Origin of the sequence: Nocardioides speluncae, from assembly GCF_003121585.1 — a bacterium.
GTDB classification, from domain to species: Bacteria; Actinomycetota; Actinomycetes; order Propionibacteriales; family Nocardioidaceae; genus Nocardioides; species Nocardioides speluncae.
Window position 1 is genome coordinate 1 of record NZ_QEOO01000025.1, and the last position, 111363, is coordinate 111363.

Below are 111363 nucleotides of genomic sequence, written 5' to 3' on the forward strand. Positions count from 1 at the left end.
CTCCAACGGACTGGGGCCTGCTACCCGGCGCTCCGGTACCTACCGGGACGGGACTCACACCCGCCGGCCTGATCCAGCTTCCAGGACGCAACATGACCTCACACTAGGGCGAGTCAGGCGCGCAACGCCTCTACGGAGAGCCGGGCGGCGTGGCCGATCGCGAAGTCGGCCTCGAGCTGCACCGCCGCCGGGACCGACGAGCGGGTCAGCGCCACCACCGCGATCCGGTCCTCGCCGATCTCCACGACGCCGGCCTCGTGCCGGAGGTCCAGGAAGGTGCCGGTCTTGGAGCGGATCCGGACGCTGTCGCTGGCCAGCTCGACCGCGAGCCGGTGCATGGTCAGCTGGCGGCCGAGCGCGGCGCGCAGCCGGGCGCAGGCGCCCGGGCTGGCGACGCGGTCCGACCAGACGCGGTCCAACAGGTCGAGCAGCGCCCGCGCGGTCCCGGCGTTCGCGCGCTGGGGGTCGAGCTCCTCGAGGAGGTGACCGCCGTCCGCGGTCCGCCCGGTGGCGGCGAGGCCGAGCCCGACTCCGCTGACCGCGTCCGAGGCGCCGTAGATCGCCCGGATCTGGTGCCGGACCACGATCTCGCGGCATCCGAACCCGGCCAGCCGGCGGTTCACCTCGCCGATGCCGATCCGGTCGAGCAGCAGGTCCGTGGCGGCGTTGTCGCTGACGGCCAGGCTCAGCTGGACCAGGTCCTCCGCGGCCACCCGGCACGGGTGCCGGAACTGCGCGATCCCGGTCGGGCCGCTCGTGGCGCTGCCGGGGGTCACCTCGAACGCCTCCGCCGGGTCCAGGTCGCCGCGCTCGAAGGCGTCGTACACGACCAGCGCGATGGGCAGCTTGACCACCGACGCGAGCGGCCAGACCTGGCCGGCGCCGAATCCGAGCTGTACGCCGCTCGTGAGGTTGCGCGCCAGCAGCGACCCGTGGAGGCCGATGGCCGCCCAGTCGCGCTCGATCTCGGCGACCAGGCCGGCGTGCTCGGGCAGCATCACGGGAGATCACCACCGAGGCCGCCCGCGAGCCGTGACAGCAGCGCGGCCCGCTCGTCCGCAGCCAGCTCGCCGTCCCCGTCGAGGCGGTAGCCGCGGCTCAGCGCGAGCCCACCGAGCGCCGCCCAGGCCACTCCCTCCCGCTCGGCCTCGCCGGCCGCGGCGAGCACCGCGTCGCCACGCTCGTGCACCCGGGTCCAGGCCTCGTCCGCCGACGTACCGACGACGACCTGGTCGGCGCGCAGCCCGGCCGCGAAGCAGGCCTCGCGGAGCCGGTCCCGCACCGCGGGTACGTCGTCCTCGGCGAGCACGTGCACCGCCCGCGGCGGCAGATCGCGCTCCCGCATCGACCGCCGCAGCTGCTCGAGGAAGAACCGCGCCGCCGGCCCATGATCGTCGTGCCCGACGCCGAGCGGCACCCGGATCTCGGCCTCGTCGGGTGCCACCGCCCGCAGCCCCAGCTGCGCCGTACCGGCGCTCAGAGCGGCCACCCGCGCCGCCGGCTCGTCCTCGGCGAAGGTCACCGACCGGCCCGGCAGCCCGCGCCGGATCGCCGCCCGCGAGCGCGCCGACAGGCCGACCGGTACGGCGAGCACCAGGCCGGGCTCGGACCGCTCGAAGAGGTGGTCGATCCGGTCCGCGCGGGCCAGCAGCTCCTGCGCCAATGGCAGCAGCCGCTCGCCCTCCGCGCTCAGCTCGACCCGCCGCGAGGTCCGCACCAGCAGCGTCGTACCGAGCCGCTCCTCGAGCGCGGCCACCCGGCGGCTGGCGACCGGCTGCGGCTGGCCACAGCGCTCCGCGCCGCGGGTGAAGCTGCGCTCGACGGCTACGGCGTGGAACAGGCGCAGCGACTCGACCAGGTCCATGCCGGCAACCATACGGATTCCGCATCGATCGGCCGTCGGCGTCTTGGTCTCCGCCCGACCCGTCTGACCACGCTGTCCGGCATGGACTCCCGACTTCCTTCACCTCAGACCTCCCGCCGGACCGTCCTCACCGCCGGTGCCGTGCTAGCCGCCGGCGCCGTCGTCGGACCTGCCGCGGCCCGCACCGCCCCGATCACCACCCCGAGTGCCTCCCCTGGCAACGATGCGATCGCCGAGATCGAGCAGCGCCACGACCGCCGGATCGGCCTGTACGCCGTGAACCTGCGCACCGGCCGCGAGCTCGCTCACCGGCCCGACGAGCGGTTCGCGATGTGCTCGACGTTCAAGACGCTGGCGGTCGCCGCCGTGCTCGCCGGGCGGCTGGTCACCCCGGACCCGCACGTGCTCGGCCGCCGTGCCTACTACCCGCCGTCCATGGTCACCGGCGTGGGCTATGCGGCGCGGATGCAGGTCTGGCAGGAGCAGGGCTACGCCCCGACCGTCGCCGAGGTATGCGAGGCGGCCCAGTCCGACAGCGACAACGCCGCCGCGAACTGGCTGCTCCAGCAGCTCGGCGGCCCCGACGCGATCACCCGCCTCGCCAGGGAGCTGGGCGACTCGGTCACCACGCTGACCCGGTGGGAGCCCGAGCTGAACGCCTGGGAGCCCGGACAGCAGATCGACACCACGACACCGCGGGCCATGGGCGGGAGCTACGTCGAGCTGCTGCTCGGCCGCACCCTCGACGGGCCGGACCGGCGGCGGCTGACCCGCTGGATGCTGGCAAGCCGCACCGGCGGCGCGGCCCTGCGCGCGGGTCTGCCGGCGGGCTGGCGGATCGCGGAGAAGACCGGCTCCGGCGCCTACGGGACTCGGAACGACGTCGGCATCGCGTGGACCGACGGCGACGTACCGATCCTGATCAGCTGCCTGACCCGGTCGACCGAGCCCGGTGCACCGACCGTGGATGCGCCCCTGGCCGACGTCGCCCGGCACTGCGCCGAGGTACTGGCCTAGCCCGACACCTCCACCGGCGCGTGCGCGGCGATCCGCAGGGCGGCGACGAGCTCGGCGTACAGCTCGTCGCTGCCCAGCAGCTCGTCGTGGGTGCCCATCGCCCGGATCCTCCCGGCCTCCAGCACCACGATCCGGTCGGCGTCGAGCACCGTGGACAGCCGGTGGGCGATCGTGACCACCGTGCCGCGCTCGGCCTGGCGGCGGATGCCCTCGGCGACCGCCGCCTCGGTGAGGCCGTCGAGCTGGGCGGTCACCTCGTCGAGCAGCAGGATCTCGGGCGCGGCGACCAGCGCCCGGGCCAGGGCGATCCGCTGCCGCTCGCCGCCGGAGACCGTGGTCGGGGAGAGCTCGCTGTCCAGCCCGTCGGGCAGGGACCGCACCCGCTCGGTCATCCGGACCACGTCCAGCGCCGCCCATAGCTCGGCGTCGTCGGCCTGGGGAGCGGCGTACGCAAGGTTGTCGCGCAGGCTGCCGGGCACCAGCGGCGTGTCCTGCTCGACGTAGGCGATCCGGCCGCGCAGCTGCGGCAGCGGCCACTCGGCGTACGGCGTCCCGTCCAGCAGCATCACTCCGTCGTCGGGGTCGATGAATCGCAGCAGGAGCGAGAACACCGTTGTCTTGCCGGCACCCGACGGGCCGACGATCGCGAGATGGCCGCGCCGGGGGACGACCAGGCTGACGCCGTCGAGGGCCGGCGGCGCGCCGTCCCGATAGCCGAAGCGGACGTCGACCAGCTCCACCGCCGCCGCTTCGGAGTCGGCCGGCGGCGCGGGCCGATCGTCCTCGACCGGCTCCAGCTCGAGGGAGACGACCTCGTGGATCCGCGCAGCGGCCGCAAGCCCCGACTGCAGCGCGGTGAGGCTCATCGTCAGCATCATGACCGGCCAGGTCAGCCCGAAGAGATAGAGCAGGAACGCCACCAGCCCGCTCACCTCGAGCGCGTCCTGCGAGACCCGGTACGCGCCGTACCCGAGGACGAGCATCACCGCGAGGTTCACGCCGGCACCGGTGATCGTCCATGCCGTCGTCTCGATCCGCACCGCTTTGACCGCCTTGACCGCGGACCGCTGGGCGTAGGCGCCGATCCGCTCGCTCTCCCGCTCCTCGGCGCGGCTCGCCTTCACCGTCCGCAGTGCCCGGAGGATGCCTTCGAGGCGGCCGCCCATGTGGCCGATCTCGGCCTGCGCCTCTTCTTGGGCGCGCGCCAGCGCCGGCATCAGCAGGATTGCGAGTACGGCGACGCCGATGATCACCGCCAGCGTCGTCAGCAGCAGGGGTACGTCGAGCACTGCCATCAGCACCAGGGCGCCGACGATCGAGATCACGCCGTTGCTGCCGTAGACGATCGTGGTCGTGGTCGCCTCTCGGATCAGCAGCGTGTCGGAGGTGACCCGGGCGACCATCTCGCCGCCGGGCCGGTCGTCGAGCTCGGACACCCGCACCCTGAGCAGGTGACGAACCAGGCCGGTGCGGGCGGTCAGGATCACCCGCTCGGCCAGGGTGCCGAGCAGGATCCCTTCGATGAGACCGATAAAGGTGCCGGCCACCAGGAGCAGGGCGAGCACGGTCACCGGGCCTTGCAGCGACGCATCGGTGGCCAGGCCGTCGAGGATCTCCTTGGTCACCATCGGGGTGGCCAGCTCCGCGGCGGTGCCGGCGAGGCCGAGCCCGACTCCGATGGCCAGGACCCGGCGGTGCGGGCGGACGTACTGCCATAGCAGGGCCAGCTTCTCGCCGACGGGCAGCTCGGGGGTCTCGCCCGGGTCCGGGCGGGTGACGGGTACGGCGTACGACACAGCGATGCTCCTCGATCAGTTTGGTGATCAGCGCAACCAGGCTTGAGTCGAGAATAGGACATCAATGTCTCAAAATTCAACAAGAATGTTCTATTACGAACCACGCGGATACGATGCGGCCATGACAGAGACAGGGATCCGCCAGCGCACCCGCAAGGCGATCCTCGACGGCGCGCTCAGCGTCTGGGCGCGCGACTTCACCGCCACGCTGCACGACATCGCGGACGCCGCCGAGGTCAGCCGCAGCACCCTGCACCGCTACTTCCCCGACCGCCAGTCGCTGGTCGACGCGGCCAAGGACGCGGCAATCGCGGCGCTCGAGGAGTCCGGCGTCCGGGCCGTCTCGTCAGGCAGCGACGCCGCGGACCAGCTCGACGCGATGCTGCGCGCGACGGTCGACGTCGGCAACGCCGTGATCTTCCTGTTCTTCGACCCGAACCGCTTCGCCGACATCTGGGAGGGCGACGACGCCGAGGACGCCCATAGCGAGCTGCGTGAGATCGTCACCCGCGCCCAGGCCGACGGAGCGGTGGCCGCCGACGTAGCGCCCGACTGGGTGATCAACATGTTCTACGCCGTGGTCTACACGGCCGCGGAGTCGGTCAACGATGGCGCTCTCCCGCGCCATCGGGCGGGCGAGGTCGCGTCGCGGACCTTCTTCGGCGGGCTCGGCGCGCGCTAGGGGCGGGCGAAGAAGCTCGGCGCGATCCAGTAGTACATCGACACCTCTTCGACGTTCCGACCGGTGCGCGGGGCGTGGATGATCATGCCGTTCCCGGAGTACAGCGCGACGTGGTAGATCGAGTCGGGGTTGCCGTTGTCCGCCCAGAAGACGAGGTCGCCCGGGCGCAGGTTGCGTGACGAGATCGGTGTCGACTGCCGGTACTGCTCGACCGAGTAGTGCGGCAGGTACTTCCCGCCCGCGCGCCACGCACCCATCGTCAGTCCGGAGCAGTCCCAGGAGTTCGGGCCCGCCGCGCCCCACTCGTACGGCTCCCCGATCTGCGCCCGCGCGAACCCGATCGCGCGCTGCGAGCCGGACGCCGGCGGAGGTGGCGTGGGGTCGGGCTGCGGCGGCGGGTCCGGGTCGGGCTCCGGCTCGGGCTCGGGATCCGGCTCGGGGGCCGGCGGGTTGGTGGGCTCCGGGTCCGGCGAGGTCGTTGGAGCGGGCGGATCGCTGGGCTCCGGGTCCCGCGTGGGCTCCTCGTGGCCGGCCTCTTCCTGCGCCGCGGCCGCTGCCTCCTCGGCCGCCTGCTGCTCGAGATCGCGCTGTCGGTCCTCGGCAAGGGCAACCGAGATGTCCTGCAGCCGGGCCAGCTCGGCGATCAGGTCGTCCTTCTCGGTGGCGACGACCGCTGCCTCGGCACTCGCGTCCGCCTCAGCGTCGCGGGCCTCGTCGCGCGCCGCGGCAGCCTCGTCGGCGAGCTCCTTCGCATCGGCCCGGGCGTTCTCCGCCCGGGTCGTGGCGATGGTGGCGAGGGTGGCGGCCGCGCGCACCTCGCCGTACCCGCTCTTCAGGGCACCCTGTGCGGCGTGCAGCGTGTTCGACCGCTCCATGACGCCGTCGACGCCGTCGGCGTCCATCATCGCGGAGAGCGCGGTCAGCTCGGGGGCGAGCGCGTACGACGCGGCGAGGGACCGACCGTAGGCGACCTGGTTCCGCTTCAGGCCGGCCTCGGCGCGGCGCTCACCGGCCTCGGCCACGCGCACCTTCTTGCGCGCCTGCTGCAGCTCCCACCGCGCACCGTTGTAGGCCTCGGCGGCCTTGGCGGCCTCGATCGCGGCGTTCTGGAGCCGCTGGTTGGCGAGCACCAGGTCGGCCCGGACGGCGGCGACATCGCGGGCCTTGACCCGGGCCGCCTTCCGGGCGGCGTCCACGTCCGCCTGGCTGGGGGCGTCGTCGGTCGGGTCGGCGTGGGCGACCGAGCCGGCCAGGCCGAGCGCGGCGACGACGGCGAGTGCCGACGCACCGGCGACCGACGTACGGATCGGTCCGCCGCTCCGCCCGCCCCTCCGCCAGCCCCGCATCGCCCGCTCCTTCGAGTCTGAGGCCTCGGATCCCGCCTCGTTTGCCAGCCTCATCACCCGAGGCACTCTGTGCACGCTAATGCTCTTGAGTCACAAGCGAAACAGTTTTCACAGAAAAGTTCATCTGTCACGGCGTGTCGGCTTGACGAACTACATCGTTGTAATTCGCGAACGTGCGCTGGAGTCAGCGCTTGTCGAGCGAGAGCTCGCTGTCGTCGGGGTCGTCGACGACCTCGGCGGTCACCTCGACGGACACCTTGCGCAGGCGGACCTTGCGCGGCTTGCGCTCGCGCTCCTCATCGTCCACGGGTACGACGGAGGTCGTGGTCGTCGGATGCGAGGCGAGGCCGAAGCGATCGAACTTCTGGCCGCTGGCTATCGCGCCCAGGTAGAAGGCGATCAGCGCGATGACGACGCCGGCGATGTCGTCGGCGACGTAGTGCCAGCCGAAGTAGAGGGTCGCCACGATCGTGATCGCGAAGTTGATCCAGAAGACCCAGTGCAGGACCCGTGAGCGGATCGTGTACTGCACCATCAGCGCCACCAGCAGGGTGATCGCGACGTGCAGGCTGGCGAAGCCGGCGACAGAGTTCACCGCCCCGGCGTACTCATAGAACCGGAAGGTGGTGCGCCCGTTGAACAGCGCCTCCATCAGCTGGGTGGCGCCGGTCTCGTCGAGGTCGCGGTAGAGCCACGGGTACTCGAAGCCGGGGCCGAGCGTCGGCATCATGTAGTACGACGCGGTGCCCAGCGACCAGGCGACGCACTGCGAGGTGGCGAACCAGTATCCGAAGGACAGGTTGCGCGACCACACCAGCCAGGCGGCCAGTGCGAGCGGCACCAGTGGCAGGAACCACAGGTAGATCGTGGACAGGAAGTGCGCCACGATGCCGGAGCCGAACAGGTCGTGCAGGACGATCGCCGGCTCGCTGCCGAAGAAGAGCCAGCGGTCCATCAGGTGCAGAGAGCGGTCGTAGTCGTTGCGAGTCTCGAGGCCGCGGACGAACGGCAGGAACGACTTCAGGTTCCGGTAGCTCACATAGGTGATGTAGAAGCAGACCAGGCCCATCACCACGAGCAGGAGACGGTCGCGGGTCCAGTGGCTGCGCAGCCGCTCCGCCGCGACAGCCTTCATCTTCGCCGGGTTGCCACGCGTCACCCAGAGTGTGCGCGGCAGCAGATCGAGGAGGAGCGCACCGAGGACGATCAGCGGCAGGCGAATCCAGGCCGGGCCGAGGAACCCCTCAGGGTCGATCAGCGGCCGATTGATGCTGATCGAGGTAATCACCGCGAGCGACCCCATGATGGTTGCAACCCCAACGAGGAGTACGTAAGCCCTGCGATGCACCCAGGCAGTCTAGAGAACCGGGCAAGGCATTAGTCCACCGGTATTGCGGCGAGGCGCGTCCGATCGACATTGAGCCGGACCTGTTCGCCCGCTCCGGCGGTGTGGGTGCCGAGCGGAGCGACCGCGTCGAGCACCCCGAGATCGGGTACGTCGACCTCCAGCCGCAGCTGCTCCGGTGTCACCCGCGAAGCCACCACGATGCCGGCCAGCGGACCGTCGTCGGACACGGTCAGTGCGGACCTGCGCAGCGCCACGGCGGCACCGGTCGGCAGGCCTGCCGTGGTGAGCACCCGGTCGGCCGCCGCTCCGTCGAGCACCCGCGCGTAGCCCAGGAACCGCGCCGCGTCCGGGTCGGCCGGCTGCGCCCAGACCTCCTCGATCGGCCCCTCCTGCACGATCCGGCCGGCGCGCATCAGCGCCATCCGGCCCGCGACCGTGAACGCCTCATCATGGTCGTGAGTCACCAGCAGCGCGGTGGTCCCCGCCGTGGCCAGGATGTCGCGCAGCTCGGCCGCCAGCCGCTCGCGCAGCGTCTTGTCGAGCGCCGACAGCGGCTCGTCGAGCAGCAGCAGCCGAGGCGAGACCGCGAGCGCGCGGGCCAGCGCGACCCGCTGCCGCTCGCCGCCGGAGAGCGTGTCCGGCCGCCGGTCGGCGTGGTCCGGCAGGCCCACCAGCTCGAGCAGCTCGGCCACCCTCGCGCGCACCTCGGTTCGCGGCGTACGGCGCAGCCGGAGCGGGTAGCCGACGTTCTCGGCCACGCTCTGGTGACCGAACAGCTGGCCGTCCTGGAACATCAGTGCGAACCCGCGCCGGTGCGTGGGTACGCCGACGAGGTCGGCGCCGTCGAAGAGGATCGACCCGGACTCGGGTTCCTCGAGTCCGGCGATCGCTCGCAGCAGCGTCGACTTCCCGCACCCGGACGGACCGAGTACCGCGAGCACCTCGCCCGCAGGCAGGTCGAGCGAGACGTCGTCGACGGCATCCTGACCGTCGTAGGCCACGGTCAAACCACGTACGCTCAGCGCCGCCGCCTGCTTCAGCTCAGCCATCACACGGCTCCGATCGTCGGCACCCGCAGCCGTTCGACCGCGAGCATCACGATCGCCGTCGTGGCCGCCAGCACCACCGAGGCGGCGAGCGCCATGCCGTAGTTGTCCGCGCCCGGATGTCCGAGCAGCCGGAAGATCACCACCGGCACGGTCGGCTCCTGCTCGCGCACCAGGAACGACGTCGCGCCGAACTCCCCCAGCGACGCCGCGAACGCGAAGCCCGACGCCGCGAGCAGCGGCTTCCACACCGCCGGCACGTCGACAGTGAGTACGGCGCGCAGCGGAGAGGCCCCGAGCGAGGCGGCGGCCTGGCGCTGCCGATCGTCGATCCCGGCGAGGACGGGCACGATCGTGCGCACCACCAGCGGCAGCGCGACCAGTGCCTGGGCGATCGGCACCAGCATCGGCGAGTCGCGCAGCTCCAGCGGCGGACGGTCGAGCGTGATCAGGAACCCGAACCCGAGCGTGACCGCGGAGACGCCGAGCGGCAGCATGAAGAAGCCGTCGAGGAGCCCCCGCACCCGCCGTTCGGCTCGCGATCGTGACCGGCGGGTGACCACGACCGCGACGAGCAGCCCGAGGGTGAGCGAGATCCAGGTGGCGTCGAACGCGGTCCGCAGCGAGGTGCCGAGCGCGTCGGTGACAGGTACGAGTAGTGCGTCGTTGTCCCCCTTCGTCGTGAGCTTGCGGAAGTTGTCGAGGCTCCACGAGCCGTCGACCGTCAGCGACCCCGCGACCAGCGTCCCGATCGGGAGCCCGACGAGCAGCAACGTAAATGACGCCACCGACAGTGCCGGCAGATCGCGCACCCGCACCCGCTGCGCGGGCGCCGTCACCCGCGCCGTACCGCCGGACGGCGTCGCCCGGGTCCGCGCCGCGACCAGCAGCAGACCGACGACCACGACCAGCTGCAGCACGCTCAGTGCAGCCGCGGCCTGCAGGTCGAGGAGCTGGGTGGTGAGCAGGTAGATCTCGGTCTCGACGGTCGCGTAGCGGAGCCCGCCCATGGTCAGCACCACACCGAACGCCGTCGCGCAGAACAGGAAGACCACGCTCGCCGCCGAGACCAGTGCCGGCCGCAGCGCAGGCAGCGTCACCGTCCACCAGACCTGCCACGGTGAGGCACCGAGCGCGGCGGCCGCCTCGCCGGGCCGCCGGTCCAGCGACTCCCAGGCGGCGCCGACCGCGCGGACGACGACGGCCACGTTGAAGAAGACCAGCGCGGCGATGATGCCGAGCGCAGTGCCCTCGAGCCCGAGGAAGGCCAGCGGTCCCGACTCCCCGAACAGCTCGCGGAAGGCGACTCCGACCACGACGGTCGGCAGCACGAACGGCACCAGCAGCGCCGCACGCACCACCGAGCGTCCCGGGATCCGGAGCCGGTGCAGCACGTAGGCGGTGGGCACGCCGAGCAGCACTGCCAGCGCGGTCGCCGAGGCCGACGACCAGACCGTGAACCACAGGACCCGGTGCACCCGCGGCCGGCGTAGCACGTCCAGCACCCCGCCCGGGTCGAACGACCCCTCCGGCCAGAACCCGCGGGCGATCATCCCGCTGACCGGCAGCACGAAGAAGACGCTCAGCACCGCGACCGGCAGCAGCGCCAATGCGGCGAGGGTGAGGTGGCGGCTCAGCGCGTGGTGACGTCGCGCCACTCGGTCAGCCACTGCTCACGGTTCTCGGCGATCTCGGCCGGGTCGACGGTGTGCGGGTCGGTGGGCTGTACGGCGAACTTCGCCCAGGTGGCCGGCAGCTCGACGTTCTCGTCGACCGGGAAGACGTACATGCTGTCCGGCAGCGCCGCCTGCACCTCCGGCGACAGCAGGAAGTCGATCAGCGCCCGCGCGCCCTCGGGGTTGTCGGCGCCCGCCAGCACTCCGGCGTACTCGGTCTGCGGGAAGCAGGTGTGCAGCAGCGCCTTGGTCGTCGACGACGTGCCCGCCTCGTCGACGGTGAACGCCGGTGAGGTGTCGTAGCTGAGCACGATCGGCCGCTTGCCCTTGCCGCCGCCCTGGCTGAACTCGCCCTGGTACGCGCTCTCCCAGCCGTCGACCAGCAGCGTGTCGTTGTCCATCAGCTTGGCCCAGTACGCCGGCCAGTCGTCGCCGTACTCGGCGATCGTGGTCAGCAGGAACGCCATGCCGGGCGAGGACGTCGCGGCGCCGGGAACCACGAACCGGCCGCGGTAGACCGGCTTGGCCAGGTCGTCCAGCGTTTCGGGCTCGGGGAGCTTGAGCTTCTCGAAGTAGCCGGTGTCGATGTTGACGCAGACGTTGGCGTTGTCGATCGGCGTGAGGTGGTCGCCGATGTCCTCGAGGACGTACTGGTCCGCGCCCGCGGGCAGCTTCGCGGCGTACTCCTCGAAGACGCCCTCGTCGACCGGACGGCTCGCGAAGGTGTTGTCGACGCCGAACGCGACGTCGCCGATCGGCGAGTCCTTGGTCAGCACCAGCTTGTTGGTGACCGCGCCGGCGTCGCCGCTCGCCAGGATCTCCAGCTGGAGGCCGCTGTCCTTCTCGAACTTGGCCTGCAGGTCCTCGGGCAGCGCGAACGAGTCGTGGGTGACCAGCTTGACGGTCGTGGAGCCCGAGCCGGACTCGTCGGCGGACTTGTCGTCGTCGCCGCCCATCGTCGAGCAGCCGAGCAGGCTGCCCGTGAGAGCGAGTGATGCCAGCGCCGCGAGCGCGCGCGCAGGGTGGTACATGGTGACTCCCTTCGCCGGTGCTAACCGGATCAGGTTCGGAGGGTCTGCGGCCCCGTGGGTCGAACTCAGCCGCACTCTCAGCACGCCGGGCGTGCTCCCCTGTCTGTCGAACTTGCCTGGACCGCCAACCTACTCCGGAGGCCGCTGGTACACGAAGCCGCCTTGGTCGGGGGTGCGAGTGAGCTCACCGCGCGCGACCAGCAGCTCGAGGTGGGCGCGGGTCTCCAAGGTGGCCAGGGCGGCGTTGAAGAGGTCGAGGTCGCGCATCCGCCGCTCGTGCCGGGTCCACGGCAGCTCCAGCGCGACGTCGTACGCCGTCCCGCCGCCGGCGGGCAGCGCGGCCAGGCAGAGGGCGAGCCGCTCGTCGTGGTGGACGACGAGCTCGTCGACCCGGGCGTGCGAGGACGGTGCGACCGGGCCGTGCGCCGGCAGCAGGGTCAGGTCGGGCAGCGCGCGCACCTTCGCCAGCGAGCCCAGGAAGTCGCCGAGCGGCTGCGCGGCCAGCACCGGCTCGAAGCCGATCGACGGCGTGATCGTCGGCAGCACGTGGTCGCCGGCGAACAGCAGCGACGCGGCCTGGTCGGCGAAGACGAAGTGGCCCTGGGTGTGCCCGGGGGTGTGTACGGCGTCCAGCGCGCGGCCGTCGACGTCGATGGTGTGGTCGCTCTCCAACCAGGTGTCGGGGTACTCCCACAGCGTGAGGTCGGGGGTCATGCCCTCGCTCATCTTGGCCCAGGCGTCGGCCATCTTCACCGCGCCGGCGTCGCGCATCATCTGCAGGTGCGGATCCTCCTCCGGCCGGTTGTCCTCGTCGAGAATGAGGTCGAGGGTCGGCTTGTCGCCCAGCCCGAGGCTGACGTGCGCGCCGATCTCGCGGCGTACCGTCACAGCCTGGGTGTAGTGGTCGCGGTGCACGTGGGTGACCAGGAAGCGGTTGATGTCGGAGACGGCGTACCCGATCTCCTTCAGCGACCGCTCCAGCAGCGTGCGCGCCTCCTCGATCGCCCACCCGGCGTCGATCAGGGTCAGCCCGCGGTCTGTCTCCAGCGCGTAGACATTGACCGCGCGCAGGCCGTCCATCGGCAGCGGCAACGGGATCCGGTGTACGCCGGGGGCGACCGGCCAGGCACCGGGCTCGGTCCAGTGCGGCTCTTCGGCCCTCGACGGGTCGGGCAGGGCGGCGTCGCTCATCCTCGCACTCTACGAGGATGTGGCTAGAACACGTACTAGTTCAGGGTGTGCCGCGCCTCACGTTGCTGGCTGCTGTTGTGTCCCCGCAGGTCGACCGATGTCGCGGCGCCACCAACGGATATCGGAGCAGCCTTGTGAGCGGCGCGCGGCGGCGCGACACTGGTAGGTGGGGTTGGACATGTGGTGGAGGCCGCCATGGACACGCTCGAAACCAGCATTACCGCGACCCACGAAGTGCTCGCCGCGCGGCTCGCGACGGCGGAGGCGCGCATGCCCACGCTGGCGCGCCCGCGCGACCAGTACCCGGCTACCGACACCTTCCTGGCCAGCGTCAGCCGACACAACTCTGCCGCGAACGCGGTGCTGGTTCCGCTCGTCCGCAAGCGCCTACCGAAGGGGCACGCCCGTGCGGCTGAGTTCGTCCATCAGAGCAAGCGGATGGAGCGGGCGCTGTTCCAGGTGAAGGCCAAGCTCTACGGCTCGTCGTACGCCATCCGCATCCCGTGGCCCGAGGTATGGGCCGAGGCGCGCCGCGAGTTCGAGGCGACCTGGGAGCTGGAGCACCGGATCGTCGACGAGCTCGCCCTGCTGCTGCGGGCCCCCGAGCGGCACCGGATCGCCGAGGCGATGTACGTCGCCGAGCTGCGCGCGCCGACCCGGCCGCACCCGTTCGTCCCGCACCAGGGCGTGACCGGCAAGGTCGCCCGGCGAGTGGCCCGTCAGATCGACCGGTTCTGGGACGCGACCGAGGGCCGGATGATCCCCGAGCCGGTGCGCACCCACGACCGCGAGCACCAGGGCCGACTCACCCAGTACCTCCTCGCCGACCCGCACCTCCCGGACGAGCCACCCGACTCCCCGAAGCTCCCGCCGCCGCGTGAGAGCGACTGAGTCGCGCACTTCCCAGGATGGTCCGACCGTCAGTCGGGCGTGACCAGTAGTCTGCTCGACAGCTCATCGTTGGAGGCGACGTCGAAGATGCTGATGTTGGCGTACTCGCCGACGATCCGCCACAGCTGCGGCCACACGCCCGACCGCTGCAGCTCGAACGGCGTCCGGGTCGACCTCGACGCCGAGGCCGGACGGCTGCAACAGCGCGCCGTCGACGTACGACATCGGCGTCCGTAGGATCCCCACGGGGACGGGCTGCACGACCAGCTCCACGCCTGCGGCCACCAGCCGCGGTAGATAGGTCTTGGCGGTGAGCACGTCCCATCGCGCGCTGCCGAGCTGGGGCCAGACGGTTTTGGTGATCCAGGTGGGTCAGTAAACCAGGCGTTAGTGACACACCTGGATCAGCAAGACCGTACCCCCTGCGGTCGAAGCAGCGGCTGCACAGCCGCAGTCCGGCAGTGACGATCCGGCGGCCCATCACGTCATCCTGGGTAAGGCGTCGATGCGGGAAGGCGGCACGGGGTGGCCACTGAGGAGCAGTTCAGCGAGTTTGCCCACTCGGTCGCCCCGATGCTGCATCGGACGGCCTGGCTGCTGACCAGCGACCGGCACGCCGCCGAGGACCTGGTGCAGGACACGCTCGAGCGGATGTACGGCGTGATGCGGCGCCGCCGACGGCTGGACAACCCGGCGGGATACGCCCGCACCGTGCTGGTCCGGCTGCACGTCGACCAACGGCGACGACGGTCGTCCACCGAGGTGGTGATGTCGGAGCTGCCCGAGGCCGGCACCGAGACCGACCGGAGCGGCGTGCTGGCGTTGCAGGCGGCGCTCGACGAGCTCGGCCGGCAGGACCGCGCGGTGGTGATCCTGCGGTACTACTTCGGGCTGTCGGTGGCCGAGACGGCACGCGAGATCGGCATCTCCGACGGCGCCGTGAAGATGCGCGCCACCCGCGCGCTCGGCCGGCTGCGCGAGCGGCTCACCGACGTCGTCGTACCTCACGAACCCGACCCCGCCCACGGGAGGCGACCATGACCGACGAGCTTGCCGACCTCATCCGCGCTCTCGAGGACGACCGGCCGGCCCTCGGCGACGACGTCATCGACGCCGGGATCCGCGCCGGACGTCAGTCCCGGCAGCGTCGTCGACGCCGTACCAGCGTCGTGGCCGCTGCCGTGTCTGCAGCCGCCGCGATCGGCGTTGCCAGCTGGATTGCGCAGCCAAACGCACCGGTTCCGGCCCCAGTGCCGACCCCTGATCCGGCCAGCGAGCTCGGCGACATCGTCGAGATGAGCGACGCCGGCGAGCCGCTGCTCTCGTGCGGGGACAGGAACGGCTGGCCGGCGTCGGTGATGGCCGACGGGCGCCCGGGCCTGCTAACCGACGCAGAGGCGCGGCGTACCTTCCAAGGGATGCTCGACGACCCGCGCATCAGCACGGATGTGCCGTTCCGCGACAGCGGCGACGTCGAGTGGCGAGTGCTGGACGGCGACGCTCACCGCCTCACATTGGGACTCGGCCGGTGGACCGAACGCGGGCCTGAGGGCGACGACGCGAACTATCTCCTCCTCGAGCGCGAGGGCGGCCGGTGGGAGGCCGTCGGCTGGGGCGATTGCCAGCTGGCTCCGGTGACGCGAGATTGGCAGGCGTGGGCACAGATCGAGCGTCGGGACGCCGCGCCCGGGAGTACGTCGGTCACGATGCGCGTCTCCGACTGCTACGGCCGCGACCTCGGCCCGATCCTCCAGGAGCCGGTCGTCGAGGAGCGGCCCGACGCGGTAGTTGTCTACTGGACCGTGAGCGCCGTGGACGGCCCCACCGCCGATGTCGGCTGCACACGCACTCCCAGTGTCGACCGCACGGTGCGGCTCGACGCGCCGCTCGGCGACCGGCCGCTGCTGGACGGATCGAGCTACCCGCCTGCGCCGATCGGCCGGACCGGCGCTACCGACTGAGCGAGGTCAGGACCGCCAGCGCCCGGGACAGATGCGGGGCGTCCTCGGCGGCGCGGGTCGCGGCCGCCAGCTCGACCCGCCCGCCGCCGACCAGCGGACGGTAGGTGGCGCCGGCAACGCCGAGCCGCGACACCGGCTCGGGAACCACAGCGACGCCCAGCCCTGCGGCGACGAAGGTGACCAGGGTCGAGGTCTCGCCCACCTCCTGCCGCACCCGCGGCTCGAACCCGGCCTCGCGGCACAGGGTCGCCACCAGCCCGCTCATCACCGACCGGCCGCGTCCCGGGTGGACGATGAACTCCTCGTCGCGCAGGTCTGCGATCCGGAGCCGCTTGCGCTGGGCCAGCCGGTGGCCGTCGGGCAGCGCGACGATCAGGCGGTCCTCACGCAGGTGGCGCAGCCGCACCCCGGCGTCGGCCACCGGCGGCCGGAGCAGTGCCAGGTCGATCTCGCCGCTCAGCAGCGCATCCACCTGGTCGGGTACCAACATCTCGCCGCGGAAGGAGAAGTCGACCGCCGGCAGGTCCTCCCGGAGCCGGCGGGCCAGGCTGGGCAGCAGGCTGTACGTCGCGGAGCCGACGCAGCCGACCACGAGCCGGCCCACCAGGCCTGCGGCTACCCGCTGCGCCTCGGAGGTCGCCGACTCGACATAGGCGAGCACGGCCCGGGCCCGGTCGAGGTACGCCGCCCCCGCGGCGGTCAGTTCGACCTTGCGGGTGGTGCGGTGCAGCAGTTGGACGCCGAGCTCGGACTCGAGCTGGCGGATCTGCTGGGACAGCGGGGGCTGGGCCATGTGCAGCCGCTCGGCCGCCCGGCCGAAGTGCCGCTCCTCGGCGACGGCGACGAAATAGCGCAGGTGACGAAGCTCCACGGATCCATACTTGCAGGCTCTCAATGCTGAGGAAATGAGTACTTTTCTCTCTCGGCGACTCCGCTTAACGTCATACCCATGGACGACGTCGTGATCTGCCACCCGCTCCGCACCCCAGTGGGCCGCTTCGGCGGGGCCTTCGCGTCGCTCTCCGCCGCCGACCTGGCCTCCGGCCTGCTCGCCGAGCTGGCCCGGCGAGCGGGGCTGCAGGAGGGCGACGTCGACGACGTCGTACTCGGACAGTGCTACCCGAACGGCGAGGCGCCGGCGATCGGCCGGATCGCCGCGCTGGACGCCGGCCTCGACACCGCCGTTCCCGGAGTCCAGGTTGACCGTCGCTGCGGCTCCGGGCTGCAGGCGGTCCTGTACGCCGCAGGCATGGTCGCGACCGGCTCGGCCCGGCTGGTGGTGGCGGGCGGCGCCGAGTCGATGTCGCAGGTCGAGCACTATGCGCTCGGGCTGCGCACCGGCGTCCGCGGTGGCAGCGTCGAGCTGGCCGACCGACTGGTCCGAGCCCGCGAGACCGCGGGCGGCCGGGACCACCCGGTGCCGGGCGGGATGCTGGAGACCGCCGAGAACCTGCGCCGCGAGTACGCCATCGCCCGCGAGGAGCAGGACGAGCTCGCGCTGCGCTCGCAGCAGCGGGCCGTCGCCGCCCACGACGAGGGCCGGTTCGCCGACGAGCTGGTGCCGGTGACCGTCCCAGGCCGCCGGGGCCGGCCGGACGTCGTCGTCGACCGCGACGAGCACCCCCGCGCCGACACCACGCTGGAAGGTCTGGCGGCGCTGCGGCCGGTGCGCGCCTCGCTCGATCCGGAGTCGACGGTCACCGCCGGCAACGCCAGCGGCCAGAACGACGGCGCGGCCATGTGCGTGGTCACCACCCGGTCCGAGGCCGAGCGCCGCGGCCTGCAGCCGCTGCTGGCGCTCCGGTCATGGGCGGTGGCCGGGGTCGGGCCCGAGGTGATGGGCATCGGGCCGGTCGCCGCCACTGCCGCGGCACTGGACCGGGCCGGGATCACGCTCGACGAGATCGACGTACTGGAGCTGAACGAGGCCTTCGCCGCACAGGTGCTGGCCTGCCTGCGCGAGTGGAAGGTCGACGCGACCGACGACCGGCTCAACCCCAACGGCTCCGGCATCTCGCTCGGCCACCCGGTCGGCGCGACCGGGGCCCGGATCCTGGCCACGATGGCCCACGAGCTGCGGCGCCGCGGTGGACGCTACGGGCTGGAGACGATGTGCATCGGCGGCGGCCAGGGGCTCGCCGCGGTCTTCGAGGCCGTCTCATGAGCGCGGTCGCGGTCAGCCACGTCGTCACCGGCCGGCCCGACGGCCCGGTGGTGGTGCTGTCGAACTCGCTCGGCGCGACTTGGGAGATGTGGGACTTCAACCTCGCCGAGCTCGAGAAGCACTTCCGGGTGGTCCGCTACGACACCCGCGGCCACGGCGACTCCCCGGTGCCGGCCGGCCCGTACGACCTCGACGACCTCGCTGACGACGTCGTAATGCTGCTCGACGACCTCAGTGTCGAGCGGGCGCACTTCGTCGGCCTCTCGCTGGGCGGCATGACCGGGATGCGGCTCGCCGCGCGCGAGCCGGACCGCGTCGACAGGCTGGTGCTGCTGTGCACCTCGGCCCTGCTCGAGCCCGCGTCGGCCTGGTACGACCGGGCGGCGCTGGTACGGGCCGAGGGCACCCGCGCGGTCGCCCCGGCGGTGGTCGGCCGGTGGTTCACCGCCGGCTACCGCGAGCGCCATCCGCGCCGGCGGCGATACGCCGAGTCGATGGTCGCCGGGACGCCGCCCGAAGGCTACGCGAGCTGCTGCGAGGCGATCGCGACCATGGACCTCACCACCGACCTGGCATCGATCAAGGCGCCGGCCCTCGTGATCGCCGGGGCCGACGACCCGGCCACCCCGCCGGACCACCTGGCCCGGATTGCCGACGGGATCGCCGACGGCCGGCTGCTCGTCGTACCCGACGCGGCGCACCTCGCCAGCGTCCAGCAGCCGACGGCGGTCACCTCCGCGGTCCTCGAGCACCTGGTGGCGTCGTGAGCCTGGACAAGGTGGTCGGATCGGCGGCCGAGGCGGTCGCCGGCATCCCGTCCGGCGCGAGTCTCGCGGTCGGCGGGTTCGGGCTGGCCGGCATCCCGTGGTTCCTGATCGAGGCGCTGCTGGACCAGGGCGCCACCGAGCTGACCGTGGTCTCCAACAACTGCGGCGTCGACGGCGCGGGCCTCGGGCTGCTGCTCGAACGCGGCCGGATCGCGCGGGTGATCGCGTCGTACGTCGGGGAGAACAAGGAGTTCGCGCGCCAGTACCTCGCCGGCGAGCTGCACGTCGAGCTCACCCCGCAGGGCACCCTCGCCGAGCGGCTGCGAGCCGGCGGTGCGGGGGTGGGCGCGTTCTACACGCCGACCGGTGTCGGCACGCTGGTCGCCGAGGGCGGGCTGCCCTGGCGGTACGCCGCCGACGGCTCGGTCGCGGTCGCCTCGCCGGCCAAGGAGCTGCGCACCTTCCAGGGCCGCGAGATGGTGCTGGAGGAGGGCATCGTGACCGACTACGCGCTGGTCCGGGCCGCGGTCGCCGACCCGGCCGGCAACTGTGTCTTCCACGCGTCGGCCCGGAACTTCAACCCGAACGCCGCGATGGCCGGGCGGGTCACCATCGTCGAGGCGGAGCGGCTGGTCAGTGTCGGCGAGCTCGCGCCGGACGACGTACACCTGCCGGGCGTGTTCGTGCAGCACGTGGTCCCGCTGACGCCCGAGCAGGCAGCCCGCAAGGACATCGAGAAGCGGACCACCCGGCCGCGGGCGGAGGTCTGAGATGGCCTGGACCCGCGACCAGATGGCCGCCCGCGCGGCCGCCGAGCTGCGCGACGGCGAGTACGTCAACCTCGGCATCGGGCTGCCAACGCTGATCCCGGCGCACCTGCCGGCGGGCTCCATGGTGACCCTGCACGCGGAGAACGGGATCCTCGGCGTCGGGCCCTTCCCGTACGACGACGAGGTCGACCCCGACCTGATCAACGCCGGCAAGCAGACGGTGACGGTGGTCCCGGGGGCGTCGTACTTCGACTCCGCGGCCAGCTTCGCGATGATCCGCGGCGGGCACATCGACGTCGCGGTCCTCGGCGGGATGCAGGTCGCGGCCAACGGCGACCTGGCCAACTGGCTGGTCCCGGGCGCGATGGTCAAGGGCATGGGCGGCGCGATGGATCTGGTCAGCGGCGCCCGCCGGGTCGTCGTACTGATGGAGCACCTGACCCGGACCGGCGAGCCGAAGCTGGTCGCGTCGTGCAGCCTGCCGGTCACCGGGCGCGGTGTGGTGGCCCGGGTGATCACCGATCTCTGCGTGGTGGATGTCGGGCCTGGCGCGTTCGAGCTGGTCGAGCTGGCGCCCGGCGTCGAACTGGCCGACGTTCTCGCCGCCACGGCCGCACCTGTGACCGACCGGCGGCCGGCGGTGGCGTGATGGACCTCGAGGCGCGGGTCCGGCGGCTTGAGGACCTGCACGAGATCGGCCAGCTCCGCGCCCGCTACTGCCAGTACCTCGACGACGGCCGCTGGGACGACCTGGTCGAGCTCTTCACGCCCGACGGCACCTTCGCCGGGCTGTCGACGGTGACCGGTCGGGCGGCGCTGCGGGAGTTCTTCGCCGGTCTGCGGGAGGGGTCGCTGCAGGCGTGGTGGCACTTCAGCAGCAACGAGACCATCGATCTCTCCGGCGACGTGGCCACCGGCCAGACCTGGCTGGACCAGCCCTGCGTGGTCGACGGCGTCGCGCACATCGCCGCCGGCCGCTACACCGACCGGATGGTGCGCTGCGACGACGGCCGCTGGCGCTTCGCCGAGCGCCGGGTCACCTTCTTCTTCTGGTCGCCCCTCGCGGACGGGTGGCAGGCCGGCCGCTACGACTACCCGCCCGCCGCCCACGCCGCCGACGCAAACAGATAGTGCTTAGGGGCGCTACGGCCGCTCTTTACGTAGGAGCTCGAGTTCCTCGCTCGTGAGCGGCTCGGCCTGGAGTGCGTAGTCGAAGTTCTCGACCCTAGGCCCGAAGATGGTCAGCTTCTCCTCGGCCTCGGTCTGCTCTTCCTCTTTCGGTTCCGGAGACATCGCGACACTCCTCATATTTGGGATGGATCGCCCATTTTACGTGCGTGGAGCCGTACCTGGGCTTCTCACTTCTGGCCTGCGACGATGAGCGTGGACGAGGACCATGAACCCGACATCAGCCCGTGCCCGCACGGCCTCCGCCACACTCGCCGTACTCACCTTCGCCGCGTGCTCGTCACCGAGCGGCGAGAGCAGCGACGCGCCCGCGGCAACTCCCGGATCCAGTACGCCGACGGCGGCTCCGGCGACCCCTACGCCCGCCCCCACCCCCACCGAGGAGGCGCCGCTCGCGTCAGACGGCAGGCCGATGCGGGCCGACCTCTCCATCCCGAAGATCGGGCTCTTCGACCTCGCGGTGCTGCCCTACCGGGGGTGGACCGACGACGCCCCCGGCACCGAGATCCAGAACACCGGCCGCGCCGCCAGCCCGCACGGCCCGCGCGGCGGCACCGGCCCGGGCGGCGTCGGCAACTACCAGGTCACCGCTCACCGTCTCTCCTCGACGCGTGCCTTCCTCCGGCTGCCCGAGCTCGAGCGGGGTGACCGGGTACGCGTACGCACCAAGAACGCCACCTACGTCTACCGCATCACCGGCACCCGCCGGACGTCGTTCAGGTCGCCGAAGTCGCTGCGGGCCCAGCGTGCCGCCGTACCCGGGAATCCGGGGCAGGAACCCACCCGCGCCATGATCACGCTGTCGACCTGCGCCACCCTGGAAGACCACGCAGCCGGCAACTACTGGTACGACGAGTTCGACAACCCGGAACACCGCATCGACAAGATCGGCGTCCTCCTCGCCATCCGCTGAGGCGGGGCAGATTCGGTCAGCCGGAGCTGCGCGGATGAGCGTCGAGGGCGGGGTCGACGCCGTAGCCCTGATTGTTGAGCAGCCAGGTCGAGTACCGCGGGCTGCGGGCGATCACGTCGAAGTAGGCGAGGCCGGCGAGTTTGATGACCTGGTCGGCGACACCGACCGCCGGTCCTTCCGGGTGCCAGCCGATCAGGTGTCGCCAGCGAAGGGGCACGCCGGCGATCGGCAACGCCACCACGCTGTCCATGTGCCGGAACATGGGCTGACACAAGACCACCGCGTCGCCGGATTCGACCAGGTCCAGACAGCTCGCCATGTCCGTCTCCAACAAGGTTCGCGGTATGAAGCCAGCCTTGGCGCACGCAGAAGTGAAGCAGTCGGCGAAGCAGCCATCGCCTGGTGTCGCGGCCCACTGCTCATCTGCAAGGTCGCCGAGTTCGATCTCTGATCGATCGGCGAGGGGATGGCGTGTCGGTAACAGCACGAATACTGGATCGATGCCGAGTACACGCCAGGTGAGACCCGCCTGCGACGGCGGCGGCGCCTCATCGCAGACTCCGACCAGGGTGTAGTCGACACGGCCGGCCGCCACCAGGCTGGCCAGTTCGTCTGCGGACCAGGAGACGTGGGTCGCGACGTGCAGCGCTGGATAGGCAGCGGTCAGGTGATGCACCAACCGACCCAGAAGATGACCAGTGGCCGATCCGACCGTTAGCTGGGCCGGCAGCTCGCCCGGGCGCCCGTGGTCGCTGAGCCGGGCGGCCTCTTCGCGCAGCCCGGTGACCGCGGGGAGCAGCAGGCGGGCCCTGGCGATCATGAAGTCGCCCAGCGGTGTCGGCCGCGCCCCGGTGCGGTTCCGCTCGAAGACCGGCCCACCGAGCATCCGCTCGATGCGTCCGAGCTGGGCACTGAGAGCGGGCTGCGCGAGTCCGAGATTGGCGGCCGCCTTGGTGACGCTGCCGGCGTCGGCCACCGCACAGATCAGCCTCAGGTGGCGCACCTCCAGCTCCATGCCAAGCAACGTACTTGCCGGGTCGAGGTGCCAGGAAGGGGCGAGCGTGGGCAGGTGTTCACAGTTAGACGACCCTGCAAGGTCCTACTCAGGTGTGTCAGAGGCAGGTTTGGCAATGGCCGCCCGGAGTCCGGTCCCGCTCCGGGCGGCCATGCCGGTCATCGCGCGCTCGGCGTCAGAGCCGGCGCCACAACGCGGGAACGTTGGGCGGCTCCCAGCCAGCCTGGGCCGTATGGCCCTGCCAGCACTCGTACCGCAGACCTGCGTAGGTGACGATCGCGCCTGCTGCGTACGTCGTACCGGCCTGCCAGGTCGTTCCACCGCCCGGCGGCGGGGTCGGCGGAGGTGTCGTCGGCGGGGGCGTCGTACCGGTCACCGTCAGCGACAGGCCGTAGGCGCCGAGGATCTCGTTGAGCGGCTGGAAGTAGATGACACCGCCCGACGTGCAGTTGCCGGAGCCACCGGACGTCACACCTTGAGCCTGGTCACCGGTGATCCAGGAGCCGCCGGAGTCACCTGGTTCGGCGCAGGCGTTGGTGCGGGTCAGTCCGGTGATGGTGCCCTCCGGGTAGGTCACCGACGCGTTCTTCTGCTGGATGGTGCCGCAACGCCATCCCGTCGTGGAGCCGGATCGGCATACCGACGAGCCCACCGGGGCTTCGGACGACCCCGCGACCGGCACCGTTCCCGGGTAGCGGTTGACCAGTGCCCTGGGCGTGTTGCCCGCGGCAACGCGTACCCAGCCGTAGTCGTTGCCCGGGAAGCTCGATCCGGCCACAGTGCCGCTCGGCTGCGAGGTCGGCTGACCGGTCTGGCCGCAGTGGCCGGCGGTGACGAATCCACCGGTGACTGCGAACCCGACCGAGCAACGCATGCCGCTGCCGATGTAGTAGGCGTTGCCGCCGATCACGTCGATCAAGGGCCGTGGAGTCTCCTTGGAGGCAACGAAGTTCACGACCGACAGATCCAGTCCGCTCGCGGTGGCGAACCTCTTCGCCCGCTCGGTGGCGCCGGCACGGGTGAGGATCGTGACGGAGTTGTTGGCGAGGTCGACGTACCACCCGGGCACCCTTCTCGGCGCCCGCTTGCCGTTGCGGTCCAGCTTGGTCTTGAGCGCGTCGAGCTGGATGAGGCTGTGCTCCACGACCTTCGGTGAGGCGCCAGCGGCGCGGACCGCATCGGCCTTGCTCGCGTCCGTGACACCAACGGTCAGGGCCTCGCTGCCGCTGGCGAACCAGGCTCCGGCGAACGTCGTACCGAGACGGGTGCGCAGGGCCGCCTCGATGCGTGAGGCATCCTTCTCCCGGGCTAGCCTCGCCCGCGCCTGGTCGGGTGTGATCTTGAGATCCCGGGCGAGGGCGGCGAGCATGGCGTCCGACGGGTCGTCGGCTGCCTGCGTGATTGTCCGGTCACTCGCGGGCATGATCGTCGAGGCGACCGACGGAACCGACAGGGCGGCGGCCGCCAGTCCGGCCGCCGACAGCACAGCCGCGATGGCTGCTGATCGTCGTGACATTTCGTCCTCCTACATGGGCGGGGGTTGCTGCAGGACGAACGGAACGTAACTGCCAGAAATGGCGCCCGGGCACACCCCATTTGGGTCATACCGCGGCGTGATGCCATCGCGCTGCGTGGGTCGTTCGGCCCATTCCGGCGCCGGGAGAATGCGTCGTTCACCCGATGCTGCCGACGTGTCGGGCGCCTACCGTCGAGGCATGGAAGCGACGCTGCCGGTCCTCGCGGGAATGGTCTCCACGGCCGTGTTCGCCGGCAGCATGCTGCCGATGCTTCGCAAGGCCCTCCGCACGCGCGAACTGTCGTCGTACAGCCTCGGCAACATCGCGCTGGCCAACGTCGGCAACGCGGTCCATTCGATCTACGTCTTCAACCTGCCGCCCGGGCCGATCTGGTTCCTACACGCGTTCTACGTGGTCAGCTCTGCGCTGATGCTCTACTGGTACGTGCGCTACCGCCCCGTCCACCTCGTACGCCCCTGGACTGCGGCACGCGCGGTGCCGACGGCGGCAGCTGCTCGGGGGACGCAACCGTGAGCGTCCGGGAGCGCCTGCAGGCGGCAGCGGACAGCATCCCGCTGCCCGCCGAGACATTGGCTGGCGTCGTGATAGGGGTGCTGGCACAGCGGTTTCGGCCGCTGCCGCTCCCGGCGTGGACCCGTCCGGTCGGCTCGGTGCTCGCCGGTACCGGTCTCGCGGTGGTGGTGGCGGCCTGGCAGGAGCGCGGGCCAGGGTCGCTGGAGGATCCGGAAACGCTGGTCACGACGGGGCTGCACCGGGTTTCCCGCAACCCGATTTACCTCGGCTTCACGGCGGCCCATCTCGGCCTTGCAGGCGCGACCCGCAACGGCTGGATGCTGGCCACCTGCCCAGTGAGCGCTGCCCTAGTGCACCGGTGGGTGCTGCGCGAGGAAGATTGGCTACGCGACAGGTTCGGGAGCGAGTACGACGCCTACCGGGGTCGGGTCCCCCGCTACCTCGCACAACCAACGGGGTGGATCGCGGTCACTCCTGTGGCAGCGAACCGCGGCTACATCACGAAGACCCAGTCTCGTTGAGCGGACGGCAGGACTCGAACCTGCTCCTCCTGGCTGGAAGCCAGGCGCCCGACCAGTCGGACCGCATCCGCGTGGAGCCGCCTGTCGGAATCGAACCGACGACCTAATCATTACGAGTGATTCGCTCTACCGACTGAGCTAAGGCGGCGTGCTGCCCGGCGTACGCGTGGACGGCGGAGCCGGGCAACCCGCAGAAGTATACGGACAGCGCGCCGTGCCGAGAAACCGCCGTCAGTGGTCCCGTCAGCAGTCAAGCGTGCCGGTGGGGACGGTGCCATCGAGGAGGTAGGACTCGATGGCCTCGTCGACGCACTCGTTGCCGGAGTTGTACGCCGTGTGGCCGTCGCCGTCGCGCCGGATCAGCACCGCCGACTCGAGCTTGGAGGCCAGCGCCTCGGCCTCCTTCAAGGTCGTCGCGGGATCGCGCGTGGTGCCGGTGACCAGGATCGGGTCGATGCCGGTCGCATTGATCTGGTGGCGAGCGTGCAGCGAGCGGCCCTGGAAGCCGGAGCAGGTTGCCAAGCCATAGGCGGCCATCTTGCCGAAGATCGGTGACACCTTCTCGAAAGCCGGCACGCGAGCCGGGATCTTGTCGACCGTCAGCGACGATGGATCGTCGGCACAGGTGATCCCGACGAACGACTCCCAGGTGCCGTCGTAGTACCAGCTATCACCGTCTGGCCAGCGGCCTGTGAACGCATCGGCAAACGACAGCAGCGCGGTGCCATCACCGGCGAAGGCGTCCTCGAAGGCAGACGTGAGCGAACTCCAGTACGCACGGCTGTAGAGCTGGGAGACGACGGCGCGGAGCGCGTGGCCCTCGGTCAGGTCGCGATCGGGGTCGTCGGTGTTGAGCGATGCGGCGTCCAGGCCATCGAAGAACTTCGAGATCCGGGCCAGCCCGGCCTCTCGCGATCCGCCGAGCACGCAATCGCCGCCCTCGACGCAGTCAGCGACGTAGGCCTCGAGCGCGGTCTGGAATCCCTTCACCTGTGAAGGCACTGCGGCATCGTCGTTCAGCTCACCCAGACCGCCATCGAGCACCATTCGGCCAACGCGCTCCGGGAACAGGTCGGCGTAGGTGGCGCCGAGCTTGGTGCCGTACGAAGCGCCGAAGTAGTCCAACCGCTCGTGGCGCAGCGCTGCACGAAGGACGTCCATGTCCCGCGCCACCTCGACAGTGGTGACGTGGGCATAGTACGGCGCATCGTCGTCCGCCGAACAGCCCGCTCCGAACGCCTCGGTGGCCTCAGCGAACTCAGCCCGCTCGGCCGCGTCATCGGGCGTCGGATCCAGAGCAAGGTACTCGTCCATGGCGCTGTCGCTCAGACAGTCGAAGAAGCTTGACGAGCCCGTTCCCCTGGGATCGAAGCCAACTATGTCGAACCGTTCGAGGATCGGGTGAGCGAAGACCTCGCCGGCAACGTCCGCAAAGTCCATGCCGCTGTGGCCAGGCCCGCCCGGGTTGACAACCAGCGATCCCATCCGCCGGGCAGGGTCCGCAGGCACCCTCAGCACGCTGATCCGACCGCGATCGCCGCGGGGCTCAGCGTAGTCGAGCGGCACCTTCAACAGGGCACACTCGTGGTCGTCGTCGAACCAGTCGTCGTACCACTCGTCGCAGCTCCGCCAGAAGAGCTTCTGGGAGTAGTACACCTCCAGGCCCTTCGGTGCGCCGGCTAGCGGGTCGGTGAGAACCGGCCGGACGGGCGGCCCAGCGAACTCGTCGACGACGTGGTCGGCGGATGCCATCGCGAAGAGTCCTACAAGCTCGAGCAGGAGGACGGCGAGGTACAGCCGTCTCACGGCGAGCCCATCAGCAGTCCAGGGTGCCGGTGGGGACGGTGCCGTCGAGGAGGTAGGACTCGATGGCCTCGTCGACGCACTCATTGCCGGAGTTGTACGCCGTGTGGCCGTCGCCGTCGCGGCGGATCAGCACCGCCGACTCGAGCTGGGAGGCCAGCGCCTCGGCCCACTTCAGCGGGGTGGCGGGGTCGCGGGTGGTGCCGGTGACCAGGATCGGGTCGGCCCCCGCGGCGCGCACCTGGTGGCGGGCGTCGGGCGAGCGGTGCTCGAAGCCGCCGCAGAAGATCATTCCGTAGGCGAAGATCTCGCCGAAGGTGGGCGCGACCTTCTCGAAGGCCGGCACCTGCGCCGCCACCTTGTCGACCGGCAGCGACCACGGGTCGTCGAGGCAGCTGATCGCGAGGAACGCCTCGGAGCTGTTGTCGGTGTAGCCGCCCGGCCCACGCGAGGCGTAGGCGTCGGCGAAGGAGAGCAGCAGGGTGCCGTCGCCGTCGAACGCCGACGCGAGCGCGGGGGTCAGCAACTCCCAGTAGTCCTGGTTGTAGAGCGTGGCGGCGATGCCGTAGAAGGCGTAGCCGATGGTCAGGTCGCGCTCGTCGGGGTCGTCGGTGTCCACCGGCTCGGCGTCCACGTCGTCGAGGAACTTCGACAGCCGATCGAGTCCCTTCTCCCGCGACGAGCCGAGGAAGCAGTCGCCGCCGTCGACGCAGTGGTCGATGTAGGCGTTCAGCGCGGTCTCGAAGCCCTCGGCCTGCTGCAGCGACGCGTCCCGCGATGACAGCGCGGGGTCGACGGCGCCGTCGAGGACCAGCCGGCCGACCCGGTCGGGGAACAGGTCGGCGTACGTCGCACCCAGCTTGGTGCCGTACGACGCACCGAGGTAGTCGAGCCGCTCCTGGCCGAGCACTGCTCGGAGCACGTCCAGGTCGCGGGCGGCCTCCACCGTGGAGACATGCGCGTCGACGCCGGCGCTCAGCCGGGCGCAGCCGGCGCCGAACGCCGCGGCTTCCTGGGCGAACGCCTTCCGCTCGGCAGCGTCGTCCGGCGACGGGTCGATGGCGAAGTGCTCGTCCAGCGCATTGTGGCCGAGGCAGTCGACGGCCGCCGAGTCACCGGTGCCGCGCGGGTCGAAGCCGACGATGTCGTAGTGCTCGAGCAGCGGGTCGCGGAAGACCTGGCGGGCCTGGGCGGCGTACGTCGTACCCGGAGCGCCCGGTCCACCCGGGTTGACCACGAGCGAGCCGATCCGCCGGTCGTCTGGTGCCGGCACCCGGAGCAGCGCGATCTCGATCTGCTCGCCGCCAGGCTTGGCGTAGTCGAGCGGCACCTTGAGCTTGGCGCACTCGTGCTCGTCGCAGTCCTCCCACTGGAGGTCCTGCGAGTAGTACTCCTCGAGCCCCTTCGGCGCCCCCTCGCCCGAGTCGGCGGTCGGCCGCAGGTCCGGCCGGGGCCGGTCGCTCGACCTCACCCCGTCGTCGGTGCCGTTGTCGCCGTCGTCGATAAGGACGTACGCCGCGGTCGCGAGCGCTGCCAGCACCAGGGCAAGCACCAGCAGTCCGGCCACAATCTTCGTCAAAGCTCAGTTTCCTTCCGGGAGCCGCAAGGCCACCATCATCGACTCCAGCGCCAAGGCCGGCGGCACGTTGAACTCCAGCATCTGCTCCCGCGCGGTGAAGATCGCCTCGATCCGGCGCAGGTGCTCCTCCGGCGTGGAGAGCCGGACGAGGGTGTCCAGGTCGGTGCGCAGCTCCTCATTGACCAGCGCTCCCCGCGCGCCGGTGCCGACCGCGATCGCGTCACGGTAGACCGAGGCGATGTCCATCAGCCCGCGGTCCACGACGTCGAGCTGGCGGCGCTTGGCGCGGGTCTTCTGACCACGCTCCAGAGCCGCGAGGGCAGGAGCGTACTCACGCGGGCGACGGCCGCGCTCGACCACGCCGTACGCCGCGTCCAGGTCGGCCTTCTCCCGCGCGTCCAGCTCGGTGGTGATCGCCTCGGCCTCGTCCTTGGCCACGTCGACCAGGCTGGTGGCGGCGGCCATGCAGGCGCCAAGCGAGCGCAGCCGGGCCGGGATCGCGACCACCTCGCGGCGCCGGTTGCGGGTGGCCTCGTCGCGGGCCAGCGCCTTGGCCCGGCCGATGTGGCCCTGGCTCGCGCGGGCGGCGTACGACGCGACCGCCTCGTGGACCTCCTCGGTGCGGACCAGGAACGCCGCGACGTCGGCCGTCGCCGGAGTGCTCAGCGTGACCAGCCGGCAGCGGGAGCGGATCGTCTGCAGCACGTCCTCGACCGTCGGCGCACACAGCATCCAGACCGTCCGCGGCGTGGGCTCCTCGATCGCCTTCAGCAGCGCGTTGCAGGCCTGGTCGGTGAGCCGGTCGGCGTCCTCGACGATCATGATCTGCCAGCGCTGCCCGGCCGGCGCCAGCGACGAGGAGCGCACCAGCGCCCGCACCTCGTCGACACCGATCGACAGCTTCTCGGTGCGCACGACCGAGACGTCGGCGTGCGAGCCGGCGAGCACCGTCGTACACGAGTGGCACTCGCCGCAGCCGCCGCGCTCACACTGCAGGGCTGCCGCGAAGGCGATCGCCGCGTTGGAGCGGCCCGAGCCGGGCGGGCCGGTGAACAGCCAGGCGTGGGTCATGCCGTGACCGGCCACCGCATTCTTCAGCGTCTCGATCATCGGCCGCTGGCCGACGAGAGAGTCCCAAACCGTCATGCCTTGACCTCCGCCTGCTTGGCCTGGTCGAGCAGCGGCGCCAGCCGGCGGCGTACCTCCTCGGCGATCTCCGCGACCGGTCGCCGGCCGTCGATCACCAGGTAGTGCTCGGGGGCCGACGAGGCCATCCGCAGGAACGCCTCCCGCACCCGGCCGTGGAAGTCCGCGGACTCCTGCTCGATCCGGTCGCGGCCTTCGAAGCGGGACATGCCGTCGGCCGGAGGAAGGTCGAGTACGACGGTCAGGTGCGGCCGCAGGTCGCGGGTCGCCCACCGGGCCATCCGCTCCAGCTCGTTGTCGGGCAGCGCGCGGCCGGCGCCCTGGTAGGCCAGCAGGGAGTCGACGTAGCGGTCGGAGATGACCACCTCACCGCGGTTGAGCGCGGGCGCGACGACGGTGTCGATGTGCTCGGCCTTGTCGGCGGCGTACAGCAGCGCCTCGGTGCGGTCGGACAGGTCGCCGGTCTCCGGGGAGAGCACGATCCGGCGGACTTCCTTGCCGACCTCGGTGTCGCCGGGCTCGAAGGTCAGCAGCACCGAGTAGCCCTCGGCCTCCAGCCACTCGCGCAGCATGCGCGCTTGGGTGGACTTGCCGGCCCCCTCGCCGCCCTCGAAGCACACGAAGACACCGGTGGCGGAGTAGACGCCCCCACCCTTGAACACGTTGCGCAGATCCTGGCTCAGCGGAATCCCCTTCCGGTCGTCCATGTGACGGTACGAGGTGACACCGACAATGGTCATCAGCACCCCCGCCAGCAGGAACGTCGCGGCGGCGCCGCCGTACACAACGGACGTGTCATCGGAGAGCTCGTACTCGTGCCTGCCGATCAAGCCTGCCACCAGCGGCGCCAGCGCCAGCACCGTCGACATCACCAGTCTGCTCATCGAGCCGACGAACGCGAAGGTCCGCGACCGCATGTCCTCCGGAATCTCCAAACCGAGCAGGGTGTTGCCGGTGATCCAGCAGACGCCCGCGCAGAAGCCGAGCAGCATCGCGAACAGGCTCACGAACTCCAGCTTCTGTAGCAGCGCCAGCGGCAGCATGAGTACGCCGTCCGCGACCAGCGCCAGCCCGAACAGCCGCCGCCGGGACAGCCCGCGCAGCAGCCTCGGCCCGCCCCACATGCCGACCCCGAGGCCGAGCGTGACCGCGGTGAACAGCAGGCCGTAGCCGGTATCGCCGCCGCCGATGTCGGAGACGAAGACCCGGGCCAGCCCGATCACCACGCCACCGGCGGCGAACGCGCCGAGGATGCCCATGACCAGGCCGCGGGCGAGCGGGTTGGTGGCGATGTAGGCCCAGCCGCCGACGACCGTGCCCCAGACGCCGGCCCGCTTGGCGTACTCGGACGGCCCGCGCGGGATCGTGGTCAGGGTGCCGAGGAAGGCCCCGGAGACGGCGTACCCGGCGGCGGTGAGGAACAGCGCGAGGTAGAGCGGGTTGAGCGGCTGGCCGTCGAAGACCAAGTTGGTGGCGCTGGCGAGGTAGGTGAGCGCGGTGAAGATCAGCGCGCCGGGCAGGGCGCTGCCGTACGTCGTCGCCAGGTTGACCTGGTTGGCGGCCTGGAGCCGGTGCGGCGGCACCAGCTGCGGGATGGTCGCGTCCTTCGCCGGCCCCCAGATCACGCTCACGCACTCGATGAGCAGGGTCGCCGCGAAGATCCAGTAGAGGTTGTCGACCAGCGGCATGCTCGCGTAGAGCGCGGCGCGGGCGTAGTCGCCGGCCACGAGCACGGCCTTGCGGTCGAAGCGCTCCGCGATCCAGCCGGCTAGCGGTCCGAGGATCAGCGCGGGCACCACGCGTAGGAAGAGCACGCCGGCGATCGCGAAGTTCTGCAGCTTGTAGTCGTCGGTGCCGTGGCCGAGCACCGCGCCGAGGTCCTCGGCGCTCTTGTTGGCCAGCGCGGTGATCGCGAGCAGGCCGACCCACTCGCCGAGACTGGCCAGGCCGAGCCCGATCCACATCGTCCGGTAGTCGCGGATCTTGAGCACCGCAGAGATGGAGTGAGGGGGTGCGTGAGTGAGGTCGGCGTCGGTCGCGGGAGTCCGCTCGGCCGGGATCACGGCCGACACCATAAGGGACGGTGTCGTCAGGCAGGTGAACGCAGAGATTTACTGGTCGTGCAGGTGGTCTCAGCGCTCGGCGTACGACGTCAGCCGGGTGGCCAGCTGGCCGATCACGGAACCCAGGGCCTTCTCGAAGATCCGGCCGGTGCCGGGGACCCGCTCGGTGAACTCGCCGCGCCAGCTGATCTCGGTACGGCCGTCGGCGGTCGGCGCGAACCGGACCTCGGCGTGGTAGCCGGAGATCGGCGCCAGGCCGAGCAGCTTGTAGGCGTGCCGGTAGCCGCCAACTGCGTCCTGCTCGTACGCCGTCGTCTCCTCCTTGACGCCGAGCGGGCCGACGCCGAGCTTGCGGACCGCACCGACGCCGGCGTCCTCGAGTGCGCCGCGGCGCGCCCATGAGGAGGACGGGATCAGCGGTCCCGCCCACTCCGACCATCGGCTGCCGTCGGCGACCAGCCCGAACAGCGTGGACGCGGGGGCGGAGCTGGTGCGGTTCACCTCGAAGGCGAAGGACTTTCCGGCCATGCTTCCTCCTGCTGATCGGGAGCTACCGGTTGCAGACTAGTGCGGTTCGGCGCGGCCGCAGTCGCTAGGGCGGCACCTGGAACAGGGCCATGAACTGCTGCAGCAGCCGCCAGTCGCCGTCGACCTCGAGCCGGCCGGCGCGCTCGGCGGCCCGCAGGGTCTGGAGCCCGAAGGCGACCGACTCGAGGGTGTCCGGGTCGGTGGTGACGGCGACGTCGTGCTGGTCGGCCGCGCCGCGGGCGATCGCGAGCGCGCCGTCCGCGACCTGGACCCGGAAGGTCGCCGTCTCGAAGCGGACCTCGACCGTCACCGCGAGGTCGCCGGCGGTCTCCGGGTCGAAGGCGTTCCTGAGCGCCAGCATCGCGGCGTCACAGCCGAGCGGTACGTCGTGGGCGAAGGCGGGCGAGCCGGCACCCCACCGCTGCAGGCCCAGGAGCACCGGCTCCAGCTCGGCACCCCACTCGGTCAGCTCGTAGACCATCGCCGAGGCCGGGGCCGGCAGCTTGCGGCGACGGACCACGCCGGACTCCTCCAGCTCCCGCAGCCGCTGGCTGAGCACGTTCGGGCTGCCCTGGGGCAGGCCGACACGGAGATCGGTGAAGCGCTTCGGCCCGAACAGCAGGTCACGCACGATCAGCAGCGCCCATCGCTCCCCGACGACGTCGAGGGCGTGGGCCGACGTACAGCCGTCTCCGTAGGTGCGCATCGAGCCTGTCACGGCACCCATCCTAGCGGATTCAGTCCTAAATTTGAAATATTTGATTGACTTTCAGGATGCTCTAGTCCTAATTTAGGAGTATGAAGTTCGACAAGGTGACCACGAGGCTGCTCCCGCTCTTCGCCGCGTTCTTCCTGGGCGGGGTGGCGTTGTGGGTGCCGATCGAGAAGCTGTTCCTGGTCGAGATCGGCTTCACCCCGCAGACCGTGGGCGTGATGGCGGCGGCGTACGCCGCGCTGGTGCCGCTGCTCGAGGTGCCGTCCGGGATCCTGGCCGACCGGTGGAGCCGCCGTGGCGTGCTGATGATCGGCAACCTCGGCGCCTTCGCCAGCGTGCTGCTGGGCGGGCTCAGCACCAACGTCGGGACCTACATCGCCGCGGCGATGCTGCTCGGCGTCTACTTCGCGATGCAGTCCGGCACCTTCGATGCGATCGTCTACGACACCGTGCTCGAGGAGACCGGCAGCAGTGACCGCTTCGAGTCGGTGATCGGCCGGGTTCGGCTGGCCGAGAGCGCGGCCCTGGTGCTCGGCGCCCTCGCCGGCGGTGCGCTGGCCGCGGCGACCGAGCCGCGGGTCACCTACTTCGCGACGCTGCCGTTCCTGGTCGCCTCCACGCTCTGCCTGCTCGCCTTCCGCGAGCCGGTGCTGCACCAGCAGGGCGAGTCCCGGTCGCTGCGGGAGCACGTCTCGGTGACCGCCCGCACCCTGCGCCGCAACCCGCGGCTGCTGCCGGTCGCGGCGCTCCTGATCCTCGCCGGGCTGGTGACGACCACGCTGTTCGAGTTTGGGCCGCTCTGGCTGGTCGACGGCGATGCCGGCGCCGCGGCGTACGGCCCGATGTGGGCGGCATTGATGGCGGCACTCGGACTGGGCGGGATACTGGCCGGCCGGTTCAGGTTCGACACATCCGCGGCGCAGGCCGCGACCGCTGTGGTGCTGCTGGGCGCCGGCGCGGTACTCGTCCTCGTCGAGTCGCTGCTGCTGGTCACGGTCGCGCAGGTGCTGCTGGTGGCGCTCACGGTGACCCTGGCGATCTTCTTCACCAGGCTGCTCCACGACGGCGTCGCCTCCGACGTCCGGTCCGGGGTGGCCTCCGGAGTCGGCGCCGCGACCTGGCTGGTGTTCCTGCCGTTCGCGCTGCTGTTCGGCTGGGTCAGCGAGCGCTGGGGCGTGCACGCGGCGGGCTCGCTGCTGCTGCTGGCCGGCGCCGCCGCCGTACCGCTGCTGCTGGTCGTGACCCGGCGCGGCACACCGACCGCACCGGAGGTCGTCGTGCGTGAGCCGATCGCGGCCTAGGAGCGGCATGGTTGAGTGAGCGGGTGATCGATCTCTACGACGAGCAGCGCCGGCTGCTCGCCTTCGCCCGGGCTGCGGCCGACTCACCGCACGGCTTCGCGTGGCTGGACGACCATGGCCGGCCGGATCGCGACCAGCCGACGTACACCTGGATCACCGCCCGGATGACGCACGTCTTCGCGCTCGCGCACCTGCGCGGCGAGCCCGACTGCCTGCCGCTGGTCGAGCACGGCGTCGCCGCACTCGCGGGCCCGCTCCGCGACCCGGAGTCGGGTGGCTGGCTGGCCGGTGTCGACGGCGCCGGGCGGTCGGTCGACGACCGGCTCGCGGCGTACGACCAGGCCTTCGTGGTGCTCGCGGCCGCCAGCGCGACTGCCGCCCGGGCGACCGGCGCCGAGGGGCTGCTGGCCTCGGCCCTGGACGTGGTGACGACCCGGTTCCTCGATGAGGCCGGCCGGGTGGTCGACGGGTACGACGGCGACTGGTCCGCGCCGGACCGCTACCGCGGCGCGAACTCCAGCATGCACATGGTCGAGGCGTTCCTTGCCGCGGGCGCGGTCAGCGGCGATCCGTCCTGGTACGACCGGGCCCTGACAATCGCGGCGCACCTGATCGACGAGGTCGCGCGGGACTACGGCTGGCGGCTGCCCGAGCACTTCACCGCCGACTGGACCCCCGAGCCGGACTTCAACGCCGAGGAGCCCGACGACCCGTTCCGGCCGTTCGGGTGTACGCCGGGACACTTGATGGAGTGGGCGCGGCTGCTGGTCCACCTCGATGCGGCGCTCTCATCGCCGCCCGAGTGGCTGCTCGCGGACGCACGGGAGCTGTTCGCCGCGGCCGGGCGGATCGGCTGGGAGGTCGACGAGGCGCCGGGGTTCGTCTACACCACCGACTGGGCCGACCAGCCCGTCGTCCGGTCCCGGATGCACTGGGTGCACGCCGAAGCGGTGCTGGCGGCCTGGGCGCTCGGCGTACGGACCGAGGAGCCGGCGTACGACGAGTGGGCGCAGATCTGGTGGGAGTACATCGAGGCCAACCTGCACGACCCCGCCGCCGGCAGCTGGCACCACGAGCTGGATGCGGAGAGCCTGCCCGCGTCGACCACCTGGTCCGGGAAGCCGGACGTCTACCACGCCTACCAGGCCTGCCTGCTGCCTACGCTGCCGCTCGCGCCGTCGGCGGTGGGTGCCGCGCTGCGGCGCTGAGCGTAGATCCAGGCTGGAGGCCGACACGATCGGACGACGCGCCGCCCTCCCCTCGACGGGTCGTCCGATCGCGCGGTCACCGAGGCGTCCCGGACCAGACCGTAGCGACGGCGGGACCGCGATAAACCGCTCGCTGGAAATTCTGGAATCCTCGCCAACGAGGGTGCCTCCGGACCGCTAATCTCATCCCCTCTGATCGCACCGAGTCCGGGAGAGGGAGACCTAGGCCGATGCCTTTCGCCGTACGCCAGATATGGCGCCGTCTCGGCCGCCTGTCGTGGACGACACCGCTGGCCGTCATCGCGTTCGTGTTCGTCTCCAGCTGGATGCTGATGGCGGTCGCGGAGCCGGACGCGCCGCTCACGGAGCCGCGCAACTTCTGGTGGTACTTCCTGGTGACCTCGTCGACCGTCGGGTACGGCGACCTCTTTCCCACGACCACCCCCGGACGCCTGGTCGCGGTCTACATCATCTTCGGTGGGATCACCGCGCTCACCATGATCTTCGCGCGGGTGGCGACCGCGCTCGAGAACGCAAGGAGCCGTCGGATGCAGGGTCAGCTCAGCCACAAGTACCGCGACCACTTCGTGGTCATCGGCTACCAGCCCGGCCGTACCGAGAAGATCATCCACGACCTCGCTCAGGGCTCGGACCAGCCGGTGGTGCTGTGTGCGTGGGACGACCAGGCGACCCAGCACCCGATGCCCGGGTCCGCACAGGTCCACTTCGTGCGCGGCAACCTCACCGACGAGGACGTGCTCGACCGGGCCAACATCGAGGCCGCGCACGCCGTACTCGTAGACGCCCGTGACGACAACGAGGCGGTGGCGGTCACCATCGCGGCCGAGCGGGCGGCGTCCGGCGTGCACACCGTCGTCGCCCTGCGCGACCTGGAGCGGCGGCGTACCGTCCACAAGGTCGACGCCACCGCGCACTGCGTGCAGTGGCACTCGGTGGCGATGATCGTCGAGGAGCTGCACGACCCCGGCATCGGGCTGGTCTACCAGGAGCTCACCAGCGCCGGCGGCGGGACGGCGACGTACTCCTCGCAGCTGCCCACCAACGTGAAGACGCGCACCTACGGCGAGTGGCAGACCGTGCTCGGCAAGGCGCACAGCGCGACCGTGCTGGCGTTCTCTGCCGGCGAGGGCGTGCTGGTCAGCCCGCCCTGGAGTACGCCGGTCCCGCCCGGCGCGACCCTGTTCTACGTGTGCGACCAGCGGCTCACCCAGGAGGCCCTCGGGATGGCGGCCAGCGCGTACGCCTGACCGCCACCCCAAAGCCACCAACAGGGCTAGAGCGTGTTGATCCCCGTGGTCTCGCGGATCCACTGCCGCCAGGCGGGTACGTCGACGTAGATCGCCGGCGCCTTCCCGACGTAGATGACACGTGAGGTCGCACCGGTCAGCTGCCACTCGCCGTCGACCCTGGTGACCGCCGGGCCGCCGGAGTCGCCGAGAGCGGCGCTGCGGCCGGAGTTCCACTCGCCGACGCAGCTCTCCACCGTGAAGTGGATGGCGAGCGGGATGCAGTTGAAGTCGGAGATCGTCGTGGTGTCGAGCTGCTTGAGCTTGACCGGCGCCCCGCAGCCCTCCTCCACGCACTCCATGCCCCAGCCGAGGATCCGGGTCTCGCCGAGCGCGGCGCTGGCGGCGATCTTCACCGGCGCGTTCGGCACCGCCTCCTCCAGCTCGAGCAGGGCGATGTCGGTGCCGGCCGACGGGATTGGGTTCCGCGGCGGCTTGTGGATCTCGGCGATGCCGACGACGGTGCCACCCTGGGTGCGGTCGACGCTGCCGATCCGCAGCTGCATCTGCGCCGGGTCGAGCGGCTCGTCGAGCACGATGTCGGGGGTGTTGGCGCCCTTGATCACACAGTGCCGGGCGGTCACCGCCCACCGCGGAGCGATCAGCGACGCCCCGCAGCCGTGGTAGTAGACGCCGTCCGGCTCATCGATGTCGTACTGCAGCGACGCCATCCAGGACGGGGCCTCGGTGGCGGTCTCACCGCCGACGATCGCCTGTGCGGTCGGGCTCGAGGTCAGGGTGGCCACCGACATCAGCGTCGCGAGGCCGAGCGCTACCGAGAATCTGCGCAGGTTCATGGGTTCCTCTCCAGGTGGGAAAGCACGGAGCCCCGGACGCTAGTGACGCCGCGACCGGAGAAGTGGTCACGCTGGAGATTCTGGAAACTGCGAGTCAGCCGTCGGTGACCGTGATGCAGTCGTAGGCAGGGTGGCTGCGCCTGGTCTGCTCCGAGCAGGTGTCGCGCGGGACACTCAACAGCGCCAGGGTCGCGACAGGCATGGCGAGCACCAGGAGTGCGGATAGCCAGCGCCCCGGATCGTCGAGGCGGCGCCACAGAAGGATCACGAACACGACCGTCAGTACAGCGGACAGCAAGATCAGGTCGATGCCGGGCGAGGCGAACGGCGTGTCCGCATCGGTGGCGCACACCCGTCCCTGCGGCGACGCCTCCGCCGGGAACGTGTCACCGGTCTGGCCGACGGCTCCGCATGTGACCACGAGGAAGAACACGCCTGCCACGTAGTGGGTCGCCGCCGACGCCGCAGCCACCACCAGGACGCCCAACCCGCCGGCCACAACTCTCATCGGACCAGTGTCGGGCAGACGCTCGGCAGGCGCCTTGGTTTCGAGCCCTTCGAGACGGTTGCTAGCGCAACCTCCTCAGGAACCAACGGTCGCAGAGCGACCTCCTCAACCAGCGGCCGATCGCTCTCGGCTACTTCTTCTTGGCGGCGGCCCTCTTTGTCGTCTTCTTGGCGGCCGTCTTCTTGGTCGTCCTCTTGGTCGTCTTCTTCGCCGGGGCCTTCTTGGCGCCGCGCTTGGTGGCCTTCTTGGCAGGGCCCTTGGCGCGGCGTTCGGCGAGCAGCTCGGCGGCGCGCTCGATGGTGATCTCGGCGACCGAGTCGTCCTTGCGGAGGGTGGCGTTGTACTCGCCGTCGGTGACGTACTCGCCGAAGCGGCCGGCCTTCACCACGACCGGCTGACCGCTGACCGGGTCGTTGCCGAGCTCCTTCAGCGGCGCCGCGGCGGCGGCCCGGCCGCGCTGCTTGGGCTGGGAGTAGATCTTCAGCGCCTCTTCGAGGGTGATCGTGAAGAGCTGCTCCTCGGTCTCCAGCGAGCGGGAGTCGGTGCCCTTCTTGAGGTACGGGCCGTAGCGGCCGTTCTGGGCGGTGATCTCGACGTCGTCGTCGCCGACGCCGACCACCCGCGGCAGCGAGAGCAGCTTGAGGGCCTCGTCGAGCGAGACCGTGTCGATCGTCATGCTCTTGAACAGCGAGCCGGTCCGCGGCTTGGCGGACTTGGGCGCGTCGTCGGGGAGCACCTCGGTGACGTACGGCCCGAAGCGGCCGTTGCGGGCCACCAGAACGTTGCCGGACTCAGGGTGCCGGCCGAGCTCGCGCTCCTCGCCGGCCGGGGTCGCGAACAGCTCCTCGGACTTCTCCAGCGTCAGCTCGTCGGGCGGCAGGTCTTCGGGAACGTTGGCGCGCTGCACGCTCGGCGTACCGTCGTCGCCGGCGGGGCCCTGTCGCTCGATGTACGGCCCGTAGCGGCCGACCCGGAGCACGATCCCGGACTCCGCGCCACCCACCGGGAACGTCGCGAGCTCCTTGGCGTCGATCTCGCCGAGCTCGCTGACGGTCTGCTTCAGGCCGTCGAACCGGTCGCTGCCGAAGTAGAACTCGCCGAGCTCGGTGTTGCGGTCCTTGCGGCCGGCGGCGATCTCGTCGAGCACGTCCTCCATGCCGGCGGTGAACTCGTAGGACACCAGCCGCGCGAAGTGGTCCTCCAGCAGCCGGACCACCGAGAACGCCAGCCACGCCGGCACCAGCGCGGTGCCCTTCTTGTAGACGTAGCCGCGGTTGATGATGGTGCCGATGATCGAGGCGTACGTCGACGGCCGGCCGATCTCGCGCTCCTCGAGCTCCTTGATCAGGGTGGCCTCGGTGTAGCGGGCCGGCGGCTTGGTCTCGTGGCCGAGCGCGTTGACGCTCGCCGCCGAGAGGGCGTCGCCCTGCTGCACGTTCGGCAGCCGCGACTCCGCGTCGTCCTTGGTCGCGTCGGCGGCGTCGGTGCCCTCGACGTACGCCTTGAGGAAGCCGTGGAAGGTGATCACCCGGCCGCTCGCCGAGAACACGACGTCCTCGCCGGTCGCGGCCTCGCCGCCGATCCGGATGGTCACGCTCTGGCCGACCGCGTCCTTCATCTGGGAGGCGACGGTGCGCATCCAGATCAGCTCGTAGAGCCGGAACTGGTCGCCGGTCAGCCCGGTCTGCGCCGGGGTCCGGAAGGTCTCACCGGCGGGCCGGATCGCCTCGTGCGCCTCCTGCGCGTTCTTCACCTTGCTGGCGTAGACCCGCGGGCTGTCGGGGAGGTACTCAGCGCCGTACAGCTCGCGGACCTGGTCCCGAGCGGCACCGATCGCGGCGCCGGACAGCGTCGTGGAGTCGGTACGCATGTAGGTGATGTAGCCGTTCTCGTACAGCCGCTGTGCGACCGACATCGTCACCGACGCGCTCATCCCGAGCTTGCGGGACGCCTCCTGCTGGAGGGTGGTGGTGCGGAACGGGGCGTACGGCGAGCGCTTGTAGGGCTTCGACTCCACCGAGCGGACGTCGTACGCCGTGTCCCGAAGTGCCTGCGCCAGCGCCTCGGCCTTCGCCTGGTCGAGGTGGGCGACTCCATCACCGTTGGTCGAGCTTGTCGAGACCTTCAGCAGACCGTCGGGACCGAAGTCGCGGCCGCTCGCCACCCGGGCACCGTCGACGGTGTAGATCCTCGCCCCGAACATCCGCTGGTCGTGGCCGGCGCCGGCGTCGAAGGTCGCCTCGAGGTCCCAGTACGACGCGGCCCGGAACGCCATCCGCTCCCGCTCGCGGTCCACGACCAGACGGGTGGCGACGCTCTGCACGCGGCCGGCCGAGAGCCCCGACATCACCTTGCGCCACAGCACCGGCGAGACCTCGTAGCCGTACAGCCGGTCCAGGATCCGGCGTGCCTCCTGCGCCTCGACCAGGTCCATGTCGATCTCGCGCGGGCTGTCGGCGGCGGCGAGGATGGCCGGCTTGGTGATCTCGTGGAAGACCATCCGCTTGACCGGGACCTTCGGCTTCAGCTCGTCGAGCAGGTGCCAGGCGATGGCCTCGCCCTCGCGGTCCTCATCGGTGGCGAGGAAGAGCTCGTCGGCGTCCTTCAGCAGGCCCTTGAGCTTGGTGATGTGGCTCTTCTTGTCACGGGGTACGACGTAGTAGGGGGTGAACTCGTTGTCGACGTCGACCGCGAGCCGCCCCCACGGCTTGTCCTTGATCTTTGCGGGGGTGTCGGCGGCGCTCTGCGGGAGGTCGCGGATGTGCCCGATCGAGGACTCCACGACGAAGTCCCGGCCGAGGTAGCCCCCGATGGTGCGGGCCTTGGCCGGAGACTCGACGATCACGAGCTTGTGTGCCACGGGCGTGCTTTCTCCTGGTTCCTGCAAGTGTTCTGCGGTGGGTTGCGCCGCTACGGTAGCGCGCACTGCCATGGGGTGAGTGCTGGTCTACCAAGGACGGTCACCGCACGAGCAGATCCCGAGTCTCCTGGTCAGCAGGGTAGAACGCCTCGATCGCCAGCTCGGACAGCGTCACTTCGCGCGGCGTACCGAACACCGTAGTGGTCGACAGGAACGACAGTGTCGCGGCCCCCGCCTGCAGCCGCAGCGGTACGACGAGCTCCGGGCTGGCCTCGCTCGGCTTCGTCTCGTGGCCGAACTCCTCGATCAGCTCCGCGAGCCGCGGGTCCGCGCTGACGTCGTGCTCCTTGCGGAGCCTGTGGATCAGGTGGTTGCGCCACTCGGTGAGGTTGGCGATCCGCGGGGCGAGGCCGTCCTGGTGGAGCGAGAGCCGGATGACGTTGATCGGCGGCTCAACCAGCTCCGGGGCGACGCCGTCGAGCATCGCGTAGACGGCGTCGTTGGCGTCGACCAGGTCCCAGCCCTGGTCGATGACCAGCGCCGGGAACGGCAGGTGCGCGGTCAGGATCGCGGTGATCGCGGCGCTGACCTGGGCCATCGGCGGGTCGGCGAGCCGGTGCTCGGGATGGGCAGGCGCGTAGCCGCCGGCCAGCAGCAGCCGGTTCTGCTCGCGCAGCGGCAGGTCGAGGTTGTCGGCGAGCCGGAGCAGCATGGTGCTGGTCGGCTGGGAGCGCCCGGTCTCGATGAAGCTGACGTGGCGAGCCGAGACGCCGGCGCGGAGGGCGAGGTCCAGCTGGGAGACGTTGCGGCGCTGCCGCCAGTCGCGGAGCAGGGTGCCGGCGGACTCGGTCGCGGTGGCGGTCATGTCTGGCGACACTAGCCGCGGTCGGGTCGTGCCGACGATTACCTCGGAGGTAAGCGCAGCTCAGCGCGACGTCAGGGCGACGCGAACACCGAGCGCGACCAGGACCGTCCCGGTCACGGCCTCGAGCCGGCGTCGTACCGCCGAGCGCCGGAACCAGCCGCCGGCCCGGGCCACGCCCATCGCCAGCGCGAGGTAGAGGCAGATCTCGATCGCGACCTGGAGCAGCGCGAGCGCCGCCGTGGTCGCGAACAGGGGCCGGTCGGACGGCACGAACTGCGGGTAGAACGAGACCATGAACACCGCCGCCTTCGGGTTGGCGAGCTGGACGCCGAGGCCCTCGCCGAACGCCTTCCAGGCGCTGTGGCCCTGGTCCTCCTCGGTGGCGGCGGCCGGCTGGTCGCCGGACCGCCGCATCCGCCAGGAGGCGCGCAGGCACTTGAACCCGAGATAGACGAGTACGACGGCGCCCACGACCCGCAGCACCACGAACGCGACCTCCGACGCCGCCACCAGCGCGGCCACGCCCGCGGCCGCCAGCAGCGCCCAGAGGTAGAGGCCCGCCTCCAGCCCGAGGATCGTCGGCACCGCGCCGCGCCAGCCCCGGATCGCCGAGCGGCGCAGGATCAGCGCCACCGCCGGCCCCGGCGACGCCGAGATCAGCACCACCGCGATCACGAAGGCAGGGAGCGAGGCAACCAGGTCCATGGCGTCGAGTCTGCCTTACCTCCGAGGTAATCGCGCCTGGGTTGTTCGCGGCCCAGAGTTGATCTCACCAAGCCAGAACAAACCAGATCCGAGGAGCCACCATGTCTGTCCCGCACTACGCCATCGCCTACCTCCGCGACGTCCAGGTCGGCGAGGAGATCCTGGAGTACATCCACAAGATCGACGCCACCCTCGCGCCGTACGGCGGCCGCTTCATCGTCCACGGCGGCAAGCTCACGCCGGCCGAGGGCGAGTGGGACGGCGACCTGGTGATCATCGAGTTCCCGTCCTTCGAGGCGGCACAGCAGTGGTACGAGTCCCCCGCTTACCAGGAGATCCTCCCGCTGCGCACCGAGCACTCGAACTCCATGGCCGCCGTCGTTGCCGGCGTACCCGCCAACTACCAGGCCACCGACAAGATCGCCGAGCTGCTCGGCAGCGCCTCCTGACGGGTCAGCCGAGCCAGTCGACGATCGCGGGGACGACCGTCTGCGGGCGACGGGCCCACTTGAAGTGGTCCGTGGGCTCGTCGGGCGTGAGGTGCAGCCGGGTGACCTCGGCGCCGGTGAGCTTGTCGGCCAGCGCGTCGACTGCTCGGCGGGGCGCGAAGGTGTCGCCGGTGAGTGAGATGGCGAGGACGGGTACGTCGACCTTGGCGAGCTCGTCCTCGCGGTCCACCCGCGGCGAGCCGGTGGCGAAGCGGCCGGTCCGCGCGACCCGGGCCCAGTCGGCCATCACGGTGCGCGCCTCGCGGCCAGCGAAGCCGACCCGCTTGCCCGGGAAGTGGCCGACCGCCTTGGCGGTGAACCCGAAGAACTGGCTCAGCGGCAGGAACGGCCAGCCGTAGTGACGCCAGTGCACGGCGGCGGAGGCGATCAGCACCAGGCCGTCGACCTCGCCGGGGTGCTGCGCGGCGTACAGGCTGCAGAGCTGTCCGCCGAGGCTGTGGCCGAGCAGGTGGAGCGCGGCGTCCGGGAACCGGTCGCGGACGGCGGCGACGGCCTGGGCGAGGTCCTCGTTGACCATCTCGTCGTATCCGAAGTCGTAGCCGCGCGACGCGTGGCGGCCACCGGACGCCTCGTGGCCGCGCAGCTCGGAGACGACCGCGGTGAGGCCGGCGAGCTGGAGCGCTGTGGCCAGCCGACCGTAGTAGCCGGCCTTGGTGCCCATCGCGGGCTGCAGCAGGAAGACCGGAGCGGCGGCGTCGGCCGCGGCGTGCACGGTGAGCTGGAAGCTGGTGCCTTCGGCACGGTCGAGTACAACGGAATCGGGCGTCACCACTCCAGAATCCCAGAGCGAACGGCCCGAGGATCTGCCGATTAGTGAGGAGCACATCACGCGCAGCGGGTCGAATACCCACCCAATTAGTAACGAATCGGACCAGATTTCCATACGCAACCCTGCTAATGTCCACGCGCATGGGACGACACGCGAAGGCAAAGAGCCCGTTGTGGGTCCGCAGTCTTCCCGTGATCGGGGTGGCTCTCGCCGTCGCGCTGATCTGCGGGGTGACCGCCAGCTTCGTCCTCCTCGACAAGCCGAACGAGACGGCGACCGGGCTGAACGACGACAGACTGACGTCGTCGAACGGTGGGGAGAACACCACCGGAGTCGAGGAATCGGCCGCCGACACGTCGTCCTCGCCGTCGCGCAAGGCGAAGCCGAAGCGCTCGAAGTCGTCCGACCCGACCTCCTCGTCGCCGACGGCCAGCGAGCCGCCCAGCCAGAACCCACCGAAGCCGTCCTCGCCGAACACCGGCCCCGGATCGCCGAGCACACCGCCGCGGAACTCACCGTCGGCGCCGACCTCGAGCCCGGCGTCTTCGGCGCCCTCGGGCGTGCAGGGTCAGCTGCTGCGGCTGGTGAACCAGGCCCGTAACGACGCCGGCTGCGACCCGGTGACGCTCGACTCCCGGCTGACCCGGGCCGCGCAGCTGCACGCCGAGGACATGGAGCAGAACAACTACTTCTCGCACAGCAGCCAGGACGGCCGGACCTTCGTGGACCGGGCGGAGGACCAGGGGTATCCGTCCCCGTCCGCCGAGAACATCGCCCAGGGCCAGTCCACGGCCAAATCGGTCTTCGACGCGTGGATGAACTCCAGCGGCCACCGCGCCAACATCGAGAGCTGCACAAGCCGCACCATGGGCATCGGCCACACCGACGCCGAGGACTACTGGGTCCAGGACTTCGGCTTCTGACGCTAATGCCGCTTCCGCACCGACTCTGACCTGCGGAAACGCTTCACCTGTGGATAACCACCGCTGACTGTCCGTGCCGTCGGGCACTGTTTCTCGCATGACATGCACCCGGGGGACAGGAGTAGATTCATGATCGTGGCGACGATGAACATCAAGGACCCGGAGGTGCGCCGGCTCGCTGCCGAACTGGCCGCGCGACGGCATACCTCGATGACCGGCGCCGTGCGCCAAGCGTTGGAGGAGACGCTCGAGCGCGATCGGTCCAGCCGGGCCGGCATGGCCGACCGACTGCTGGCTATCGGACGAGAGGCAAGCCGGTTCAAGGATGACTTCCTGACCGACGATGACCTCTACGACGAGCGCGGACTGCCACGATGATCGTTGACTCGTCGGCGCTGGTAGCGATGCTCCGCGATGAGGACGACGCGACGGAGTTCGCTACTGCCATAGAGGCTGCCGAGACTGTCCTGGTTTCAGCGGCGACCGTCGTCGAGACATCGCTCGTCATTGGGCCGCGAGCCCAATCCCGGCTCGACAAGTTGCTGGCCGAGGCCGAGCTGAAGATTGCCCCGTTCGACGCCGAGCAAGCGGCGGCCGCTCGAACGGCCCACCTACGGTATGGCCGTGGCTCGGGCTCGAAGGCACGGCTGAACTTCGGTGACTGCTTCTCCTACGCGCTCGCGAAGGCGACCGGTCTGCCGCTGCTGTTCAAGGGCGACGACTTCACGCACACCGACATCCGGCCGGCCGCTTAGCCCGCCCTACTCGGCACCGAGGAAGCCTTCGGCGACGAGCTCGCGCACGACCGAGGTGTACGCCGTGCGGGTGGCGGCGGGCTCGGCGTCGAGGAGCTGGGCGACTGCGTCCAGGATCTGGCCCACGGTCAGCTCGCCATCGCAGGTGCCGACCAGCGCCGCCTCGATCGTGTCCGCCTTGCGGGCTCGGCGCAGCCCGCGCTGCTGACGCAGCACGACCGCCTCGGGGTCGGCCGCGCCCGGCACACCGACGGTCTCCTGCTGGACGTCGGGGCGCACCACCAGCCGGCTCGCGAGCAGGGCCTCGTTGGTCGGCAGCGCGTCGAGCAGGTCGACGGCATCGCCCCAGGCCGCGATCGTGGGCGCGACCGGATGCTCGACGTCGTACGGCCACTCGTCGAACCGCACCGTCGGCGTACCACCGGACCCGGCCCGCCGGCGCAGGTTGATCCAGCCGAAGCCGACGGCCTCGACGCCCTGTTCGTCCAGCCAGGACAGCCAGGTGTCGTAGCGGCGCGGGTAGTCGTCCGCGCCGTGCCGGCCGGCGTCCTTCAGCCAGAGCTCCACGTACGCCGCCGGGTCCAGCACCTCGCGCTGAACCACGAAAGCGTCGCAGGAGTCGTCGAGCCAGGAGGTCAGCCGTTCGTCCCAGGGCGTACCGCGCGCGATCACCCAGTTGGCCAGGATCTGGCACCAACCACCGGGCGCCAGGTGGGCGGGTGCGGTGCGCACGATGTGCTCGACCACCCGGTCACCGGGCAGACCCGAGTCGCGGTAGACCAGCCGCTCCCCTGTCGCCGGCGAGATCACGAACGGCGGGTTGGTCGCGATCAGGTCGAACGCCTCACCGTGGACCGGATCGAAGAACGACCCCTCGCGCACCTCGATCGCCGGCGCCTCATTGAGCTGCGCGTTCAGCGAGGTGATCCACAGCGCGCGCCGGTTCACGTCAGTGGCGACGACCTGCCGCGCGTGCCCGGCCAGGTGGAGGGCCTGCACGCCGCAGCCGGTGCCGAGGTCGAGCGCGCGGCCGACGGGTCGGCGGATCGTCAGCTGCGCCAGCGAGGTCGAGGCACTGGAGATGCCGAGCACGTGGTCGGTGCCGTCGCGGTTGGGCGCACCGTCCAGGCCGGGCGTCAGATCGCTGACGATCCAGAGCGGCTGGTCGCCGGCGGCGTAAGGACGCAGGTCGAGCCGTGCCGCCACCTCGCCCACAGACTGCACCAGCAGGCCCTCGGCACAGAGCCGCTCGACCAGGCCGGGCAGCGCCGCCTCGGCCGCGGCCTGCGAGACCGGTGCCTGGAGCAGGAAGAGCCGGGTCAGCGTCTCCAGCGGCGAGCCACCCGTCGTACGTCGAAGGCCGGGCGTGGTCTCGTTCCGCGACAACGCAGCGTGTCCCGCCTCGCCGAGCAGCGCGACCACCGCGTCGTACGTGAAGTCGGCAGCGGTCAGCGCCGCGCGCAGGCCTGGCGCGAAGTCGAGGTTGCTCACTCGAGGACCCTACGGCCGCTTGGACCGTCGGCAACACTGACGCCATGCGCCTCGCCACCATGTTCGCCGCCCTCACCCTGACCACCGCCACCCTCGTCACAGCCGGCTCCGCAACAGCCGCGCCGGCACCTGCCGAGAAGCCAGTCATCACAAGTCCCGCCGACGCGGAGTGGTACGCCGAGCCCGGCCTCGCCAGCCAGCGGATCCGCGCCAAGATCGTCTTCAACAAGAACCCGACGAACCAGTTCCAGAGCCGCCTGGTCTGGAAGGTGGAGCGCCGCAACGACGCCGGCAAGTGGCGGGTCATCGAGCGCAAGGTGTGGCGCGCCGGCAGTGGCCTGCCCGACCAGTGGGGCAAGGACGAGTGCGTCCGCAACCACGGCTGGGCGCCCAACGGCACCTACGCGCCGATCCAGTACGACCAGTACGACGGCAGCGTGATCAACGGCCGGGTGTTCTTCCTCGGCGCCAAGCGGTGCACCGACGGCACCATGCGAAGCCAGCTGTTCATCCACTCCGAGGCGAACCCGGACAACACCCAGTGCGCCGACGCGGCCGGTGACCAGTCCTGCCGCTGGGAGCACCCGGCGATCAACGAGTACAAGTCCAACGGCTGCATCAAGATGGCACCCGGTGACATGAAGGCCCTCACCAAGGCCTACCACCGCTACTTCAAGGCCGGCCTGCGCTACCCCACCCGCCAGTTCAAGGTCGACGTCATCGCCTGATCACGGCTTGGGTGCGGTCGTGGCCATCTGCGCGTGGCAACGCCGCCCCGGCGTCCCGTCGCCGATGGAGTAGGCGACCCGCTCGCCGAACAGAGGGATGCAGGAGTCCACGGTCAGCTCGCGGCGGTTGGCCCCGTCATCGAAGCCGTTGTTGACGCACGAGATGTAGTAGACGTACATCTCGTGCACCTCGGCACCACGCGCGAGCCGCAGGACCAGGCCCGAGCCTTCGACGTCGTGCAGGCAGGTCTCCGGGCGATCCGGGCCACCGCCGATCGGTGCGTTCTTGATAGCGGCGAGTACGTCGTCCGCGGCGGCGCCGGTGAGCTTCCGGGACGCCAGCAGCCAGGGCTGGGAAGTACCGACGCCGATGCCGTACTGACACACACCAATCGTGTCGATGTCGTCGATCTCGGCGACATCGAACGGCTCCTTTGGCCCGACCCACCTGTTGGCCTGGATCGGCGAGGTGACCGCGCAACCATTGTGGTCCGCCTCGACCACGCGTGCTGACTCGACGATCTCGCGCGCCTCGTCGAGGTGCTCGCTGTCGGTGAGCACCCGGACCTGCGCCAGGCCGACGGTCCGCGCGATGCGTGTCCAGCCGGCGGCAGTCTCGGTGCCGTCGTCGACCCCGTCGACGCCGGCGTCCGCGAAGCTGACATGGGTCGTCCAGAGCCGTTCGGGTACCTGGCCGCCGAGCAGGTCCGGCGCACCGTCGCCGCAGTGAATCATGCGAACTCCCCCGCGTGGGACGCCGACGTAGGGCTCGGTGGGGAACCGACCCTCACCGCCCGGCACAGCGGCACACCAGTCAGAGCCCGGCGCCGCGTCGTAGTCCCACGCCTCCGGCACCTCGACCTGGACGTCGCGGTAGGACTCGTAGCGCCAGCCGTCGGGGGCCGGCTCGTTGGCGGTCGTGCGGTCAGTCTCACGACCCGGCTCGCTCGCGTCGTCGCGCGACAGGACCACCGCGAGCGCCGTACCGCCCAGGACGGCCAGCACGCTCGCCGCGGCCACGACGCCGGCCCAGCGGCGGACTCGCGGCCGACCGGTGACCGGTCCGAGCGGGGCGGGCTCGAAGCGGTCGGCGTGCTCAGCGAAGGCGGCCCGGAAGGCGTCCTCTGCGCGGTCGTCGAGGAGATCACTCATGGCTGGACTCATGGCTCGGCTCGCTTTCGGAGAGCCGCTCGCGCAGGGTGCGGACGGCGCGGTGGACGTAGGACCGGGCGGTGGCCTCGGGGCAGTCGAGGATCACCGCGATCTGGGGGAACGAGAGATCCTCGTAGAAGCGGAGGACGACCGCCGCGCGCTGCTTGGCGGGCAGCTCGGCGCATAGCCGCCACGCCTCGTCGGCGTCGTCGACCGCGTCCGATGCGGACTGCTGCGGGGCGACGTACTGCTCCGGGTCATCGACGCTGACCAGCCGCCGGTTCTTGCGCCAGCCGGAGATGTTGGCGTTGACGATGCTGCGGCGCACGTACGCTTCGGCAGTGCCACGTCGCGCCAGCTCCGCCCATCGCGGGTAGGCCTTGCTGAGCGCCTCCTGGACCAGGTCCGGCGCGTCGTTCGCGGAACCGGTGACCAGGTACGCGAACCGCTGCAGGCCCGGCCCTCGCGCCGCTAACCACGCCGCGAAGTCCCGCGGGTCCGCGGCATCCTCGTCCGGCATTCGTGCCACCTCCGGTTCGACCGTCATACCAGTTCCTACGCGACGGCGACCGCTTCTGTTGCACTCAGCCCGGATCCAGATCGGCCGCGCGGTCCACATCACGTCCGGCCGCGAGGTCCGAGCAGTCGACCACCCGCAGGTCGGGGTGTCCGGCGAGGAAGGCGCGCGCCCCGCGGTCGGCCTCCGCGGCGGCCACGAACTGCGGCCACCAGTCCCGTCCGCACAGGACAGGATGGCCCGGCCCCGCGCCGTACTCGGCCCGGGCGAGCACCGCGGGACCGGCCAGCGCAACCAGCCGCGCGACGACGCCGGCACCGACGTCAGGTAGGTCGACCAGGTGCACCAGCACCGCATCCGGCGCCGGGTCGAGGGTCGCGATCGCCGCCATGCCGGCCCGCAGCGAGGCGCCCATTCCCGACTCCCAGTCGGGGGCGGTGACTGCGATCCCGGAGTCCGGGAGCAGCCGCCGTACGTCGTCGGCCCTGGCGCCGACCACGACCCGGACCGGCTCGCATCCGCCGGCGGTCAGGGCATTAAGAGCCCGTACGACGAGCGGCGTGCCGTCGAGCTCGGCCAGCGCCTTCGGGCCGCCGAACCGCCGCCCGGCACCGGCGGCGAGCAGCAGGCCGGCCACGCGAGTCACGCTCCGACTCTAGCCCCGTCCGTCTGGACGCTGACCGGGCACAAATGGCGCCGGAAATGCGCCGACCGGGCACAAATGGCGGGGGCTTCCCACCATTTGTGCCCGGTCAGCGTTGCTACCGGACCATTTGCGCCCGGTCGGCGACTAGGCCTTGTCGAGCACGGGCTCGTCCGCCGGGGCGTCGTCGCCGATGGCGATCGGACGACGCTTGGAGATGTAGACCGCGGTCGCGATGATCGCCGCCGCCACCACGGCGATGCTGATCCGCAGCGCGTCGTTCTGGTCGTCGCCGACGCTCATCGAGACGATCGCGCTGGCAACCAGCAGCGAGACCAGGTTCATCACCTTGATCAGCGGGTTGATGGCCGGACCGGCGGTGTCCTTGAACGGGTCACCGACGGTGTCGCCGATGACGGTCGCGGAGTGGGCGTCGGAGCCCTTGCCGCCGTGGTTGCCGTCCTCGACCAGCTTCTTCGCGTTGTCCCACGCACCACCGGCGTTGGCCAGGAAGACCGCCATCAGGGTGCCGGTGCCGATCGCACCGGCCAGGAAGCCGGCCAGCGCCTCGACGCCGAGGCCGAAGCCGACGGCGACCGGAGCGAGTACGGCGAGGATGCCCGGCGTGACCAGCTCGCGCAGCGAGTCCTTGGTGACGATGTCGACGACCTTGCCGTACTCCGGGCGGGTGCTGCCGTCCATGATCCCGGGGATCTCGCGGAACTGGCGGCGTACCTCGAACACCACGGCGCCGGCCGCGCGGCCGACCGCGTTGATGGCCAGACCGGAGAACAGGAACACCACGGCCGCACCGAGCAGCACACCCACGAGCACGCCCGGGTCGAAGACCACGAAGTCGAGTGCGGCCGCTTCGTCGTTGGTCGGCTTGGCGTCGGCCAGCGCCTCGGCCACCGAGGTGGCGTAGGAGCCGAACAGCGCGGTGGCGGCGAGAACCGCGGTCGCGATCGCGATGCCCTTGGTGATCGCCTTGGTGGTGTTGCCGACGGCGTCGAGCTCGGTGAGGATCTGCGCGCCCTCCTCGCTGACGTCGCCCGACATCTCGGCGATGCCCTGGGCGTTGTCGGAGACCGGGCCGAAGGTGTCCATCGCGACGATCACGCCGACGGTGGTGAGCAGACCACAACCGGCCAGCGCGACCGCGAACAGCGAGACGGTCAGCGTCGCGCCGCCCAGCAGGAAGGCACCGAAGACCGCTGCGCCGATGACCAGCGTGGTGTAGACCGCCGACTCGAAGCCGACCGAGAGGCCGGACAGGATCACGGTGGCCGGACCGGTGAGGGCGGTCTTGCCGACGTCCTTGACCGGACGGTGCTCAGTGCCGGTGAAGTAGCCGGTCAGCGCCAGGATCGCCGCGGACATCACGATGCCGATGACCACCGCCAGCGAGGCAATCAGCCGCGGGTCGCCGTCGGCGCCGACCATGTCGACGCCCTGGACGTTCTCGAACTCGGCGAAGCTGCCGGGCAGGTAGAGGTAGGAGAGGATGACGCAGGCAATCGCGGAGACCGCGGCCGAGATGTAGAACGCGCGGTTGATCGTCTTCAGGCCGCCCTCGTTGGCACGCGGCTTGGTGAGGTAGACACCGAGTACGGCGGTCAGCGCGCCGATGGCCGGGATCAGCAGCGGGAAGACAAGGCCCTCGTTGCCGAACGCCTGCGAGCCGAGGATCAGCGCGGCGACCAGGGTCACGGCGTACGACTCGAACAGGTCGGCGGCCATACCGGCGCAGTCGCCCACGTTGTCGCCCACGTTGTCGGCGATGGTGGCGGCGTTGCGCGGGTCGTCCTCGGGGATGTTCTGCTCGACCTTGCCGACCAGGTCGGCGCCGACGTCGGCGGCCTTGGTGAAGATACCGCCGCCGACTCGCATGAACATCGCGAGCAGCGCGGCACCGAAGCCGAAGCCCTCGAGCACGTGCGGGGCCTCGTCCTGGAACAGGAGTACGACGACGCTGGCGCCCAGCAGACCGAGGCCGACGGTCAGCATGCCGACCATGGCACCGGTGCGGAAGCCGACGTTCATCGCCGGGTCGCGGCCGGTCTCGTTGGCAGCCGCGGCCACGCGCAGGTTGGCGCGGACGGCGAGCGACATGCCGAGGTAACCGACGGCACCGGAGAACCCGGCGCCGACCAGGAAGAAGATCGACCGGCCGATCCGGACCCACGCGTCGTCGGCGGGCAGGGCCAGCAGCACGAAGAACGCCACTGCGGCGAAGATCGCCAGCGTCCGGAACTGCCGCGCGAGGTACGCGTTGGCGCCCTCCTGGACAGCGAGTGCGATGTTCTTCATGCGGTCGGTGCCTTCACCGGCGGCCAGTACCTCGGCCCGGAACATCGCGGCCATCCCGAGCGCCGCGAGGGCGATCAGAGCGACGACGATGACCAGCACGAGATTGCCACCGGAGAGTTCCACGACAGCGGGGTGGAGCCCGGCCATCAGTTCCTCCTGGAGTTTGTGATTCTCATAACAAGCCGGGCGCAGTCTGACAAAGGTCGGCTTGGACCACAACTACAGGGTCAGTGTTTGGGCCGACGAGCCCGGCGCCGAGTCGGGCGCCGGTTCGTGGCAGTTCGTGGCGGAACGGAGCGGCTGGGTCAGCCGGCTGCCAGCTGGTCGGCGCTCTCGTGGATGGTGAAGACCTTGGCCAGCCCGGTGATCCGGAAGATCTTGAGGAGCCGCTCCTGGTTGCAGATCAGCTGAAGCGAACCGTCGTGGGCGCGGACCTTCTTCAGGCCGCCGACCAGGACGCCGAGTCCGGTCGAGTCCAGGAACTCCACCCGCTCCATGTCGACCACGATGTCGTAGACGCCACTGGCAACGAGCTCGGTGATCCGGTCGCGGAGCTTGGGCGCGGTGTAGACATCGATCTCGCCCCCGACGGCGACGATGGTCGCACCATCGATCTCGCGGGTAGCAAGGGTCAAGTCCACGATCCACTCCTCAGGGCAGTGTTGCCGGGGGCCAACGATCGGCGCCACCTGCCCCGAACGTAGCCAAGCAGTATCAAACCACGGGTGGCCAAGAGGCGCATCGATAGTTCCCCCAACCCAACCCGTCGGTGCAGTTTGCCAGACTGCGCCCGTGAGTCCAGCCTACGACCCGAACCTGCCACATGTGCGGGCGCTCGTCGAGAGGCTGTCCGCGGTGCCCGGCCGGGAGGACCGGCTCACGCACCTGGAGGTGCTGCCGCCGCGGGCCGCGGCGTACGCCGAGTGGCCCTCGTGGGTGGCGACTGACCTGCGTGCGGCGCTGGTCGCGCGCGGGATCGAGCGGCCGTGGGCGCACCAGGCAGCGGCCGCGGAGGCGGCGTACTCCGGCGGGCATGTGGTGGTCGCCACCGGGACCGCGTCCGGCAAGTCGCTGGCCTACCAGCTGCCGGCGCTGTCGGCGATCCGCTCCTCGCGCGGCGAGCGCGGGCAGCGCGGCGCCACGACGCTCTACATCTCGCCGACCAAGGCGCTGGCGGCCGACCAGCACTCCGGGCTGGCCGCGCTCGGGCTGGACGTCCGCGCGACCACCCACGACGGCGACTCGTCACGCGAGCAGCGGGAGTGGGCGCGCGACCACGGCGAGTACCTGCTGACCAACCCGGACATGCTGCACCGCTCGCTGCTGCCCGGGCACGCGCGCTGGGCGCGCTTCCTGTCGCTGCTGCGCTACGTCGTGGTCGACGAGTGCCACCACTACCGCGGGGTGTTCGGCGCCCACGTCTCGCACGTGCTGCGGAGGCTGCGCCGGGTCTGCGCGATGTACGGCGCCTCCCCGACGTTCGTGCTGGCGTCGGCGACCGTGGCCTCGCCGGCCGAGGCGGCAGGGCGGCTGACCGGGCTTTCCGTGCGGGCATTCACCGAGGACTCCTCACCGCGCGGGCAGGTCGCGCTGGCGCTGTGGGAGCCGCCGTTCACGTCGTACGCCGGGGAGAACGGTGCGCCCGTCCGTCGGGCGGCGTCCTCCGAGACCGCGGACCTGCTCGCCGACCTGGTGGCCGAAGGGGTGCAGACGCTGGCGTTCATCCGCTCCCGGCGGGGTGCGGAGTCGGTGGCGCTGACCGCCGCCGAGCTGCTCGAGGAGGTGGAGCCGGGGCTCGGCGCGCGGGTGGCGGCGTACCGCGGCGGCTACCTGCCCGAGGAGCGCCGTGCGCTGGAGGAATCGCTGCGGAGTGGCGAGCTGACCGGGCTGGCGGCGACCAACGCGCTCGAGCTCGGCATCGACATCAGCGGTCTGGACGCGGTCCTGCTGGCCGGGTTCCCCGGGACCCGCGCCGCGCTGTGGCAGCAGATCGGGCGGGCCGGCCGGGGCGCGCAGGACGCGCTCGGGATCCTGGTCGCCCGCGACGACCCGCTGGACACCTACCTGGTCAACCACCCCGCCGCGCTGCTCGGGCAGCCGGTCGAGGCGACGGTCTTCGACCCGACCAACACCTATGTGCTCGGCCCGCACCTGTGCGCCGCCGCCGACGAGGCGCCGCTGACCGAGGCGGACCTGCCGCTGTTCGGCCCGACCGCGCGGGCCGGCGTCGATGCGCTGACCGCCGCCGGGCTGCTGCGGCGTCGGGCGCGCGGCTGGTACTGGACCGACCGGCGGCGCGCCAGCGACCTGGCCGACATCCGCTCGACCGGCGGTGCGCCGGTGTCGCTGATGGAGGGCTCGACCGGACGGGTGGTCGGGACCGTCGACGCCTCGTCGGCGCACTCCACCGCCCACGCCGGCGCCGTCTACCTGCACATGGGCGAGACCTGGCTGGTGACGTCGCTGGATCTCGAGGACCGGGTGGCGACGATCGAGCGTGCGGAGCCGCCGTACTCCACCTCGGCGCGGGAGATCACCGACATCTCCATCACCTCGGAGCGGTCGGCGGTGTCGTGGGGCGAGTGCCGGCTGGCGTTCGGGGACGTCCAGGTCTCGCACCAGGTGGTGTCGTTCCTGAAGCGCCGGGTGCCGAGTGGCGAGGTGATGAGCGAGGAACTGCTCGACCTGCCGTCACGGGTGTTGTCGACGACCGCGGTCTGGTGGACCGTGCCTGGCGACGTACTCGTGGACGCCGGGCTGGCGGCCGCCGACCTGCCCGGCGCCGCGCACGCCGCCGAGCACTGCTCGATCGGGCTGCTGCCGCTCTTCGCGACCTGCGACCGGTGGGACATCGGCGGCGTCTCGACGGCGCTGCACCCGGACACCGGACGGCTCACCGTCTTCGTGTACGACGGACACCCCGGGGGCGCAGGCTTCGCCGAGCGCGGGTACGCCGCCGCGGCTACCTGGCTGCGGGCGACCCGCGACGCGATCGCGTCGTGCCGGTGTGAGGACGGCTGCCCGTCGTGCGTGCAGTCGCCGAAGTGCGGCAACCAGAACAGCCCTCTCGACAAACGCGCCGCCGTCGCGTTGCTTGATGTCCTGTTGGTCCACTCGCGAGTAGCCTGAGGCTTATGGTCATCCTGGGACTGCTCCTCATCGCGCTCGGGGCTCTTGCGATCGCCGCCGGCATCTTCCTGACCGACGTCGAGGGCGGGCACGTCGAGTTCCTCGGCATCGACATGGGCGCCGAGGCGCTCTTCCTGATCGGGGTCGCCGCAGGCCTCGCCGTGCTGTGGGGATTTGGGATCCTGAAGTTCGGCACGAAGCGCGAGATCAAGCAGCGTCGCGAGCACAAGAAGCTCGGCGAGCTCTCCGAGAAGCTCGACAAGGTCGAAGCGGAGCGCCGCGCCGAGGACACCACCGAAAACTGACGCCTACGCCGCGCCCACGGCGCCGCTGTCGAGCCGGGCCAGCTGCTCCTCGCTGAGGGTCAGGTCGCGAGCGGAGAGGTTCTGCTCCAAGTGGTCCGGGCTGCTGGTTCCCGGGATCGGCACCAGCATCGGCGACCGCTGCAGCAGCCAGGCCAGCGCCACCTGGGTCGCCGTCGCGCCCACCTCATCCGCAACCTCCGCGGCTGCCTGCGCCGTCGGCGAACCGGCGCTGCCGAGGTCCAGCGGCCGCCAGGGCAGGAAGGCGATGCCCTCCCGCTCGCAGAACTCCAGGACGGCCTCGTCTCGCCGGTCGCCGAGTGAGTACTTGTTCTGGACCGAGACCACCTCGACGCCATGCCGGGCGCGCTCGATATGGTCCACGCGCACCTGGGACAGGCCGATGTGGCGGATCTTGCCGTCCTGCTGGAGCTCGGTGAGCGCGCCGATCTGCTCGTCGAACGGGACCTTCGGATCGATCCGGTGCAGCTGGAACAGCTCGATCGCCTCGACCCGGAGCCGCATCAGGCTGAGGTCCACCTGCTGCTTGAGGTACTCCGGCCGGCCGAGCGGCACCCAGCCGCCACCCGGCCGCGACTGACCGGCCTTGGTGGTGACGAGCAGGTCGGCGGCGTACGGGTGGAGTGCCTCGGCCACCAGCTCCTCGTTGCGTCCGTAGGCATAGCTGTCGGCGGTGTCGATCAGCTGGATGCCGGCGTCGACCGCGCGGCGCAGGATCGCGACCGCCTGTTGGTGCGGCGGCCCGACCTCGCCCGGGTCCGGGGACAGGCGCATGGCGCCGAAGCCAAGCTGGTGAACGGCGCGGTCGCCGATCTTGACCGTGGTGGTCATCGTTCCTCCGTGCGTTGATGGGGTGACCGGACGAGCATCGTCGGACCAGCGCCGACCCGCGATGGATTCGCTCTAGAGTGAATCCTTGTGATCACCGTGAGGCTCTCGCCCGCCGATCTCGCGGACGTGCGCTTCGCGATCTCGCCGGTCTGGGAGGCGGTGGCCGGCCTGCGGGCGCTGCGCGATCCGGGGATCCATGCCGTCCACCTCCCGTGGGTACGACAGCACCGCTCAGAGGTACTCGGCTCCGCCGAGTTCCCGCTGCTCAACGATCTCGGCATCCGGCCCGCCCGGCAGCTGCCCGGCTTCCTCGCACCGGCGCCGACCTCGCCGGTCGCCGACCTCGACTCGGAACTGGCCGTCGTGGCGGCATCCCCGGCCGAGGTGGTCCGGGCCGAGATCGCGGCCGTTTTCGGCCCCACCCCCTCACCCCTGACCGCCGAGCTGTACCGGGCGCCTCGGCGCGGACTGCGCCGACTGACCGACGAGCTCCGGGCCTACTGGCAGCTCACGATCGAGCCGCACTGGGACCGGATGCGCGGGCTGCTCGAAGGCGATGTCGCGTTCCGCGCCCGCGACCTCGCCGACCGTGGGCCGCGTGCGATGTTCGGCGGACTGGACCCGGCGATCAGCTGGGCCGACGACCAGCTCCACCTCGACATCCCGCGGATCGAGGACGAGGTCGCGCTCGGCGGCCGTGGGCTGGTCCTGGTGCCGACCCTGTTCGGATGGCCCCGGGTCTTCGTCAAGACCAACGAGCCCTGGGCACCGCTGGTGCGCTACCCCGCCCGCGCCGTCGGCGCGCTCTGGGAGACCGCGCCGCCCGCGTCGGACCTCGCCCCGGCGCTCGGCGCCACCCGGGCCCGACTGCTGACCGAGCTGGGCACTCCGGCCACGACCTCCGACCTGGCCCGGCGTACCGGCCTCGCCCCCGGTGGCGTCTCCGAGCACCTCCGCCGGCTCACCGCGTCCGGCCTCGTCGCCCGGCACCGCACCGGCCGCACCGTCGTCTATGCCCGGACCGCCCGTGGCGAAGCACTGTTCGGGTGACGCCGGCGGTCAGGGTGCCGGACCGGCACGCGCACGGCCGGTGACCTCGGGTGAGTAGCCGGCGTAGGAGCGGGCCGCGACCGTCACCTCGAGGACGACGTCCTCGCCGCTCACCGCGCATGACCGCACCGAGGCACCGTTGGCGCCGGCGATCCGGCCGGCCGCGGCGCAGGGGTCGTGGCCGCGCTGGAGCGCCTGGGCACCGGCCAGCGCTGCCAGATCGGCGGCCGACTGGGCGGCGCGGTGGTCGGCCACCACGCCGGCGACGAAGGACATCGCGGCTCCGAGGAACATCAGCAGGCCGAGCAGCGCGACCACCAGCAACGAGGCCGACCCACGCTCCCCGGGCGGTGGCTGCCGCCGCCTCACGAGGACTCCTCGGCGAGCGCGACCGCCTCGGCATCGACGGTCGCCGACGGGACGAAGTCGAACAGCCCGCCCGGCCCCCGTACCTGGCTGGTCACCCGCACCGTGACCGTCCCGCCGGCCTCGGCGACCTCGATCCGCGCCCCGTCGGGCGCGACCTGCCGTCCGAGACCCACCGCGACCTCTGGTGGCTCGTCACGCGCCAGGGCCCGGGCCGTCTCCCGCGCGGCGTCCACGGTCCGGACCTGAGTGACGCCGAGGGAAAGCAGCCAGACCAACCCGACCGTCATCGCCACCAGCAGCGGCAGCACCATCGCCGTCTCGGCGGTGACCGCGCCGTCGTCTCCGCGCCGGAGTCGTCCGGTGCGGCACCGCCGAGGGCCGGTCATCAGCCGATGCCGAGCAGGCTGAAGACGTGGTCGAACAGGGTCTTCAGCATCTTGTCGCCGAAACCACCGCTGAGCATCTGGAAGAGCAGACCCGCCAGCCCGGCCCCCGCGGCCGTGCCGACGGCGTACTCCGCCGTGGTGATGCCCTGCTCGCCGCGCCGGGCGCGTCGTCGTGTCATGAGTCCTCCTCATCGTCGTCCGCCGGCCTGGGTGGCCGTGCGGTGCCGAGGACGACTCTGCGCCGGATCACCGACGCCCGCTCGAGGGTCAGCCGCTGCTGTGGAGAACTCGGCCATCGTCAATCTGTGGACGATTCGCGGGCCTGCGGGATGGACCTGGCGGCGATGCTGCTGCGCCTACCGAGGAGTGGGCCCTGTGACACGTCGAACCGCCCCGGACCCTCCGTCAACGATGACCTGCACGTTGCCGCCCCTGTGGGTCACCCACGTTCGAACCGCCCAGTTGCCGTAATGGCGGTATGCGCGGACTGGCTCTTGCCAAGGCAGACCTCGCCGGAGTGCGTCCTGTCGCGCCAAGTCAATGGCACGCGTCCTGGTGACTGGCCACGATGACCCGGGCGACAAGAGGCGACAGATTCTCATTGGGCCCACCAGTACACCAGTCCGCCCACGCCAGCGGCAGCGCCTCTAACCCCGAGTGATCTCGGCCTGGATCTCCGCGACGCTGGGTCGGTAGTGGCGGCGCGACTGCATGCGCAGTTCCCTCAGCCTGGGCAGGTCGGCGATGGGCGTTAGATCGCCGTCAACGACCTTGGTCGTGCCGTACATCAGCAAGTCTTCGATGGACGTGAGTCCGCGCAACGGAGCGACCGAAGGAAGGTCGCCGCACTCGCTGAGGTTGAGACGACGCAGTCCGACGCACTGGCTCAGGTCTTCGATGGTGTTCAGCTTCCGACAGGCTTCCAGGTCGAGATCCTCGAGCTGCGCGAGACCTCGCAGTGCAGACACGTCAACGAGGTCCTTCGCCAAGGGCACGGCGAACTCCTGCAACTCCGGAAGCTCGGACAGGCCATCGAGGGATCGCACGCGCGGTCGATCCATGAGCACCAGTCTCCTCAGGTGGACGAGTCGACAGAGCGGTGCCAGATCAACTCCGTCGTACCGGCCGATGTGGAGTCGCTGAAGCCTCGCGGCCGATTCGATGGTCGCGCCCAGCTGCTGCCAGTCGGCCGACAAGTCAGTCAGCTTCGGGAGGCGCGTGAGATCGATGGCGAGCGCCGGATCCGACGTAATGCGCAGCCACTCAAGGGTGTCCCCCAGTTCGCTGATCGGCGTCAGACTCGTGAGCCGCCGATCGACGACGTCCAGTTGCCGAACCGGCAATCCGCGAAGGAAACCCAAGTCGGGCTCGCTGAACCCGTGTGCGTAGTTGAGGACGAGACGATCTGCCTCGCCGGACTCGATCAGCCGCCCCGCGTCGGCGGTCCAGCGCCCGGTCAGTGTCACCTCGACTCGGTCGGGAAAGCGGCCGACCGCGAACTCATGCTCGCCGCTCATCGTAAGCAGGTGGGCCGGACGCCCGCCGGCACGGCCGTACCGCCGTTGCTGACTGCGCTCAGGCGGTCACGATGGCCCTGTGGGATGGCCATTCCATAGCGCCACTCAAGGTCGGAAGTCGCGGCCGGGTCGGCATCCTGCGGATCGTTGAAGGTGATTGGCACGGTCACTTGTCTCCCCTCGAATCACGGCGGCTCTGCCAGGTGTCGAGTCCCGTTGTGTAGATCCTCGGAATGAATATCAGGGTCCGCCGATCTTCTACGCGGTGCCACCGATACCCGCTGAGAGTTTTCGGGTAGATCGGCAGCTCAGGCGCGAAGCGATTCCTCGACCCGGTCCAGCCACTCGTGGACCAGCGCCGCGAACAGCACGTCCTGCTCGATGTGCACGTTGTGGCCGGCTCGGTCCAGGACGGCGTACGTCATCCGTGGATAGGTGTCGACCAGCGCCCACTGGTCGGCGTAGCCGGTGATGTGGTCCTGGCGGCCGGCGATCATCAGCGACGGGCCCTCGAAGCGCGGACGGGGCCGTGCTTCCCAGGACCCGGTGTAGCCGGACTCGATCCGGGCCAGTGCATCGGCATCGGCGAGGGCGGTCCCGGGGTCGATCTCCTCGGTCGTACGGCGCAGCGTCCGGGCATCCGCGGCCACAGCCAGCTGGGCGAAGTTGCTGTCCGGGTCGAGCTCGCCAGATTGGATGGCGGCCGCGATCTCCGGGTCCTGGAAGACGATCTCGCGTGCCGGTAGCACCCGCCGACCGTGCGCGGCGATGACGGCCGGCGCGACCAGGCAGACGCCGGCCACGCCGGTGGCCGGCTGGTCCTCGACGAGACCCTGGGCCAGGTAGCCGCCGTACGACTCGCCGGCCACCAGCAGCGGGCCTTCCGGCACCAGGGCGGCGATCGCGTCGGCCATGACGCCGAAGACAGCATCGGTCGAGTCGATCCCCGCCGAGCCGCTGCGACCGTGACCCGGGAGGTCGAGGTAGATCCGGCTCCAGTCGCGCCGGCTCTCGAAGACCGGCTCGAACGCGGCGGTCATCATCCGGTGGTCGCAGGTGAACCCGTGGAGCAGCAGCACCGTGCCGCTCCCGCGCGAGTCGCCTGGGTACTCGACGTAGTGGAGGTCGACATCGCCAACGGTCAGCAAAGCCATGCGGACAGTGTTGCGAACGACTGGCTGAACGGACGGCGATGCGCTCCGCAGCAACCGGCCACCTCAGGGAGTGTCGGAGGACGGTATGGCGGGAGGACTGTCGCCGGCTTGGGAGGTTCTCCGGAACTCGACCCACCGACGGCTCACGTCACTCCAGATCGCCTGTTGATCAGCAAAGAACCGCTCGAGCTGCTCTCGCGTGACTTGCGCCGGGTCCCCGGTCACCAGCAAGAAGTCGATCTCGTCGCGAAGCCGATTCATGCGGTACAGGGTCTCCTCCATGAGAACCCAACGGGACCGCCAGTTGAAGAACGCGTCCAAGCCTCCCAGCAGCGTCACCGACGCGACCAACGGGAGCGCCCAGGAGGCCCTGTTCGGGATTGCGCTGATGCCGAGGATGACCGTGGATAGCGCGGTCATACCAAGGGCGAGGATCCGGACGACTGCCGCGCTCCTGCGGAATCGGGTCTTGCGTGAGTCGGCCCAGTCCATGTCGGCCGAGACGAGATCTCGGAACGCAACCAGCGCTTCCTCCGGCGACAGGCCGGTCCGGTTGTCCACTAGCCCGAAGAGTCCGAGTTCGGAAGGGAGAGTCTCGCGTCGACGCAACAACCATTTGGGCACCGTCAATTTTTGCACGTAGACGCACCCACCTGCCCTACCAATCGAGTGCGGAGAGGGCGCCGGCCACCAGCGGCACGATCCCGATCAGCAGGAACGCCGGCAGCAGGCAGAGCCCGAGCGGAACGGCCGCCTTCACCCCGACGGTGCGGGCTCGGTCCTCGGCGTCGCCGCGGGCCTGCGCGGCCAGATCGTCGGCCAGGGCGGCGACGGTCGTGGTGACCGAGGCGCCGCTGGCGTGCGCACGCGTCATTGCCCGGCCGAGCGGACCCAGTGCGGCGTGAGCGGCCAGGTCTCCCCACACCTCGCCCGGCGGTACGCCGAGCCGCAGCCGAGCGCAGGTCGGAGCGAGCTCGTCGGCGGCGGCACCGGGCAAGGCCGCGCACACCACACCGAGCGCCTCGGCAGGAGCCGAGCCGGACCGCAGCGCGGCGGCGTAGAAACCCACCAGGTGCGGGAGCTCGCGGCGGCACTGCTCGCGCCGTCTCCGCAGCGCGGGCGGCTCCATGCGGACGATGACGGCGTACGTCGCCGCGGCGGCCGCCACGCCCGCGATAGGTGCGACCGGTCCGTTGGCGAAGGTGTGGGCTCCGATCCCGGCGAGCAGCGAGAGCAGCCAGCGGTACCGCACCAGCGCGCCCCGCTCGTCGGGCTCTCCCGGCGCCTCGGGCGCCACCGGTCGTGGCCAGCGCGGGGGTGGCGGCGTGGCCAGCAGCACCGCGGCGGTCAGGGCCAGAGCAGCGATCAGCGCGGAGCTCATGCGGTGTCCTTGGTGATGCCGTCGGCGATCGCCTCGATCCACCAGATCCCGGCCAGACCGAACGCCAGACCGAGGCCGAGGCAACCCAGGCCGAGCGGAGTGCCGAATAGGAACGCCCAGGGGTTGCCACCGATGCCCGAGCCCATGAGCAGCGCGAGCACCGGCAGCGCCGCCATCAGCCGTGCGGTCGCCCGGGCAGATGCGAGCTCCGAGGCGACCACCCGGCGGGTGGCCCGGACGGCGCGCAGCGAGGCCGCGACTCCACTGACCGCGTCGGCCAGCCCGGAGCCGGAGCGGGCCGCGACCTGCCAGGCTCCGGCCACGAGCCGCAGGTCACCGCCGCCCGGGGTGCTGGCGAGACTGCGCCAGGCCGCCGGAACGTCGGAGCCGAGCTGGTGGGCACGGGCGACGGCGCCGAAGGCGGCGAACTCCTCCGAGACCCGCCCGAGCGCGACGCCCGGCGGCTGCCCGGCCTGGAGCTCGGCCGCCAGCAGCTCACACGCTTCTAGGGCGTGGTCGCCGAACCGCTCCGCCTCGCGCCGCCGCCGACGCCGGGCCAGCAGCGCACTCGCTCCGAGCGCCGCGGTGCCGACGACCAGGGCCAGGACCAGCACCCGGCCATGCAGCAGCGCTGTGACCAGGGCGAGCGCGACGACCGCGGCCACCACCACCCGCGGCCGGCTCCGGACCGCGACCGGAGCAGGACGCGGTGGGACCGACAGCCACACCGCCAGCGCCGCGCAGCCCGCCGCCGCGAGCGTCATCGGTCCAGCCTCGTGGCCAGGGCGTCGATGCCGGGACCGGTGTCGCTCGCCCCGGTGTCGTCGAAGCTCACCGCGGCAGCCATCCGCACCAGTCCGGATGACTCCCTGACCGGAACCGCGACCTCGCGAAGAACCCTCCGGCCGTCGCTGGCCCGATCGAGATGGAGTACGGCGTCGAGCGCTGACGCCAGCTGGCTGTGGGCGGCCTCGCGGCCCAGCCCGGCGGCGAGCGCGAGCGCCTCGATCCGGGCGGGGACGTCGAGCGCGGAGTTGGCGTGGAGCGTCCCGCAGCCGCCCTCGTGGCCGGTGTTGAGCGCGGCAAGCAGGTCGACGACCTCAGCGCCACGCACCTCACCCACGACGATCCGGTCCGGCCGCATCCGGAGGGCCTGCCGGACCAGGCTCTGCAGGGTGATCTCGCCGACGCCCTCGATGTTCGGCGGGCGAGACTCGAGACCGACGACGTGCGGGTGGGCCGGTCGCAGCTCACTGGCATCCTCGACCAGCACCAGCCGCTCGGCGGTCGGCACCAGTGAGAGCAGCGCACTGAGCAGCGTCGTCTTGCCGGTGCCGGTGCCGCCGGTGACCAGGAACGCCAGCCGGCCGGTCACGATCCGGCGCAGCAGCCGGGCGCCCGGCTCGGTCAGGGTCTCGCAGGCGACCAGCTCGTCGAGCGTGAACACCCGCGACCTCGGCACCCGCAGCGACAGCGAGGTCCCCGGTCGAGCCACCGGGGCCAGCACGGCATGGAACCGGGTCCCGTCGGGCATCCGCAGGTCGACGTACGGCGTGGCGTCGTCGAGGCGGCGTCCGCCAACCCCGGCCAGCCGCTGGGCGAGCCGGCGCACCGACTCGTCATCGGGGAAGGTGACCTCGGTCAGCTCCAGCCCGTCGCCGCGGTCGAGGTAGACCTCGGCCGGCCCGTTGACCAGGACGTCGGTGACGCCGGGCGTGCGCAGCAGCGGTTCGAGCAGGCCGGCGCCAAGAACCTCACGCCGGAGCGCGTCGTGAACGGCGAGCACGGTGGCGTCGCCGACCGGGCGGCCCTCCTCTCGCAGTGCCTCGGCGACGCCCTGCGGGGTGAGTGGGTCGCCGCGCCTGGCCAGCCGATCCCGGACCGCTTCGACCATCCCGGCCGGGAGGTCGCCGGTCATGACCGCACCGTCGTCGACGGGCATCCGCGGTCAGGGTGCGTGCAGCGCAAGGCCGAGGAACGAAGTCGTAGTTGGGCTCCTGCAAGTGACGACAACGCAGCGATGTGCGTGCCATGGCCGCGGAGGGCCACGATGACGGTGCGGTCACGACCGGTGCTCATGCCACGCCTCGCACCGGCGCCTGAAGCCCGGCCAGGACGGTGTCTGCGGCGCGGCCGAGAGCGCCGCGCGCCGAGCGGACCGGGCCCGCGCCGAGGTCGATCGCCTCGGCCAGCCCGCGCTGGTCAGGCATCGCCGCGAGCACCGGCGCACCGACCACCTGGGCGACCTCGTCCGGGTCGATGCCCCGACCGCGGAGCACCAGCATCGGCTGCGCGACCGCCTCCAGCCGCGCACACAGCCGCCGGGCGGACGCGACGCCCGGCACCGTCGGCACCGCGACCACGATCAGTTGGTCGCAGCGCGCGACCAGCTCCTCGACCAGCGGTCCCAGCGATCTCGACAGGTCCAGGACCACCACGTCGTGGCCACGCTGGGCAGCGCTCAGCGCCTCGCGCACCGCGAACGCCTGCAGCGTCCCTTGCGGGCCGGCCGACCAGGTCAGTGCGCCGAGGCGGTCACGGCGAGGCACCGCCTCCCGAAGCGACCTGGCACCCAGCCGGCCGGTCGTCTGCTGCAGCGCGTCCCAGCGCACGCCGTCGACCATCTCGAAGCCCAGCACGCGGTCCACACCGGGACCGAGTGGGTCGGTGTCGATCACCAAGGCCGGACCGGCCGAAGCCGCGCGCTGCGCGAGCGCGCAGGCGAACGTGGTCGCGCCGGCGCCGCCCGAGCCACCCACCACTCCGACCGTCAGCGCCGAAGGTCTGTCTCCGTCGCCGAGGTCGGTCAACGCATCGACCACCCAGGTGTCGGAGCGCGGCAGCTCGGCGACGTTCTCCGCGCCGACCGCCAGGGCCAGCGGGAACACCTCGTGGGGCACGGTCCCCCACGCGACGATGTGGACCCGTTCTCGCCGCGGCACGGCGAGCCGGGCGGCGTCGGCAAGGAGGTCGGTCCCGAGCAGCACCAACGGCGCTGTGGACCAGCCTCGGAGCGCGGCGCCTACGTCATGGGCGACGTCGGGCACCACGCCGGCCGCGGCGCCCAGGCGCAGCAGCTCGTCGAGAAGGGTGTCGTCACGGGTGATGATCAGCGGTGCGGTCATGGGTCCGACGATCCCCGCGATCACGGACAGTTCCGAGCCGGGTGCCGGCGCCCTGTGGAGAAATCGGGGTCCGAAAAATTGTGGACGACTCGTGGGCCGTCGGGGGTGGTCTCGACGACGCTCACTTGCGCTCGCTGCTCGACCACCCGGGCTGCGACCTATGCTGAGGCCCATGCCCACGGCGGCCTTCTTCGACCTCGACAAGACGATCATCGCGAAGTCGAGCACGCTTGCGTTCAACAAGCCGTTCCAGGCCGGTGGGCTGATCTCGCGGCGGGCGGTGCTGCGCTCGGCGTACGCACAGTTCGTCTATCTCGCCGGCGGCGCCGACCACGACCAGATGGAGAAGATGCGGCAGTTCATGTCGCAGCTGTGCGCCGGCTGGGACGTCGCGACCGTGCGCGAGATCGTGGCCGACACGCTCCACAACATCGTCGACCCGCTGGTGTACGACGAGGCCGTGAGCCTGATCGAGGAGCACCACATCGCCGGCCGGGAGGTGGTGATCGTGTCCGCGTCCGGAGCCGAGGTCGTCGAGCCGATCGGCACGATGCTCGGCGCGGACCGGGTGATCGCCACCCAGATGGAGATCGTCGACGGCAAGTACACCGGCGAGATCGACTTCTACGCGTACGCCGACAACAAGGCCGCCGCGATGCGCGACCTCGCCGCCCAGAAGGGCTGGGACCTGGACCGCTGCTTCGCCTACAGCGACTCCTCGACCGACGTACCCATGCTGGAGGCGGTCGGCCACCCGTACGCGGTCAACCCGGACAAGGAGCTGCGCAAGGTCGCCGAGGCCAACGGCTGGCCGGTTCTGGTGTTCAGCCGCCCGGTCGCGCTGCGCGGCCGGCTGGCCCCGAAACCGACCCTCGCGGCCCTCGCGGTCGGCGGCGTGGTGGCCGTCGGTGGGGTGATCTGGGCGAGCGCCCGGAAGCGCCGCTCGGGCGCCTGATCGGCGACCCGCCGACGGGCACGGGTCGCGGCCAAAGTCAAGGCTTGAACCGGTAACGATGTCGGCGTAGAACGGTAGTAACAAATCCACAACAGACCCGCACGTGAGCCGGGTACCCACGCGGCGATCTACCCTTCCTACAGGGCGCCTGTCACTGGGAAATGCCCAGGTCAGCAGTTAGATGTTGCACGCTTGGTAACCAGCGGTCTCACGTGTCAGCGGCGGCATCCGACATCCACGCGAGATCGGGTGCCGCTCGCATGTTGTCAGCCCTTCAGCGGGCTCGCCTCCGCGGCCGCCGAGTAGGCCTCCGCGGCGTACAGCGCCCAGGCATGGACGCCCTTCCGACCGCCCTCGCGATAGCCCCGCAGGTTCGACTCGTACGCCGACCTCAGCGCGAGGTGCCCCGCCTCCGGAACCAGCAGAGACTTCTCGTCGACACCCCGCGCCACCAGCACCAGCCGCTCGGCCGCGCGCGCCACGATCCCGTTGTGCGACGGGAACGGCTCGGCCGTGGCGAGGTCGGCGTGCACGATCGCCGCCACCATCAGTGCCGGCGCCGCCGTCTGGGCGAGCAACAGGCTCGCCAGACCCTGCAGCCGGTGCGCGGCCTCGGCGTCGCGCGGCCGGCCCAGCCGGTCGTCGTCGAGGCTGCCGGTGGCCGCGACGGCATGGATCCGGGCCAGCGCCTGCAGCGGCGTCCGCTCCAGCACCGGCGCCAGCGCCAGCAGCTCGGTGGACACCCGCACCGCGTCCTGCGCGACCTGGTCACCCGTGCCCTCGCGGATCTCGTCCACGGAAGCGACCGAGCCCTCCAGCACCGCCGACGCGTGTGCGCCGCGCAGCAGCGACTCGGCCGTCAGCTCCGGGGAGGTACGCCGCAGCCCGCGGTCGCGCAGGAGTACGTCGATCCCGTCCCGAGTCGCGGCGTACGCCGACGGCACGCCCTCCAGAGAGGTCAGCCAGGCAAGCGGATCGGCAGTCACGAGGCCACATGATGCCTGCTGTGCGACCAGCCCGGCCGCAGAGGTCCCAGGATCGGGACGTCCGGAACGCTAACCTCGGATGCAATGTATGCCCATCCCGCTGCTGACCGACCCACCGTTCCGGCCGATGCCGCCGCGTGGCTGGCCGGCTCGTCCCCGCGGACGGTGCTCACCGTCGGCGGCGCCGGCCTCGCTGGGCCGTTCGCCGCGCTCGGCCACGACGTGCGCGCAGTGAGTGGCTGGCTGACCGAGCTGCCGTTCCAGGACGCCTCGATCGATGTCGTGGTGGCGGTGCAGGTCCCTGACGACCTGACCGAGGTGGCCCGGGTGCTGCGGCCGCGCGGCGAGCTGGCTGTCATCTGGCACGAGCGCGACCAGCGGATCCCGTGGGTCCGCCGCCTCGACAAGCTGCTCGGCACCAAGCCGCTGGGCGAGCACCCGCCGGACGCGCTGGTCACCACCCACCGGTTCGGCTTCGTCGACACCTCGTCGTACCGCTTCTGGCAGGTGGTCACTCGGCAGTCGCTGGAGGCGCTGGTTCGCGGAATGCCCGAGGTCAGCGGTCTCGCCGACACCCCGCGCGAGCAGAAGGTGCTCGACGTACTTTCGCTGTACGACGAGTACGGCCGCGGCGCCGACGGCATGCAGCTGCCCTGGATCTGCCGTTGCTTCAAGTCGACCGTCATCGACCGCCCCGCCCCCAAGCCGGCTCCGGTCCTCGAGCCGACCCAGCCGATCGCGATCGACCCGGCGAAGCCTGTCAAGAGCGACGGCGGCGATACCGACATGCTGCTCATCGACTTCCGGTAGGGCGGACTCGCTTACCCTGGGCCGATGCGCGTGGGTTGGCCTCGGGTACGGCGGTCTCGGCTCGGCGGCGAGGCCGACCGGGCGACGTTCCGCACGCTGCACACCGCGAGCCTTGCCTCGCCCGCGCTGCGCGAGGGCCTCACCGCACACAGTGCCGAGCGGTCGATCCGGCACCTGCGCACCCTCCTCGGTACGCCGGCGGTCGCCATCACCGACACCGACCGCGCCCTCGCCTGGGACGGCAGCGGCGAGCACCACATCGGCCAGACCGCCATCCTCGCGCGCGCCGCCGTACGGCATGGCAGCACCCGCGTCGCCGACCGGAAGGACCTGCCGTGCGACGAGCCGGGCTGCCCGGTCCGGCATGCGATCGTCAGCCCGCTGGTGGTCGAGGACCGGATCGTCGGCACGCTGCAGGTGTTCGCCGACCGCCAGTCCGCCGGCCTGATCCGCGCGGCCGACGAGGTCGCGGGCTGGGTGTCGGGGCAGCTGGAGCTGGCCGAGCTGGGCGCCTCGCGAACCCGGCTGGCCGAGGCCGAACTGCGTGCGCTGCGCGCTCAGATCAGCCCGCACTTCGTCTACAACTCGCTCGGCGCGATCGCCAGCTTCGTGCGCACCGACCCGGACCGGGCGCGCGAGCTGCTGCTGGAGTTCGCCGACTTCACCCGCTACTCGTTCCGCCGGCACGGCGAGTACACGACCCTGGCCGAGGAGCTCCGCTCGATCGAGCGCTACCTGCTGCTGGAGCAAGCCCGCTTCGGCGAACGGCTGCAGGTGACGCTGCGGATCGCGCCGGAGGTGCTGCCGGTCGCGGTGCCGTTCCTGTGCATCCAGCCGCTGGTCGAGAACGCCGTCCAGCACGGCCTCCAGGCCGGCGACGGCACCGGCCACATCAGCATCGTTGCCCGCGACCTGGACCAGGAGTGCGTGATCGAGGTCGAGGACAACGGCGCCGGCGACGACCCGGAGAAGGTACGCCGGGCTCTGGCCGGCGACGCCGACGTCCAGTCGTTCGGCCTGGCCAATGTGGACGCTCGGCTGCGCACCTCCTTCGGTGACGACTACGGTCTGGCCGTGGAGACCGCACCCGGCGCAGGCACCAAGGTGATCGTGCGCGTGCCGAAGTTCGCCCCCGGGGTACAGGTGACCGGGGCCGGCGCGTGACCGGCGGGTCCTCGGCCGTTGGCCCTGCCCGGGTCACTGTGCTGGTCATCGACGACGAGCGACCGGCACTCGACGAGCTCGCCTTCCTGCTGAAGCGCGACCCGCGCGTACACGACGTACTCACCACCGACTCGGCCACCGCGGCGCTGCGGATCCTGCAGGAGCTGGAGGTGGACGCGGTCTTCCTCGACATCCAGATGCCCGGGCTCACCGGGCTGGAGCTGGCGCAGGTGCTCGCCCGGTTCAAGTCGCCGCCGCCGATCGTGTTCGTCACCGCCCACGACGAGCACGCGGTGGAGGCGTTCGACCTGCGCGCGGTCGACTATGTGCTGAAGCCGGTGCGCGAGGAGCGGCTGGCCGAGGCGGTACGCCGGGTGCTCGCCGAGACCGCCCGCCCGCAGGAGAACGGCGATGAGCAGATCGCGGTCGAGCGCGGCGGCGTCACCCGGTTCGTGCGCCGCTCCGAGGTCCGGTACGTCGAGGCGCAGGGCGACTACACCCGGCTGCACACCGGGCAGGGCAGCGACCGGGCGACCCACCTGGTGCGCACCCCGCTCAGCACCCTGGAGGAAGGGTGGGGCCCGGCCGGCTTCGTGCGCATCCACCGCTCGCTGCTGGTCAACCTGGCCCACATCGACGAGGTTCGGATGGAGAGCGGGGTCTGCACGGTCGTGGTCGGCGGCGCGCCGCTCCAGGTCAGCCGCCGGCACACCCGCGAACTGCGCGACCTGCTGACCCGCCGGGGGTCGAAGGCGTGACCAGTACCCCGCCCGAGCGGGTCCGGGTGACCGGGCCGCCGCGGCGGCGTACCCCGCAGAAGGCGGCCCTCCCGCGCACCCGCGAGATCGACGAGGAGACCCGGCTCGGCGAGATCTACATGGGGTCGCTGCTGCGCGAGCAGGCCCGACTGGCGGTGGCGGTGCTGGTGGCGCTGTTCGGCACCGTCGGCGCGCTGCCGCTGGTGTTCCACCTGTGGCCCGGCTTGGCCGGCGTCCGGCTGGCCGGCGTACCGCTGTCCTGGCTGCTGATCGGTGTCCTCGTCTATCCGTACCTGGTGCTGCTCGGCTGGTTCTACGTCCGCGCCGCGGAGCGCAACGAGCGCGACTTCGTCGACATCGTGGAGGCCGACGAACCGTGAACTACGCGCCCGGCGTGGTCGCCGTCGTCCTGGTCACCCTCGCGACCCTCGCGGTGGGCACCTGGGGGCTGCGGTTCTCCCGGACCACCAGCGACTTCTACGTCGCGTCCCGGACCGTCCGCCCGGCCCTCAACGCCAGCGCGATCGGCGGCGAGTACCTCTCGGCCGCGTCCTTCCTCGGGGTCGCCGGGCTGGTGCTGGTCTTCGGCGCCGACATGCTCTGGTACCCGGTCGGCTGGACCGCCGGCTACCTGGTGCTGCTGGTCCTGGTCGCCGCGCCGCTACGCCGCTCCGGCGCCTACACACTGTCCGACTTCGCCGAGGCCCGCACCGGCTCCACCCACGTCCGGACACTCTGCTCGGTGATGGTGGTGGCGATCGGCTGGCTCTACCTGCTGCCGCAGTTCCAGGGCGCCGGTGTGACCCTGCAGGCGACGGTCGGGGCGCCCACCTGGGTCGGGTCCGTTGTCGTAGGCGCGGTGGTGCTGATCAACGTCAGCTCCGGCGGGATGCGCAGCATCACCTTCGTCCAGGCGTTCCAGTACTGGCTCAAGCTCACCGCGCTGCTGCTCCCGGCGGCGATCCTGGTCGCGGTCTGGGCCGGCGACGGCGCACCGCACCCCGTCGACGCGGGCGGCGGCGGTGACCTCTGGTCGCTGCCGCTCGGCTCGGGCGGCGGCGCCGGCCTCTACACGACGTACTCGCTGATCATCGCGACCTTCCTCGGCACGATGGGCCTGCCGCACGTGGTCGTCCGCTTCTACACCAACCCGGACGGCCGGGCCGCGCGCCGGACCACGCTGGTGGTGCTCGCGCTGCTCGGGCTGTTCTACCTGCTGCCGCCGATCTACGGCGCGCTCGGCCGGGTGTACGCCGCGGAACTGGCCGCCAGCGGCCGCACCGACGTACTGATCCTCGAGCTGCCCGGGCTGATGATCTCCGGCGTGCTCGGTGACGTACTGACGGGGCTGGTCACCGCGGGCGCGTTCGCGGCGTTCCTGTCGACCTCGTCCGGGCTGGCGATCGCGGTCGGCGGCGTACTCAGCCAGGACGTGACCGCGCGGGTGGTCAGCAAGCGTGGCCCGAGCGGTATCACCGCGTTCCGGCTCGGCGCGGTGCTGGCGATCGTGGTGCCCTGCGTGGCCGCGCTGGTCGCGCCGGATCTCGCGGTCGCCCGCGTGGTCGGGCTGGCGTTCGCGGTCGCGGCGTCGACGTTCTGCCCGCTGCTGCTGCTCGGCATCTGGTGGCGCGGGCTGACCGCCCCCGGTGCGATCGCCGGGCTGGCGGTCGGCGGGCTCGGGTCCGGCTTCGCGGTGGCCTGGACGCTGGTCGACCCCGCCGCAGGCGCTGGCTGGCTCGACGTACTCCTCGGCCAGCCCGCCGCCTGGAGCTGCCCTGCCGCCTTCCTCACGATGTACGCCGTGTCCCGCGCGACCCGCGACCAGGTACCCGCCCACGTCCGCCGGTTCATGGTCCGGCTGCACACGCCCGAGGCCGTCGAGCTCGATCGCGGCTGAGCCCAGCGGTCGACGGTCAGGGTGGTCAGCGGATCGCGATTTGTACGTACAGATCTGTACGTACAAACCGGGCGCGTCGCATGCCGGAGGCCACTGCCTCGCCGGATTGGTCGCGGCTACCGGTGGTGGTCTCGACGAGCTCACTAGCGCTCGCTGCTCGACCACCCGGAGCTGCCTTGACCGTTCGTCGCACCAGATCGACCGCTCGGCGATGAGCCGGTTCCACTCGGCGCGGGGTTCGCTCGCACCCCTCCCGAGGTCCAGCGCGGCCACGCCACAGTGACGACAGTCACAGCCGCCTGCTGTGCAGCCTCGAGAAAGGCGCCGCCCATGACCGCCCCTGCCCATGACCACGCCGCACGCCATGATCCGGTCTACGACCGGCTCAGTGAGACCTCAGAGTTCAAGGAACTGCGGCGCCGCTACCGCGGCTTCGTGTTCCCGGCCACCGTCGCCTTCTTGGCCTGGTACCTGCTGTACGTCGTCGCCTCCATGTGGGCCCACGACTTCATGAGTCAAAAGCTCGTCGGCAACATCAACGTCGCCCTGGTCTTCGGCCTGCTGCAGTTCGTCACCACGTTCGCGCTCGCGTACCTCTACAGCCGCTACTCCACCGCCAAGCTCGACCCGCTCGCCCGCGAGCTGCAGGAGAGCTACGAGGCGAACGGCTCCAACGGCTCTACCGGGAGGGCGATCTGACATGGATGGCGACCAGCTTCTCACCACCACCCTGTTCCTCGCCGTCGTCGCAGTGACGATCGGCGTCACTGTGTGGGCCAGCCGCAACACCAAGGGCGCGGCCGACTTCTACGCCGGCGGCCGCTCGTTCACCGGCTTCCAGAACGGCCTGGCGATCGGCGGCGACTACATGTCCGCCGCGTCGTTCCTCGGCATCTCCGGCGCCATCGCGCTCTACGGGTACGACGGCTTCCTCTACTCGATCGGCTTCCTCGTGGCCTGGCTGGTCGCGTTGCTGCTGGTGGCCGAGGTGCTCCGGAACTCAGGTCGCTACACGATGGCCGACCAGCTCGCCTACCGGATGAAGCAGGTGCCGGTCCGCACCGCCGCGGCCACCTCCACCGTCGTGGTCTCGATCTTCTACCTGCTCGCGCAGATGGTCGGCGCGGGTGCGCTGGTGACGCTGCTGCTCGGCGTGGAGAGCGACGCCTTGAAGAACATCACGATCTTCATCGTCGGCGGCCTGATGATCTTCTACGTCACCGTCGGCGGGATGAAGGGCACCACCTGGGTCCAGATCGTCAAGGCCGTGCTGCTGATGACGGGCTCGGCGCTGATCGTGGTGATCGTGCTGTTCAAGTTCGGCTTCGACATCTCCGACATGCTCGGCACCGCGGCGTCCAACTCCGGCCAGGGCAGCTCGTTCCTCGAGCCCGGCCTTCGGTACGGCGTCGACACCACCAGCAAGATCGACTTCCTCTCGCTCGGTCTGGCCTTGGTTCTCGGCACCGCCGGGCTGCCGCACATCCTGACCCGCTTCTACACCACGCCGACCTCCGCGGACGCCCGCAAGTCGGTGCTGTGGGCGATCGGGCTGATCGGCACCTTCTACCTGATGACGCTGGTCCTCGGCTTCGGTGCCGCGGCGCTGCTGAAGGGCGACGCGAAGGAGAAGGTCGCGGAGTCGAAGGGCAACCTGGCCTCGCCACTGCTGGCCGAGAACGTCGGCGGCGGAGCGGGTACGACGGGCGGCGCGATCCTGCTCGCGCTGATCGCCGCGGTCGCGTTCGCGACCATCCTCGCGGTGGTGGCCGGGCTGACGCTTACCTCGAGCGCCAGCGTCGCGCACGACATCTACAACACGGTGCTCCGCAAGGGCGCGGCGACCGACGCCGAGGAGATCAAGGTGGCGCGGTTCGCCGCCGCCGGGATCGGACTGGTCGCGATCATCCTCGCGATCCCAGCGCAGAACCTGAACATCGCGTTCCTGGTGGCGCTAGCGTTCGCCATCGCGGCGAGCGCGAACCTGCCGTCGATCATCTACAACATGTTCTGGCGGCGCTTCAACACCCGCGGCGCGGTCTGGAGCATCTACGGCGGCCTGATCTCCGCCGTGGGCCTGGTGGTCTTCTCACCGGTCGTCTCCGGCAAGGGTGTCGACCCGGTCACCGGCAAGAGCCTCTCGCTGCTGCCGGCCGACATCGACTTCTCGTGGTTCCCGCTGGAGAACCCGGGCATCGTGTCCATCCCGCTCGCCTTCTTCCTGGGCTGGCTCGGCACGGTGACGTCGAAGGAGCTCGCCGCCGAGGAGCGGTTCACCGAGCTCGAGGTCCGCGCCCTCACCGGCGCGGGCGCGGAGACCGCCGTCAAGCACTAGGACCGCCCTTCGTCCGAGCTTGATGGAGGGGGGTTGGCGAAGCGGGGCTGCGACCGCAACGTGGTCGCAGCCCCGCAGGTCTGACCCTCGTCGTACCGCCCTGTCAATGGTGACCGGGGCCACTAGGCTGAAACTGCCGTTCTAGTCGATCGATGAGGCGTGGGAGCAACGATGTCGGAAGAGACCCTGTCCAACCTTCTGCACGAGAACCGGAGGTTCGAGCCGCCGGCCGAGCTGGCCGCCGACGCGAACGTCAAGGCCGACGCCTATGAGCAGGCGCGCGCCGACCGCGAGTCGTTCTGGGCCGAGCAGGCCAACCGGCTCGACTGGGCACAGACCTGGGACCGCGTGCTCGACTGGGACAACCCGCCGTTCGCGAAGTGGTTCGTCGGCGGCCGGCTGAACGCGGCGTACAACTGCGTGGACCGGCACGTCGAGGCCGGCCGCGGCGACAAGGTCGCGTTCCACTTCGTCGGGGAGCCCGAGGGCACCGATGGAAAAGCAGAGGGCCGCGACATCACCTACGCCCAGCTCAAGGACGAGGTGTCCAAGGCGGCCAACGCGATCGCCGCGCTTGGTGTTGCCGCCGGCGACCGGGTGGCCATCTACATGCCGATGATCCCGGAGGCGATCGTCGCGATGCTGGCGTGTGCCCGGCTCGGTGCGCCGCACACCGTGGTCTTCGGCGGCTTCTCCGCCGAGGCGCTGTCCAGCCGGATCCTCGACTGCGGCGCCAAGCTGGTGATCACCGCCGACGGCGGCTACCGGCGGGGCGCTGCATCGGCGCTCAAGCCCGCGGTCGACGAGGCGGTCGCCAAGGTCGAGGCCGAGCAGGCGGGGCTGGTCGAGAACGTCCTGGTGGTACGCCGTACCGGCCAGGAGGTCGCGTTCGGTGACCGCGACGTCTGGTGGCACGACGCGGTCGACTCCGCGTCGGCCGAGCACGAGCCCGAGGCGTTCGACAGCGAGCACCCGCTCTACGTCATGTACACCTCCGGCACCACCGGCAAGCCCAAGGGCATCCTGCACACCACCGGCGGCTACCTCGTCGGCGCGTCGTACACCCATCACGCGGTGTTCGACCTCAAGCCGGAGACCGATGTCTACTGGTGCACCGCCGACATCGGCTGGGTCACCGGCCACAGCTACATCGTCTACGGCCCGCTCGCCAATGGCGTCACCCAGGTGCTCTATGAAGGCACGCCGGACACCCCGCACAAGGGCCGCTGGTGGGAGATCGTGCAGGACAAGAAGGTCACGCTCTTCTACACCGCGCCGACCGCGATCCGGACCTTCATGAAGTGGGGCCGCGAGATCCCGGACAAGTTCGACCTGTCCTCGCTGCGGCTGCTCGGGTCGGTGGGCGAGCCGATCAACCCGGAGGCCTACATCTGGTACCGCTCGGTGATCGGCGGCGACCGGACGCCGGTCGTCGACACCTGGTGGCAGACCGAGACCGGGATGATCATGATCTCGCCGCTCCCGGGTGTCACCGCCAGCAAGCCCGGGTCGGCGATGACGCCGCTGCCCGGCGTCTCGGCCGACGTGGTCGACCTCGAGGGCAAGCCGGTCGGCAACGGCGCCGGCGGCTACCTGGTGCTGACCGAGCCGTGGCCCGCGATGCTGCGCACGCTGTGGGGCGACGACGAGCGGTTCAAGGAGACCTACTGGTCGCGGTACGCCGCCCAGGGCTTCTACTTCGCCGGTGACGGCGCCAAGAAGGACGAGGACGGCGACCTGTGGCTGCTCGGCCGCGTCGACGACGTCATGAACGTCTCCGGCCACCGGTTGTCGACCACCGAGATCGAGTCGGCGCTGGTGTCGCACCCGCGGGTCGCCGAGGCGGCCGTGGTGGGCGCGGCGGACGAGACCACCGGCCAGGCGGTCTGCGCGTTCGTGATCCTGCGCGAAGGTGGCTCGGGCGCCGAAGGTGACGAGCTGGTCCAGGAGCTGCGCGGCCACGTCGCCAAGGAGATCGGCGCCATCGCCAAGCCGCGCCAGATCATGGTCGTCGCCGAGCTCCCGAAGACCCGCTCCGGCAAGATCATGCGCCGCCTGCTCCGCGACGTCGCGGAGAACCGCCAGGTCGGCGACGTCACCACCCTCGCCGACTCCACCGTGATGGACCTGATCGCCAAGGGCCTGTCGTCGGGCAAGGCCGAGGACTGAGGGCTCCCCGGCCAGCCGGTGGAATCCCCGGCCGGCCGGGGATTCCTGACGTTGTTGGGTGTTGCAACGCCCAACAACGTCAGGAAGAGGCTGACAACCCTGGGCCGCCAGCCAACCGCCGTGGTCTCGCGAGAAGGACTAGACCCACGCCTACCTCGTACGGCGGAGCGCAGGTTGTAGGGTCATCAACGACGTTTCGACGACGGCGAGCGAGCAGAGGAACGATTGATGGCATCCGACAAGGTGCAGCCCGACGAGCCCACCATCGGACGGCTCGTCTCAGACGCCAGCCGGGACATCTCCAGCCTGATCTCCAAGGAGATCCAGCTCGCCAAGTCGGAGATCAAGGTCAGCGTCAAGGCCGGCGGCCTGGGTGCGGGAATGTTCGCCGCGGCGGCGTTCCTCGGTCTGATCGCGATCATCCTGGCGTCGATGACGATCGCCTATTTCATCAACTGGAACGGCGACGGCCTGGACTTGCACTGGGCGTTCCTGATCGTCACGCTGTTCTACCTGCTGGTCGCCGCGCTGCTGGTGTTCGTCGGCCTGCGGATGGTGAAGAAGGTGAAGGCGCCCGAGCGTGCCATCGCCCAGGCTCAAGAGACCAAGGGCATTCTCAGCAAGCGCTGACCGAGGTCTACTGCTGCACAAGAAGGGCGGAAGGCCATCGATGCACCGCGCCGCGGCGACGGCGAGAATGACGAGTCGTACCTCAAACGGCTCGCCCAGTCGCAACTCCCCGACGACATCGCGGCCAGTTGGCTGCGCATGCTCCGTCCCGCGATCCAGCTGACCACCGCCCACCCCGGCGACCCGATCGTCGCCCGGATCGGCGGTCGCCCGCGACTGCCCACCGACGTCGAGTGGCCGGAGTGGGACGGGCACGGCCCGCTCTCCTTCATCGCCGAGGTCGACCTCGGCGCCCTCGCCCAGCTCGGCCTCGACGCCGGCATCCCGCTGCCGAAGCAGGGCTACCTGTCGTGCTTCTACTTCGACGGCACGTACGACGAGAACGCGGGCATCGTCAGCGTCCAGGACACCGACTCGATGGCCGGCGCCCGGATGCTGCACCTGGAGGGCGACGGCGTACGGCGGGCGCGGCGCGCGGCGGACCGGGTCCCCGTCTTCGAGGAGCGGCTGCTGACCGGACAGCAGATCATGACTGCACCGAGCTATGAGCACCGCACGCTGGTCGAGGCGTTCGGCACCCCCGGCCAGGACTACGACGAGTGGCTGGCGCACCCGATCAACGCGGAGCCGTTCACCAAGGCCCTGGCCGAGATGCGCGGCGACGGCGAACCCCTCCACCAGATCGGCGGCTGGGCCGCCCCGGAGCAGGAGCCGGTGGAGCTGGACGCCGCCCATGCCGCGCTCGAGCTCGGCAGCAGCTGGGACGACGCCCGGGTCGAGCGCGAGGCCGAGCGGTGGACGCTGCTGCTGCAGGTCGACTCCGACGGTGACATGTGCTGGGGCGACGTCGGCAAGCTCTACTGGCTTGCCCGGCACGACGACCTCGCCGCGGACAAGCTCACCGACACCGCCTTCACCTGGCAGTCCGGGGCTCAGCCCGGATCCACGGCTCAGTAGGTGCAGCCGCCGGTGTCCACCTGGTCGCTGGCACGGACCCCGCTGGCCGCCGCCTCGGCGACCTGGTCGGCGGTGAGCGCGTAGCCGGTGTCGTCGTCGGTGACCGAGGCCGCGAAGACCACGCCGACCACGTCGCCGCCCGAGGAGACGAGCGGGCCTCCGGAGTTGCCGGGGCGGATCTTGCCGCGCACCGAGTAGACGTCGCGGATCACCGAGCCGCCGCCGTAGATGTCGGGTGAGCGGAGCCGCTGCTGGGCGCGGATCCGGGCCACCTGGACGTCGTACGGGCCGTCCTGCGGGTAGCCGACCACCGCGACGCCGTCCTTGGCCTTCGCGCCGCGGTCGAACTTCAGGACCGGCCGGCCGCTGTCGTCGAAGGAGAGTACGGCGACATCGAGCTCGGAGTTGTAGTAGACGACCTCGGCGTCCACCCGGTCCTCGCCCACCAGCACCTCGGGGTCGTCGACGCCGGCGACCACGTGGGCGTTGGTCATCAGCCGGTCGTCGGCGTACAGGAAGCCGGTGCCCTCGACACCGCGGCCGCAAGAGTTCTCGCCGTGGATCTTCAGCACGCTGGGCTCGACCCGCTCCACGTCCGGGTCCTGCAGCAGCCGCTTCGGGCCGGGCGCCACCTCGACGATCCGCTCCGGCGCGAACGGCTCGAGATAGCGCGGGAAGAAGGTCGTCCCAACGACGTCGTTGAACGCCTTCAGCGCGTTGCCGGCCGAGCCGGGCAGCGCCTTGTTGACGCTGGCGAGCACGTTGGACTCGCGTACCAACGGCGTGACCGGCCCGATCCGCGCGCCGCTGACGGCCACGCCGAGCGCCCACGCGACGATGAGCACGGCGATCCCGCTGAGCACCGCGCCGCCCACGGCGTCGACCGCGCGCGCCGGCTGCCACTGGATCTGCTCACGGATCTGAGAGCCGGCGTACTGGAGCGCGGCCTGCCCGATCGACGCGGACAGGATCACGATGAACAGTGCGCCCATCGACACCCACAGCCCGGGCTCGGCGTTGCCGAGCGCCAGCGGCGCCAGCCAGATGCCGACCAGGCCGCCGAGCAGCAGCCCGGCCGTCGCGAAGGCACCGGTCACGAAGCCCTGCCAGTAGCCGGACAGGGCGTAGGCCGCCACCAGGACCAACAGCAGCCAGTCGAGGACGTTCATGTGTGCCTCACGTCCTAGGAGTCGTCGTCGCTGATGTCGAGCAGCTCGGCATCGCGGTCCTGCGGCTCGGTCCTTCGAGGACCACCCTGCAGCATGTACGCCGGAAGGTCACGCACTCTCTTGTCGTCCCAGGGGATGGTCCAGCCGACGAAGTCGAAGAGCCGGGCGATGATCCCGGCGGTGAAGCCCCACAGGATGACGTCCTTGTCATCGCCGATCAGGAAGCCGGGGCCGACCCAGCCGATCGGGTGCCGGACGCCGATCCGGTGCTCGGGATCGAGCAGGTCGTCGATGGCGACGTGGTGGATCGCGTGCACCTCGTCCTCGCTCACGACGCGCGCTTGCACGGTTTCGCGACCCCAGCCCAGCACCGGCGTGACCGCGAAGTTGCTCGGCGGCAGCCACAGCACCGGCAGCTCGCCGAAGACGTCGACGCTGGCCGGGTCCAGCCCGGTCTCCTCATCGGCCTCGCGCAGCGCGGTCTCGACCGCGGTCTCCCCCGGGTCGACCGACCCGCCGGGGAACGACACCTGGCCGGGGTGGGAGCGCATGTGGTGCGCCCGCTCGGTCAGCAGCAGCTCTCCGCCGCGCTCGCCGTCACTGAACAGCATGAGTACGGCGCCCTGCCGGGCCCGGCTGCCCGGCGGCGGCGTGAACCGAGTGAGGTGGCGGGCCTTGATGTTCGCCGCGGCCTCCCGGATCGGCTCCATCCAGGCCGGGAGCTCGACGTCTCCGGTGACGGTCATGAGAGCGTCACGTCCAGGTGCTCCTCGACCAGGTCGACCAGCTGTTCCTCGCTCTTGACCTGTACGAAGACCTGCTGGCTGATCTCGCCGTCAGCGTCCACGAACAGCCACATCGGCAGCTTGTTGATCACCGGCAGCGGCTCGGCGGCGGAGAGCTCGCCGCCGGGATCGGCCACGAGCGGGAAGGTCACCCTCGCCTGCTCGGCCATCACCATCGCCAGGTCCGGCAGCCGGTCCTGGAAGTTCACGCCCAGGACCTGGACCTGGTCGCCGTACTTCTTGTGAAAGTCCTGCAGGATCGGCAGCTCGTCGCGGCACGGCTTGCACCACTGCGCCCAGAGGTTCACGACCAGCGGTCCGCGCAGCGCGGACAGGTCGACGTCCTTGCCGCCACCGAGGCAGGGCAGCGTCACCTCCGGCAGGCCGTCGTCGACCGGGTCGCCGGTCCCTGGCACGCAGTCCTCGATGCCGGCCCGTTCCTTCTTCCGGCGCAGCTCGGCGGTGTCGACGTCGACCTTCGAGCCACCGACCTTCTGCGGCACGATGAAGCCGTCGTCGTCCTTGTCGCCCGTCCCCGGCGCGCAGGCGGCCAGCGACCCGGCCAGGACGACAGCGACAAGCAGGACGAGCGGTCGTCTCATGCGCGGCCCTCGGTACGGACCAGCTTGGCGGCCACCTCAGCGTCGGTCGGGCCCTCGCCGTACGACGGGCACCAGCGCGCCACCGGGCAGGCACCGCAGGCCGGCTTCTTCGCGTGACAGATCCGGCGGCCGTGCCAGATCAGGTGGTGGCTGAGCATCGTCCAGTCCCGCTTCGGGAACAGCTCGCCGATCGCGTGCTCCGCCTTCACCGGGTCGGTGAGCTCGGTCCAGCCGAACCGGCGCGCGAGCCGCCCGAAGTGGGTGTCGACGGTGATCCCGGGGATCCCGAACGCGTTGCCGAGCACGACGTTGGCCGTCTTCCGGCCGACGCCCGGCAGCTTCACCAGGTCGTCGAGGCGCGGCGGCACCTCACCGTCGTAGTGCTCGACGAGCGCGGCGCTGAGCTTCAGCAGCGACTCGGTCTTGGCCCGGAAGAACCCGAGCGGGCCGATGATCGTCTCGAGCTTCTCCCGGTCGGCGGCGGCCATCGCCTTCGCGTCCGGGTACGCCGCGAACAGGGTCGGCCGCACCGCATTGACCCGCTTGTCGGTGGTCTGCGCGGACAGCACGGTGACCACCAGCAGCTCGAAGGCGTTGTCGAAGTCGAGCTCACACTTGGCGTCCGGGTAGGTCTCGCCCAGCACCCGGTCGATCTTGCGGGCACGCCTGACCAGCGCAGTCCTGGATACGTCGGTCACGGTGTTCGCCATGCCGCAAGAGTAGATGGCCGCGCCGACAGCTACGTGGTCGCGGCTTCCGGCATCAGGCGGGCCAGCAGCTGGGACACGCTGATCGCGCCGATCATCGGCGCCGTCTTGCTCATCGACTCGACCACGGCGACCAGCGGGCACCGGTTCGCGGCCATGATCGCCGCGATCTCAAGCATCGTGTCGTCGGGGGCAACGATCGGCAGCGGCACCCGCTCTTTGGGCAGCAGGTCCCGGACCGTCTTCTCCTCAAGCGCGTCGCAGAGGTGGTCGGCGAACTCCTCGTCGAGTACCCGGGCCAGCGCCGGGTCGTCCTGCACGTAACGCGGGATCAGGAACCGCAAGACCTGGGAGCCCGGCAGGATCGCCACCGGATGGTCGTTGGCATCGACCACGATCAGGCCCGGCCGGCCGACCTCGGTCAGCAGCCGGGCCGCGTCACTCGCCCGAGAGTCTGCCCGCACCGTGGGGTACGGCGCGGCAATATGTTGAGCCTGCACGCTTCGAGGCTAGCGCGGGGTCTCGGCAATATCGCATGGCCTGTGCCTGGATTCCGTTAGTATGTACCCCTGGTGCGCCGGGAAGTCTGGTCGGCTTCAGTTGCTCTACGCCCTCGTCGACCCCGCTCAGGAGCCGCCCGTGGCTATCGCCGCCATCACCATCTTCGTCGTCGCCTACATCCTGCTGGCCACTGAGTGGGTCCATCGGACCAAAGTCGCGCTCGTCGGCGCCGGCCTGATGCTGCTGCTCCACATCTCCGACGCCGAGAAGGCGTTCTTCAGCGAGCACACCGGCATCGAGTGGAACGTCATCTTCCTGCTGTTCGGCATGATGGTGATCGTCTCGGTGCTGCGGCGTACCGGCGTCTTCGAGTACGTCGCGATCTGGGCCGCCAAGCGCGCTCGAGGCAAGCCGTACCGGCTGATGGTGATGCTCTGCCTGCTCACCGCGTTCGCCTCGGCGCTGCTCGACAACGTCACGACAGTGCTGCTGATCGCGCCGGTGACCTTCCTGGTTTGCGATCGGCTGGGGCTGCGGCCGGCGCCGTACCTGATCGCGGAGGTGATGGCCTCCAACATCGGCGGTGCCGCCACGCTGGTCGGTGACCCGCCGAACATCATCATCGCCGCCAAGGGCGGCCTCAGCTTCAACGACTTCCTGGTCCACATGGCACCGATCGTGCTGATCCTGCTGGTGGTGTTCTGCGGGTTGTGCCGCTGGCTGTTCCGCGCCGAGTTCACCTATGACGCGAAGCGGGCCGCCTCGGTGATGAAACTGAACGAGAAGGAGGCGATCACCGACAAGGCACTGCTGGTCAAGGCGCTGGCCGTGCTGCTGGTGGTAGTCACGGCATTCGTGCTGCACCCGGTCCTGCACTATGAGCCGTCGATCGTCGCTCTGCTCGGCGCGGGCCTGCTGGTGCTGATCACCGACGTCACCGCGCAGGACGCGCTCGAGGACGTGGAATGGCCGACGCTGGTCTTCTTCGCCGGGCTCTTCATCATGGTCGGCGGCCTGGTCGAGACCGGGGTCATCGGCAACGTCTCCGAGGCCACCGCCGACGCCACCGACGGCCGGCTCGGCGTCGCGACCTTCGGTCTGCTCGGCGGCTCGGCACTGCTGTCGGCGATCATCGACAACATCCCGTACGTCGCCACGATGAGCCCGATCGTCGCGACCCTGGTCGAGAGCCACGGGTCGAACGGTCAGGTGCTGTGGTGGGCGCTGGCCCTCGGCGCCGACCTCGGCGGCAACGCCACCGCCATCGGCGCCTCCGCCAACGTGGTCGCGCTCGGCATCGCCGAACGCCAGGGCCACCGGATCAGCTTCTGGACCTTCACCCGTTACGGCCTGGTGGTCACCGTGGTCACCGTGGCGCTGTGCGTGCCGTACCTCTGGCTGCGCTATCTCGCCTAGCTTGTCGGTGGGTCGTCGTAGCGTGACGGCATGGGTACGACGCTGACGCGGGAGGACGTGCTGGCGTTCCGGGTGCGCGCTCACCAGCTCGACCGGGACGCCGGCGCCGGGACGCTCGCCGACACCACGATCCTGGACACCGGCGTCCAGGACACCGGTCCGGACGGCGCGCGCTGGGCGCTGGCGATCCGCGGCGTCGACGTGACGACGGTGACCGACGACGACGTCGCGATGGCATGGACGCTGCGCGGCGCGCCGCACCTCTACCGGCGCGCGGATCTCGGTGCGGTGGCCGCGGCCGTCGCGCCGCTGTCCGACGCCGACGCGGGGAAGCGGATCTTCGACGCGTCCAAGCCCTTGAAGGAAGCCGGGATCGGCAACCTCGAGGCGCTGGACGCGATCGCCGACGCGATGCGGAAGATCGTCACCGAGCCGCTGGTCAAGGGCGAGGTCTCGACCCGGCTTACCGAGGCGATGCCCGAGCCGTACCGACGCTTCTGCCGCCCTTGCAACACCATCCACCTCTACGAGCAGACCTTCCGGCTCTCCGCGCTGCGCGCCGGCCTGGAGCTGCAGCCCGGCACCTCGCCGCCGGTGCTGCAGCCGATCCCCGGCTTCAAGCCCCATCAGCGGGTGGCCAAGCGGTACGACGTGATCCGCGGCTACCTGCGGCTGCTCGGCCCTGCAACCCAGAAGCAGGTGTCGGAATTCGTCGATGCGCCGGTGAAGGACATCAAGGCCCACTGGCCCGAGGATGCGGTCGAGGTCACGGTCGAGGGCGAGCGGCGGTGGGCTCTCGACCTCGACGACGGCGGCCCGGCACCCGCGGTAACTCGGCTGCTCGGCCCCTACGACCTGTTCCTCCAGGGCCGGGACCGGCCGCTGCTGGTCCCCGACCCCGACAACGCCAAGTCGCTGTGGCCGGTGATCGGCCGGCCGGGCGCCGTACTCCATGAGGGTGAGCTGGTCGCCGCCTGGCGTCCGCGACTGTCACATGGAGGTCGGGCAGGCAAGAAGCTCCGCCTGCAGATCGAGCCGTGGCGAAGGCTGTCGGCAGCCACCCGCACGTCGATCGAGGAGCAGGCCGAGCGACTCGCCGCATTCCGAGGAGTGCTACTGACCACGGTGGAGTACGACGCTGGATAGGATCAGAGTGACGTTCACCCTGTTCCCAGGGGTGGCAACGAACTTGGAGGAACCGTGGACAACGACGTACTCCGTCAGGCGCCGCTGTTCAGCGCGCTCGACGACGAGGCAGCAACGGCATTGCGCGCCTCGATGTCCGAGCAGCGCCTGCGGCGTGGTGAGGTGCTGTTCCACGAGGGCGACTCCGGCGACAAGCTGTACGTCGTCCTCGACGGCAAGGTGAAGCTCGGCCGCACCTCCTCGGACGGCCGCGAGAACCTGCTTGCGATCCTCGGCCCCGGTCAGATGTTCGGCGAGCTCTCGCTGTTCGACCCCGGCCCGCGCTCGGCAACCGTCACCGCGGTGACCGACTCGTCGTTCGCGTCGCTGTCCCACGAGGACCTGATCCGCTGGCTGGAAGGCCGCCCCGTGGTCGCCCGCGGACTGCTCTCCCAGATCGCGAGCCGGCTGCGCAAGGCCAACGACGTCAACGCCGACCTGGTCTTCTCCGACGTGCCGGGCCGGGTGGCCAAGGCGCTGCTCGACCTGGCCGACCGCTTCGGGCGGACCGCCGACGACGGCGTCCACGTCCACCACGACCTCACCCAGGAGGAGCTGGCCCAGCTTGTCGGCGCCTCCCGCGAGACGGTCAACAAGGCGCTCGCCGACTTCGCGTCGCGCGGCTGGCTGCGGCTGGAGCCGCGCTCGGTCGTGATCATGGACATCGAGCGGCTCTCGCGCCGCGCCAGGTGACATCCAGCCGATGCTGAGCGCGGACGACGCGCTCGCGCTGGTCAATGCCCTCATCCGGGACCTCGGAGGTGCCTCGGGCTGGGTGGCAGCGAATGCGGTGCACCAAGGTCTGCACCCCGCGCCCGGGGCTGGCGACACCTTCCTCATCGAGATCCGCGACGCCCAGGGCCGGACCGCGGGCTGGGTGTCGATCGCGGCAGGTGACGCCGCCCTGGCGGCCGAGTCCGCCGCTGCCAACCTGCAGGACCTGCTCGCCGAGAGCGCCGAGATGTGGGGCGAGCCGGTCCCTCGGTGTGATCTGCACGGCCAGCATCCGATGACCGCGGAGGTCGTTGACGGTACGGCGATGTGGCGTTGCGGCGGAGTCTCCGTGCGACCGGTCGTGCCCATCGACTAGGTGCATCCGCCGGTTGAACGAACGTTTGTTCAAAGCGGCCGGTTGAACAAACGTTCGTTCAACGCGTCAGACCTGTGCCCGCTCCTCCGGCGAGACCGACGCGGCCTCGGCGGGCTCCTGCGCGTCGGCCGGCGCCTCCTTGGGCGAGAACGTGTAGCTCGCCGAGATCGCCAGGTCGATCAGCAGGATGATGCCCCAGTTGCGGATCGAGTAGGCGAAGGTGGCGGTGCGGTCCCAGTCGCCGACGTACAGGATCGCGAGCCCCATCAGGCCGCTGCCGACGCTCCACGCCACCAGATGCTGGAGCCAGCCCTTCCACTCCCGCCGGGCGCGGGCGGCGCCGTACTTCGGCTTCGGCGCCGGCGTCGGGCCGCCGCCGAACCGGTGCGCGAAGCGGACGTCGGCCCAGCGGATCATGCTGTGCCCGAAGCCGACCGAGACGCCGATGTAGACCGCGGCGAGGGTGTGCGCGAGGTGCGCGTCCGCGCCGTTGCGAAGGTCGATGGTGGTCGCGGTCAGCAGGATCAGGTCGACGAGCGGCGCGGCGATCAGCAGCGCGGCGCCGAGCTTGGGACGGCGCAGCAGGTAGCGCGCGATCAGCCCGGCGGCGATCACCACCCAGAACAGCACCTCGCAGACCAGGATCAGGGCGACGAGCATGTCTTTCTCCCCCTCGAGATTGGCTTGACACCAAGACCGTTTTGATACGAGCGTATTAATACGACTGTGTCAGAATAGCAGGCATGCCGAAGACCGTCGATCACGAGGCCCGTCGGGTGGAGATCGCCGAAGCGCTGATGCGGGTCGTCCGCAGGGATGGGTACGCCGGGATCTCGGTGCGCAACGTCGCTACCGAGGCAGGCTGGTCGGCCGGTGCGATGCGCTACTACTTCGCCAGCCAGGCCGAGCTGCTGTCGTTCGCGCTGCTGGCCATCGCCGACCGGATGGGGCCTCGGATCGACGCCCTGCTGACTGCGGCCACTGACCTCCACGGCATCGAGGCGGCTCTCGCCGAGACGCTCCCGATCACCGAGGAGCTGCGGGCCGAGTCGGAGGTGTGGCTCGGCCTGGTCGCGGCCTCCCGCACTGACCGCACGCTGCGCCCCCTCGCCGAGCGAGCCCACACCGCACTCCGCGGCTTCTACGTCGAGACCGTCCGCCGGCTGGCGGAGGTGACGGGCGCCGACTTCGACCAGGAGGCCGAGTCGGTCCGGCTGCACGCATTGATCGACGGGCTCGCCATCCAGGGCACCCTCTACCCCGACCAGCTCACCCCGGACACCATGCGCGCGGTGGTACGCCGCCACCTCACGAGCCTGACGAGCGGATAGTCCAGAACGTTTGACATCACTTCGGCCGCGAAAGTGATGTCAAACGGCCTGGACTATCCCGCTCCGGCGCGGGTGGTGAGGTAGGCAAGCTGGGCACGGACGGAGAGCTCGGCGGCGGGCCAGAGGACCTGGTCGACGTCGGCGTAGACGCGCTCCACCACCGCCCACGGCGTGACGGTGGCGCCGGAGCCGGCGTCGAGGTCGACGTGCGGGAGCGCGCGGGCAAGGGTCGACTCGTTGGTGAGCGCCAGCACCGCCGCCTCGACCTGGGCCAGCCGCTCGCGCCGGTGCGCGATGTAGAAGTCCAGGGCGCCGAGCGCGTCGTCGATCACCGGTCCGTGCCCGGGCCAGATCGCGGCAACCTCGTGCTCGGCGGCCAGGGCGTGCAGGCGGTCCAGCGAGCCGAGGTAGGCGCCGAGCTGGCCGTCGGGGTGGGCCACCACAGTGGTGCCGCGGCCGAGCACGGTGTCGCCGGTCAGCACCGTCCGCTCGGCGGGCAGCACGAACGACAGCGAGTCCGCGGTGTGCCCGGGCGTGCCGACCACCCGCAGCTCCAGGCCGTCGACCTCGACCACGTCGCCGTCGATGAGGCCTTCGGCGCCGAGCCGGTACGCCGGGTCGAGGGCCCGCACCCCGCAGCCCATCCGCTCGGCGAACTCCCGGGCGGCCTCGGAGTGGTCGAGGTGGTGATGGGTGAGGAGGACGACGCCGACCTCGCCGGCCTGCTCGGCGACCGCATCGAGGTGCTCGAGGATCGACGGTCCCGGGTCGATCACCACCGAGCGCCGGGCGCCCGGCTCGCGGAGCACCCAGGTGTTGGTGCCGTCGAGGGTCATCATGTTCGCGTTCGGCGCCAGCACACACCGGCCGCGCTCGCCGAAGTCGCCGCCCGCCCAGCTCACGGGAGCGTCCTCATGACCCGTGCACCTTCTCGTAGAGCTCGGCGAACCGGTCCGGGATCTCCAGCGTCGCGCCCTCGTCGTCGAAGACCGCAATCGGCTCGACCATGTCTGCCGGCGCGGCCGCGGCGATCTCGAGGGCGGCGGCCGGCGTCGGGGCGTCGTACAGCTCGAGCAGGGTGCAGTACGTCGGCGGCAGCATCAGCATCTCGCCGGCGTCGACCGAGGCCACGGCGGCGCGGATCGTGGACCAGTGCACCCGGTCGGACTCGGTGGACACGTCGCGGGTGCGCTGCCCGGCCGGCAGCGTCGCGACGAAGAAGTACGTGCGGTAGCGGCGCGGCTCGAAGACCGGCGTCAGCCAGGCCCCGAGTGCGGCCAGCAGGTCGGTACGCAGCACCAGCCCGCGCCGCTCCAGCAGCTCACTGAACGCGAGCGCCCGGGACTCGAGTGCGACACGGTCGGCCTCCCAGTCGTCGCCGGTGGTGTCGGCGACCACGGTCGTGTCGGTCCCGGCCAGCAGCACGCCCGACTCCTCGAACGTCTCCCGCACCGCCGCACACACCAGCGCCTTCGCCTGGTCCGTGTCACAGCCCAGCCGCTTGCCCCATTCCTCCGGCGACGGCCCGGCCCACAGCCGCGCCGCCAGGTCGGCGTCCCGGTCGTCGACCCCGCCACCCGGGAACACGCTCATCCCCGCCGCGAACTCCATCCCGACATGGCGCCGCAGCAAGTAGACCTCGAGCTTGCCTCGGTCCTCGCCTTGGTTTCGAGACGGTTGCTGCGCAACCTCCTCAACCAGCGGCAGCAGTTCCCCGTCGGTTGAGGAGGTTGCGCTAGCAACCGTCTCGAAACCAGGGGACGGCGAACGCAGGAGGACGACGGTGGCAGCGTTGCGGGGCTCGACGGCGACCCGCCGGCCGTCGGCGTACTCCCGCGCGGTCTCGACGAGCGCCGGCGGCAGCCGCCGGGTGGGGTCCGGCACGACGTCAGACCTCGACGATCAGCTCGACCTCGACGGGCGTGTCCAGGGGCAGCACGGGCGCGCCGACCGCGGACCGGGCGTGCCGGCCGGCTTCGCCGAACACCTCACCGAACAGCTCGGAGGCACCGTTCGCGACCCGCGGCTGGCCGGTGAAGTCCGGCGTCGAGGCGACGAACGCGACCACCTTGACGATCCGCTTGACCTTGCTCAGGTCGCCGATCTCGGACTTGACGGCCGCGATGGCGTTCAGCGCGCACTGTTGGGCGCACGCGATCGCCTCCTCCTCGCTGACCTCGCCACCGACCTTGCCGGTGAACATCAGCTCGCCGGACTTCATCGGCAGCTGGCCCGAGGTGTAGATGTAGTTGCCGCTGCGCACGGCCGGGAGGTACGACGCCACCGGCTTGGCCACCTCCGGCACCGTCAGCCCGAGCTCGGTGAGCCGCTCCTCCGGCGTGCTCATGCCTCCACCGGCCGCTTGAAGTAGCCGACGAGGTTCTCCGGGTTCATGCCCGGCGCGATCTGGACCAGCTCCCAGCCGTCGGAGCCGAAGTTGTCGAGGATCTGCTTCGCCGCGTGCGTGAGGATCGGCGCGGTCAGGTATTCCCACTTGGTCATGCTGCTGAGCGTAGTGGCCACGCCTGGAAGGCGTGACCACCAGTGGCCGGGTCAGCGGAGGTCGGAGGCACGGACCTCGTCGAAGTGAACGACCACGTCGTAGCTCGTCGCCAGCGCGGTCTCGAGCGGGGCGTCCGGCCAGACCAGACCGACGAGGTTGCTCGGCCGGCTGCCGGCGGTCCAGGCACGCGCGGCCGGGCCAACGCGGCGCAGGTCGACCAGGTAGTCGTCGTACCGCACCCGGTCGAAAGTCTCCTCGTTCGAGCCGGGCGCTGCGCCCTCGATCGCGAAGACGCCGAGCCGCCCGCCGAACTCGCCGTCGTACGCGTTGAAGGAGCCGTGCTCGAAGGAGGTACCCACCGGCAGGTAGCCGGCACCGAGCGCGCGGTTCAGCACGCCGCCGACGGTCTCGGGGAACAGGTCCGGCTGCGAGCTGACCCGGGTCACGTGATTGTCGTGCGCGGAGTAGAGGACGCGGTCGCCGACCACCTCACGCCACCACAGCAGGTTCTTCGCCATCTGCTCGTCGCGGTAGCGCATCGACTCGGCGAACTCGGTGGCCATGTCGTACGCATAGAGCATGGCCGTCTGCATGACCGCCTCGGCGTGCCGCAGCGCCCAGGTGTACGCCGTGTGATCGGCGCCGGGCCCGGCCGCTGCGAGCAGCGTGTACGCCGTCCTGGCGTCAGCGGCGAGCTGATCCCTGTCGCCTTGCGGGAGGTCGATGTACCCGGCCATCTGCTCCTCCGGCGTCTGGCCGGGCGCCGGCCGCAGGTCGGCGTACAGACGCGCGATCCGATCGGCGAGCGCGGCGTCGCGCGACCCGGCGTACTCCTCGACGGCGTCGAGGACGTTGGGTCCGGCGTAGCCGAGGTCGGCGCCGACGAACCGGACGCGGTCGCCCGGGTGCCGCAGGTTCCAGGCACGCATCCACTCGACGAGGTCGACGTACTCCTCGGTGTTCCAGAACCGGTAGGGACGGACGAACTCGGCCCGCATGATCGCGTGCGGGTCGCCCTCGCCGGTCTGGACGTAGTGGTCCAGCTTCAGGCCGGTGCTCCACGGCGCCTCCAGCGCAAAGGTGCGGAAGCCCTTGGCTCGCACCAGATAGCGCAGCACCCGGTCCTTCAGCGCGAAGAACTCGTGGCTGCCGTGCGTGGCCTCGCCGACCCCCACGACCGTGGCATCGTCGACCATCCGACCGAACGGCCGGAGGTCGCCAGCCGGGCCGCCGGGCTCAACTGACCGCAGCGGATGCGCGCGGCGCTCGATCTGTTGTACGACGACGTCGCTGGTCGCCTGGGCGGGAACGACGGGCGCGGCGATGACGGCCAGAGTGCCGGTAGTGACGATGGCTGCGGTGAGGATGGTGCGCATTGCTGCTCTCCTTGAGGTCGGTCTTCGGTGTTACCTCACGATCGCGATCGACGAGCGGGAGCGCAGTGGCTCTCGACCGTCTATCCAGGTAGGGAAAACCCCACCCCTGGAGAATGGTTCTCATCCGCGTTAGGCTCCCGCGCGTGTCGGTCGAAACCACCAGCGACGAAGTCGCACAAGAGAAGCCACCTGCCGACAAGGCGGGGTGGGCCAGCGGCGCTTCCCTATGGATCGTGGTGGGCATCGTCGGTGCCTGCCTGCTCCTGCGCGGCCAGATCTCCGGCCGGCTCGACTCCCCCGCCTTCCTCGACTTCGCCACCCGCTTCGTCTCGGTGATGGTCCAGGCGACGCCGTTCCTCGTCTTCGGTGTGCTGATCTCCGCCGCGATCTCGGCGTTCGTGCCGGCCTCGGCGCTGCAGCGGCTGCTCCCGGAGAACAAGGCGCTCGCCGTTCCCGTGGCGGGCGCCGCCGGTGTGATTCTCCCCGGCTGTGAGTGCGCGTCGGTGCCGATTTCCGGCAGCCTGATCCGGCGCGGCATCGCCCCGGCAGCCGCCCTGACCTTCCTGCTGGCCGCACCCGCGATCAACCCGGTGGTGCTGGTGTCGACCGCGGTGGCGTTCCCGAACCGCCCGGACATGGTGATCGGCCGGCTGGTCGCGTCGTTCGCGGTCGCGGTGATCATGGGCTGGCTGTGGCTGCGGTTCGGCAAGGCCGAGTGGCTGACCATGGGCCGGCGTACGCCGCACGACCACGACGGCGAGAACAAGGTGGCCACGTTCCGTGACGCGATGCAGCACGACTTCCTGCACGCCGGTGGCTTCCTGGTGATCGGTGCGGCAATCGCGGCCGCGTTCAGCACCTTCGTCCCCAAGGACATCGTCGACACCCTCGCCGACAACTGGATCCTCGCCGTACTCGCGCTGGTGCTGCTCGCCTTCCTGGTGGCGATCTGCTCGGAGGCCGACGCGTTCGTCGCGGCGAGCTTCGTGGGATTCTCCGACACCGCCAAACTGGCCTTCATGGTCGTCGGCCCTGCCGTCGACGTGAAGCTGGCCTCGATGCAGGCCGGCGTCTTCGGCTCCAAGTTCGCCATGAGGTTCGCTCCGGTCACCCTGGTGGTGGCCACGCTGAGCGCCGTGATCGTTGGGTGGGTGCTGCTGTGAACCGTCAGGCCGCCTCGTGCGTCGTCACGCTGATCGGAGCCGCCATGCTGCGGCTGTCGATCACCGACGAGCACCTCTCCTACATCAAGCCGTGGATGCAGTATCCGCTCCTGGTCTCCGCAATCGTGCTGCTGCTGCTCGGCCTGCCCGGCCTGTTCCTGGTCAAGGAGGACGACGAGCACGACCACCAGCCGACCGTCGCCTGGGCGATGCTGGTGCCGGTCCTCGCGCTGCTGGTGATCGCGCCGCCGTCGCTGGGCAGCTACGCCGCCGCCCGGACGCTCCGGCCCGCGCCGCCGCCCGCCGAGTCGACGTTCTCCAAGCTGCCCTCGGCCGACATCAACAAGATCAAGATCGGCGAGTTCGTGGTGCGCGCCAACTACGACACCGGCAAGTCGCTGGAGGACCGCCAGATCGAGCTCACCGGCTTTGCGGTCAAGGACTCCAAGGGCTGGTACATCGCCCGTATGTCGATGGCCTGCTGCGCGGCCGACGCCTTCACCCAGGCGGTCCGGATGGACGGCGCCGAGGCACCCAAGGACGGCCAGTGGGTGCGCGTGGTGGGCACCTGGGTCGACTCCGACAAGGAGTACCCGCGCGAGGACATGCCGACGATGGCACTCGAGTCCATCGAGCAGATCAACGAGCCGCGCCAGCCTTACGAGTAAGGCTGCCGGCGCGTCCGTAGGCTCGGGACCATGCAGAGCCCGCCCCGGTTGACGCCGACGCTGCTGCCGCAGCCGATCCGGCTGACCCGGCGCGGCCAGCAGATCTTCGATCTGTTCCTTGCCGGTGGGCTGCTGCTTCCGGTCCTCGCCTTCCCGATCGTCGGCATGCCCTGGGAGGACACGCTGCTGTCGATCGGCCTGCTGGCGCCGCTGTTCTGGCGGCGGCAGCACCCGTTCGCGGTGGTACTCGCGGTCTCCGCGGTCAGCCTGACCCAGGTCCTGACGATCAACACCGCGCTCTATGCCCAGATCGGGCTGCCGATCACGATGTACTCGGTGGCTCGGTTCGGCACCACGCTGCAAGGGCTGGTCTCGGTCGGGATCGGCTTCATCGGTGCCGTGCTGGCCAGCATCGACTGGCTGCGCCACTACGCCGGTAACCAGCTGACCTTCGGCGCGTTCACGTCGTACTTCATCTCGATGTCGGTCGTGGTGATCGCGTCGTGGGCGCTCGGCACGCTCGGCCGGACCCGGCGGGCGTACGTCGACGCGCTGGTCGAGCGCGGCGAGCGGCTGGAGCGCGAGGCCGCGCAGCAGGCCGAGCTGGCGGCGTCCGACGAGCGGGCCCGGATCGCGCGGGAGATGCACGACGTGGTCGCGCACGGGCTGTCGGTGATCGTGGTCCAGGCCGACGGCGCGCGGTACGCCGCGGCCAAGGACCCCGGCGCGGCGGTGGACGCGCTAGCGACGATCTCGGCGACCGGCCGGGACGCGCTGGCCGAGATGCGCAAGATGCTCGGGCTGCTGCGCTCCGACCAAGGCAACGGGGGCACCGGCACCCGTCCGCAGCCCGGCCTGGCCGACCTGCCGTTCCTGGTCGACGAGGCCAGGGCCGCGGGGATGGACGTGGACGCGACGCTGCCGCCAGTGAACGTCGCGGTGCCCGACGGCGTCGCGCTCACGGCGTACCGGGTGGTGCAGGAGGCGCTCACCAACGTCCGCAAGCACGCCGGCCTGCAAGCGCAGGTGACGGTGGCCGTCGACGTGGTGACCGGGCCGCGGGGTCCGGAGGTGCGGGTCGACGTCGCCGACGACGGCCGCGGCGCCGCAGCGACCGACGACGGCAATGGGCTCGGGCTGGCCGGCATGCACGAGCGGGTGGTGGTGCACGGCGGCACCCTCGACGTCGGCCCACGGCCGGGGGGCGGGTACGGCGTGTCTGCGAGGATCCCGTTGTGAGCGAGGAACGAGCGAGCGGTCCGGCACCGTGAGCGAGGGCGAGAAGATCCGGGTCTTCCTGGTCGACGACCAGCAGCTGGTCCGGACCGGATTCCGGATGCTCGTGGACAGCCAGGACGACATGGCGGTCGTCGGCGAGGCCGGTGACGGCGCCGCGGCGCTGGAGCTGCTCGAGGTGACCCGGGCCGACGTCGTACTCATGGACGTGCGGATGCCGCGGCTGGACGGTGTCGAGGCGACCCGGCGGCTGGCGGCCCGGGCGGAGACGGCGGCCGGAGCGCCACGGGTGATCGTGCTGACCACCTTCGACCTCGACGAGTACGCCTTCGCCGCGATCAAGGCCGGCGCCGCGGCGTTCCTGCTCAAGGACGCCGCACCGCCCGACCTGCTGGGCGCGATCCGCGCCGTACACGGTGGCGACTCGGTGGTCGCGCCGTCGACGACCCGGCGGCTGCTCGACCACTTCGCCGGCTCGCTGCCCGACCACGACGCCTCCGGTGCGGCCGCGCACGACCGGCTGGACACGCTGACCGACCGCGAGCGGGAGGTACTCACGCTGGTGGGACGCGGCCGTTCCAACACCGAGATCGCCGCCGACCTGGTCGTCGCCGAGGCGACCGTGAAGACCCACGTCAGCCGGATCCTCGCCAAGACCGGCTCCCGGGACCGGGTCCAGCTGGTGGTGCTCGCCTACGAGACCGGTCTGGTCACGCCCGGCTGACGGCTCTCCTGGGATTGGCACCAAGGCGTCTGTGGCCTGGACCGTCCAGGCCAACGGCGGCGACGCGGGGTTAGCCTGCAGGACATGACCGGACTCGAGTATGCGGTGGACGGTGGTGTCGCCCACCTGACGATGAACCGCGCGGACGTCGCGAACGCCGTCGACCTGCCGACGGCGCGCGAGTGGGGCGCCGCCGTGGAGCACGCCGCCCAGGACCCGGCCGTCAGGGTCGTGCTGATCAGCGGCGACGGGGCGCGGTTCTGCGCCGGCGGCGACCTCGGCTCGATGCTCGGCGAGCCGGACCCGCCGGCGTACGTCAAGGAGCTGGCCGACACCCTCGACGCCGCCTTCCAGCAGCTGGTCGCGATGGAGAAGCCGGTCGTCGCGGCCGTGCACGGCGCGGCCGCCGGGGCCGGCCTCTCGCTGGTGCTGAGTGCCGACCTGGTGGTGGCCGCGCGGTCGACGAAGTTCCTGGCGGCGTACGGCGCCGCCGGCCTCACCCCGGACTGCGGCATGTCCTACCTGCTGCCGCGCGCCGTCGGCCAGCAGCGCGCCCTCGAGGTGCTGCTCACCGGGCGGGTGCTGACCGCCGACGTCGCCCGCGAGTGGGGCCTGGTCACCGAGGTGGTCGAGGACGGCGAGCACCTCACCCGCGCCACCGAGATCGCCACCCGGCTCGCCGCCGGTCCGACCTTCGCCCTCGGCCAGGCCAAGCGCCTGTCCCGCGCCGCCTGGACCACCACCCGCGCCGAGAGCGGTGCCGACGAGTCCGACACCATCAGCAAGGCGGTCTCCACCCAGGAGGCCCAGCAGCTGATGTCCAAGTTCGCCAAGTAGTGCGACCCTGAGCCTCGCCGTACGACCTGGGATGTACGGCGCGGGGCGGGGTCAGCCTGACGGGGTACGCCGAGTTCGGCCCACGGCCTGACGATCGGTGAGCCGAACGTTCATAGCGTCAGGGACATGCTGGAAACGACGACCCAACAGCCCACCCAGACCACCCCCAACACCGCCCTCGCGGCGAGCGCGCGCGGCCTGACCAAGACCTACGGCCGCGGCGATGCGCAGGTGCACGCGCTGCGCGGCGTCGACCTGGACCTGCCGGCCGGCCGGTTCACCGCAATCATGGGCCCGTCCGGGTCCGGCAAGTCGACCCTGATGCACTGCCTGGCCGGGCTCGACCAGCCGAACAGCGGCTCGGTCGCCGCGGCCGGCGTCGCGCTGGAGTCGCTCGACGACACCGCGCTGACCAGGTTCCGGCGCGACCACCTGGGCTTCGTGTTCCAGGCGTTCAACCTGCTGCCGATGCTGACCGCCGGCCAGAACATCCTGCTGCCTCTGGAGCTCTCCGGCCGCGGCCAGGACGCCGACACGAAGGCCCGCTACGACTACGTGATCGGCGTGCTCGGCCTGACCGACCGGATCGGGCACCGGCCCAGCGAGCTGTCCGGCGGCCAGCAGCAGCGGGTCGCGATCGCCCGGGCGCTGGTGAGCAACCCGGCGATCGTGTTCGCCGACGAGCCGACCGGCAACCTGGACAGCGAGTCCTCGGCCGAGGTGCTCGGCTTCCTGCGCCGCTCGGTGCGCGAGCTGGGCCAGACCGTGGTGATGGTGACCCACGAGCTGGAGGCCGCGGCGTACGCCGACGACGTGGTGGTGATCAACGACGGCGTGGTCGTCGCCCACCTGGCCGAGCCGTCGGCCGAGCAGCTGGTCGCGGCCCTCCGTGCCCGCACCGGCGCCCCTCACGACAACGGGCAGGGCGCCGCCTGATGCGTACCGTCATGTTCGCGTCCATGCGGACGCATACCCGGCGCTACCTGTCGGCGGCCCTGGCGGTGCTGATTGGGGTGGCGTTCGTGGTCACCACCAACGCGCTGTCCTCGGCGACCCGCAACGGTCTGCTCGACGGCGTGGACGCGCCGTACGAGAACGCCGACGCGGTCGTCAGCGACATCAGCTCGGACGAAGCGGTCGCGCTGATGGAGCGCGCCGAGAAGAACGGCGACCAGGCCTCGATCCTCGGCTGGTCGCTGCTGCCGGTCTCCCGGGACGGCAAGCTGTTCGGCGACCAGATCGACGTCGGCGGGATCGCGCCCGCCAAGTCCCAGCAGTGGCAGGTCGTCGAGGACGGCCGGCTGCCGTCGGCGGCCGGAGAGGTCGCGGTCGACGTCAACTCCGCCAAGCGGGAGAAGGTCGAGGTCGGCGACGAGCTCCAGATCGGCAGCGGCAGCCGGGCCAAGGACGTCACGGTCGTCGGCCTGGTCGACTCGCCGTCCAGCCTGGTGTACGCCTCGGTCTACGTCACCTGGGCGGACCAGCAGGCCTGGACCTCGTCGATGTACATCGACAGCGTGGCCTACGCGGGGGCGAGCACCGACGAGCTGGCGAAGGCCTACCCGGACGCGAAGGTGCAGACCGCCGACGCGTACGTCGCGGACCAGCAGGCCGAGATCACCAACGGCACCAACGTGATGGCGATGGTGTTGCTCAGCTTCGCCGCGATCGCGCTGTTCGTGTCGATCCTGGTCATCGCCAACACCTTCTCGATCCTGTTCGCGCAGCGGCAGCGTGACTTCGCGCTGCTCCGCTGCGTGGGCGCGACCCGGCGGCAGATCGTGCGCTCGGTGCGCGCCGAGGCGCTGGTGCTCGGCGTCCTCGCCTCGCTGCTCGGTCTCGCCGCCGGCACCGGCCTGGGCTTCGGCCTGGTCGCGCTGACCAACAAGCTGATCCCGTCGGCCAAGCTCGGCACGGTCGAGCCGTCGCCGCTCTGGTACGCCGTTGCGTTCGTCGTCGGCGTCGGGGTCTCGCTGCTGGCGTCCTGGCTGCCGACCCGGCGTGTGGTCCGGGTCAGCCCGCTGGCGGCGCTCCGGCCGGACGCGGGCGTCGACGTCCGCACCGGCGCCGGTCGCTGGCGACTGGGCACCGGCCTGCTCCTGCTGGGCGGGGGCACGGTCCTGCTGATCGCGGCGGCCGCCGCCCAGGAGTCGGTGCTGATGCTGGCGGGCGGGTTCGCGACCTTCGTCGGGGTGCTGCTGTTCGGGCCGGTGCTGGTGCCCGCCGCGATCCGGCTGGCCGGCGCGGTCGTCGGGCGGGTCACGGGGCCCGCCGGACGGCTGGCGACCGGCAACGCGGTCCGCAACCCGCGCCGTACCGCCGCCACCACGGCGTCACTGCTGGTCGGGGTCACCCTGACCACCGCCGTACTCACCGGGATGGCCGGGTCGCGCGACGCGGTCGCGGCGGACATGAACAAGTCGCACCCGATCGACGTGACCCTGACCGCTACCGGCAAGCCGCTGCCCGACGACCTTCTCGAGGGGGTACGCCGGACGGCCGGGGTCGAGGACGCGATCGCACTGCCCGGCGCGGCTGCGAAGGCCGACCACGGGATCGGCGAGCTCGAGCTGGTCGCGCCCGGCGACATCTCGTCGATCGCGCGCGACGAGGAGATGAAGGCGCCCGAGCGCGGCGTGCTGGTGGTGCCGCCGGACCGCCTCGGCCCGAAGCTGGCCACGGGCGACCGGGTGATGGTGACGGTCGGCGACCGGCACCGGAAGCTGCGGGTGGAGAGCGGTGAGGGCTTCGGCGCCGCCGGGCTGGTGGCGCCGGCCACGCTGGCCGCGCTCACCGACGCGCCGACCACGCGTGCCGTGTGGCTGCGGGCCAAGGACGGGACCGACGCCGAGGACCTGAGCGGCGACCTGTCCGTGGTGGCCCAGCCGGCCGAGGCCGAGGTGGCGAGTGGGCTGTCCGACCGGGCCTGGGTCGACCTGCAGCTGGACATCTTCACCGGCTCTGTGCTGGCGCTGCTCGGGATCGCGGTCGTGATCGCGCTGATCGGCATCGGCAACACGCTCGGGCTGTCGGTACTAGAACGTGCTCGCGAGCACGCGCTGCTCCGGGCGCTCGGGCTGACCCGACGGCAGCTGCGGCTCACGCTCGGTGTGGAGGCGGTGCTGCTGTCGCTGGTGGCGGCGGTGCTGGGGACCATCCTGGGTGTCACGTACGCCGCGGTCGCGATGCAGGTCGTGGTCGCGAAGGTGGCCGACGAGGTGTCGGTGGTGCTGCCGTTCGGCCAGCTGGCGGTCGTCGTACTGGTGGCCGCGTTGGCGGGCCTGCTCTCCTGCCTCCTCCCCGCCCGCCGCGCCGCCAAGGTCACCCCCGCCGCCGGCCTCGCCCTGGACTGAGGTCGCGATAGTCCAGAACGTTCGGCATCACTTTTCGTCCGGAAGTGATGTCGAACGTTCTGGACTATCCGGGTCTGGTGCCCGACGGCGGCCCAGATCGATATTGATAATGATTATCAAGTCATGGTTTGATCGCGCCATGAACCTGCCTCGCATCACGCCCGGCCCACTGGCGGCCGCCGTACTCGCACTCCTGATCACCCTGACCGGCTGCGGTTTCGCCGGCGACTCCGAGGACGCCGGTGCCACCGACGACACCTCGGCCGGAGCCGATGACCAGGCGTGGCCGCGCACCGTCACCAACTGCGGCCGCGAGGTCACCATCGAGGCCCAGCCGACCAGGATCGTCGGCTTCGAGGGCGCCGCGGAGACCGTGTTCGCGCTCGGCGCGGGGGACCAGATGGCCGGCTACTTCGGCAGCGAGCGGGCAGCGCTGCCGGAGGACCTGGCGACCGAGGCGGCCGAGGCCGAGCACCTCGGCGGCTCGTTCCCGACCCCGAAGCTCGAGGCACTGATCGAGCCGGACCCGGACCTGATCGTGTTGTACGGCTACAACCAGGAGGCCGGGATCACCCAGGAGGCGCTGGACAAGCTCGGCGTACCCCACCTGATCCTCAGCGAGCAGTGCCCGGAGAGCCCCGACAACACCGTCGAGGGCTACTTCGAGGACGCCGAGACCTTCGCCACCGCGATCGGCGCCGACGAGGCCGGCAAGACCGTGGTCGGCGGGTGGCGGACCGAGATCGAGAAGGCCACGGCGACGCCGGTCGAGGGCGAGCCGACGGTGTTCATCATGGGCAGCCCGGACCCGAAGTCGCCGTTCGCCTCCGGCGGCGCCAGCCTGGCCGACGAGCAGATCACGCTGGCCGGCGGCAGCAACCTGTTCGGCGACACCGACGAGGCGTTTCTGGAGCCGTCCTGGGAGGAGATCGCCGACCGCAACCCGGACGTGATCGTCGACGGCTCCGGCGGCAAGGACGAGAGCATGGCCGCGCTGAAGAAGTACCTCAAGGGTGACGCCGCGCTGTCCGGCATCACCGCCGTCAAGGACGACCGGTTCCTGGTCCTCGACTACTACGACAACGTGCCCGGCCCGCGGGTCGTCGACGGCGTGGTGAAGCTCGCGGAGTTCCTCCGCGGATGACCGTCGTACAGGACCGGTCGGTACGCCGGGTCCCGGCCACCGCGGTGGCCGGGACGTGTGCCGTCCTGCTGGCCGCGGGCATGGCGTCGTCCAGTCGGGTCGGCCCGGTCGACCTCCCGCTCGGCCAGCTGGTCACTGCCGTCTGGGAGCGGGTCACGGTCGGGCTGGAGCCGCTGACGCTCCAGGAGCGGCTGGTCACCGAGCACCGGATCCCCCGGATCCTCCTGGCAGCGGTGATCGGCGCCGTACTGGCGGTCGCGGGGTGCGTCCTGCAGGCGCTGACCCGCAACCCGCTGGCCGACCCCTCGATCCTCGGCGGTACGTCGGGCGCCTCACTCGGCGCGGTCGCGATGATCGTGGCCGGGGCGTCCGGTCCGCTGTCGGTGACCGCGGCCGCGTTCGTCGGAGCCGGCTGTGGCTTCGCGGCGACGCTGGCGCTGGCCTGGCGCGGCGGCGGGGTCAGCCCGCTGCGGCTGGTCCTGGCCGGGATCGCGGTCTCCTACCTGCTGAGCGCGCTGACCTCGATGGTGGTCTTCCGCGCCGACGACGACCGGCGGCTGCGGTCGGCGCTGTTCTGGCAGCTCGGCTCGGTGGCCGACGCCTCCTGGGGCTCGCTGTTCGTGCCGTCGGTGCTGATGATCGCCGGCGTCGTCGTACTTATGCTTCGCGCCCGCCGTCTCGACGCCCTGTCGTACGGCGACCTGACCGCGACCGCCCTCGGCGTCTCGCCGCAGCGGCTGCGCGCGGAGATGTTCGTGATCACCTCGCTGCTCACCGGCGCGGCGGTCGCGCTCGCCGGCGGGATTGGCTTCGTGGCGCTCGTCGTACCGCACGCGGTGCGCCTGCTCGCCGGCCCCCGACACTCCTCGCTGGTCCCTCTCGCCGCTCTGGCAGGTGCCGCGTTCCTGGTCTGGGCGGACCTGGTCGGCCGGGTCGTCGCCCCGCCGTCGGAGGTACCGCTCGGCGTGGTCACCGCCCTGGTCGGCGCGCCGATCTTCGCGCTGCTGATCGCGGGAAGGATGCGCGATGAGCTTGCCTGACACCGCTCCGGTCGAGGCGCGCGACGTCCGCGTCTCCCTCGGCCGTCACCCGGTCCTGCACGGCCTCTCCCTCACCCTTCCGGCCGGTTCGGTGACTGGCGTGGTCGGGCCGAACGGGTCCGGCAAGACCACCCTGCTGCGGGCGATGTTCCGCGGCGTCCGGCTGGGCGGCGGCGCGGTGTACGTCGCCGGCGCCGACGCGGCGGCGCTCGGCGGCCGGATGCACGCTCGGGCGGTCGCGGCGGCCGTCCAGGAGCCGAGCCAGCCCGAGGGCGTCACCGTCCGCGAGGTGATCGACCTGGGCCGCTACCCGCACCGCGGCGACCTCGGCCGCGCCTCGGCCGCCGACGCCCGCGCGGTCGCCGACGCAGCGGCCACGATGGACCTCACCCACCTGCTCGCACGCGACGTCGCCCGGCTCTCCGGCGGCGAGCGGCAGCGGGTCCATGTCGCCCGCGCGATCGCCCAGGAGGCGCCGGCCCTGCTGCTCGACGAGCCGACCAACCACCTCGACATCGCGCACCAGTTCGCGCTGCTCTCAACGCTGCGGGGCCTCTCGCGGGACCGCGGCACCGCGGTGGCGCTCGCCTTGCACGACCTGACCCTGGCCGCCCGCTACTGCGACCTGATCGCCGTCCTGCAGGGCGGCCGGCTCGCGGCGTACGGCAAGCCCGACGAGGTGCTGACCCCCGAGCTCACCCTCGAGGTCTTCGGCGTTCGCGCGGTCTGGGGCGACGGCTGGCTGCACCTCGACCCGGCGGGCTCCTAGATGTCGGTGGCGTGCAGCCGCTTGACCGTCTTCGAGCTCTGGACCGTGGCCGGGTCCGGGTAGGTGCCGAAGAGCCGGTCGGCGGTGCCGGCGCTGGTGACGGTGAACCAGTAGTGCTCGTTCTTGTAGTGGTGCAGCCGGTGGTTGCGCCACACCGACCGGTACCAGCGCGAGCGCGGCTTGTAGTCGCTGTGGATCAGGTAGTGGGTCCACTCGTAGCCGAACTTGATCCCGTAGACCGCGACCAGCAGCGACAGCGCGCTCGGCAGCGTCGGCATTGCCAGCAGCGCGATCGCGGCGTACGCCGGCAGCAGCCAGCACAGCGCCTGCCAGGGGATGAAGACCAGCGGGATGTCCCGAGGGTCGGCGTGGTGCTCGCGGTGCTTGCGGGCAAGCAGCGAGTCGACCTGCAGGCCGGCCAGCCGGCGCGGCCGCCAGTGCAGGATCACCACGTGGATCACCCACTCAATCACCGGGAACAGCGCGATCAGCACCGCCGGGATCACCAGCTCCCACCACGCCCCGCCGCCGACCACGACCCGGGCCACGATCGCCGCGGCCAGGCAGGACGAGATCATCGGCGGGCTCGGGTGCCGCCAGAACGCGCGCCAGGAGTCGCGCAGGGTGACGTTGGTACGGCGCCCGGGACCGGCCGCGCCGGTGATGCGGGCCTCGTCCTTGGCCAGCCGCTCGGCGGCGAGGGCTTCGATCTCGGGGCTTGCCTTGGTCATGACTCCTCCAATGCGCTGAGTGCGGCGATCAGGCTGTCGGTGGCTGGGCGGAGCACCCGGTCGGCGGCCGCGCGGGCGGTGTCGGGATCGCCGGCTGCGATCGCCGCGGTGAGCAGCCGGTAGGCGTCGGCCTGGCCGACCTCCTCGGCCATCGCGGGGGCGAGCGCCTCCAGCGCGGGCTCGTACGCCGCACGCAGGCTGTTGAACATCAGCCGGAACACCATCGAGTCGGCGGCGTCGACCACCAGGTCCCAGTAGGTGAGCGCGTGCAGCTGCCGCTCGACGTCGTCGTCGGTGCCGGCGAGGTCGTCGACCACGCCGGTCAGCTCCGCGGCCAGCGCCGGCCCGCCGCGCTCCGCGGCCAGGGCGGCGACGCTCGGACCGACCGCGAGCCGGGCCTCGAGGATGCTGCGGGCGACCTTGGCGTCGAGCTGGCCGCGGCGTACCAGTAGCTGCGGGAGCAGGTCGAGCCCGGCCGCGATCCGGAAGTCGCGAACAGTGGTGGCGCCGCCGTGCCGGACCTCGACGAGACGGCTCTGGGTCAGCCGCTGCAGCGCCTCGCGCACCGCCGGCCGGGACACCCCGAGCACCTCGGCGAGGCGGCGCTCGCTGGGCAGCGACTCACCCGGCTGGATCTCGCCGTCGACCACCTCGGCCAGCATCTGGTCGAAGACCTCGTCGGGGACGGAGCGGCGGTTGACAGGCTGCAGTGGCATGTCAACCACGCTAAGTGCGGCCTGGTCAATTGGTCAAGTGGTAAGACCAGTTGAGTTTGACCAAGCCGTTCGGGCGCGCGCCGTCGCGACGGCGAGGAACGCGATCCAGAACGCATGGTGCGCGAGCATCACCCCGAGTACGTCGAGCGACCAGACCCGGCACAGCAGCAGACCCAGCGGCAGGAACACGGCGTACTCGCCGACCAGGCTGGCCGCCAGGGAGGCGCGGGTGTCGCGCAGCGCACGACAGACCGTGACCGCAAGGACACACACGACCAGCCAGCCGACCTGAGTCCAGGCCAGCACGCCCGACCACCCGACAGCGACGCCCGCGTCCGCGCCGGCCACCAGCCGCACGATCGGCTGCGCGAGCGGTGCGCCGAGCAGGAACAGGCCGACGGCCACCGCGGCGAGCAGCCGTGCGGCACGCACCGTCGCGACCCGGAACAGGTCGTCCCGGCCGGCGCCGCGGGCCTCGCCGAGCAGCGTGAGCAGCGCCGTACCGATGCCGGAGAGCACCACCCAGGCCACGGTGATCTGTACGTCGACGAGCCGGACGCCGGCCAGTACCGCCGACGTCGACCCGCTCACCACGAACGCGACGACCACGCCGGAGGCGGTGCTGAACGTCGCCAGCAGCGCCTCCGGCCAGCCGAGGTCGACCAGCCGGCGCTCGACGCCGGTCGGTCGGAGTGGCAGGGTCGGGCGCTCGGCCCGGTCCAGCCGGGCCCGCCAGACCAGGAAGGCGGTCGCGGAGGCGGCGTACCCGCAGACGGTGCCGATCGCGACGCCCCGCCAGCCGAGGACCGGTGTGAGGGCGAGCGCGACCGCGATGTCGGTGCCGGCGGCGGCGACCGAGGCGACGAGTACGACGCGGGTGCGGGCCAGCGCGGTCGCGTAGGCGCGGAGTACGCCGGCCAGCACCGCCATCGGCACGCCGCACAGCGTGATCCTCAGGTAGGTGGCGGCGAGGTCGGCGTCGGCCGCCGTACCGCCGATCTCGCGGGTGAGCAGCGGCGCGGCAAGTGCGGTGACGGTGACGACCGGCAGTCCCGCCAGCACGACCACCCGCAACGTGGCGCTGGCCGCGACCGTCGCCCCGCGCGGATCCCCCGCACCGCGCGCCCGCGACCCCTCGATCTGGGCGCCGACCGCGAACGCCGCGAGCCCGGTCACCAGCACCGTCAGCATCGCCGAGGCCACTGACGCCGACGCGATCACTAGCGGGCCGGCACCGCCCAGCAGCACGACGTCGTTGGCCGAGACCAGGATCGTGACCAGCCCGTGCAGCACGAGCGGCCAGGCGACCGCCACCAGCCGCCTCGTGGTGAGGTCTGGGGTGACTACACCAGTGGACACGGCAGCTCCTCCGGCCGGTCACCCGCCGGCCGCACCACCTCTGCCCCCGCCGCCAGCACCCGCACCACGACGTACGGCGCACAGTCCGGCGTCGACAGCTCCACCAGGACCGCGTCGTCCAGCAGCTCCATGGCCGCCACCGAGGCCGCCGGTTGAGGAGGTTGCGCAGCAACCGTCTCGAAACCAAGGCCCACGAACCGCTCCCAAACCGCCTCCTGCAGCTCCGGGTCGAGCAGCAGCTGGGCATGCTGGGCGATGTCGGCGACGTGGGCCCAGCCGCCGGCGGCGTACCGGCGGTCCGCCCGCCAGGGATCGAGGCCGGCGCCGGCCGCAAGACCCGGACCGGTCACGGGATCGGCCAGCTCGGCCTGCTGGGCGAGCGAGACGACCGCCTCGGTGAACGCCTTCGCCAGCCCGTCGACCGGCTCGGGACGGTACGCCGAACCCACCCCGATCAGCCTGCGCCCGCCGTGCCGCAGCGCGACGACCGCTACCCGCGCGACCGTCGCCCGCACCGGCAGCAGGTGTGCCGACACCGACAGCTCCTCGGCCAGGGCGAGCTCCGCCAGGGCAGCGGGGAGCGCGGTGCGCGGCATCGGCGTACCCGCCCGCCAGGCCCGCGCGAGGGTGTCCCGTTCGACGACCTCGGCGGCCGCCGACTCGGTGGCGGCAGCCAGCGTCGGGCCGGCGGCCAGCCCGGTCGAGCCCTGCGGGTAGTAGCCGTCCTCGGGCGGCGCGGCCAGCGGCGAGAGATGCCCGAGCACGGCGTTGCGCGCGACCGGTGTCCCGTCCACGGCCGCTAGCCACGCGTCCGGCCGCGGCACCATCGCGGCGTACCGCTCGACCCCCTCGGCCACGCACCGAGCCAGTGCCGTGTCCACGTCGCCGTCCAGCGCCGCGCCGGCGACGGTCACCGGACCGCCCGGCTGGTGCACGCCGGCCCGGAACCGCGGCACCTCCGCCGCGAGCGGCCATGGCCCGGGGCCGGCGACCGGTACGCCGACGATCCCGGTCCGGTCGGAGACGATCACGTGTGCGGGAGCGGCCGGAGGTTGCGGTTGGTACGGCGCCGCGGGTCGCGCGGCGCGAAGCCCGCTGGGGCGTTGGTGTAGACGCCCGGCGCGACCACTCGGACCACGCTCAGCCCGGCCTCGGCGATGTCGGCGGTGGTCACGTCGACCGACACCGGCGGCCGCCCGCCGATCCGGGTCAGCTCGTCGCGGTAGTACGTCCACGGCTCCCCCTCGACGGGTGCGATGTCGCTGAGCGGCACCCGGCTGGGCGGCGCGAAGAGGTGCTCGGTCCAGGGCCGAGTGCGCGGATCGAGGTAGATCTGGGACTGGCAGAGCAGGTCGGTGACGTCGTGGAAGTCCGCGGCGTACGAGTCCAGATAGTGCCGGTCGGCCCGCCATGGCTTCAGCGCCCCGGAGTCGAACAGCCCGAGCTCGGCGGCCTGCCACAGTCCCGCGCCCCGGTCGAGCAGGCCCTTGGACAGCGAGCGCAGCGAGATCGCCTCACCCGCAGCCTTCAGTACGGCGTTAGCCGGGTCTGGGCGGGCGGCGGTGCCGAGCGCGACGATGTCCAGCTCCGGGTCGCGCACCGCCACCCCGAGCACCGGCACTCGCCACGGTCCCGGGATCTGCAGCACGACGTACTCGAGTGCTGGGTCGGCGCACGCGGTCATCGTCTGCAAGAGATCGTCGGGCAGCTCAACACCCACCGCCGGTTCGCCCGAGTCCCACCACAGCTCGACGCCGTCGCGCTCGATCAGCTCCTCCATCGCGGCGGTCTCGGCCGCGCGCCGATCCGGGCCGGCCGCCAGGCCGGCGTAGAAGACGAAGTTGGTCAGCGGCTCGGTCATCCGGGAGCCGAGGAAGTAGTTCACGTAGACGATCGAGGCCGGCACCAGCGCCTGGGCGCCGGTCGCCAGGTCCCGTCCCGGCGCCCAGCGCACCGGCAGCCCACGCTCGAAGGGCACGAACGGAAATCCCTCCAGTGCGTACTGCGCGGCCGAGAAGAGGCACAGCGACGCCGGCTCCACGGCCGCATACTCGGCCGCCACCAGCTCGGCGTACGACGCCCGGACCAGGCCGTCGGGCACGAAGTTGCCGCAGTACCGCTCGATCCCCTCGCCCATCGCGGAGACGGTCGCGCGCTGCAGCGAGCCGAACGCGGTGCCGGTCGACAGCTGGTCCGCGCGCCAGGGCCGGTCGAACCCGACGGCGGCGATGCTGCCGCCGACCACCCGGAACTCATCGGGCCATTCGGGCGGGTTGAGATAGTGCTCGGTCCTTGTGATCACGCCGGTCCGGCCGTCGACCAGCAGCTCCCACGGGTCGCTCATCGCACGGCTCCCATCAGTCCCCGCGGTACGGCGAGCACCGGATGCGCGCTGATCGGGCCTCCGTCCAGCGGCACCAGCGCCTGGTGTCGCAGCAGGTCGCCGCCGGCGGCCAGCCAGCCCTCCAGGGCCGCCACGGCTCCGGTCAGCTCCATCAGGCCCGGACGGATGTCGTCGCGGTCGCCGTACTCGCTCCACGACCGCCACAGCGCCAGCAGCTGGGAGCGCGCCGGCGACGCGGCCAGCCGGCGGAACCGCACGTCGGCCCAGGTCAGCGGCCGCTCGACCGGCGCCGGCCCGAGCACCGGGCCGACCGCCACCGCGCCGAGCTCGCGGTGCACCGGCACCCACACGCCGGCGTCCGGCTTCTCGTCGCGCGCCAGCAGAGCCGCGTCGTCGAGGACCTCTCCGACCACCAGGTCGGCGTCCCACGCGGCGCCGGCCAGGCGGCGTACACCGGACAGGAGCGGCGCCAGCTCGATCCGGCCGCGCTGCTGTGTCCGGGGCCGGTCGCCCAGCACACCGGCGCCCCAGTCGAGGACGCCGGCAACGCTGTCGGCCGTGTCGCCGGTCGCAGGCACCTCGACGGACCCTCTGAGTACGTCGGCCAGCGCGGCCTCCGCGCCGCGCAGCTCGGCGAACCGCTCGTCGGGCGCGGCGAGCAGCAGACCGCCGCCGTCGGGGAGGGGGAGGACGCTGCAACCGGTGGCGAGATGGAGGTAGCTCATGGGCTTGCCTTCCAGATATGTCTGGGTGTGTTGGACCATGGCCGAGTTGCGGCGCCCGGTTGGGTCGGGCGCCGCAACCCGGTGTGGATCACTTCCAGGCGAATGCCACGGAAGCGGTACCGGCGTGGTTGCTCGAGTGAACGGACAGGCCGGCCGGCTTGGCACCGACAACGGCGAAGGCCTTGTTCGAGGTCTGCATAGGGATTCCCTCCTTTCAGCGGATCCGCCGCCCTCATGGACGGCGGCGGATCACACTGTTGTGGACATGAGAATCATTGTCAAGTAGAGTCTTGGTTGTGCCGGTGCCGCACTGGTGGGTGGGGCCGGCACTCCACTGCCGGGCCGTGCGCGAGCTGCCGAGATGGGCTCAGCGCACGGCTCGGCGGCGCCGTCCGACCTCCCTGTGGATAGAGCTCACGCCCGCCTGTAGATCTGGGCACCCTAGAGCGCATGACAAGGCACCGATGGGCTCCGCGCCGCTGTCGGTGGGCGCTCGCACCGTGAGCGGGGTACGTCAGCTCTACGTCGACGAGTCGAAGGCAAAGGGGTACATCCTGGTCGCCGCAGGTCTCACATCTCCTGCGGCAGCCGAGGCGCTTGCTTGGACCTGCTGGTGAAGGACGCAGCCGGCCTCGCGGCAGCGCGCCTCACGCTCGACCTTGACGAGTCGCTACGGAAGTGGGACAACCAGCAACTCATCGAGCTGGTTCGTCGAACAGGTGCCGGCGATCGATTGCTCTACACCCATGGCAAGGCAGCCCAGGAGCCCCTCTTGTCCATCCCAGACGCCGTGGCGTGGTGCTGGGCGAAAGGGGCACCTGGCGCGACCGGGTACGGCCCGCCGTCATTCGTTGCGGGATGTCTGATCCGCATCCCTGAAATGCGCGAGACCCGAGCGCCACGACCGTCCGGACGGGTCTCGGGTCCACTTCCACCAGGCTCAGCGCCTAGGGCTACAAGCATGGTCCCACCCGACCCGCCCCCACACAACCACTGACTTACCAGCGGAGGATCTCATGTCTGGTTGCGCCTCAGGCCAGCTCGGGCTCGGTCTTCTCGCGGACCTCGTCCTCGGTGACGCCGGGGGCGAGCTCGACCAGCTTCAGGCGGCGCTCGCCGAGGGCGCCGGACACCGCGACCTCACCGGTCTCGACGTCGATCACGTCGATCACGGCCAGGTCGGTGATGATCCGCTGGACCACCCGCCGACCCGTGTAGGGCAGCGAGCACTCCTTGACGATCTTGTAGGTGCCGTCCTTGGCCACATGCTCCATCAACACGATCACCCGCTTCGCGCCGTGCACCAGGTCCATCGCGCCACCCATGCCCTTGACCATCTTCCCGGGGATCATCCAGTTCGCGATGTCACCGGCGGTCGAGACCTGCATCGCACCCAAGATCGCGGCGTCGATCTTCCCGCCACGGATCATCCCGAACGACGTCGCGGAGTCGAAGAACGACGCACCCTTCCGGACCGTCACGGTCTCCTTGCCTGCATTGATCAGGTCCGGGTCTTCGGCGCCTGCCACCGGGTAGGCGCCGACCCCGAGGATCCCGTTCTCCGACTGCAGCACCAGCTCCACGTCATCGGCCACATAGTTGGGCACCAGCGTCGGCAGCCCGATCCCGAGGTTCACATACGAACCATCGGAAAGCTCTGAGGCCGCCCGCGCAGCCATCTCCTCACGATTCCAAGCCATGTCGTCAGCCTCCCGGGTTCGCTTCTTGACGGATACCTTCGAGCGTGGCGCCCTCGGCGGGCTGGACGGTGCGCTTCTCGATCCGCTTGTCCGCGGCCTGCTCCGGGGTCAGCGCGACGACCCGCTGCACGAACACACCCGGCGTGTGCACGTCGTTGGGTGGCAGCTCGCCGGGCTCGACCAGCTCCTCGACCTCCGCGATCGTCACCCGGCCGCTCATCGCGGCCAGCGGGTTGAAGTTGCGGGCGGAGTCCCGGTAGACGAGGTTGCCGTGCCGATCGCCCTTCCAGGCCCGGACCAGCCCGAAGTCGGCGACGATCGCCTGCTCCAGCACGAACTCCTTGTCACCCTCCGCGGTCGTGAAGACCCGCGTCTCCTTCTCCGGAGAGGCGACCAGGATGTTGCCGACGTCGTCGTACTTCCACGGCAGCCCACCCTCGGCCACCTGGGTGCCGACACCGGTCGCGGTGAAGAACGCCGGGATCCCGGACCCACCGGCCCGCATCCGCTCGGCCAGCGTGCCCTGCGGGGTCAGCTCGACCTCCAGCTCACCAGCCAGATACTGCCGCGCGAACTCCTTGTTCTCCCCCACATACGACGACACCATCCGGCGCAGCCGCTTGGCCTGCAGCAGCCGGCCCAAGCCCCAGTCGTCGACGCCGCAGTTGTTCGACACCGCCTCCAGCTCGTCGACCCCGGTCGCCAGCAGCGCATCGATCAGCACCGACGGAATGCCACACAGCCCGAACCCGCCGACGGCCAGCGTCGCCCCACTCGGGATGTCGGCCACCGCCTCCGCGGCCGAGCCAACCACCTTGTCCACAGCGAGCTCCTTCTCCCTTGAAGTCGATCGCAAGCGATCCTAGCCACGGCACTCTTGCGGCGGCGCGCCCGGTCGGCGCGAACAAATCAGGGAGTCGCAGCATCGAAGAGTGTGAGTTCTCTGTCCCTAAGGAGTCCACTGTGAGAAGACTCGGGTACGCCGTCCTGGCGGCCGCGCTGCTGACCTCCATGATCGCATTTCTGCCGGCTCATGCGAGCACCGACACCACCCTGACCGCGCGGCTGGAGTACCTCAAGCGGCAGCAGCCGCGCGGCTTCGGCGGCTACTTCGAGCTGCACGTGACGACCGACGGGCCCGTCGCGGACGGCACGGTCCGGTTCGAGACCCCGCGGGGGGTGAAGGTCGACTTCTACGACTGGGAGCAGGGCTGGGACTTCGAGGGCGGGGGCGGCCAGACCTGGTACCTGACGCTCACGAACAACCGCGCGGGCTGGAGCCGGGTCACGCTGGTCGTCGACGCCGCCAACGCGGAGCCGGTTCGCGTTCCGTTCCAGATCTACGCGCCCGGCGGACCGACCCCACCGGCCACCGGCAACCTCGCCGGGCGGCGGTACGCCGCCAGCGGCAGCGACTACTTTCCGCCGTCGGGCTACAGCTACAGCATCCGGGAGGCAGTCTGGTTCCTGGACCGGCGGTTCGCGTACGTCGGCGTACCCCGGCACGGCAAGCCCACCTGCACCGCAGCCAAGGTGAACCCGAACTCGTTCACCGGCTGCCAGCGGTACTGGTGGGACAAGGCCGCCAACCGGCTCCAGGTCGGCAAGTGGGCCGGCCGTGTGCACGCCCGCTCGCTCGACTACTTCAACTACCGCTACACCCACCGGGTCGGGATGCCGGCTGCCGGCAAGCGGTTCGGCGGCGCGTGGACCGACTGGCTCCACTACTACGGCAGCAACGTCACGTTCCGGCTGCGGCTGAACGCCGACGGCAGCTTCCGGTGGGTGAAGGACGGCAAGGTCTCACGCGGCCGGTACGCCGTCGGCGCCAACGGCCGGCTCA

The 111363-nt window shown here is 71.1% G+C and carries 114 protein-coding genes, 2 tRNA genes and 1 riboswitch (1 of these 117 only partly in view); of the genes, 51 read left to right on the forward strand and 65 right to left on the reverse strand.

What is annotated here, in order from left to right:
* Nucleotides 1–113: 113 nt before the first annotated feature.
* Together DDV73_RS13785 and DDV73_RS13790 are read right to left on the reverse strand one after the other, a co-directional pair.
* Complete coding sequence (locus tag DDV73_RS13785; protein ID WP_109507835.1) at nucleotides 114–998, reverse strand: serine hydrolase; 885 nt, start codon at nucleotides 996–998, stop codon at nucleotides 114–116.
* A complete protein-coding gene (locus DDV73_RS13790; protein ID WP_161962392.1) occupies nucleotides 998–1864 on the reverse strand; it encodes a LysR family transcriptional regulator in 867 nt (288 codons plus the stop codon). The genes DDV73_RS13785 and DDV73_RS13790 overlap by 1 nt, the downstream gene beginning before the upstream one ends.
* Nucleotides 1865–1945: 81 nt before the next feature.
* Between DDV73_RS13790 and bla the strand changes: the two genes are divergently transcribed.
* The gene (gene bla, locus DDV73_RS13795; RefSeq protein ID WP_109507837.1) at nucleotides 1946–2881 is read left to right on the forward strand and encodes a class A beta-lactamase; all 936 of its coding nucleotides are present in this window, start codon (nucleotides 1946–1948) and stop codon (nucleotides 2879–2881) included.
* Here bla and DDV73_RS13800 read toward each other — a convergent pair.
* Nucleotides 2878–4677 carry an ABC transporter ATP-binding protein gene (locus DDV73_RS13800; RefSeq protein ID WP_109507838.1) on the reverse strand — a complete coding sequence of 600 codons (1800 nt, stop codon included), beginning with the start codon at nucleotides 4675–4677 and terminating at the stop codon, nucleotides 2878–2880. The genes bla and DDV73_RS13800 overlap by 4 nt on opposite strands.
* A 121-nt stretch (nucleotides 4678–4798) precedes the next feature.
* On the opposite strand from DDV73_RS13800, the gene DDV73_RS13805 reads away from it, so the two are divergent.
* Nucleotides 4799–5359, forward strand: a complete 561-nt coding sequence (locus DDV73_RS13805; protein WP_161962393.1) for a TetR/AcrR family transcriptional regulator — start codon at nucleotides 4799–4801, stop codon at nucleotides 5357–5359.
* On the opposite strand, the gene DDV73_RS13810 is transcribed toward DDV73_RS13805, so the two are convergent.
* The 6 genes from DDV73_RS13810 to DDV73_RS13835 all read right to left on the reverse strand — a co-directional run bounded on the left by DDV73_RS13810 (nucleotide 5356) and on the right by DDV73_RS13835 (nucleotide 12997).
* Entirely contained in the window at nucleotides 5356–6759 is a 1404-nt protein-coding gene (locus DDV73_RS13810; protein ID WP_240617288.1) for a C40 family peptidase, read from the reverse strand. The two genes, DDV73_RS13805 and DDV73_RS13810, sit on opposite strands and share 4 nt — an antisense overlap.
* 130 nt (nucleotides 6760–6889) lie before the next feature.
* Nucleotides 6890–8053 carry a phosphatase PAP2 family protein gene (locus DDV73_RS13815; RefSeq protein ID WP_240617274.1) on the reverse strand — a complete coding sequence of 388 codons (1164 nt, stop codon included), beginning with the start codon at nucleotides 8051–8053 and terminating at the stop codon, nucleotides 6890–6892.
* Nucleotides 8054–8082: 29 nt separating this feature from the next.
* The gene (locus DDV73_RS13820) at nucleotides 8083–9102 is read right to left on the reverse strand and encodes an ABC transporter ATP-binding protein (protein WP_109507842.1); all 1020 of its coding nucleotides are present in this window, start codon (nucleotides 9100–9102) and stop codon (nucleotides 8083–8085) included.
* A complete protein-coding gene (locus tag DDV73_RS13825) occupies nucleotides 9102–10757 on the reverse strand; it encodes an ABC transporter permease (RefSeq protein ID WP_240617275.1) in 1656 nt (551 codons plus the stop codon). The genes DDV73_RS13820 and DDV73_RS13825 overlap by 1 nt, the downstream gene beginning before the upstream one ends.
* The gene (locus DDV73_RS13830) at nucleotides 10733–11806 is read right to left on the reverse strand and encodes a thiamine ABC transporter substrate-binding protein (RefSeq protein WP_109507843.1); all 1074 of its coding nucleotides are present in this window, start codon (nucleotides 11804–11806) and stop codon (nucleotides 10733–10735) included. Before DDV73_RS13830 ends, DDV73_RS13825 begins: the two co-directional genes overlap by 25 nt.
* A riboswitch (TPP riboswitch) is annotated at nucleotides 11796–11917 on the reverse strand. (Overlaps the previous gene by 11 nt.)
* 18 nt (nucleotides 11918–11935) lie before the next feature.
* A complete protein-coding gene (locus DDV73_RS13835; RefSeq protein WP_109507844.1) occupies nucleotides 11936–12997 on the reverse strand; it encodes an MBL fold metallo-hydrolase in 1062 nt (353 codons plus the stop codon).
* A 195-nt stretch (nucleotides 12998–13192) separates the two neighbouring features.
* On the opposite strand from DDV73_RS13835, the gene DDV73_RS13840 reads away from it, so the two are divergent.
* Nucleotides 13193–13888 (forward strand): hypothetical protein, encoded by a 696-nt coding sequence (locus DDV73_RS13840; RefSeq protein WP_109507845.1) that lies wholly within the window; start codon nucleotides 13193–13195, stop codon nucleotides 13886–13888.
* Nucleotides 13889–13917: 29 nt separating this feature from the next.
* Here DDV73_RS13840 and DDV73_RS29185 read toward each other — a convergent pair whose 3' ends face one another.
* Entirely contained in the window at nucleotides 13918–14025 is a 108-nt protein-coding gene (locus DDV73_RS29185; RefSeq protein WP_240617276.1) for a muconolactone Delta-isomerase family protein, read from the reverse strand.
* A 388-nt stretch (nucleotides 14026–14413) separates the two neighbouring features.
* Between DDV73_RS29185 and DDV73_RS13850 the strand changes: the two genes are divergently transcribed.
* Both DDV73_RS13850 and DDV73_RS13855 read left to right on the forward strand, forming a co-directional pair.
* Nucleotides 14414–14929 carry a SigE family RNA polymerase sigma factor gene (locus DDV73_RS13850; protein WP_240617277.1) on the forward strand — a complete coding sequence of 172 codons (516 nt, stop codon included), beginning with the start codon at nucleotides 14414–14416 and terminating at the stop codon, nucleotides 14927–14929.
* Nucleotides 14926–15849, forward strand: a complete 924-nt coding sequence (locus DDV73_RS13855) for a hypothetical protein (RefSeq protein WP_109507847.1) — start codon at nucleotides 14926–14928, stop codon at nucleotides 15847–15849. Before DDV73_RS13850 ends, DDV73_RS13855 begins: the two co-directional genes overlap by 4 nt.
* Here DDV73_RS13855 and DDV73_RS13860 read toward each other — a convergent pair.
* On the reverse strand, nucleotides 15839–16720 hold the full coding sequence (locus DDV73_RS13860) for a LysR substrate-binding domain-containing protein (RefSeq protein ID WP_109507848.1): 882 nt from the start codon (nucleotides 16718–16720) through the stop codon (nucleotides 15839–15841). The two genes, DDV73_RS13855 and DDV73_RS13860, sit on opposite strands and share 11 nt — an antisense overlap.
* A 78-nt stretch (nucleotides 16721–16798) precedes the next feature.
* Here DDV73_RS13860 and DDV73_RS13865 point away from each other — a divergent pair, with 78 nt between their 5' ends.
* Genes DDV73_RS13865 through DDV73_RS13885 form a run of 5 tightly spaced genes read left to right on the forward strand, consistent with a single transcriptional unit; the run spans nucleotide 16799 to nucleotide 20681 of the window.
* Nucleotides 16799–18013: an acetyl-CoA C-acetyltransferase gene (locus tag DDV73_RS13865; protein WP_109507849.1), complete on the forward strand. Its 1215-nt coding sequence runs from the start codon at nucleotides 16799–16801 to the stop codon at nucleotides 18011–18013.
* Nucleotides 18010–18780 carry a 3-oxoadipate enol-lactonase gene (gene pcaD / locus DDV73_RS13870; protein WP_109507850.1) on the forward strand — a complete coding sequence of 257 codons (771 nt, stop codon included), beginning with the start codon at nucleotides 18010–18012 and terminating at the stop codon, nucleotides 18778–18780. Before DDV73_RS13865 ends, pcaD begins: the two co-directional genes overlap by 4 nt.
* A 2-nt stretch (nucleotides 18781–18782) precedes the next feature.
* A complete protein-coding gene (locus DDV73_RS13875) occupies nucleotides 18783–19550 on the forward strand; it encodes a CoA transferase subunit A (RefSeq protein WP_206050881.1) in 768 nt (255 codons plus the stop codon).
* A 1-nt stretch (nucleotide 19551) separates the two neighbouring features.
* Nucleotides 19552–20199 (forward strand): 3-oxoacid CoA-transferase subunit B, encoded by a 648-nt coding sequence (locus DDV73_RS13880; RefSeq protein WP_109507852.1) that lies wholly within the window; start codon nucleotides 19552–19554, stop codon nucleotides 20197–20199.
* Complete coding sequence (locus tag DDV73_RS13885) at nucleotides 20199–20681, forward strand: nuclear transport factor 2 family protein (protein ID WP_109507853.1); 483 nt, start codon at nucleotides 20199–20201, stop codon at nucleotides 20679–20681. The genes DDV73_RS13880 and DDV73_RS13885 overlap by 1 nt, the downstream gene beginning before the upstream one ends.
* A 12-nt stretch (nucleotides 20682–20693) precedes the next feature.
* On the opposite strand, the gene DDV73_RS27975 is transcribed toward DDV73_RS13885, so the two are convergent.
* On the reverse strand, nucleotides 20694–20843 hold the full coding sequence (locus DDV73_RS27975; RefSeq protein WP_154402765.1) for a hypothetical protein: 150 nt from the start codon (nucleotides 20841–20843) through the stop codon (nucleotides 20694–20696).
* A gap of 103 nt (nucleotides 20844–20946) precedes the next feature.
* On the opposite strand from DDV73_RS27975, the gene DDV73_RS13890 reads away from it, so the two are divergent.
* Nucleotides 20947–21651 (forward strand): class E sortase, encoded by a 705-nt coding sequence (locus DDV73_RS13890; protein WP_109507854.1) that lies wholly within the window; start codon nucleotides 20947–20949, stop codon nucleotides 21649–21651.
* Between the two features lie 16 nt (nucleotides 21652–21667).
* Here DDV73_RS13890 and DDV73_RS13895 read toward each other — a convergent pair whose 3' ends face one another.
* On the reverse strand, nucleotides 21668–22666 hold the full coding sequence (locus DDV73_RS13895) for a LysR family transcriptional regulator (protein WP_109507855.1): 999 nt from the start codon (nucleotides 22664–22666) through the stop codon (nucleotides 21668–21670).
* A 175-nt stretch (nucleotides 22667–22841) separates the two neighbouring features.
* Nucleotides 22842–24182, reverse strand: a complete 1341-nt coding sequence (locus DDV73_RS13900) for a carbohydrate-binding protein (RefSeq protein WP_109507856.1) — start codon at nucleotides 24180–24182, stop codon at nucleotides 22842–22844.
* Between the two features lie 199 nt (nucleotides 24183–24381).
* Here DDV73_RS13900 and DDV73_RS13905 point away from each other — a divergent pair, with 199 nt between their 5' ends.
* Together DDV73_RS13905 and DDV73_RS13910 are read left to right on the forward strand one after the other, a co-directional pair.
* Nucleotides 24382–24717 carry a hypothetical protein gene (locus DDV73_RS13905; RefSeq protein WP_206050870.1) on the forward strand — a complete coding sequence of 112 codons (336 nt, stop codon included), beginning with the start codon at nucleotides 24382–24384 and terminating at the stop codon, nucleotides 24715–24717.
* Nucleotides 24714–25238, forward strand: a complete 525-nt coding sequence (locus tag DDV73_RS13910) for a methyltransferase family protein (RefSeq protein ID WP_161962394.1) — start codon at nucleotides 24714–24716, stop codon at nucleotides 25236–25238. The genes DDV73_RS13905 and DDV73_RS13910 overlap by 4 nt, the downstream gene beginning before the upstream one ends.
* Here the strand turns inward: DDV73_RS13910 and DDV73_RS13915 are convergent.
* From DDV73_RS13915 to DDV73_RS13950, 8 genes are all read right to left on the reverse strand, one after another.
* Nucleotides 25238–25309, reverse strand: a tRNA-Gly gene (locus tag DDV73_RS13915). The genes DDV73_RS13910 and DDV73_RS13915 overlap by 1 nt on opposite strands.
* Nucleotide 25310: 1 nt before the next feature.
* Nucleotides 25311–25386: transfer RNA gene (locus DDV73_RS13920), tRNA-Thr, on the reverse strand.
* 95 nt (nucleotides 25387–25481) lie between these two features.
* Nucleotides 25482–27044: an alpha/beta hydrolase gene (locus DDV73_RS13925; RefSeq protein ID WP_161962395.1), complete on the reverse strand. Its 1563-nt coding sequence runs from the start codon at nucleotides 27042–27044 to the stop codon at nucleotides 25482–25484.
* 10 nt (nucleotides 27045–27054) lie between these two features.
* Nucleotides 27055–28620, reverse strand: coding sequence for an alpha/beta hydrolase (locus tag DDV73_RS13930; RefSeq protein WP_109507858.1), 1566 nt, complete (start codon nucleotides 28618–28620; stop codon nucleotides 27055–27057).
* 3 nt (nucleotides 28621–28623) lie between these two features.
* Complete coding sequence (locus tag DDV73_RS13935; RefSeq protein WP_109507859.1) at nucleotides 28624–29766, reverse strand: DNA polymerase III subunit delta'; 1143 nt, start codon at nucleotides 29764–29766, stop codon at nucleotides 28624–28626.
* On the reverse strand, nucleotides 29763–31829 hold the full coding sequence (tmk, locus tag DDV73_RS13940) for a dTMP kinase (RefSeq protein WP_240617278.1): 2067 nt from the start codon (nucleotides 31827–31829) through the stop codon (nucleotides 29763–29765). The genes DDV73_RS13935 and tmk overlap by 4 nt, the downstream gene beginning before the upstream one ends.
* Nucleotides 31830–31898: 69 nt before the next feature.
* On the reverse strand, nucleotides 31899–32357 hold the full coding sequence (locus DDV73_RS13945; protein WP_109507861.1) for an SRPBCC family protein: 459 nt from the start codon (nucleotides 32355–32357) through the stop codon (nucleotides 31899–31901).
* A gap of 64 nt (nucleotides 32358–32421) precedes the next feature.
* Complete coding sequence (locus tag DDV73_RS13950) at nucleotides 32422–33075, reverse strand: winged helix-turn-helix transcriptional regulator (protein ID WP_206050871.1); 654 nt, start codon at nucleotides 33073–33075, stop codon at nucleotides 32422–32424.
* Between the two features lie 80 nt (nucleotides 33076–33155).
* Here DDV73_RS13950 and DDV73_RS13955 point away from each other — a divergent pair, with 80 nt between their 5' ends.
* The 3 genes from DDV73_RS13955 to DDV73_RS13965 all read left to right on the forward strand — a co-directional run bounded on the left by DDV73_RS13955 (nucleotide 33156) and on the right by DDV73_RS13965 (nucleotide 36849).
* Nucleotides 33156–34373 (forward strand): MFS transporter, encoded by a 1218-nt coding sequence (locus DDV73_RS13955; protein ID WP_109507862.1) that lies wholly within the window; start codon nucleotides 33156–33158, stop codon nucleotides 34371–34373.
* An 11-nt stretch (nucleotides 34374–34384) separates the two neighbouring features.
* Nucleotides 34385–35581 carry an AGE family epimerase/isomerase gene (locus tag DDV73_RS13960; protein ID WP_240617279.1) on the forward strand — a complete coding sequence of 399 codons (1197 nt, stop codon included), beginning with the start codon at nucleotides 34385–34387 and terminating at the stop codon, nucleotides 35579–35581.
* A 230-nt stretch (nucleotides 35582–35811) separates the two neighbouring features.
* Nucleotides 35812–36849 carry an ion channel gene (locus DDV73_RS13965; protein WP_109507863.1) on the forward strand — a complete coding sequence of 346 codons (1038 nt, stop codon included), beginning with the start codon at nucleotides 35812–35814 and terminating at the stop codon, nucleotides 36847–36849.
* Nucleotides 36850–36875: 26 nt separating this feature from the next.
* Here DDV73_RS13965 and DDV73_RS13970 read toward each other — a convergent pair whose 3' ends face one another.
* The 5 genes from DDV73_RS13970 to DDV73_RS13990 form a co-directional block, all read right to left on the reverse strand.
* Nucleotides 36876–37685 carry a S1 family peptidase gene (locus DDV73_RS13970; RefSeq protein WP_206050872.1) on the reverse strand — a complete coding sequence of 270 codons (810 nt, stop codon included), beginning with the start codon at nucleotides 37683–37685 and terminating at the stop codon, nucleotides 36876–36878.
* Nucleotides 37686–37779: 94 nt separating this feature from the next.
* A complete protein-coding gene (locus DDV73_RS13975; RefSeq protein ID WP_154402766.1) occupies nucleotides 37780–38193 on the reverse strand; it encodes a hypothetical protein in 414 nt (137 codons plus the stop codon).
* Nucleotides 38194–38323: 130 nt separating this feature from the next.
* Nucleotides 38324–41053, reverse strand: coding sequence for a type I DNA topoisomerase (gene topA / locus DDV73_RS13980; RefSeq protein WP_109507865.1), 2730 nt, complete (start codon nucleotides 41051–41053; stop codon nucleotides 38324–38326).
* 100 nt (nucleotides 41054–41153) lie between these two features.
* Nucleotides 41154–41918 carry a helix-turn-helix domain-containing protein gene (locus DDV73_RS13985; protein ID WP_109507866.1) on the reverse strand — a complete coding sequence of 255 codons (765 nt, stop codon included), beginning with the start codon at nucleotides 41916–41918 and terminating at the stop codon, nucleotides 41154–41156.
* A gap of 60 nt (nucleotides 41919–41978) precedes the next feature.
* Entirely contained in the window at nucleotides 41979–42623 is a 645-nt protein-coding gene (locus DDV73_RS13990; RefSeq protein ID WP_109507867.1) for a LysE family translocator, read from the reverse strand.
* 101 nt (nucleotides 42624–42724) lie between these two features.
* Here DDV73_RS13990 and DDV73_RS13995 point away from each other — a divergent pair, with 101 nt between their 5' ends.
* Nucleotides 42725–43072 carry a DUF1330 domain-containing protein gene (locus tag DDV73_RS13995; RefSeq protein ID WP_109507868.1) on the forward strand — a complete coding sequence of 116 codons (348 nt, stop codon included), beginning with the start codon at nucleotides 42725–42727 and terminating at the stop codon, nucleotides 43070–43072.
* 4 nt (nucleotides 43073–43076) lie between these two features.
* On the opposite strand, the gene DDV73_RS14000 is transcribed toward DDV73_RS13995, so the two are convergent.
* Nucleotides 43077–43901 carry an alpha/beta hydrolase family protein gene (locus DDV73_RS14000; protein ID WP_161962396.1) on the reverse strand — a complete coding sequence of 275 codons (825 nt, stop codon included), beginning with the start codon at nucleotides 43899–43901 and terminating at the stop codon, nucleotides 43077–43079.
* 140 nt (nucleotides 43902–44041) lie between these two features.
* Between DDV73_RS14000 and DDV73_RS14005 the strand changes: the two genes are divergently transcribed.
* The 3 genes from DDV73_RS14005 (at nucleotide 44042) to DDV73_RS14015 (ending at nucleotide 45579) form a co-directional block, all read left to right on the forward strand.
* Nucleotides 44042–44824, forward strand: a complete 783-nt coding sequence (locus DDV73_RS14005; RefSeq protein WP_161962397.1) for a CAP domain-containing protein — start codon at nucleotides 44042–44044, stop codon at nucleotides 44822–44824.
* 129 nt (nucleotides 44825–44953) lie between these two features.
* Complete coding sequence (locus tag DDV73_RS14010) at nucleotides 44954–45202, forward strand: type II toxin-antitoxin system VapB family antitoxin (RefSeq protein WP_161962398.1); 249 nt, start codon at nucleotides 44954–44956, stop codon at nucleotides 45200–45202.
* Nucleotides 45199–45579 carry a type II toxin-antitoxin system VapC family toxin gene (locus DDV73_RS14015; RefSeq protein WP_109507871.1) on the forward strand — a complete coding sequence of 127 codons (381 nt, stop codon included), beginning with the start codon at nucleotides 45199–45201 and terminating at the stop codon, nucleotides 45577–45579. The genes DDV73_RS14010 and DDV73_RS14015 overlap by 4 nt, the downstream gene beginning before the upstream one ends.
* Nucleotides 45580–45585: 6 nt before the next feature.
* On the opposite strand, the gene DDV73_RS14020 is transcribed toward DDV73_RS14015, so the two are convergent.
* A complete protein-coding gene (locus DDV73_RS14020; RefSeq protein WP_109507872.1) occupies nucleotides 45586–47070 on the reverse strand; it encodes a DUF7059 domain-containing protein in 1485 nt (494 codons plus the stop codon).
* 44 nt (nucleotides 47071–47114) lie between these two features.
* Here DDV73_RS14020 and DDV73_RS14025 point away from each other — a divergent pair, with 44 nt between their 5' ends.
* A complete protein-coding gene (locus DDV73_RS14025; RefSeq protein WP_109507873.1) occupies nucleotides 47115–47798 on the forward strand; it encodes a hypothetical protein in 684 nt (227 codons plus the stop codon).
* Here DDV73_RS14025 and DDV73_RS14030 read toward each other — a convergent pair whose 3' ends face one another.
* From DDV73_RS14030 to DDV73_RS14050, 5 genes are all read right to left on the reverse strand, one after another.
* Nucleotides 47799–48950, reverse strand: a complete 1152-nt coding sequence (locus tag DDV73_RS14030) for a hypothetical protein (protein WP_109507874.1) — start codon at nucleotides 48948–48950, stop codon at nucleotides 47799–47801.
* Nucleotides 48943–49497, reverse strand: coding sequence for a SigE family RNA polymerase sigma factor (locus DDV73_RS14035; protein ID WP_240617280.1), 555 nt, complete (start codon nucleotides 49495–49497; stop codon nucleotides 48943–48945). The genes DDV73_RS14030 and DDV73_RS14035 overlap by 8 nt, the downstream gene beginning before the upstream one ends.
* Nucleotides 49498–49534: 37 nt before the next feature.
* Nucleotides 49535–50113, reverse strand: a complete 579-nt coding sequence (locus DDV73_RS14040) for a nucleotidyltransferase family protein (protein ID WP_109507875.1) — start codon at nucleotides 50111–50113, stop codon at nucleotides 49535–49537.
* A 144-nt stretch (nucleotides 50114–50257) separates the two neighbouring features.
* Entirely contained in the window at nucleotides 50258–52567 is a 2310-nt protein-coding gene (locus tag DDV73_RS14045; protein WP_109507876.1) for a sodium-translocating pyrophosphatase, read from the reverse strand.
* A gap of 158 nt (nucleotides 52568–52725) precedes the next feature.
* Complete coding sequence (locus DDV73_RS14050; RefSeq protein WP_109507877.1) at nucleotides 52726–53061, reverse strand: anti-sigma factor antagonist; 336 nt, start codon at nucleotides 53059–53061, stop codon at nucleotides 52726–52728.
* 151 nt (nucleotides 53062–53212) lie between these two features.
* Here DDV73_RS14050 and DDV73_RS14055 point away from each other — a divergent pair, with 151 nt between their 5' ends.
* Both DDV73_RS14055 and DDV73_RS14060 read left to right on the forward strand, forming a co-directional pair.
* Nucleotides 53213–55549, forward strand: coding sequence for a DEAD/DEAH box helicase (locus tag DDV73_RS14055; RefSeq protein ID WP_240617281.1), 2337 nt, complete (start codon nucleotides 53213–53215; stop codon nucleotides 55547–55549).
* Nucleotides 55550–55554: 5 nt separating this feature from the next.
* A complete protein-coding gene (locus DDV73_RS14060) occupies nucleotides 55555–55854 on the forward strand; it encodes a hypothetical protein (protein WP_109507879.1) in 300 nt (99 codons plus the stop codon).
* Nucleotides 55855–55857: 3 nt separating this feature from the next.
* On the opposite strand, the gene DDV73_RS14065 is transcribed toward DDV73_RS14060, so the two are convergent.
* Nucleotides 55858–56703: an aldo/keto reductase gene (locus DDV73_RS14065; RefSeq protein ID WP_109507880.1), complete on the reverse strand. Its 846-nt coding sequence runs from the start codon at nucleotides 56701–56703 to the stop codon at nucleotides 55858–55860.
* 87 nt (nucleotides 56704–56790) lie between these two features.
* Between DDV73_RS14065 and DDV73_RS14070 the strand changes: the two genes are divergently transcribed.
* A complete protein-coding gene (locus DDV73_RS14070; protein WP_109507881.1) occupies nucleotides 56791–57753 on the forward strand; it encodes a DUF5937 family protein in 963 nt (320 codons plus the stop codon).
* Nucleotides 57754–57762: 9 nt separating this feature from the next.
* Here DDV73_RS14070 and DDV73_RS14075 read toward each other — a convergent pair whose 3' ends face one another.
* The 10 genes from DDV73_RS14075 to ssd all read right to left on the reverse strand — a co-directional run bounded on the left by DDV73_RS14075 (nucleotide 57763) and on the right by ssd (nucleotide 65685).
* Nucleotides 57763–58122 carry an Rv3654c family TadE-like protein gene (locus DDV73_RS14075; protein WP_109507882.1) on the reverse strand — a complete coding sequence of 120 codons (360 nt, stop codon included), beginning with the start codon at nucleotides 58120–58122 and terminating at the stop codon, nucleotides 57763–57765.
* Entirely contained in the window at nucleotides 58119–58508 is a 390-nt protein-coding gene (locus tag DDV73_RS14080) for a TadE family protein (RefSeq protein WP_109507883.1), read from the reverse strand. Before DDV73_RS14080 ends, DDV73_RS14075 begins: the two co-directional genes overlap by 4 nt.
* Nucleotides 58508–58687: a DUF4244 domain-containing protein gene (locus DDV73_RS14085; protein ID WP_109507884.1), complete on the reverse strand. Its 180-nt coding sequence runs from the start codon at nucleotides 58685–58687 to the stop codon at nucleotides 58508–58510. The genes DDV73_RS14080 and DDV73_RS14085 overlap by 1 nt, the downstream gene beginning before the upstream one ends.
* A gap of 468 nt (nucleotides 58688–59155) precedes the next feature.
* The gene (locus tag DDV73_RS14090; RefSeq protein ID WP_109507885.1) at nucleotides 59156–60025 is read right to left on the reverse strand and encodes a leucine-rich repeat domain-containing protein; all 870 of its coding nucleotides are present in this window, start codon (nucleotides 60023–60025) and stop codon (nucleotides 59156–59158) included.
* A 308-nt stretch (nucleotides 60026–60333) separates the two neighbouring features.
* Entirely contained in the window at nucleotides 60334–61179 is an 846-nt protein-coding gene (locus DDV73_RS14095; protein WP_109507886.1) for an alpha/beta fold hydrolase, read from the reverse strand.
* Nucleotides 61180–61242: 63 nt separating this feature from the next.
* The gene (locus DDV73_RS14100) at nucleotides 61243–61740 is read right to left on the reverse strand and encodes an SLATT domain-containing protein (protein ID WP_206050873.1); all 498 of its coding nucleotides are present in this window, start codon (nucleotides 61738–61740) and stop codon (nucleotides 61243–61245) included.
* A 97-nt stretch (nucleotides 61741–61837) separates the two neighbouring features.
* Nucleotides 61838–62560 (reverse strand): type II secretion system F family protein, encoded by a 723-nt coding sequence (locus tag DDV73_RS14105; RefSeq protein WP_109507887.1) that lies wholly within the window; start codon nucleotides 62558–62560, stop codon nucleotides 61838–61840.
* The gene (locus tag DDV73_RS14110; RefSeq protein ID WP_109507888.1) at nucleotides 62557–63324 is read right to left on the reverse strand and encodes a type II secretion system F family protein; all 768 of its coding nucleotides are present in this window, start codon (nucleotides 63322–63324) and stop codon (nucleotides 62557–62559) included. Before DDV73_RS14110 ends, DDV73_RS14105 begins: the two co-directional genes overlap by 4 nt.
* Nucleotides 63321–64502, reverse strand: a complete 1182-nt coding sequence (locus DDV73_RS14115; protein ID WP_240617282.1) for a TadA family conjugal transfer-associated ATPase — start codon at nucleotides 64500–64502, stop codon at nucleotides 63321–63323. Before DDV73_RS14115 ends, DDV73_RS14110 begins: the two co-directional genes overlap by 4 nt.
* A gap of 133 nt (nucleotides 64503–64635) precedes the next feature.
* Nucleotides 64636–65685, reverse strand: a complete 1050-nt coding sequence (ssd, locus tag DDV73_RS14120; RefSeq protein WP_109507963.1) for a septum site-determining protein Ssd — start codon at nucleotides 65683–65685, stop codon at nucleotides 64636–64638.
* Between the two features lie 172 nt (nucleotides 65686–65857).
* Here ssd and DDV73_RS14125 point away from each other — a divergent pair, with 172 nt between their 5' ends.
* Complete coding sequence (locus DDV73_RS14125) at nucleotides 65858–66640, forward strand: HAD family hydrolase (protein WP_240617283.1); 783 nt, start codon at nucleotides 65858–65860, stop codon at nucleotides 66638–66640.
* 266 nt (nucleotides 66641–66906) lie between these two features.
* Here DDV73_RS14125 and DDV73_RS14130 read toward each other — a convergent pair whose 3' ends face one another.
* Nucleotides 66907–67626 (reverse strand): Fic family protein, encoded by a 720-nt coding sequence (locus tag DDV73_RS14130; protein WP_109507890.1) that lies wholly within the window; start codon nucleotides 67624–67626, stop codon nucleotides 66907–66909.
* Nucleotides 67627–67710: 84 nt separating this feature from the next.
* On the opposite strand from DDV73_RS14130, the gene DDV73_RS14135 reads away from it, so the two are divergent.
* The 10 genes from DDV73_RS14135 to DDV73_RS14180 all read left to right on the forward strand — a co-directional run bounded on the left by DDV73_RS14135 (nucleotide 67711) and on the right by DDV73_RS14180 (nucleotide 78346).
* Nucleotides 67711–68436 (forward strand): class I SAM-dependent methyltransferase, encoded by a 726-nt coding sequence (locus DDV73_RS14135; RefSeq protein WP_109507891.1) that lies wholly within the window; start codon nucleotides 67711–67713, stop codon nucleotides 68434–68436.
* A gap of 24 nt (nucleotides 68437–68460) precedes the next feature.
* Nucleotides 68461–69600: a histidine kinase gene (locus tag DDV73_RS14140; RefSeq protein ID WP_109507892.1), complete on the forward strand. Its 1140-nt coding sequence runs from the start codon at nucleotides 68461–68463 to the stop codon at nucleotides 69598–69600.
* Complete coding sequence (locus DDV73_RS14145) at nucleotides 69597–70358, forward strand: LytR/AlgR family response regulator transcription factor (protein ID WP_109507893.1); 762 nt, start codon at nucleotides 69597–69599, stop codon at nucleotides 70356–70358. Before DDV73_RS14140 ends, DDV73_RS14145 begins: the two co-directional genes overlap by 4 nt.
* Nucleotides 70355–70738, forward strand: coding sequence for a hypothetical protein (locus tag DDV73_RS14150; RefSeq protein ID WP_109507894.1), 384 nt, complete (start codon nucleotides 70355–70357; stop codon nucleotides 70736–70738). The genes DDV73_RS14145 and DDV73_RS14150 overlap by 4 nt, the downstream gene beginning before the upstream one ends.
* On the forward strand, nucleotides 70735–72255 hold the full coding sequence (locus DDV73_RS14155) for a sodium/solute symporter (protein WP_109507895.1): 1521 nt from the start codon (nucleotides 70735–70737) through the stop codon (nucleotides 72253–72255). Before DDV73_RS14150 ends, DDV73_RS14155 begins: the two co-directional genes overlap by 4 nt.
* 330 nt (nucleotides 72256–72585) lie before the next feature.
* Nucleotides 72586–72954, forward strand: coding sequence for a DUF485 domain-containing protein (locus DDV73_RS14160; protein ID WP_109507896.1), 369 nt, complete (start codon nucleotides 72586–72588; stop codon nucleotides 72952–72954).
* 1 nt (nucleotide 72955) lies between these two features.
* Nucleotides 72956–74590 (forward strand): solute symporter family protein, encoded by a 1635-nt coding sequence (locus tag DDV73_RS14165; RefSeq protein WP_109507897.1) that lies wholly within the window; start codon nucleotides 72956–72958, stop codon nucleotides 74588–74590.
* 171 nt (nucleotides 74591–74761) lie between these two features.
* Nucleotides 74762–76759, forward strand: coding sequence for an acetate--CoA ligase (gene acs, locus DDV73_RS14170; protein ID WP_109507898.1), 1998 nt, complete (start codon nucleotides 74762–74764; stop codon nucleotides 76757–76759).
* 228 nt (nucleotides 76760–76987) lie between these two features.
* Complete coding sequence (locus DDV73_RS14175) at nucleotides 76988–77389, forward strand: phage holin family protein (RefSeq protein ID WP_109507899.1); 402 nt, start codon at nucleotides 76988–76990, stop codon at nucleotides 77387–77389.
* A gap of 138 nt (nucleotides 77390–77527) precedes the next feature.
* A complete protein-coding gene (locus DDV73_RS14180; RefSeq protein ID WP_109507900.1) occupies nucleotides 77528–78346 on the forward strand; it encodes a YwqG family protein in 819 nt (272 codons plus the stop codon).
* Here DDV73_RS14180 and DDV73_RS14185 read toward each other — a convergent pair.
* The 5 genes from DDV73_RS14185 to DDV73_RS14205 are packed head-to-tail and all read right to left on the reverse strand — an operon-like array spanning nucleotide 78340 to nucleotide 82109.
* Nucleotides 78340–79515, reverse strand: a complete 1176-nt coding sequence (locus DDV73_RS14185) for a MarP family serine protease (RefSeq protein ID WP_109507901.1) — start codon at nucleotides 79513–79515, stop codon at nucleotides 78340–78342. The two genes, DDV73_RS14180 and DDV73_RS14185, sit on opposite strands and share 7 nt — an antisense overlap.
* Nucleotides 79516–79529: 14 nt before the next feature.
* Complete coding sequence (locus DDV73_RS14190) at nucleotides 79530–80261, reverse strand: NUDIX hydrolase (protein WP_109507902.1); 732 nt, start codon at nucleotides 80259–80261, stop codon at nucleotides 79530–79532.
* Nucleotides 80258–80902, reverse strand: a complete 645-nt coding sequence (locus DDV73_RS14195; protein WP_109507903.1) for a TlpA disulfide reductase family protein — start codon at nucleotides 80900–80902, stop codon at nucleotides 80258–80260. The genes DDV73_RS14190 and DDV73_RS14195 overlap by 4 nt, the downstream gene beginning before the upstream one ends.
* Complete coding sequence (gene nth, locus DDV73_RS14200) at nucleotides 80899–81612, reverse strand: endonuclease III (RefSeq protein WP_109507904.1); 714 nt, start codon at nucleotides 81610–81612, stop codon at nucleotides 80899–80901. The genes DDV73_RS14195 and nth overlap by 4 nt, the downstream gene beginning before the upstream one ends.
* A 29-nt stretch (nucleotides 81613–81641) precedes the next feature.
* Entirely contained in the window at nucleotides 81642–82109 is a 468-nt protein-coding gene (locus tag DDV73_RS14205) for a CBS domain-containing protein (RefSeq protein WP_109507905.1), read from the reverse strand.
* Between the two features lie 139 nt (nucleotides 82110–82248).
* Here DDV73_RS14205 and DDV73_RS14210 point away from each other — a divergent pair, with 139 nt between their 5' ends.
* The 4 genes from DDV73_RS14210 to DDV73_RS14225 are packed head-to-tail and all read left to right on the forward strand — an operon-like array spanning nucleotide 82249 to nucleotide 85801.
* Nucleotides 82249–83526 carry an ArsB/NhaD family transporter gene (locus DDV73_RS14210; RefSeq protein WP_240617284.1) on the forward strand — a complete coding sequence of 426 codons (1278 nt, stop codon included), beginning with the start codon at nucleotides 82249–82251 and terminating at the stop codon, nucleotides 83524–83526.
* 30 nt (nucleotides 83527–83556) lie between these two features.
* On the forward strand, nucleotides 83557–84672 hold the full coding sequence (locus DDV73_RS14215; protein WP_109507907.1) for a winged helix DNA-binding domain-containing protein: 1116 nt from the start codon (nucleotides 83557–83559) through the stop codon (nucleotides 84670–84672).
* 54 nt (nucleotides 84673–84726) lie between these two features.
* Nucleotides 84727–85404 (forward strand): Crp/Fnr family transcriptional regulator, encoded by a 678-nt coding sequence (locus tag DDV73_RS14220; RefSeq protein ID WP_109507908.1) that lies wholly within the window; start codon nucleotides 84727–84729, stop codon nucleotides 85402–85404.
* A 10-nt stretch (nucleotides 85405–85414) separates the two neighbouring features.
* A complete protein-coding gene (locus tag DDV73_RS14225; protein WP_109507909.1) occupies nucleotides 85415–85801 on the forward strand; it encodes a hypothetical protein in 387 nt (128 codons plus the stop codon).
* A gap of 66 nt (nucleotides 85802–85867) precedes the next feature.
* Here the strand turns inward: DDV73_RS14225 and DDV73_RS14230 are convergent, their stop codons facing one another.
* Nucleotides 85868–86461: a hypothetical protein gene (locus DDV73_RS14230; RefSeq protein ID WP_206050874.1), complete on the reverse strand. Its 594-nt coding sequence runs from the start codon at nucleotides 86459–86461 to the stop codon at nucleotides 85868–85870.
* An 83-nt stretch (nucleotides 86462–86544) separates the two neighbouring features.
* Between DDV73_RS14230 and DDV73_RS14235 the strand changes: the two genes are divergently transcribed.
* A complete protein-coding gene (locus DDV73_RS14235; protein WP_109507910.1) occupies nucleotides 86545–87132 on the forward strand; it encodes a TetR/AcrR family transcriptional regulator in 588 nt (195 codons plus the stop codon).
* 53 nt (nucleotides 87133–87185) lie between these two features.
* Here the strand turns inward: DDV73_RS14235 and DDV73_RS14240 are convergent, their stop codons facing one another.
* From DDV73_RS14240 to DDV73_RS14255, 5 genes are all read right to left on the reverse strand, one after another.
* A complete protein-coding gene (locus DDV73_RS14240) occupies nucleotides 87186–87971 on the reverse strand; it encodes an MBL fold metallo-hydrolase (protein WP_109507964.1) in 786 nt (261 codons plus the stop codon).
* A gap of 73 nt (nucleotides 87972–88044) precedes the next feature.
* Complete coding sequence (locus DDV73_RS14245; RefSeq protein WP_109507911.1) at nucleotides 88045–89016, reverse strand: NUDIX hydrolase; 972 nt, start codon at nucleotides 89014–89016, stop codon at nucleotides 88045–88047.
* Between the two features lie 4 nt (nucleotides 89017–89020).
* The gene (locus tag DDV73_RS14250) at nucleotides 89021–89479 is read right to left on the reverse strand and encodes a RidA family protein (protein ID WP_109507912.1); all 459 of its coding nucleotides are present in this window, start codon (nucleotides 89477–89479) and stop codon (nucleotides 89021–89023) included.
* The gene (locus DDV73_RS28435) at nucleotides 89476–89634 is read right to left on the reverse strand and encodes a Sp36 family protein (protein WP_170126029.1); all 159 of its coding nucleotides are present in this window, start codon (nucleotides 89632–89634) and stop codon (nucleotides 89476–89478) included. The genes DDV73_RS14250 and DDV73_RS28435 overlap by 4 nt, the downstream gene beginning before the upstream one ends.
* A 51-nt stretch (nucleotides 89635–89685) precedes the next feature.
* On the reverse strand, nucleotides 89686–91011 hold the full coding sequence (locus tag DDV73_RS14255; RefSeq protein ID WP_206050875.1) for an erythromycin esterase family protein: 1326 nt from the start codon (nucleotides 91009–91011) through the stop codon (nucleotides 89686–89688).
* A gap of 143 nt (nucleotides 91012–91154) precedes the next feature.
* Here DDV73_RS14255 and DDV73_RS14260 point away from each other — a divergent pair, with 143 nt between their 5' ends.
* The 10 genes from DDV73_RS14260 (at nucleotide 91155) to DDV73_RS14305 (ending at nucleotide 101945) form a co-directional block, all read left to right on the forward strand.
* Complete coding sequence (locus DDV73_RS14260) at nucleotides 91155–92174, forward strand: permease (protein WP_240617285.1); 1020 nt, start codon at nucleotides 91155–91157, stop codon at nucleotides 92172–92174.
* A complete protein-coding gene (locus tag DDV73_RS14265) occupies nucleotides 92171–92842 on the forward strand; it encodes a TIGR03943 family putative permease subunit (RefSeq protein WP_109507914.1) in 672 nt (223 codons plus the stop codon). Before DDV73_RS14260 ends, DDV73_RS14265 begins: the two co-directional genes overlap by 4 nt.
* 30 nt (nucleotides 92843–92872) lie before the next feature.
* Nucleotides 92873–94081, forward strand: coding sequence for a sensor histidine kinase (locus DDV73_RS14270; protein WP_109507915.1), 1209 nt, complete (start codon nucleotides 92873–92875; stop codon nucleotides 94079–94081).
* 28 nt (nucleotides 94082–94109) lie between these two features.
* Entirely contained in the window at nucleotides 94110–94802 is a 693-nt protein-coding gene (locus DDV73_RS14275) for a response regulator transcription factor (RefSeq protein WP_240617286.1), read from the forward strand.
* Between the two features lie 84 nt (nucleotides 94803–94886).
* Nucleotides 94887–95639: an enoyl-CoA hydratase/isomerase family protein gene (locus tag DDV73_RS14280; protein WP_109507917.1), complete on the forward strand. Its 753-nt coding sequence runs from the start codon at nucleotides 94887–94889 to the stop codon at nucleotides 95637–95639.
* Nucleotides 95640–95765: 126 nt separating this feature from the next.
* Nucleotides 95766–96575, forward strand: coding sequence for an ABC transporter ATP-binding protein (locus tag DDV73_RS14285; RefSeq protein ID WP_109507918.1), 810 nt, complete (start codon nucleotides 95766–95768; stop codon nucleotides 96573–96575).
* Nucleotides 96576–96598: 23 nt separating this feature from the next.
* On the forward strand, nucleotides 96599–98992 hold the full coding sequence (locus DDV73_RS14290) for an ABC transporter permease (protein ID WP_206050876.1): 2394 nt from the start codon (nucleotides 96599–96601) through the stop codon (nucleotides 98990–98992).
* A gap of 139 nt (nucleotides 98993–99131) precedes the next feature.
* Complete coding sequence (locus DDV73_RS14295) at nucleotides 99132–100136, forward strand: ABC transporter substrate-binding protein (protein WP_161962399.1); 1005 nt, start codon at nucleotides 99132–99134, stop codon at nucleotides 100134–100136.
* Nucleotides 100133–101176 carry a FecCD family ABC transporter permease gene (locus DDV73_RS14300; protein WP_109507921.1) on the forward strand — a complete coding sequence of 348 codons (1044 nt, stop codon included), beginning with the start codon at nucleotides 100133–100135 and terminating at the stop codon, nucleotides 101174–101176. The genes DDV73_RS14295 and DDV73_RS14300 overlap by 4 nt, the downstream gene beginning before the upstream one ends.
* Nucleotides 101163–101945, forward strand: coding sequence for an ABC transporter ATP-binding protein (locus DDV73_RS14305; RefSeq protein ID WP_109507922.1), 783 nt, complete (start codon nucleotides 101163–101165; stop codon nucleotides 101943–101945). Before DDV73_RS14300 ends, DDV73_RS14305 begins: the two co-directional genes overlap by 14 nt.
* Here DDV73_RS14305 and DDV73_RS14310 read toward each other — a convergent pair.
* The 8 genes from DDV73_RS14310 to DDV73_RS14345 form a co-directional block, all read right to left on the reverse strand.
* A complete protein-coding gene (locus DDV73_RS14310; protein WP_109507923.1) occupies nucleotides 101942–102676 on the reverse strand; it encodes a sterol desaturase family protein in 735 nt (244 codons plus the stop codon). The two genes, DDV73_RS14305 and DDV73_RS14310, sit on opposite strands and share 4 nt — an antisense overlap.
* Nucleotides 102673–103392, reverse strand: coding sequence for a FadR/GntR family transcriptional regulator (locus tag DDV73_RS14315; protein WP_109507924.1), 720 nt, complete (start codon nucleotides 103390–103392; stop codon nucleotides 102673–102675). The genes DDV73_RS14310 and DDV73_RS14315 overlap by 4 nt, the downstream gene beginning before the upstream one ends.
* A 33-nt stretch (nucleotides 103393–103425) precedes the next feature.
* Nucleotides 103426–104751: an MATE family efflux transporter gene (locus DDV73_RS14320; protein ID WP_109507925.1), complete on the reverse strand. Its 1326-nt coding sequence runs from the start codon at nucleotides 104749–104751 to the stop codon at nucleotides 103426–103428.
* Nucleotides 104736–105782, reverse strand: a complete 1047-nt coding sequence (locus DDV73_RS14325; RefSeq protein WP_109507926.1) for a YcaO-like family protein — start codon at nucleotides 105780–105782, stop codon at nucleotides 104736–104738. Before DDV73_RS14325 ends, DDV73_RS14320 begins: the two co-directional genes overlap by 16 nt.
* Entirely contained in the window at nucleotides 105779–107095 is a 1317-nt protein-coding gene (locus DDV73_RS14330; RefSeq protein ID WP_109507927.1) for a YcaO-like family protein, read from the reverse strand. The genes DDV73_RS14325 and DDV73_RS14330 overlap by 4 nt, the downstream gene beginning before the upstream one ends.
* Complete coding sequence (locus DDV73_RS14335; protein ID WP_109507928.1) at nucleotides 107092–107820, reverse strand: serine/threonine-protein kinase; 729 nt, start codon at nucleotides 107818–107820, stop codon at nucleotides 107092–107094. Before DDV73_RS14335 ends, DDV73_RS14330 begins: the two co-directional genes overlap by 4 nt.
* Before the next feature lie 1031 nt (nucleotides 107821–108851).
* Complete coding sequence (locus DDV73_RS14340; RefSeq protein ID WP_109507929.1) at nucleotides 108852–109520, reverse strand: 3-oxoacid CoA-transferase subunit B; 669 nt, start codon at nucleotides 109518–109520, stop codon at nucleotides 108852–108854.
* Between the two features lie 4 nt (nucleotides 109521–109524).
* Complete coding sequence (locus tag DDV73_RS14345; RefSeq protein ID WP_109507930.1) at nucleotides 109525–110343, reverse strand: CoA transferase subunit A; 819 nt, start codon at nucleotides 110341–110343, stop codon at nucleotides 109525–109527.
* A 140-nt stretch (nucleotides 110344–110483) separates the two neighbouring features.
* Between DDV73_RS14345 and DDV73_RS14350 the strand changes: the two genes are divergently transcribed.
* A protein-coding gene (locus tag DDV73_RS14350) for a hypothetical protein (protein WP_109507931.1) crosses the window boundary here: on the forward strand, nucleotides 110484–111363 show its 5' portion. 149 nt of this gene lie beyond the right edge of the window; only the first 880 of its 1029 coding nucleotides appear in the window; its start codon is at nucleotides 110484–110486; its stop codon lies off the right edge, out of view.

Bases quoted from the DNA above. Each gene is read 5' to 3' on its own strand.
- DDV73_RS13785 (WP_109507835.1), bottom strand. From the start codon at position 998: ATGCTGCCCGAGCACGCCGGCCTGGTCGCCGAGATCGAGCGCGACTGG.
- DDV73_RS13790 (WP_161962392.1), bottom strand. From the start codon at position 1,864: ATGGACCTGGTCGAGTCGCTGCGCCTGTTCCACGCCGTAGCCGTCGAG.
- bla (WP_109507837.1), top strand. From the start codon at position 1,946: ATGGACTCCCGACTTCCTTCACCTCAGACCTCCCGCCGGACCGTCCTC.
- DDV73_RS13805 (WP_161962393.1), top strand. From the start codon at position 4,799: ATGACAGAGACAGGGATCCGCCAGCGCACCCGCAAGGCGATCCTCGAC.
- DDV73_RS13810 (WP_240617288.1), bottom strand. From the start codon at position 6,759: ATGAGGCTGGCAAACGAGGCGGGATCCGAGGCCTCAGACTCGAAGGAG.
- DDV73_RS13820 (WP_109507842.1), bottom strand. From the start codon at position 9,102: ATGGCTGAGCTGAAGCAGGCGGCGGCGCTGAGCGTACGTGGTTTGACC.
- DDV73_RS13830 (WP_109507843.1), bottom strand. From the start codon at position 11,806: ATGTACCACCCTGCGCGCGCGCTCGCGGCGCTGGCATCACTCGCTCTC.
- DDV73_RS13835 (WP_109507844.1), bottom strand. From the start codon at position 12,997: ATGAGCGACGCCGCCCTGCCCGACCCGTCGAGGGCCGAAGAGCCGCAC.
- DDV73_RS13840 (WP_109507845.1), top strand. From the start codon at position 13,193: ATGGACACGCTCGAAACCAGCATTACCGCGACCCACGAAGTGCTCGCC.
- DDV73_RS13855 (WP_109507847.1), top strand. From the start codon at position 14,926: ATGACCGACGAGCTTGCCGACCTCATCCGCGCTCTCGAGGACGACCGG.
- DDV73_RS13865 (WP_109507849.1), top strand. From the start codon at position 16,799: ATGGACGACGTCGTGATCTGCCACCCGCTCCGCACCCCAGTGGGCCGC.
- pcaD (WP_109507850.1), top strand. From the start codon at position 18,010: ATGAGCGCGGTCGCGGTCAGCCACGTCGTCACCGGCCGGCCCGACGGC.
- DDV73_RS13880 (WP_109507852.1), top strand. From the start codon at position 19,552: ATGGCCTGGACCCGCGACCAGATGGCCGCCCGCGCGGCCGCCGAGCTG.
- DDV73_RS13885 (WP_109507853.1), top strand. From the start codon at position 20,199: ATGGACCTCGAGGCGCGGGTCCGGCGGCTTGAGGACCTGCACGAGATC.
- DDV73_RS27975 (WP_154402765.1), bottom strand. From the start codon at position 20,843: ATGTCTCCGGAACCGAAAGAGGAAGAGCAGACCGAGGCCGAGGAGAAG.
- DDV73_RS13890 (WP_109507854.1), top strand. From the start codon at position 20,947: ATGAACCCGACATCAGCCCGTGCCCGCACGGCCTCCGCCACACTCGCC.
- DDV73_RS13895 (WP_109507855.1), bottom strand. From the start codon at position 22,666: ATGGAGCTGGAGGTGCGCCACCTGAGGCTGATCTGTGCGGTGGCCGAC.
- DDV73_RS13900 (WP_109507856.1), bottom strand. From the start codon at position 24,182: ATGTCACGACGATCAGCAGCCATCGCGGCTGTGCTGTCGGCGGCCGGA.
- DDV73_RS13905 (WP_206050870.1), top strand. From the start codon at position 24,382: ATGGAAGCGACGCTGCCGGTCCTCGCGGGAATGGTCTCCACGGCCGTG.
- DDV73_RS13935 (WP_109507859.1), bottom strand. From the start codon at position 29,766: ATGACGGTTTGGGACTCTCTCGTCGGCCAGCGGCCGATGATCGAGACG.
- DDV73_RS13945 (WP_109507861.1), bottom strand. From the start codon at position 32,357: ATGGCCGGAAAGTCCTTCGCCTTCGAGGTGAACCGCACCAGCTCCGCC.
- DDV73_RS13955 (WP_109507862.1), top strand. From the start codon at position 33,156: ATGAAGTTCGACAAGGTGACCACGAGGCTGCTCCCGCTCTTCGCCGCG.
- DDV73_RS13965 (WP_109507863.1), top strand. From the start codon at position 35,812: ATGCCTTTCGCCGTACGCCAGATATGGCGCCGTCTCGGCCGCCTGTCG.
- DDV73_RS13970 (WP_206050872.1), bottom strand. From the start codon at position 37,685: ATGAACCTGCGCAGATTCTCGGTAGCGCTCGGCCTCGCGACGCTGATG.
- DDV73_RS13975 (WP_154402766.1), bottom strand. From the start codon at position 38,193: ATGAGAGTTGTGGCCGGCGGGTTGGGCGTCCTGGTGGTGGCTGCGGCG.
- DDV73_RS13985 (WP_109507866.1), bottom strand. From the start codon at position 41,918: ATGACCGCCACCGCGACCGAGTCCGCCGGCACCCTGCTCCGCGACTGG.
- DDV73_RS13990 (WP_109507867.1), bottom strand. From the start codon at position 42,623: ATGGACCTGGTTGCCTCGCTCCCTGCCTTCGTGATCGCGGTGGTGCTG.
- DDV73_RS13995 (WP_109507868.1), top strand. From the start codon at position 42,725: ATGTCTGTCCCGCACTACGCCATCGCCTACCTCCGCGACGTCCAGGTC.
- DDV73_RS14005 (WP_161962397.1), top strand. From the start codon at position 44,042: ATGGGACGACACGCGAAGGCAAAGAGCCCGTTGTGGGTCCGCAGTCTT.
- DDV73_RS14010 (WP_161962398.1), top strand. From the start codon at position 44,954: ATGATCGTGGCGACGATGAACATCAAGGACCCGGAGGTGCGCCGGCTC.
- DDV73_RS14015 (WP_109507871.1), top strand. From the start codon at position 45,199: ATGATCGTTGACTCGTCGGCGCTGGTAGCGATGCTCCGCGATGAGGAC.
- DDV73_RS14025 (WP_109507873.1), top strand. From the start codon at position 47,115: ATGCGCCTCGCCACCATGTTCGCCGCCCTCACCCTGACCACCGCCACC.
- DDV73_RS14030 (WP_109507874.1), bottom strand. From the start codon at position 48,950: ATGAGTGATCTCCTCGACGACCGCGCAGAGGACGCCTTCCGGGCCGCC.
- DDV73_RS14035 (WP_240617280.1), bottom strand. From the start codon at position 49,497: ATGACGGTCGAACCGGAGGTGGCACGAATGCCGGACGAGGATGCCGCG.
- DDV73_RS14045 (WP_109507876.1), bottom strand. From the start codon at position 52,567: ATGGCCGGGCTCCACCCCGCTGTCGTGGAACTCTCCGGTGGCAATCTC.
- DDV73_RS14060 (WP_109507879.1), top strand. From the start codon at position 55,555: ATGGTCATCCTGGGACTGCTCCTCATCGCGCTCGGGGCTCTTGCGATC.
- DDV73_RS14065 (WP_109507880.1), bottom strand. From the start codon at position 56,703: ATGACCACCACGGTCAAGATCGGCGACCGCGCCGTTCACCAGCTTGGC.
- DDV73_RS14080 (WP_109507883.1), bottom strand. From the start codon at position 58,508: ATGACCGGCCCTCGGCGGTGCCGCACCGGACGACTCCGGCGCGGAGAC.
- DDV73_RS14085 (WP_109507884.1), bottom strand. From the start codon at position 58,687: ATGACACGACGACGCGCCCGGCGCGGCGAGCAGGGCATCACCACGGCG.
- DDV73_RS14090 (WP_109507885.1), bottom strand. From the start codon at position 60,025: ATGAGCGGCGAGCATGAGTTCGCGGTCGGCCGCTTTCCCGACCGAGTC.
- DDV73_RS14095 (WP_109507886.1), bottom strand. From the start codon at position 61,179: ATGGCTTTGCTGACCGTTGGCGATGTCGACCTCCACTACGTCGAGTAC.
- DDV73_RS14105 (WP_109507887.1), bottom strand. From the start codon at position 62,560: ATGAGCTCCGCGCTGATCGCTGCTCTGGCCCTGACCGCCGCGGTGCTG.
- DDV73_RS14110 (WP_109507888.1), bottom strand. From the start codon at position 63,324: ATGACGCTCGCGGCGGCGGGCTGCGCGGCGCTGGCGGTGTGGCTGTCG.
- DDV73_RS14115 (WP_240617282.1), bottom strand. From the start codon at position 64,502: ATGCCCGTCGACGACGGTGCGGTCATGACCGGCGACCTCCCGGCCGGG.
- ssd (WP_109507963.1), bottom strand. From the start codon at position 65,685: ATGACCGCACCGCTGATCATCACCCGTGACGACACCCTTCTCGACGAG.
- DDV73_RS14125 (WP_240617283.1), top strand. From the start codon at position 65,858: ATGCCCACGGCGGCCTTCTTCGACCTCGACAAGACGATCATCGCGAAG.
- DDV73_RS14135 (WP_109507891.1), top strand. From the start codon at position 67,711: ATGTATGCCCATCCCGCTGCTGACCGACCCACCGTTCCGGCCGATGCC.
- DDV73_RS14140 (WP_109507892.1), top strand. From the start codon at position 68,461: ATGCGCGTGGGTTGGCCTCGGGTACGGCGGTCTCGGCTCGGCGGCGAG.
- DDV73_RS14160 (WP_109507896.1), top strand. From the start codon at position 72,586: ATGACCGCCCCTGCCCATGACCACGCCGCACGCCATGATCCGGTCTAC.
- DDV73_RS14165 (WP_109507897.1), top strand. From the start codon at position 72,956: ATGGATGGCGACCAGCTTCTCACCACCACCCTGTTCCTCGCCGTCGTC.
- acs (WP_109507898.1), top strand. From the start codon at position 74,762: ATGTCGGAAGAGACCCTGTCCAACCTTCTGCACGAGAACCGGAGGTTC.
- DDV73_RS14175 (WP_109507899.1), top strand. From the start codon at position 76,988: ATGGCATCCGACAAGGTGCAGCCCGACGAGCCCACCATCGGACGGCTC.
- DDV73_RS14180 (WP_109507900.1), top strand. From the start codon at position 77,528: ATGCTCCGTCCCGCGATCCAGCTGACCACCGCCCACCCCGGCGACCCG.
- DDV73_RS14185 (WP_109507901.1), bottom strand. From the start codon at position 79,515: ATGAACGTCCTCGACTGGCTGCTGTTGGTCCTGGTGGCGGCCTACGCC.
- DDV73_RS14190 (WP_109507902.1), bottom strand. From the start codon at position 80,261: ATGACCGTCACCGGAGACGTCGAGCTCCCGGCCTGGATGGAGCCGATC.
- DDV73_RS14195 (WP_109507903.1), bottom strand. From the start codon at position 80,902: ATGAGACGACCGCTCGTCCTGCTTGTCGCTGTCGTCCTGGCCGGGTCG.
- nth (WP_109507904.1), bottom strand. From the start codon at position 81,612: ATGGCGAACACCGTGACCGACGTATCCAGGACTGCGCTGGTCAGGCGT.
- DDV73_RS14215 (WP_109507907.1), top strand. From the start codon at position 83,557: ATGGGTACGACGCTGACGCGGGAGGACGTGCTGGCGTTCCGGGTGCGC.
- DDV73_RS14225 (WP_109507909.1), top strand. From the start codon at position 85,415: ATGCTGAGCGCGGACGACGCGCTCGCGCTGGTCAATGCCCTCATCCGG.
- DDV73_RS14230 (WP_206050874.1), bottom strand. From the start codon at position 86,461: ATGCTCGTCGCCCTGATCCTGGTCTGCGAGGTGCTGTTCTGGGTGGTG.
- DDV73_RS14235 (WP_109507910.1), top strand. From the start codon at position 86,545: ATGCCGAAGACCGTCGATCACGAGGCCCGTCGGGTGGAGATCGCCGAA.
- DDV73_RS14240 (WP_109507964.1), bottom strand. From the start codon at position 87,971: ATGATGACCCTCGACGGCACCAACACCTGGGTGCTCCGCGAGCCGGGC.
- DDV73_RS14250 (WP_109507912.1), bottom strand. From the start codon at position 89,479: ATGAGCACGCCGGAGGAGCGGCTCACCGAGCTCGGGCTGACGGTGCCG.
- DDV73_RS28435 (WP_170126029.1), bottom strand. From the start codon at position 89,634: ATGACCAAGTGGGAATACCTGACCGCGCCGATCCTCACGCACGCGGCG.
- DDV73_RS14255 (WP_206050875.1), bottom strand. From the start codon at position 91,011: ATGCGCACCATCCTCACCGCAGCCATCGTCACTACCGGCACTCTGGCC.
- DDV73_RS14270 (WP_109507915.1), top strand. From the start codon at position 92,873: ATGCAGAGCCCGCCCCGGTTGACGCCGACGCTGCTGCCGCAGCCGATC.
- DDV73_RS14280 (WP_109507917.1), top strand. From the start codon at position 94,887: ATGACCGGACTCGAGTATGCGGTGGACGGTGGTGTCGCCCACCTGACG.
- DDV73_RS14285 (WP_109507918.1), top strand. From the start codon at position 95,766: ATGCTGGAAACGACGACCCAACAGCCCACCCAGACCACCCCCAACACC.
- DDV73_RS14290 (WP_206050876.1), top strand. From the start codon at position 96,599: ATGCGGACGCATACCCGGCGCTACCTGTCGGCGGCCCTGGCGGTGCTG.
- DDV73_RS14295 (WP_161962399.1), top strand. From the start codon at position 99,132: ATGAACCTGCCTCGCATCACGCCCGGCCCACTGGCGGCCGCCGTACTC.
- DDV73_RS14300 (WP_109507921.1), top strand. From the start codon at position 100,133: ATGACCGTCGTACAGGACCGGTCGGTACGCCGGGTCCCGGCCACCGCG.
- DDV73_RS14305 (WP_109507922.1), top strand. From the start codon at position 101,163: ATGAGCTTGCCTGACACCGCTCCGGTCGAGGCGCGCGACGTCCGCGTC.
- DDV73_RS14310 (WP_109507923.1), bottom strand. From the start codon at position 102,676: ATGACCAAGGCAAGCCCCGAGATCGAAGCCCTCGCCGCCGAGCGGCTG.
- DDV73_RS14315 (WP_109507924.1), bottom strand. From the start codon at position 103,392: ATGCCACTGCAGCCTGTCAACCGCCGCTCCGTCCCCGACGAGGTCTTC.
- DDV73_RS14330 (WP_109507927.1), bottom strand. From the start codon at position 107,095: ATGAGCGACCCGTGGGAGCTGCTGGTCGACGGCCGGACCGGCGTGATC.
- DDV73_RS14335 (WP_109507928.1), bottom strand. From the start codon at position 107,820: ATGAGCTACCTCCATCTCGCCACCGGTTGCAGCGTCCTCCCCCTCCCC.
- DDV73_RS14340 (WP_109507929.1), bottom strand. From the start codon at position 109,520: ATGGCTTGGAATCGTGAGGAGATGGCTGCGCGGGCGGCCTCAGAGCTT.